Origin of the sequence: Psychrobacter sp. PL15 (assembly GCF_035984995.1) — a bacterium.
GTDB lineage: Bacteria > Pseudomonadota > Gammaproteobacteria > Pseudomonadales > Moraxellaceae > Psychrobacter.
Window position 1 is genome coordinate 1 of record NZ_JAXCIB010000009.1, and the last position, 115,343, is coordinate 115,343.

Below are 115,343 nucleotides of genomic sequence, written 5' to 3' on the forward strand. Positions count from 1 at the left end.
AATTGGTTCTGCAATTGGTTCTGCAATTGGTTCTGCAATTGGTTCTGCAATTGGTTCTGCAATTGGTTCTGCAATTGGTTCTGCAATTGGTTCTGCAATTGGTTCTGGCTCAGTAGTCTCATAAGAAACATCGTAGGCTTGTGAGTCAGACGCCGAGGTTGCGACATGCCCAGCAGCAAGTGCAGTAGTTGAGACATCACTAGGATTTGATATCAACATGTCATCGACTGGTAATGGACGAAAAGCCAATAGCCGTAAAATACACATCTCAAGCGCTTGCATCGGGGTGCTTGCAAGCTTAATACCTTCGCGTGCTTGTATTATAATCTCATAATATAACTGTAGAACATCAGGACTAATGTGCTGCGCTAAAGCATTGATAGTTTGTGCTTGCGCTTCATTCACGTTAAGGGCCACTTCAGGCAGCAGCTGGGTTAATGCCAATTGATGCAGCAGCTCAGCGAGGCCGTCGAACATGCTACTGGCATCAACCATTTGTGCGCGCATCTGCTCAATATGTGCGGCAACAGCAGACTTATCATGATTATAGATATCAGTAATTAACCGTACCAAATCAGCCGCATCAATCAAGCCTAACATCGCATTGACGGTCACATCATCGAGCGCACCTTGGCCAAAAGCAATCGCCTGATCGGTTAGTGACAGAGCATCACGTACCGAACCTTTAGCGGCACTTGCCAGCTGCCATAGCGCCGGTTGTGTATAAGCAACCTGCTCTTGGGTTAAGACCTTGGCCAGATGCTCACTAAGCAAGGTTTGCGGTAAAGGCCGAAGCACAAACTGTAAACAGCGCGAGATAATGGTAATTGGTAGCTTCTGAGGATCAGTGGTGGCTAGCAAAAACTTCACATGCTCAGGTGGCTCTTCTAAAGTCTTGAGTAACGCATTAAAGCTGTGAGTCGACAGCATATGCACTTCATCGATTAGATAAACCTTATAGCGCCCTTGGCTGGGTGCATAAGGCACATTATCAAGCAACTCGCGAGTGTCTTCGACCTTGGTACGGGAGGCCGCATCAATCTCAATAAGATCAATAAAACGCCCTTGATCAATCGAAACACAATTATCGCACACACCACATGGGGTACTGGTCACCCCCATATCACAGTTTAAACATTTGGCTAAGATACGCGCAATCGTAGTCTTACCAACACCGCGTGTGCCAGTAAATAAATAAGCATGATGCAGCCGATTATAATCAATAGCATTGATTAGTGCTTGCGACACATGACTTTGCCCTATTAACTCATGGAAGTTTTTGGGTCGGTATTTACGGGCTAAGACTTGATATTGCTGGGTCATATCTATCCATTTTGCCAAGTGGCTTAGATTACTAGAATACTTATAAGTAAATACGAGTGCTATTTGAGAGTGCTCATTATAGCAAAAAGCCAGCGCATTCGTCTGGCTTCTTAGCTATTGAACAGTGACTCACATAGAGTTAATAGCGATTTTTGCTAATCGTTATGATCAATCCACAATAATACGCATACATGACAACCATATACAGACTATGTTCAACTCAATAAAACGAGTACTTCAAACAAAGACGCTTGATAACCTAATCATTCATTATGGGCAGGTTTTAATCTATTTATCAGTCTTAGGGCGCATATGCGGGAATAAAATTACATCGCGAATACTGGCCGAATCGGTAAACAACATTACTAAACGGTCGATACCGATACCTTCCCCTGCGGTTGGCGGTAAGCCATAAGATAAGGCTTCGATATAGTCTTCATCAAAATGCATGGCTTCGACATCGCCAGCATCTTTTTCAGCCACTTGACCACGGAAACGCTCCGCTTGATCAGCCGGATCATTCAATTCACTAAAGCCATTGGCCAGTTCACGACCACCAATGAATAACTCAAAGCGATCAGTAATGTCAGGGTTGTCATCGTTACGGCGTGCCAGCGGTGAGGTCTCAGCAGGGTATTCAGTAATGAATGTTGGCTGACGTAATTGATGTTCAGCCGTTTCTTCAAAAACGATGGTTTTTAATTTACCAGCCCCAAAGACGTCTTTCACTTGCTGCTTAAGTGTATTAGACACATAATCTGCTAAATATTCGCGGTCATCAATACGCGCCATATCAAAACCTTCAGCATATTGCGCAATAGCATCAGACATTGAAATACGGGCAAATGGTGCTTGTAAGCTAATCGTTTCTTCTTGATAAGTCAGCTCAGTACTGCCTAAAATGTCGGTCGCCAGCTGGTTAAATAAACGCTCGGTCAAGTCCATCAAATCGTGATAATCCGCATACGCTTGATAGAATTCAATCATAGTGAATTCAGGGTTATGGCGAGTCGAAACTCCCTCATTACGGAAGCTGCGATTAATCTCAAATACTTTTTCAAAGCCACCAATCACTAGTCGCTTCAAGTACAACTCAGGTGCAATGCGCAAGTACAACGGCATATCTAAAGCGTTATGATGAGTCTCAAAAGGACGGGCTACTGCGCCGCCTGGAATGGGATGCATCATTGGCGTTTCAACTTCCATAAAACGCTCATTCAACATAAATTGCCGAATACCACTAATCACTTGGCTGCGAGTGATGAAGGCATCGCGAGTAGATTCGTTAGTCATCAAATCTAGATGACGATTGCGATAACGGGCTTCAACATCCGCTAGGCCATGAAACTTGTTAGGCATTGGACGCAATGACTTAGTAAGTAGGTGGAACTCTTCGATGTGCACATACAGATCGCCTTTTCCTGAACGACCGATATAGCCTGACACGCCAACGATATCGCCCAAGTCTATAGACTTAATACTAGCGAGGACCTCGGGGTCCAACTCTTTGCGTGCGACGTACAACTGGACACGACCACTCATATCTTGGATCACGATAAATGAGCCACGGTTAAGCATCACTCGACCTGCCACGTTGACCGGTGTTTTCTCGCCTTTAGCAGCGTTGTCTTCAATCTCTTGCTTGGATATACCTTCAAAGGCGGCTTGTAAGTCTTGGGCGTAATCTGTACGCTTAAACTTATTTGGATAAGGCTGTTTACCAGAAGCCGTTATTTCATCTAGCTTAGCTTGCAGTTGAACAATCAGCTCATTGGCGTCTTCTAAGGTGGCGACTTGTTCTTGGTTATTTTTCTTTGACATAACACTCTCAAAATTATTGGATAATTAAAGGAATAAACTAAAATAATAAATCTAAAACAGCTGAAGAAATGAACTTTATTCTTAATCGACAGCCATACATCAGCATTGTCTACACTTATTGTTTTAATGGCCATTATTTTACTCGCTATTGGTTATTTTAATCACCGCCACCAATACTGGCCATCAAGTCTGCTTGGTGCTCACGTAACAGCGAATCAAGCAGCTCGTCCATATCACCTTCCAAGATAGCATCAAGCTTATATAAGGTCAGGTTGATACGATGGTCAGTCATACGTCCTTGCGGAAAATTATAAGTACGAATACGCTCACTACGGTCGCCGCTACCTACCAGATCACGACGTATGGTGTCTGCCGCATCAACTTGAGCCTGTACTTTGACTTGTTGTATTCTTGAAATCAGCATCTTCATTGCTTGAGCACGGTTTTTGTGCTGGCTGCGCTCCTGCTGACACTCTGCCACAGTACCCGTTGGAATATGGGTTAAGCGTACGGCTGAGTTAGTCGTGTTGACATGCTGACCACCGGCACCACTTGAGCGAAAGGTATCAAAACGAATGTCCGCTGGATTTAAATCGACTGTATCATCAATCTCAATTTCCGGCATTACCGCAACGGTACAGGCTGACGTATGCACACGGCCTTGGCTTTCAGTCTCAGGCACACGCTGAACACGATGTACCCCGGATTCAAACTTTAAGCGGCCATAGACGCTGTTACCCGATACACGGGTAATAATCTCTTTATAACCGCCATGCTCACCTTCACTGGCTGACAGTACTTCCATTGTCCACCCTTGAGTCTGTGCATACTTTTGGTACATCCGAAACAGATCACCTGAGAAAATCGATGCTTCATCGCCACCAGTGCCCGCACGAATCTCCAAAAATGCTGGAACTTTATCGTTCGGGTCTTTAGGCAACATCATGACGTTGAGCGCCTCTTCCATCTCTACGATGGTATCACGTGCGCTGTCAATTTCATCCTGCATCATCTCTTTCATTTCAGGATCGACAGACTCCGCTAACATCCCTTCGGCATCAGCTTGATCGACTTCGGCGTGCCTATAGTTCAACCATAACGTGGTAATGTCCATCAAATCGCTGTGCTCAACAGACAGTTCACGGAATTTATTATTATCACTGATGATATCAGGATCAGATAATAAGGCAGTAACCTCTTCGTAACGGTCTACCATCTGGTCTAAACGCAGGCGCAAGGATTCTTTCATAACAGGACTTTTATCTAAATGATGGAAATAAGACCGCGATTATAGCAAATTTTTACGGATAAATTAAAACCACTGCGCAATCTTAATGCTTATATTAGCGACGGCCACTAAATATGCTCCATAAATGTTGTTCATAAGCAGCAATAACGAAAATCAGAACAATAAAAAATAGCTAAGATTGCTCTTAGCTATTTTGTTCTCTATCAGGACAATAAGTCATTCATATCAGATATTTAGTTTACTGTAGTCAAAACCGTGTGATGATAATACAAAGCAACCAAACGTAAATAGCAACTGACTAACATAAGCAGACACAACATGTGATTCTAGTGCCCACAAACAATCTACATTGATTTGATTATAACTGTTCTTAAGCTTTGCGTACTAATACTGACCCAATCGAGTAACCGGCACCAAATGAGCAAATGACACCCAGATCGCCCGATGTTAGCGAGTCTTTATAACGATGGAAGACTACCATTGGGCTAGATGAGCTGGTATTAGCAAATTCGGCAATGACGCTTGGGGCAATAGCTTTGTCTGCATCTTTGCCAATGACTGTACGTAAAATTAAGTCCAGCATATTAGCATTGGCCTGGTGTAGCCACATCATCTTAACCTCAGAAGTTGGTATATCATTTTCCTGTAAGTGCTCGGTGATGACTTGTGAGACTTTTGGGCAGACTTCACGGAACACTTTACGGCCATTTTGTAAGAACAACTTGTCAGTCACTGGTTCTTTAATATCAGGATACATCTGAGTTTCGGCCGCTAAAAACTCTGAGCGATCCATAAAGCCATATTCGTTTTTGATATTAGTCGAAAACTCAGTAAATAATTTACAATTTAAGATTTCATAACCTTTAGGCGTATCTAAATCTTCTACGATACAAGCGGTTGCGACATCACCAAAGATGAAATGACTGTCACGGTTACGCCAGTTTAGGTGCGCAGACGTAATCTCAACGTTGACTACAGCCACTCGTTTGGCCAAACCAGATACGATTGAGCCGTGCGCTTGTGACAGACCAAAGGTTGCTGCACTACAGGCCACGTTCATATCGTAAGCAAAGCCACCAACCATACCAATTTCATTTTGAATTTCAATAGCCACTGCTGGATAGGTACGCTGAAAATTCGAGCAGGCGAGAATAATACCATCTAGATCATTGGCTTCTAATCCAGCATCTGCTAACGCATCTTTAAGCGCCGCAGCCCCCATTTCTGCCATGATGGACAGCTCTTCGCCTAAGTTACGGTAAGCGATGACTGGAGCCATAATTTCGGGGTTTAAAATACCGTCTTTTTCCATTACATAACGCGACTTAATACCGGATACTTTTTCAATGAACTCAGCTGATGAGTGCTGGAGTGCAGGTATGGTATCGCTTGCTATCTCGTCAGCATGCTGTTCGTTATATTTATCGACATACTGGTTGAATGACACTACCAGCTCTTCGTTACTGATGCTATAAGGGGGTATGTATAGGCCGGTGCCGGTGATACAAGTCGTCATGATAAGCTTCCTTGTCTACTATGGTGTCGCTTATTAATAAGCATAAAAGTGGAGAAAATAGCGCAGGCTACTTTCAATGAACAATGGTTCGGTGAATAACTGTAAACTTAAAATCAATGCCTTTATTATGCCTGAATATTATTATTATTCTAATACTTTGTTACAAATAATCAATTTCCAGTCTATAACTGGCAAAGGTTGGCTTAATTGACGCGCACCTACTATATAATCAGGAGCACTCAAAATCGTTAAACTTTATTAAAATTCATTAGAAATAGTAATTAGGAGACAAGATTCAATGGCAGGACTCTTTGACTGGCTGTTCGGGCAGTATGCTGATTACTCTACCCTTTTCATCGGCTTAGAATTAATTGCCGTTATATTCGGTGTGGCAAGTGTGTTGCTTGCCCGAAAAACTAATATTTTGGTATTTCCAATTGGCCTGGTCAGCACCGCTATTTTTGTTTATCTACTATGGAAGTGGCAGTTATTCGGTGATATGTTTATTAATGCTTATTATACGGTCATGAGTATATACGGTTGGATAAATTGGTCAAAAAGCAAAGTAAGTCACGGCAGCCAACAGTCTGACCAGCAGTTAAATGAATCATCTCAGGCTGAAGTGCAAATTGAACATATCCAGTCAAGTGACGCACCGATTATGGCTGTACTAGCAGCTGCAACAGTCGCATTCGTTGCGCTAATTTATTATTTCCGACCCGTGATCAACAATAATTTTAGCTTTGATGGCGCGGTGTTAGGTGTGCACTTATTTACTTGGGTCGATTATACCGATATGCTAACCACCGCGCTGTTCTTAATGGCGATGTGGTTAATGGCCAGCCGAAAGATTGAGCACTGGTTATTATGGATTGTCGCCGATGCTATTTCAGTACCGCTATACTTTTATAAAGGACTCACCTTTACCGCACTACAATACGTGGTGTTCACCTTCATTGCAATTTGGGCCTATTATGAATGGCAGCGACGCTACCGCATTCAATTTAACGCAGCATACGCCTAAATCGGTCATGAAAGTAGCTGTTCTCGGCGCAGAAAGTACTGGTAAGACTAGCTTATGTCGTGATTTGGCCGTACATTTTAACAGCCCATGGGTACCAGAATATATGCGCACCTACTTGCAGGAAAAATGGGATAGCGAGCAAAAAATCTGTACCTGGGACGATTTATTGCCCATAGCTCAAGGTCAAATAGACTTAGAAAATGAGCTGGCTCAGCAGGTTGAACAAACTACGGGCTACCTGTTTTGTGATACCAGTTTATTCGAGCTGATGGTTTACGCCAACTGGTATTACGGCGACTGCCCTGATGCCATCACACAGGCAGTATTGGCACATAATTATGACTTAATCTTATTGACCAAAGCCGATATACCCTGGGTCGCTGACGACTTACGTGATAGTCCACATGAACGCGAAGAAATAAGCGCTCGCTTTGCAGATGAGCTGGTTCACCATGATAAGATATTCCGCCAGATTGGTGGGAATAGGAATGAAAGAGTTCAGCAAGTAGTCGATTGGCTTAATAAAATACAGAGTTGAGTCTTATTATTTAATACATCAAAGTAGCTCGCACATAAGGCTGTCACTGACTTACCACACTTATTACCTTACCTTATAATCTTTTATAAAAACTCACTTAAAAAATTTCCTTGTGTTTAGTGCAACGCAGTGCTTCACTCTTTCCCAGCTCAAATTTTTGCTATCGCTATACCCCCACTACGCACGCTAAGGATTATTTTTGAAAGCCACGTTGTACACAATTATTGCTTTAATTGCATTTGCCGCAAACTCTATTTTTTGTAGAATGGCCCTAGTTGAGGGTTATATCGATCCATGGAACTTTACTATTATTCGTCTGCTCAGTGGTGCCGCCTCTTTAGGCATTATTATGGTGATTTATACTTATAATTTAAAACGTAAAGCCACATTTAACCCGGCTATTTTAAAGGACAAAGGCAGCTGGCTAAGTAGCATTAGCTTATTGTTTTACGCACTGTGTTTTTCGATTGCCTATGTAGAACTGGATGCGGGTACGGGGGCACTTATTTTATTTTCAGCCGTACAACTGACCATGATAGGTTGGGGTATCTATAAAAAAGAGCAATTAAGCGCATTGCAGTGGGCAGCTTTTGTGGTCGCAATAGCAGGTTTTGTCTACTTAATGCTGCCTTCGGCAGCGGTGCCTTCTTTGTTTGGGGCAGCAATTATGGCCATTAGCGGTATGGCATGGGGTATATACAGCATACGCGGTCAAGTGTGTGTATCACCACTTAGAACCACAAGCTTTAACTTTATAAGGAGCTTAGTGGCCATTCCACTATTATTGTTAGTCGGTATAAGCCATATACAAGACGTCAGCATCGAAGGAGTATTATTAGCGAGTACTTCAGGGGCCGTTACTTCAGGTATGGGCTATATCCTTTGGTACGCCGCTATGCCACTGTTAAAAAGCACCCAAGCGGCAGTCGTACAGTTTTGCGTACCCGTGCTTGCGGCTATTGGTGGTGCGCTCTTTCTATCTGAGCAGTTGACCATGCGATTTATAATAGCAAGCACGATCATTTTAGGGGCAGTTCTGGTGTTTGTTTTAAATAAAAAAGCGCTTAGAGAGCCTACTTAAAATAGCGAATACGCAAGAGATAGATATGGTAAATCCAATTTAAAAGAGATACAGTGCTACTATTATGAATTTTTCGCAGCCTCCGTCACACTTGTGAACAGCAAGCAAGAAAAATTTATACCAGTAGCACGCTGACACAAATGCACCTATTTTGTTTTGAACTGGCTATATATAATGAGGATGTTGATAGATTATTATCATCAGTAGTAACAATCAAAACCTAAGGCGCCCTAATGCACCAAAATAACCGGTGACAGTGTGCTCGCAATAATTTGTGTCGTTGTACTACCCAGAAACAATTGCCGCCACTTGGAACCACTGTAAGCCCCAACCACGATAATATCGACATTATTGTTTGCTTGAAATGCCAATAGTGTGTCAACAGCATCAGACTCAGGTAAGTGATGAGCCTCTACTGTAAAGCCCGATGAATCTAATTGCTGAAATGCCGCTGCTAAGCTTTCTTTAGCATAGTCATCATGATTGCCTATCATCACAATATGACCTTGCAACCCTTTTAACAGTGGGCTCTTTGCAATCATTTGGATCGCTTTAATGGCCGTTTCACTGGCATCAAATGCGATCATGTATGAGGTAGGGGCGGTAAACTCCTCTGAACAAATCAGGATAGGTATGTGTGATGCGCGTGCCACCGTTTCGATTTGGCTACCAATATTGATTCGATCATTTTTATGATCTTCTCCGCGCCGCCCCATAACAATGGCACGATTTTTTGCTTCAAAGTGTTCAATAGCGGGTAATAACTTGCCGCGGCGTTGATAAATGCTAACTTCCACATCAAAATCACTGTTGATATGACTTTTTGCATCTTGTACTAAGGCATTACTATAACTGTTCACTACCTTCGCTCTTTGTTCATCGAGCTGGGTTAATTCTTCTAATAAAAACTGGCGACTGTTCACCCCTATCGCACCGGACAAGTCGCGCCTGGACGACGCAGGGATATCACTAACATGTAATAGCGCCACCGGTAAATCTAAGCGACTGGCGTACCATGCGGCGTAGTTACAAACGGATTCAGTAACTGCCGATCCATCGATACAAGCTAGAATGTGCTGTTCTGTGGTCATAATTTATCCTTAATTCTTGAATGAATAAAGTTATCAACAAGCCCTTAACGAGCGTTTAATGAGCACTTAAGTTATTAGCACTATCCGATTTATCATGAACACCGAACTTTTCTACCATCGCTTGGCTGGCCTCATTAAGGCCTATCAGCTCAACTTCGGTGCCTTCTCGGCGAAACTTAATAATAACTTTGTCAATAGCAGCGACTGCTGTCACATCCCAAAAATGAGCCTCAGAGACATTAATAACCACTTTAGGAATCGCTTCTTTGATATCAAATGATTCTATTAAGCGCTCTGCCGATGAGAAAAAGACTTGGCCATTCACTCGATAGTAACGCGTTTGCTTTGATTCATCCAGTTGCGTATCGACACTCATATAACGTTCAATCTTATTAGCAAAGAATAATGCCGATAACAGAACACCAATCAAAACCCCATAAGCTAAGTTATGGGTGGCTACGACCACCGCAACCGTGGTGATCATCACCAGATTACTCTGTAGAGGTTTGGTCTTGAGCTCCTTAAAAGAGCCCCAGTTAAAGGTACCAACCGATACCATAATCATAACCGCCACTAACGCGGCCATTGGAATAATCTTCAACCAGTCGCTTAAAAAGACCACCATCAATAATAAAAACAACCCAGCAATTAAGGTCGATAAACGAGTAAAGCCGCCTGATTTTACGTTGATTATAGACTGACCAATCATCGCACAACCTGCCATACCACCAAAGAAACCACTAACCACATTTGCCATTCCTTGACCTTTGCACTCTTTATTACGATCGCCTTTGGTGTCCGTTAGGTCATCTACAATACTCAAGGTCATCATAGATTCTAACAAACCGACTATGGCCAAACTAATAGAGTAAGGCAAGATAATACGCAAGGTATCCATATTTAGAGGAATATCAGGTAATAAGAAAATCGGCAGGGTATCCGGCAACTGGCCCATGTCACTGATGGTTCGTGCCTCTGCACCAAATACAATGGCCAATATAGTGACCAATACGATGCAAACCAAAGGCGAAGGAATGATCTTGCCAATTTTTGGAATGTGAGGATAGCCATATATTATGATTAACCCTAAAGCAACCAGAGCATAGACATGCCATAAATTGGAGCCCGCTTGCGGCATTAACTCAGGGAGTTGCGACATAAAAATTAAGATAGCTAAGGCATTAATAAAGCCAATAATAACTGACTGAGAAACGTACTTCATCAGATTACCCAGTTTTAAGAAACCAAATATAACCTGTAAAACCCCTGTCAACACAGTTGCTGCTAGCAAATATTGTAAGCCATGGTCTTTGACTAGCGTGACCATTAATAAAGCCATGGCACCAGTGGCAGCAGAAATCATCGCTGGTCGACCGCCAACAAAAGCGATAACCACTGCGATACAAAAGGAGGCATAAAGACCCACCTGTGGGTCGACACCAGCAATAATTGAAAAGGCAATGGCTTCGGGAATAAGCGCTAAGGCGACCACCATACCCGCTAAAATATCGCCTCTAACATTTGATAGCCAATGCTCTTTAATAACATTTAACATTTTTAACTCAGTCTTATTTACGGATTTATTATTTTAATAATCGATAAGTTTAAGATAAAAAAATACAGTATTAGCCCTCTATAATCTTCCAGCTACGCTCTTGAGCCTATTAAATATGCTGAGAAGATACTAGATATTATTTAAAGGTCTTAATTATAAATACTATTTTGAATACCCTGATTTTAGAAACTTAACTTATAAATCGATTAGTAAGATAGATAATAAAGCAATGCGATCACGCAGAAAAAGGCGCAAAACGCTTTAGAAGAGGGGTATTACTATAATAAGCAATAAGTTACGGACAGAGGTACAATTAGATTGGCATATTCATTTTTATATTAAAACTCTCATATGATTGATAATTTATATGACTGATTGACCAATAGTCGCTGGTATTAATGCCGCTAATTCTACCACACAGAGAAAGTTAAGAAAATATTGTATTTCCTAACTTTAGTAAAGTCATTAGCTGCAATAGTTACAACTATAAAAATAGGCTTACTAAACTACGCTAAACGAAGCAGGCTACTGGTATTAAAATAAGATAATGTTAGTACGTACCGACAGCCATCAATTCAGAACTCATAGTACAGTAATTCTTATTCAAAAAAACTGAGTTCAATCTCAAGTCTAAATGCCCTAAAGTTGCCTTAAGGGGCCTATTAGAGGGCGCATTCAACCAGCTAAATACTTTGACCGGCATAACCCAACCACAGCGAAAATTAAAAAATATAATTCAATAGGAGTAGCCTTTTTATGGCGACCACCAATAACGACCTAGTAAACAATAGCAATCCAATAGCGAATCAGAGTCAAGCTAAAGACACGCTCCATAATACTAGCCCCCGCGATACCTATCTTCGTGATACTAATAATAGCATTCAAGTAAGGGGTGCCCGCGTTCATAACTTAAAGAATGTTGATATCGATTTACCTCGTGATGCGCTGGTGGTTTTTACTGGGATATCAGGCTCAGGAAAATCATCACTGGCTTTTGGTACCTTGTTTGCAGAGTCACAACGTCGTTACCTTGATACCGTATCGCCTTATGCGCGGCGCTTGATAGACCAAGTTGACGAGCCCGATGTTGATTCAATAACGGGGCTGCCACCAGCAGTCGCACTACAACAACAGCGTGGCACACCCTCTGTGCGCTCATCGGTTGGCAGTATTACCACAATTTCTAACGGGTTGCGCATGCTTTATTCACGGGCTGGTGACTACCCTGCCGGTCAGGACATGCTCTATGCAGATGCGTTTTCGCCTAACACCCCCGACGGCGCCTGCCCTGTCTGCTCTGGTATCGGTCGCGTGTTTGAGGTAACTGAAAAGCTGCTGGTTCCCGATGATACCAGAACCATTCGAGAACGGGCCATTGCAGCCTGGCCACCTGCATGGCAAGGTAAAAACCTGAGCCGTATATTGGTGACTCTTGGCTATGACATCGATACGCCGTGGCGGTCGTTACCGAAAAAAACCCGCGATTGGATCTTGTTTACTGACGAAACCCCGACAGTACCTGTCTATCCAGAATATAGCGGTGAACAAGTACGCGAAGCAATTGTAAAAGAAGAAGAGCCCAATTATATGGGTACCTTTGCAAGTGCTAAACACTTTGTTTTGCACTCTTTTGCCACCACCCAAAGCCCTCGCACTAAAAAACGTGTGTCCCAATTTATGCAGATATCTGTCTGTCCAGAATGTCACGGCAAAAAATTAAAGCAAGCATCGCTGTCAGTCAAATTTGCAGGACTAGATATTGGTGAGTTGTCGCAGTTGACCTTGACCGAAGTTGCTCTCAAGCTTCAGGCTGCTGCCAATAACAAACCTACTGATAACATGAAAGATCGAGAAAAAGCAATCGTCGCTCAGCGCATCGCCCGCGATGTTCTGTCTCGAGTTGAGGCCCTGACGATGCTGGGCTTGGGTTACTTGTCGCTTGAGCGCACCACCCCTACTTTATCTCCAGGTGAGTTGCAACGCTTACGGCTTGCCACCCAAATTCGCTCGCAACTGTTCGGAGTAGTTTACGTCCTTGATGAGCCCTCCGCAGGTTTACACCCCGCAGATACTCAAGCGTTATTAAGTGCCTTGGATGAACTAATAGTCGCTGGCAACTCAGTATTTGTGGTTGAGCACGATGTTAGCGTTATCAGACACGCCGATTGGATAGTAGACGTTGGACCAGATGCTGGTACTCATGGCGGCGAGGTTATTTACAGTGGGCCTATAGATGGTTTACGCGAAGTGGCTAGGTCACACACTGGCCGCTATCTTTTTACCACCGATGCGAAAATTAAACACACCCCAAGAGCGCCGACGGCTTGGCTCAAGCTAGCAGGAGTTGAGCGTAACAACCTACAAAATTTAGACGTTGAGTTTCCGTTAGGCGTGATGACTACCGTTACTGGGGTATCCGGTTCCGGTAAATCAAGTTTAGTGAGTCAAGCCCTGGTCGAACTCATTTATGAGTCACTAGGACAACAATCTATAATTGCAGCGCCAGCTGGCGAAGCTGATTTACTCGAACAAGAGTTGGAAACACCAACCGGCGGGCAGATTGTTGCTGGAATGAGTCACGTAAAGCGACTAGTAACCGTTGATCAAAAAGCAATCGGTCGTAGTCCTCGCTCAAACCTGGCCACCTATACCGGCATGTTCGATCATGTCCGTAAGTTGTTTGCGTTGACCCCAGAAGCAAAAGCACGTCGCTACGATATGGGTCGCTTTTCGTTCAATACGGTAAAAGGGCGCTGCCCCAATTGCGAAGGCCTCGGCTTTGTCATGGTCGAGCTGTTATTTCTTCCTAGCGTTTATTCGCCATGCCAAGTCTGTCATGGACAGCGTTATAATGACAAAACCCTTGAAATCACCTATCGTGATAAAAATATTGCCGAAGTGCTCGCTCTGACGGTTGAATCCGCCTATGAGTTCTTTGCAGATGAGCCTGCCATTTTGCGCGCGCTAAATGCCTTGCTGCAAGTCGGACTGGGCTACTTAAAACTCGGCCAGCCAGCCACTGAACTATCTGGCGGTGAAGCCCAGCGGATCAAACTGGCCACTGAACTGCAACGCACCCAGCGTGGCAACACTCTTTATGTGCTTGATGAACCGACCACCGGCTTACATCCTGCAGACGTATCGATGTTGATGTCACAATTGAATGGGTTGGTTGACGCTGGCAATACCGTCATTATGGTCGAACACGATATGCAGGTTGCCAGTAATAGCGATTGGGTTATCGATATCGGCCCAGGTGCTGGCGATAAAGGCGGACTTATTGTTGCTCAAGGCGCACCTGAAGAAGTGGCTTGTTCAGAAATAAGCCAAACGGCGCCCTTCTTATTGGCAGAGTGCAACTCTTAAAAAGGACTGCCTTAAAAGTAGCATTTAGAAACCTCATAAAGTGATGTTAATTCATAGCATAAAAAATAGAGCCGATAATGGCTCTATCTTTTTGTAAATACAGATGTGTAAATACAGATTTGTGAGTACAGACTTAATCCAAAGCCTTTATGCCTGCTTTGGCAATCCGCACATCTTCACTACCATGCGCACCGCCTACTCCGATGCCACCAACCACAACACCATCGATATAAATGGGAACGCCGCCATCTAACATCAATATATTTTCATCTAAATACCGAATGTCAGCAGGAATGCTACCATCTTTGATACCCTTGGCAATGTCCGCAGTTTCTCTTTTTTGTGAATTGGCGGTATATGCTTTTTTATAACTGGCACGAATGGTATGCACGCCTGCTCGGTGATCTCTCAAAACGGCCAACGTCTGTCCTGAGCGATCAACCACCGTTACGGACACCATTAGTTGATCTTTTTTAGCTTCTAAGGCGGCGGCATTGATCATGTTCTGTGCCATCTCACCCGTTAACACAGGAATGGTTGCCATATAAGCTCCAGGGTTAGTTGCACTGGGTATAATTTGATTGTTTGGTGCGGTACTGGCACAAGCCGTGACCGATAACAAAGAGGTTGCAAGAGCCGCATATATAAGTAATTTCTTCATTTTAAATCCTAAGTATTATTTTATCCCTAATTTAATAGGTCTCAATGAATATAGCCTAATTAACACTACTTTAATTTTCATACTTTATTCAACAGGCGTAAATCAATAAACCTGAATCAACACACACTCATTAATAAGCTGTAATCAACAAGTCTTGATTAAATATCAGTCATATTCATGGCTTTAGCATAGCTGCTGGGGTTAAATCTGGTGGTGACCACAAGCATACCTATTAGCGTGATCAAAAGCATCAGCCAAACGGCCTGAAAACTACCAGTCCCTTCACGCAAAACTCCGGCTAAGTAAGGGACGATTGCAGTGATTATAAAACCAACGCCTTGTACAAAAGCAGTCAGTGCACCAGCTAATTTAGGGAGTGATAAATGATCAAGCGCCACGGTCAGCGTTAATGCAAAACAAGCGCCCAGGCCACAACCTATCATGGCGGCCCAAACAATCAGTAATGACTCTGGCATTAGCATTAATCCTGCAAAGCCGATAATCTGAATACCTACTGCAAAAAACAACCAAGGGCGTCGATCCAGGCGACTAGAGGAGAGCGCAGGAGCACCAAGCGCACCGATCACCTGAAAAATAGTCATGATACCGATTAATTCACCGCTACTCTGAGCGCTCCAACCTAAACCACGAGCATAAGTCGGCAAAAAAGCGATCATACAAGCATAACCGGCGTTGGCCAAGCCAAAATAACTGGCCAGTAACCAGGCACGACGATTTTTAAAAAAATTGACCGGTACACTGTTATGCTTGGTTTCCATCACTTCCGATGGTCTCAGCCACCATAGCAAGAGGGCAACGACTGGTAGTATTAGCCATATACCAAGACCTGCTTGCCAGCTGCCATAATGCTCAGCCACTAGTGGGCTAAACGTAGCAGCAATTCCGCCCCCGGCCATTAGTGAGGCTGAATAAATACCCATCGCTAGCGGTACGCGCTTAGGATACCAGCGTTTTACGACGCCGGGCGCCATCGCCTGTACGATAGCGATACCAGTACCGCCTATTAGCGCGCTAGTAATCAGAGTCCAACCTGATCCTAATTCCAGACGCCACAAGCCTGCTAATGCTATAGCGATTAGTCCACCCGTTATCCAAGCACTTTCGCTCAGCCGTTTGCCCACCCATGGTAACAGTAAAGGAAACACGCCCATACAGAACATGGGCAACACCACTAGTAATGAGGCCGCTTGCAAACCTATACCGGTACTCAAGCGAATTTCCTCTAGCAGAGGGCCGGTAGACGTTATCGTTGGGCGTAGGGTCAGTGCCAATCCAGCAATCACTATCATAGGCCAAAATAGGGTCAATGATGACTGGCGTGCGGTGGCAGAAATGTGATTAGTGCTCATTAATAAAAGGCCTTCCTTTGTATACTTAATCTACTTTAAAATTAGTACCACGTGGCTTAGAGAAATTTTTGAGCAGTTGTGCGGGTTTATATAGCGTGTCTGTTTCAATCAATAGCGACTGTCGTTAAACATAACTAAATATGTCCGAAAAAAGCCGACGCAGAGCGCCGACTTTCGCCATATTACAGTTTTTTAGTCGCATTTTTAGTAATGATTTTAGCCCTGTACTCGTTCTAAAAAGCTTTTAAGACTTTTTGAGGCCAGTGTCTAGGGACACAGTTAGAAAGGTTTGAAAGGCAAGAACTTACCATCAAGGATAATAACCGCGCGGTCACCACCTTCTGGGTCTGCAACTTTTTTGATATCCATTTTAAAGTTGATAGCGCTGATAATGCCGTCACCAAATTGTTCATGAACCAAAGCTTTGAGAGTAGTACCGTACACCTGCATCATCTCGTAGAATCTGTAGATAGTAGGGTCAGTCGGCATTTCGCTACCAACACTACCGCGTAACGGAATAGCTTGTAGTAAAACGATAGCATCATCATCAAGACCTAAGGTTTCGCCAACTTTTTGCGCAGCCTCAGTAGGTAAAGGATGCTGACCCAGTAGAGCGGCAGTTACATAGACGTCGCTAAGACCAGTACCTGCGGCTATTTGTTCGAACGACAAACTTTTCTCAGCTTTGGCGGCAATGATGGTATCTGTTAATGCTTGGCGGGCAGTGTTGCTAATTTGAGATTGAATCATGGTAGTACCTTTTTTAGTGAGTGGTAGTAGTTATTAAGTAAACAATTGAGTAATTACTAAGTTGAAAATCATTGAGTTTGAAATAATGCTAATCAATATTGCTGGTCGTTAACGATCTTAAATAATAAGCTTAGACCGCTACAGGAAGAGTTTGTATAGGATAAGCGCGAACTTCAGTATGCTCTGCAAGGGAAACAAAATCGTTGGTAGCGCCGTCTAAGGCATCAATGCCACCGGTCTCGATATCGTATACCCAGCCATGCAGTGCCAAACGGCCTTCTCTTAGCGCCAGACGAACAGAGGGATGAGTTTTAATATTTTCAATCTGAGCGATGACATTTTCTCGCACCATAGATTCAATACGGTCGCTAGCACTTAAATGGGTGATAGATTCATTAACCACCCGCGCTGAGTCAGCGTAACGCAACCAGCTGCCAACTGCTGGCATGTGATCCATGCAGGTGCAATTAGCAATGGCTGACATGGCACCACAGTCTGAATGCCCACAGATGACCACATCCGTAACTTGTAGTGCGGTTACGGCGTACTCTACTGAGGCTGACACCCCACCGGGCTCAGGTCCATAAGAGGGAACAATGTTGCCAGCATTCCTAATAACAAATAGGCCGCCCGGTTCGCGCTGGGTTACCAGCTCAGGCACTAAGCGGCTGTCTGAGCAAGAAATGAATAGCGTACGCGGGTTCTGTTTAGTCGCTAAATTCTTGAACAAATCAGCACGTTCAGGAAATGCATCGCTATGGAACTTCAAAAAACCTTCAATAATGTCTTTCATAACGGCTGTCGCTGTTGTTTCGATAGAATGAATAATACGCCGTTATTGTAATAAGGTAAAATACTGGTATATTATGATATCGATAATAAATACTTATAGGTATATTATGATACTTAGACATATAAAATACTTTCTCGCGGTTGCCAAGCATCACAGCTTCACGCAGGCAGCAGCATCTCTGTATGTCTCGCAGCCCGCCTTGTCGCAACAGATCAAACAACTAGAAGAAACCTTAGGGGCGACCTTATTTGATCGTTCGGGGCGTCGCGTTAAGCTAACCGATGCCGGTGAAGTGTACGCCCGCTATGCGCGCAAAGCATTACAAGATTTAGAAGAAGGACAAAGAGCACTGCACGATGTACAAAACTTAAGTCGCGGCGCTTTACGAATCGCGATTACTCCTACGTTTACCACTTACCTGATCGGGCCACTGATAAAAGAATTTCATGCTTGCTATCCTAACGTCACCTTAAGCGTACAAGAGATGTCGCAGGAGCAGATGGAAAAGCACTTGCTTGATGATGCCTTTGATGTGGGTATTGCCTTTGCAGAGGTGCAATCTGCCGACATAGAAACCCAAACCTTACTCGTTGAAACCCTGGCATTGGTAATGAATAACCACCATCCCCTTGCACAGCATCAAGCTATTGATTTGCCAACCCTGAACGCGCAATCATTGGTGCTATTGAGCCATGAATTTGTGACCCGTGAGCAAATTGAGCGTTATTGTCGCCAACACGATATCCAGCCACAGGTACTGATGGAGGCCAATTCATTAAGCGCCGTTATTGAAATAGTACGCCACACCCAATTGAGCACTTTATTACCGTCCAACATTGTGAGTAATCGCGATGAGCTGGTCGCCATTGCATTAGCCCCAACTTTACTAAAGCGCACTGCGGTATTATTACAACGAAAAGGCGCTTATCAAAGCGCGGCTACTGCAGCTTTTATTGGCTTAGCACACAAGGTCTGCAAGCCAGCTTAAAGGACTAATCTTAAATAGTGACCAGCATCAAGCTAATTGAACATTTCGATTGGTTTGCGCAATGAGCAATAATGTGGGCACTTATTTAATAAGAGCATGCTTAGCGACAGCGTGTTAAACGTTAAGATAGTTGCAAGATAACAGCATCTCTATCTAGGCCACGCTTACTTTTTATGACCGATAAATTGCACGACTGCACTGAGACCTTGATGGCGATCTCCTTCTGAGACAATACGTTGCTTTTCAACCCCAATAACCTCCTCTAGTTCTGTAAGCTCACTCTGTAAGTCTTCTAATGACACAAATCTATCTTTTTGGTCAGCAGATGGCCCACCAACCCCTTCCATGGTCGTCTGCTGATACGTATAAGCTTCAAGAATAAATACCCCGCCTGGCTGTAACGCTGATGCAACCTGTGCATGAACACGGCGCTGTATGGCTTCAGGCATATGCGCCCAAATAGAAACAATGCCATCCCATTGCTGTTCGCCTAATTCATAATCAGCCAGGTCTGCAACCTGAGTAGAAATTTCCACTCCTTTATCGCGGGCTAGTTTCAACGCTTTGTTTAAACCAACTTCGGAGAGATCAATGCCAGTTACCTGATAGCCTTGTTGGGCTAAGAACACCGCATTTCTTCCTTCACCTTCAGCCAAACATAACACCCGTCCCCCTGCTGGTATTTTCTGAAATTGCTCTTTTAGAAAGTCATTGGCTTCTGTGCCGTAAGCAAAACCTGCTTCACGATAGCGTTCATCCCACATGCTATTTTCCTTTTATAGTCAACGAAAAGTAATATCGATACATAACCTACTGCTGGCATACGTTTTTCTTGCTTGCTGTGCCTACGCAGACAAAGGCTGCAAAAAGCGTATACCAGCAGTACCGTCGCGTTTTTAAGGTATTTTAACTATAGTACTTAAGTTCAGGTATTTAAGTTCAGGTATTTGAGTTCAGGTATTCAAGATTAGGTGCTTGAAGTTAAATATCTATTCTACTATCTAATCAATCGTATTGTCTGTAAGGATAACAAGGCTTGTATTTTAGGTTGCTGGCTACAAAATTCAGTCCGATAGCCAGTCCCACCGAAAGGAGCTAGCTTGAGAAAACCTATCTTATTTTTGCCTAAAGAATTAACGGTTCGTCGTAGAATATTTTAAAAAGTTGATGGGTATAAGAACAAAAAAGCTCAGCACAAGTTAGACTGACTTGATTAAATTAGCTGATCGACAATCAAATGATTGAATGATGGCAGTTAACAAATTAGCCCGATAGCGTTAAAATATTATTTAAACATATAGCGTGGTTTTTGTGTTGCGCTACCTAAGCTAGGTTTACTGGCTATTGACCCACTGATTATTGATGATTCGCAAGAAGACAATATGGCAACTTTGATCCAAACGCTTAAAGAAGATTGGTCACTCTCAGCCTCTATTGCCGGTTTTTTAGCGGTGCTGATCGCTTATTCTGGCCCGCTGATTATTTTCTTTCAAGCGGCGCAAGCTGCGCAAGTGTCAGATGCCATGATGGCCTCTTGGATTTGGGGTATTTCTATCGGCGCAGCGATACCTAGTATTTACCTATCTATCAAATATAAGACTCCCGTGGTCATGGGCTGGTCTGCCCCAGGTACGGCGCTGTTAATCACGCTATTTCCGCAGATGAGTATCAACGAGGCGGTTGCTGCTTATATTATCTCAGCCTTGGTTATTTTTATCATTGGTGCCACAGGCTACCTTGATAAAATCCTAAAGCTGATTCCTCCTGGCATTGCGGCTGGAATGATGGCCGGTATTCTATTTCAATTTGGCCTAGAGTTATTTATCGCTACTGACACCATGCCGTTTATCGTATTCAGTATGCTGGCTTGTTATTTATTAGCCAAGCGTTGGTCGCCGCGCTACACCATGATTTGGGTATTGCTGTGCGGCGTTATCTTGAGTGTGATATTCGGCAAGATGAATCCTGTCGATATTAACTTTTCGATAACCATACCCACACTCATCTGGCCAGAATGGTCATGGAACTCAACGTTGAACCTAGCCATTCCGCTGATCTTAGTGAGTTTAACCGGACAACTATTACCCGGTATGGCTATTTTAAGACTGAGTGGTTATGACATTCCTGCTAAGCCTATTATTACGGTTTCCAGTATTGCCTCATTAGCGGTCGCTTGTGTTGGCGGCATAACGGTTATACTAGGGGCTATTACCGCCGCATTGTGTACGGGAAAAGACGCGCATGAGCTCAAAGAAAAGCGCTATATCGCAGGCGTGGCTAATGGTATTTTTTACTTATTAGGCGGCTTATTTGCGGGCAGCATCGTCACCGTATTTAGCTTGTTACCCAAAGAGCTCATCGCAGCGCTAGCAGGTCTCGCGTTAATCGGAGCCATCTCTGCCAATATTACCGTTGCCATGAAGGATGATAGCCAAAGAGAATCAGCGTTGATTACCTTTTTAGCCACCGCATCTGGCATGCATTTTTTGGGGCTAAGTTCAGTATTTTGGGGTATATGTATCGGTATGATTGCGCACTATATATTGACTAAGAAAAGGGTTGTGGAGGTTGGTGTGTAGTTAATACGTAGCGTTCTTGTGGTTGTTTTGATGATTTTAAAATAAGCAGATTATATATTAATTAATTTTAATAATATCAGTTAGCTGTAAGGTGGGTTACGTACTTGCTAACCCACTCTACAAAACCTAGAGCAAACTCTACCCTAACTCATCTTATCCCACATTTTACTTAGACGCTTCGGTGATACCGCCATGCGGGTTTTCATTGGCTGAGCGAATAGTTGAATACGATATTCCTCCACTAGCCAGCGATACTCACTGATAGATTCGGCATTGGCACGTCCAGATAGTCGTTCCATGTGCAAATCTAATGCATAAACCCCATCAAGATCGGCTTCGATATTATGCTCAAGTCGCTCAAGTCGAATCTCAACTGCTTCCAAATAACGTGGGTACTGCTGCCACTGACTGTAATCCATCCGGTAAACAAAATTAGACAGATGTAAGTCTTCCAATTGGTCTTCGATGTCATCAATAGACTCGCCAAATACCTCACGATCGAGCATCAATAAGCTCTGACGAATACGTTGCCAGCGGGTGTAGACATTTTTAAGGGTCTTGATCACCGTCTGTCCAGTTAGTAGAAAGTTACTAACCACCACTTCAGAAGTTTGGCTGTACTCTTCCTGCGTAAACGGCAACTCTTCGGCTAGACTAATGGCGATATCACCCGCGCTCTCAGATAAGTCCTCACTATGGTCAAACAAGATATAGTGCTCTTCAAGAGCCGCATCTAGCGCGGCATCAATGACGATAGTTTTTAGTTTTTCCATATCGCCAAGTGGTGCAAAGGCCAGTTTAAATATTTTATCAATTTGACTGGTCAGTTGTTTTTTCTTGGCGCCCAGCTGACCTTTCATTAACGTCAGCACCCCGATTCTATGCGCCTGCAGTGCAGCGGTCACGTCGGTATATTGATGAATCGATACTGCCTCGCCGGCCTCATCAGTAACCAAAGCGGCAAACTGCTTCATAACTACCCCAGCACTGTGATGGTTTTTACTGAAATTAAAGTGCTCAGGGAAGCTCGTATGTGCGCCTTGATGCTCAGTGACTGCTTGGCTAGTCTCGCTGGCATGTCGGACTTGCAAGGTTTGTAAATCTCGACCCTTTTCAATAATGCGATTCTTGTCATCGACCACACAGATTTGTGGTTGTAGATAACGATCAATGCTAGACGGGTTAAAGTTGTCGGGCTTTACCGACATGATACCGCGGCGATTGAGCGCTTGGCACAGCTGTTTGAGCAATCCCTGCGATTGCGCAGGTTGCAGCTCATCAAATAAGCTGTCGGCCATATCAGGAATCGGTACAATTTGTCGGCGAATGTCTTTTGGTAGTGACTTAAGCAACTGTAAAACCAGCTCAAAACGCCAACCGGGCACGCCCCATAACAGCTCAATAGCATCCAACTGCGGCAAGGCTGCTAATGGCACACGGATAGTTACACCATCTTCGTCGCTGGAGGGATCAAAGATATAACGTAGCGGCAATTTTAAATCACCCAACTGCCATACTTCTGGGAAGTCGCCAGTCGTTGGCGCTTGGCTGTTTAGTACATCTTCATCAGTAAAGAATAGATATTTATTATCGGTTTTTTCAATGTCCGCACGCCAATCTTCAAAGGCTTTACGGCTGGCAATATGCTCAGGTGTCTTCTGATCATAAAACTGATAGAGCGTCTCTTCATCAACCAGTAAATCACGGCGACGCAGCTTGTCTTCGATGCGTTCAATATCAGCCACTTTATCCATATTATGCTGTAAAAATGGCGCTTGCCGGCCGAAGTTACCAGTCACTAGACCATCACGGATAAATATCTCGCGTGCTTCAATTAGATTAACTTGTTCATAGTTGGTCAGCTGCTTACCAATAATAATCAAGCCAAACAAGCTGATCTGCGCGTAGGCTTTTACCCGTCCGGTCTTTTTCGACCAGTGTGGTTCAAAGTAGTGATACTTTAATAAGTTACCAGCCGCTGAGATAACCCATTCCGGTTCAATTTTGGCAACCGTACGCATAAAAACTTGCGAGGTTTCTACCATTTCAAAAGCCATCACCCACGGTGGTATTTGCTTAAATACCGTACTGGCCGGGAATATCTTAGCTTTTTGCTGGCGCGCCGCTAGGTACTCACCACGATTTTCAGTTTTATGAGCAATAATAGACAGCAAGCCCGTTAACAGGGCACGATGCAAATTAGCATATTTAACCGCTTTTAGCGCCTCGTCGTGAACGCCAGTTGGGTCATTGTCAGTAGATTCATCAAGGTTGTTTTTAGAACTGTTTTTATCATTACCTTTGGTATTGTCTTTTGAACTATTAACATCGGTAAGCTTAAGCTCGGTGACCATCTGTACCAGTTGACGATGGGTTTGATGCCATTCGCGCACTCGTGGAAAGCTTAAAAAGTTCTTTTTGGTAAACTGCTTACGCTGATTGCCTGACAGCTTATTGCCGTTTTCATCTTTTTCAAACAGCGCTTTCCAAAGGCTCAGGTAAAACAAAAAATCAGAATCATCTTGGCGAAACTCGGCGTGCTTTTGATCCGCTTGCTGGCGCTTATTGGCTGGGCGTTCGCGCGGGTCTTGCACCGCAAGCGCGGCAACCACGATCAGCATTTCACGAATACAATCAAAGTCGCTACCTGCAACCAGCATACGTGCCAGCCTTGGGTCTATTGGCATTCGCGCCATCTGTTGCCCAATGCGGGTCAGCTGTAAATGATCAAGTCCTTGGCGTTTAGATTTTTTGCTAGGCAAACTATTACTGTTCGGTTTAGTGCTTAACTGATTAGCGGCCTTCTCGTCTTTATGGGTAATCGCGCCCAATTCATCCAGTAGTTTATGCCCATCAATCACTAAACGACTGTCAGGAGGCTCAATAAATTCAAAGTCATCAACACTGCCTAAGCGCAGATTGGCCATCTGTAAAATGACTGAGGCTAAGTTAGTGCGTAGAATCTCAGGTTCAGTGAATTCAGGACGACCACTAAAGTCCTCCTCACTATATAGGCGGATACAGACGCCAGGTGCAATACGACCACAACGACCTTTACGCTGATTGGCTGCCGCTTGAGCAATGGCTTCGATCGGTAGGCGCTGTACACGTGAGCGATACGAATAGCGTGAAATCCGCGCGAACCCTAAATCAATCACATAACGGATACCCGGCACAGTCAACGCAGTCTCGGCAACGTTGGTAGCGATAACAATGCGTCGCCCTCTACCCGACGGCTGAAAAATACGTTGTTGTTCTTCATAGGTCTGCCGCGCAAATAGTGGCAATACTTCGGTGTGTTTTGGCCCATGACGCTCAATGACTTCTTGTAACTCCCGAATTTCAGCTTCGGTAGCGGCAAATATCAGGATATCAGCCTGATCTGGATGGCCTTTACTTTCCGCGTCGCTAAAGCATTCTTCTACTGCCGCAACCATTGCACGTGGCAAATTTTCTTCAAAATCATCGTAGCTATCATCGTCTGAACTGGTTACTGGCTCGTCTGTTAAAGGACGATAACGTACTTCAACTGGAAAATTACGCCCTTCTACATTAAAAATAGGTGCCGGTATCTGACGTTTTGACTTGGCATCATAACGGCTAAAGTAATCACTGAAGCGCCGGGTATCTAAAGTTGCTGAGGTAATAATGACTTTTAAATCAGGACGTTTGGGCAGTAATTGCTTGAGGTAACCCATAATAAAGTCAATATTCAAGCTGCGCTCATGGGCCTCATCGATAATAATCGTATCGTATTTGCTCAAAAATCGGTCATGACCCAACTCAGCGAGTAAGATACCGTCCGTCATCAGTTTAATCACTGACTGCGCGGTACCTTGTTCATTAAACCGAATCTTAAAACTAACGGTATGACCTAACTGCTCACCCAACTCTTCGGCGATTCGGTTGGCCACACTGCGCGCCGCCAGTCTACGTGGCTGAGTATGTCCTATCTGTCCACGTATTCCACGACCTGCCAGCATCGCTAATTTTGGCAGCTGAGTGGTCTTACCCGAACCGGTTTCACCAGCGACAATAATCACTTGATTATCAATAATTGCCTGTATTAAGTCTCCGGCCCGTTGACTCACTGGCAGATCAAGATTTAATTTATCTGCTAACTCATTTGGAATGCTGTCCATGCGCGCTTGTACCGCCTGCTGTGAGCGGGTTTTTAGCTTTTCAAATTGTGCACGTTTTTGAGCGACTGCCTCAGCAGCTTTTTCGTTATTGTTATCAGGCTTATTTTTAGATGTAGAGGCGCGTGTGAGCTCACGCTCAAGCTTACTTAAATAATATTCGTCTTTAGCAAGTACTGGCAGTATAGCTGGTACTTCAGCTCGAGAAACTCTCTCGTCCTCGGCTTGGCTATTAGCCTGTTTTCCGCTGCTCATGTCGTCGTCGCTTAAATCTTTAGGGTCTTCTAGAGTATTAGGCATATTTGCTTAGGCTATTTATTATTAATAAGTGGTTAGATTATGGGGCTAATTTGGCTATGATTCAAGATACAGTTAAATGACAGACAGCATTTAACTGCCTGATATGGTTTTTATCCAGCAGTTAAATACAATTGATGCGAGATCTGTGGCCTTTACTGACGACTCCCTTTAGGTAATAGTGACTGTTTAGAAATTAATTCTTAGAAAGTATGGTGTAGGATTAATCTAATTTTTCACCAACCAAAAACTGTCTTGCTGCCCTAACAGTCGCGACGGGGTCTTCTTCATGCGGCACATGCCCTAGATTATCGAATACTTTAAGCTGGCTGTTACGGATGTCTTGATGAAAACGCGTGGCATTCTCCACTGGGATTAGGTCATCCTGTGCGCCCCATAAGACTAAAGTAGGCAGGGTTAAACCCTTAATTTGGTCTTGATTTTCGGTGCTATCAAATTCTTGCAGACGATCTATCAGTGCTTGGCGATTGCCCTGACGTAGCGCTAGATCATAGTAACGATCAATCAAGGCGTCATTAACCTTGCTATCGTCTGCATAAACACTCACCAGGCTTTTTCTGACCACATCTCGAGGCAGAACATAATTCAAAATAGGGGCTAAAGCTGGGTACTTCGCTAGCGTAAAGGCTAGAGGAACCTGTTTTGGTGTCGCTGGATAACCGACCGAATCGATCAATATTAATTTTTCCACATACTCAGGATACAAGGCGGCAGTACGCCAAGCAATTTTACCTCCTAACGAATTGCCCACTAAAGTGGCTCGACTTACCTGTAAGCGATCCATTACCTGGGTCACAAAAGCCGCATAATTATCGCTAGTATAATCTATTGACTCCTTAACATAGGGACCAGTCAAGCCAAACCCTGGTAGATCCATACGAATGACGCAGGACTCATTACTGAGTGCTGTCGCCCAACCTTCCCAGGTATGTAAGCTTGCTGACGTGCCGTGAAGTAAAACAACAGGCTCTGACAACGTTTTGCTATTCAGATCTTGACATAGGTTTGACTGCACTACATGTACCTGCATACCTTCGACATGTACCTGCATACCTTCGACTTCCACAAACTCACTATCTGGCAACTGCCACTGTTCTAGTTCAGCAACGCTTTTATCAGGCGCCCAAAAAAACACTAATAAGGCGACTAATATGACAAGAACGCTGATACTGGTATATATAATAAATTTAACTAGGCGTGACATCATTTTTAGTGAATCCGTTTCATGGTATGAGATTACTTGTCTTTTTATGATAATGTGATAAGCCATATATCACTATTCGAGACAACCACCATCAAAAGCCATAAAAAAACCCAATGTCTAGCCATTGCGTAGACATCAGGTTCTAAAATTAGCTGTTACAATACTGAATTAGTTAGCAATTAGAGCAGGAAGAAATACGCCCATAATCCGACTACAAAGGTGGCAATGATATTAAGTATCACACCAGTACGTACCATCTCTGACTGTTTAATAAGCCCAGTACCAAAGACAATCGCATTTGGTGGGGTGGCAACGGGTAACATAAAGGCACACGAGGCACCAATACCAATAATCATTACCAATACGGCAGGCGGCAGACCCATTTGCTCGGCAATAGCCGCAAATACGGGTACTAAAAGCGCAGCAGAAGCGGTATTAGAGGCAAACTCTGTTAAGAAGATAATGAATGCTGCTACTGAAATTACCACTAAGATAAGCGGTGCAGATGACAACCCATTGGCGACCGCTTGACCAAGAATCAAAGAGGCCCCTGAGACTTTTAGCACCGTTGATAGCGCGATACCACCACCGAACAACATGAGTACGCCCCAGTCGGTGTTGTCAGAGACTTGTTTCCATGACACCAAACCTAAGCTAACCACTGCTGATGCTGCTAACAATGCGACAATAGAATCCACATCATCAATATTAAGCGCGGCACCGATTTTTTTAGAGAGTATCCAGCTCGATGCGGTTGCGATAAACACAATAATTGTCAGTACACGGGGTTTATTCCATGCAATAGGATCATCTTCGTTGAGTGCTACCTGACGATTAAGATTGGGTTTAAGAAAAAGATACATGGCCCCTAATAATAGTGGCAACAATACCAACATCATGGGAATACCAAACTTCATCCAATCAACAAAAGCGATATCAAGCGCTTTGGCAGCGATGGCATTAGGCGGTGAGCCCACGATAGTACCCAAACCCCCAAGGCTGGCAGAATAAGCAATACCTAATAGCACAAATACGAAAGTGCCGCGGTCGTTTTCACGGTCGACCTGGGTTAAAATACCCAGCGCCAATGGCAACATCATTGCCGCAGTGGCTGTATTCGATATCCACATCGATAAAAATGCAGTCACTCCAAATATCAAAAATACCGCAGTTCTAAGATTGCCACCGGCCATCGACAGAATCTTAAGCGCAATTTTCCTATCCAATTTCTGCACATGTAGCGCCGCTGCTAATGCAAAACCCCCAAAGAACAAATAAATAATCGGGTTGGCAAAACTTTGTAGGCCAATTTCGGCATCAAAGTCTGGTATGCCAATAAGTGCGCCTATTACGACGACCAATATCGCGGTAATAGTCACATGCACCGCTTCAGTCAACCACAACACGCCAATAAAAAACAGCAGGGTAAGGCCTTTATTGGCACTGATATCGTACGGCAGGACGTTGTAAATAATCATACTGACAATCGCAGCTATCACTACTACTATCAGCCCTTTACCAGTGCCCTTTGGAAAAGTATCAGTAAATAAATATTCGTTGCCATCATCAGGAAGATGGCTGTCTAATTTCTGCTCTGACATAAAATGTCCTTATTGTGTCCAAAGACAGTGATAAAAATTATAGGAGGTAAAGATAAATTTTAACCATTAGCAATAGCTCTATAACGGCCCTACCAAAATACGCTGTCATCATAACAGGAATATTCTCCACCCGAATACTTTTTATAGTGTTCTAAAAAAACCTTATTAGCAATATGGCTTTATCGTTCCCTGACTGTGATAGCTCACCTTAGGCGGTCAAATCAGGTTGATATGTCGTTACATACCGTCACTAAATAATCGCACATCATCCCTGTACAACTAGTGACCAATATCACATACTCAATGGGTTAATCTAAAAGTGTCAGTTGACTGACACTTTTAGAATTTAATTAATGGTAAGATCATTGAAGAATTAATAAAAAAAATTGGGAGTACCTCATGGACAATCGTGATAAGCCTGACTCAACCACCAAAATGGCACCAAAAGATATCAATCAAGATAGCCTTGCTAAAGAAGACCAACAGCGTACCGATGACTCGGCGCTCGATATGATGCAAGGTCTCCATGAACATGAAGACCATAAAGAAGACGAAGAGTAGTCTATCTAATTAAGTTAACCTGCGTGACAAGGCTATAACACTAAGCTATAAATTATAAGAAAAGCGCTTATTACTCTGATGAGCGCCTTTTTTTCTACGTTGGCATTTTTCGGGTAGCCGCTCAGATGCATGGTTATAAAAAAATGCTACCGCAAGTACAATCGTAATGGGCACAAATAACGCGCCATAACCCACTCTGGCATATAAAAATGCACCCACTACCCCGCCCCCTCCCCGCAAAAAAATACCAAATAATGGCTTGAAAGCCTAATGTAGATTTGCTGATGCGGCGACCTGTTAGCCAGTTACCAATCGCTGCGCCCATGTCGGATGTCAAACCTGTCAAATGGGTCGTACGTATGACCGCGCTGCTATACGTAGCGACCATAGCATTTTGTAATCCGCAGGCCATTGCCGCCGCTAATTGTCCTAAATAATCATGCTACTGACATAAAAAATAGGGACTGATCAAATCAGGGTTATTTAGGGTAACAATCCACACTCTATCGCCAGTTCAACAAATACGGAACCGGTAAGATAATCTAGGTGAAAGTGGGTGTTTTGGTGAGCGGTTTTTGAGGGAGGAAAGCCCAGAAGTGTCAGCCAATCATTAACACATTTCCTGGTTAATGATTCATACGCAGAGACCCCTTTACGCTGCTCATTACGACGTTCGCGCAGGTCATACCAAGCTTTAAATAATGCTAAGAAATCTTGATTAACTCATTTCCTTACATAAAGATAATTTCGCAAGGTTACGTTAAATCCTTCAATGGCACTTGATGCCATATGCCGAGTGTGGAGGAGTTGCTCTATTTTACGCATGATTTCAGTAACCTCTGTATCAATGATTTCGCGGCCGAGTAAATAATACGTGCCCGCTATTTTGATTGTCACATCACGGCGCTTTCATAGATTCATTTTTTTTAGTTTCCTTTTACGTTCAATTATACGGCAGGTCAGTGAGATAACCGCATCAGGGTTCAGATAACCGCATCAGGGTATTGGCATCGGAGCGCTGATAAACGTTGATATAATGCTGATGTTGCAGAAGTTAAGCCAATGAGTCGATTCTCTAGGTAGCGTGCTACAAATTTGCAATCTCTGTGCTCGGTTTTGCGCAAGAGCGTTATTGCTTGAGTAAGCAATCGCTGTGCGGCATCAGGTGTCATTAACTCTCCGCTCCTAGAATTAATACAGCAAATTAATACAGCAAAAAGCCTGGCGAATTTTTTGAACCGCTTGGCCTGCAAAAGTATACCGTTCAATAGCAATACTTTCAATATTGGCTAATGGTACGGTTTTGTTAAATAATGCCGCGTTTTTTGTGCTTCAATGATCACCCCTTGAATATAACCAAAACTAACGGAGCAGCCAGGGTAGATAGTGGAAATTTGATCTTGAATGGCGCGAATAGAGTTGGCGGATGTAATGGATAAAGCCACGATAGCCCGACGTAACTGAAATTTATCGACAGCAACACTGATAATGCAGTCTGATTTTTCCTTATCAGAAATTAACGCATTCAATGCTACCTGCAGAGCATCGCGTGCTGCGTAGACTGCTTTTCTGGAGATAGAAAAATCATTGGCTAAAGAAGTAATGTTGCCATGAGCTTGGCAAAAGAGTGTTTTTGCGAGAAGATGCAATTTGTCTGAGGGTTCAAGTTGTGTTCGGTCAAGTATCGGCATATTTTTTACTGTTATATAAACTGCTTTTGGCAGAGCAATTGGTTTAAATAACGTCGCTTGATCCCTCAGACTCTCCTTGTCAAAGAGTTACCCATGTTTGATTGGTTCCAGAGAAATTATTAAGTGATCAGGTTTATTTTTTCTTTTAACTTTTAACTTTTTAATACAGTTAGTTACTTATTTTTAGAAAACACCTAATCTGATCATCAATTTAATTCATTTGGTATTAATATGACCCGATTGTTTCCATCAGAATGAGCGAGCTGAGATTGTCGCTTGAACGCACAAATTCTTGACCATTTTGGAGATAAATTGCGTGTTTTATTAACATATAATTGTGCTTAAAAGGTTTGGCTGTCCCGCTTTTTCTGTTAGGAGGGTTAAGTCCATCTGGCAGACTCGGACAAAGCGTTATCGTAACCAAGGCGCAAGTTGCACACTTGGAAACGCGGCATCAACAGCGCGCGAATGAGTCTTTGAGTCTGTTTAAATACATTTTAAGGAACAGGTAAAATGGTCGATTGGTTTTTGCAACTTTCTCCCGTGATGCAGGCTTTTCTCGCGACTTGTTTCACTTGGTTTGTAACAGCACTTGGCGCAAGTGTGGTCTTTTTTTTCAAAACCATCAACCGAAAGGTGATGGATGGCATGCTCGGCAGTGCGTCAGGGGTTATGATTGCAGCCAGTTTCTGGTCGCTGCTAGCCCCTGCCATTGAAATGGTGGAAGAAACAGGCGGGACCCCTTGGGTGCCTGCTCTCATAGGTTTCCTCACTGGTGGTGGTTTTCTCTGGTTGATCGATAAGATTCTGCCTCACCTGCACCCTGGTTTTCCGACAAAAGAAGCTGAAGGCATAAAAACCAGTTGGCAACGTTCTGTGCTCTTGGTGCTAGCGATTACCCTCCATAATATTCCTGAAGGTTTGGCGGTGGGTGTTGCCTTTGGTGCCGCTGCAGTAGGACATCCCGCAGCCTCAATCGGTGGGGCCATTGCGCTTGCTATCGGTATTGGTATTCAGAATTTTCCAGAGGGGGCTGCGGTATCCGTGCCTCTCCGGCGAGAAGGGATGTCTAGGAAAAAGAGCTTTATGTATGGTCAGTTTTCCGGCATGGTCGAACCTGTTGCCGGTGTGGTTGGCGCTTTGGCAGTTGTCTATATGCAGCCTCTATTGCCTTATGCTCTGTCTTTTGCAGCAGGGGCGATGATCTATGTTGTGGCAGAGGAGTTAATTCCGGAATCCCAGGCCGAAAAACATTCAGATATTGCCACCGTCGGGGTCATGGTAGGTTTTGCTCTCATGATGACTTTGGATGTCGCCCTTGGGTAATTATACCAAAAGAACTAAAAAGATGATCAGTCTTAGTGGTTAAAATTAACCTACCTGCGTGGTGAGTCTTATGCAAAACGTCGTATTCTTTACCACTTCGTGGCCCGCTAAGACTGTTCAACATCGTGGCAGAGGATTTTGTGCAAAGAGAATAACGATCACCTGCAACTAAGACCTTGCTAGTGCGCGTTTTTCCTGCCTAAACCTTGTTTTCTTTATTAATTCTTTTGCTATAACGTTAATATAGCTTTCAAAATCAATTTCTAAGGCGTATAAAGTGTACAAATCGTTTTAATAATTCAATGATTCTTAGCAAAGCTGACATGCTACCTCTACAAATAGCATCAGTGATTTACTGCCCAAGTCTGATTAACTGATTGTTTATAATATTAGTATTATAGACAGCTTTATTAATGATACCAAGATTGCATATTATTAACTATGCCGCCTCATAGCGAACCAGGTCAATAAGCGCTCCTAGATTGTGTAGAAAAAATCAGTGATGGCAGAACGTTTGATTAAGTTATTGTTAACTATTGGCGTTGGCAACAAAGACTTATTCTTGATTTTAACCCACCAAATTGATTGGATTTCCCAGATTAGGGCGTTAGCGCTCAATAAGCGAGTACACATTGTTTTCAGCATTAAGAAAATCCTTAGCAAGCAAAATAACACTTTCAGATATTCAAGAGAATATTCTGTCAGGGTTAGCTGTCGGCGTGATTGCGCTTCCGCTATCTATGGCGTTAGCCATTGCAAGTGGTGTCCCACCTCAGCATGGACTGTACACGGCTATTGTCGCCGGCATTGTTATTGCCCTGAGTGGCGGTTCTAAAGTGAATATATCAGGCCCCACTGCGGCGTTTGTCGTTGTGTTATTGCCAATTGTTCAGCAGTTTGGCATAGGGGGACTGCTCGTTAGTGGTTTTATGGCGGGTATCATTATGATATTGATGGGGGTTGGCAAGCTCGGCAAGCTTATTGAGATTGTTCCCTACCCGGTCATTATCGGATTCACAGCTGGTATTGGTGTTGTTATCGGTACGTTGCAGATAAAAGATTTTCTAGGGCTCAACATAGAAGCGCTAAATGGGGACTATCTGGATAAGCTTTTATTGATAGTGTCTTCATTACCCACTATCAACTGGCAAGAATTGTTAATTGGCGCACTGACTATTATCACATTGTTACTCTGGCCTTACATGCGATCCAAAATACCGGGACATCTGATCGCACTCCTTGTGGGCTCCATCTCTGCATGGTTATTTAGCCTGCTAAGTCAAGATTTTTCTGTTGCAACCATTGCCAGTCGATTTCACTATGAAATCAATGGTCTAATTGGTGATGGCATCCCGGCAATTTTGCCGGCATTTGAGTGGCCATGGAATTTACCCGACGCCAACGGTAATCCCATTGGCTTGAGTTTTGCTCTTATCAAAATGCTATTACCCGCCGCGATTACCATTGCAATATTAGGCGCACTTGAATCATTGTTATGTGCAGTCGTCGCTGATGGTATGTCAGGCAAAAAACATAATCCCAATGATGAGCTTATCGGGCAAGGGATTGGTAATATGATTGCCCCGTTATTTGGTGGCATACCTGCAACCGCAGCCATTGCCCGCACCGCTGCTAACATTAAAGCTGGGGGGAGTTTTCCGCTCGCGTCCGTAGTACACAGTTTGTTTATTCTTGGTTCAATACTGGCGCTTACACCTTTACTGGCTTATATCCCGATGGCGTCAATGGCGGCTTTATTATTGGTAGTAGCATGGAATATGAGTGAAGCGAAACACTTTATTCACACTATTAAAGTCGCGCCAAGGGATGATGTTATTGTCTTGATTTTATGTTTTTCACTAACGGTACTCTTTGATATGACGGTTGCTGTCGCAGTGGGAATGGGATTATCTGCTCTGCTGTTTATCCGCAGAAGTATTACGCTGACCCAGACAACCGAAATGGAAAAAAACCATGAACTCCATGGTGAGCTCGCTGACAATATTGTCATCTATGATATTAACGGACCATTATTTTTCGGATCTGCGCAAAAAGCGCTGCAAAGTATTTCCATTGTTACGCCGGATCTTCGCGTTGTTATACTGGATATGTCTGAGGTTAATATGCTTGATATGAGTGCAATTGTCACCATTGAATCGATTAAGGATAGTCTTGCCAGACAACATATAGGATTAGTTATTAATAACTTAGAACCAAGAATGGTGGTGAAATTACGCCGTGCTGGAGTCCGCTATAAACCGGGGGAAATTCAATTCTCGCGGACAATCAAAGATGCTGTTGCCATCGCTAATAAAATGATCTTGCAATAATACTTATTCTTGAACATTATCAGGGCGCATTCTCGTTTGCTTTAGCGGCGAGTTAAACCTTGTGTCAAATGATTAAAATATAATACAACCCATTTCCATTTCCATTACCATTACCAAAAATCAATAACAACATGATATAAAATGGTTTTCTGATTTATCTATCCACGTTAGAATAAAAAATAGGCTTATAAAGGGACCGATCAAATCAGGATTATTTAGGGTAACAATCCACACTCTATTACCAGTTCAACAAGTGCGGAACCGGTAAGATAATCTAGGTGAAAATGGGTGTTTTAGTGAGCGGTTTTTGAGGGAGGAAAGCCCAGAAGTGTCAGCCAATCATTAACACATTTCCTGGTTAATGATTCATACGCAGAGACCCCTTTACGCTGCCTATTACGACGTTCGCGCAGGTTATACCAAGCTTTAGAGAGGTTTGCCCAATCACAAAACCACTTAATATAGCCCCGGCCAAAAATGCCAATAGTGAGGCACCAATATATAAAATACTGGGGCCATCAAAATGCGCGACGGCGGCTGAAAGTAGACTGACGTTACCGGTGACATGCGATACCGATAGACTGGTAAAACCCATCAACGCTGCCGTATTGACGCAGCCGGCACTAAACGCTAGTACCGCCCCGCCCCACAGTATCCACTTCGGTAGTTTAGTGATCATTGCCCTTGCCTAAAAGCTCATTACCAGAAAAAACGCTTATTATAACTAAAAAAGACAGCTTTTGGCTGTCTTCCTTATATTCACAAGAGCCAGCGGTTAATTTTAAATGGTGAATTACCCGCTGCTAACCGACTGACTTACTAATTTCGATTACTTTTGAGGCTCATCAAGCATCATTAATTGCTCACTAATAGCCACAGTATTGAAGCCTGCATCAACAAACATAATCTCGCCCGTTATACCGGATGCCCATGGTGATAGCAAGAATAGCGCCGCATTACCCACTTCCATCTGACTGATATTACGCTGTAAGGGTGCGATTTTTTCACTAATATCGAGCATTTTTCGAAATGACTTAATGCCACTGGCTGCCAAAGTACGAATAGGTCCGGCTGAAATAGCATTGACACGAATACCTTCACCGCCCATTGAGGTTGCTAGGTAACGGACACTGGCTTCTAGACTGGCTTTTGCCATACCCATCACGTTGTAATTTGGCAATACAGAAATGCTACCTTCATAAGTTAAGGTCAGCATAGAACCGTGACGCATTGCTAGCAGCTCGCGAGCTTCTTTGGCCAAAGCGACAAAGCTATAACTTGAGATATCATGAGCAATTTGGCTGCCTTCACGAGTAGTGGCACTGGTAAAATCACCATTGAGCTGATCCATTGGTGCAAAACCAATCGCATGTACCACGCCATCAATACCATCACCCCAATGGGCCGTGACTTGCTCAAAACAGGCCGCAATAGAGTCATCAGACGCCACGTCGCACTCAAGTACTAAATCAGCCTCAAATTTTTCAGCTGCCATATCCACCCGTTTTTTTATTTTATCGTTTGGATAGGTCAAAATCAAAGATGCCCCCTCACGATGCAATGCTTCAGCAATAGCCCAAGCGATAGAGAGTTTGCTGGCGATGCCGGTGACGACAAAGCGTTGTCCTTGAAGTAGCATAATAATTCCTTATTGACCGATCGAATGACTGCTAATTTCGATATGGTAGATAACCAATACTGAGTTGCAGCCCAATGAATATGAGAAGATGTTGCATTATACACGAATCAAATTAAGTAAACAGTCGTAAACTATTGGCACTTAGTCTTAACCTGCATTTATTAAACCACTGGGCATTGTCCATAGCAGTATGAAATTGAGCAGACTTCAAGTATAATCACAGTCCTTTCCAGCTTGCACAATTTTTAAAAAATCCTTTACAAAATAGGATTTAGCGTTAAGCTACACCCACATTTTGGATGGCTGCCAAACTTATGAGTAATACCTCAACAATAACATCAAACTATCAAGAAAGCATTGAGTCCTATCGTCAGCTGATTACTTCAACTGGCGAAGACCTAGAACGTCCAGGTCTTGGAGATACGCCCATGCGCGCAGCAAAAGCCTTTGCTCATTTGACTCGAGGTTATCATCAAAACCTAGATGAGGTAGTCAATAGTGCCTTGTTCCCATCGACCAATCGTGAGTTAGTATTGGTACAAAACATTGAGTTTTATTCCTTGTGTGAACACCATATGCTACCTTTTCATGGTATCGCGCATATTGGTTACTTACCCAATGGGCAAGTACTAGGCTTATCAAAATTTGCTCGTATCGTAGACATGTTTGCTCGTCGTTTACAAGTTCAAGAGAACTTGAGCGAACAAGTGGCACAAACTATTATGGATGTGACTGGCTGTCGCGGCGTGGCGGTAGTGATGGATGCATCCCACATGTGTATGATGATGCGCGGTGTCAATAAGCAACACTCAACTACCCGTACAACCGCTATGCTAGGTGAATTTGTCCATGACAACCAAGCACGTATGGAATTTTTGAGCGCAATACCTAGACGGCAGCCGGCTTTTTAAAGTATAGTCAATAAAAAGTAACATCGATACATAACCTACTGCTGGCATAAGTTTTTCTTGCTTGCTGTGCCTACGCAGACAGAGGCTAAAAAAAGCTTATACCAGCAGTACCCTAGCGTTTTTAAGGTATTTTACCTATATTGAAATAAGCAAAACAAAGCAATCAGTAAGGACGCCTAAGCGTCCTTTTTTTTGGTCTATTTTAAGCATTATCTAGAGGCTAACCTTTAAATATAGTCAATAAAAAGTAATATCGATACATAACATACCGCTGGCATAAATTTTTCTTGCTTGCTGTGCCTACGCAGACAGAGGCTGCAAAAAGCTTATACCAGCAGTACCGTAGCGTTTTTAAGGTATTTTAATTATAGCGCATGGTCAGAGTCCTACAAATTAAGAGTCCTAACAATTAAGAGCCCTCAAATACGAAGTTAATAAACCGATTGTAGACTAAATAGATTTTCTGACCTTGGCATGTTAACGCACCATCGACATACTCGGATTCAAAAGAATCTAGTATCGCAGTATCAATACCGCTGTTGAGGTGGCCGATAGACTCATTGGTACTCCAGAAACATGAACTGACTTTTGGGGTCATCAGCCACGATGGCTAGCCAGTTGGACATGGAAGCTTAGTGGTCTATCTCTTATAAGTACGCATATTACATAGTGAAAACTGTCCGTCATAGCTATAAAGACAGACGTCTACCTTCTCTATTGTTACACTACCACCAATCTTTAGTGATCGCCCTGTTGCATGAACAATTGTTTGTACGGTATAGTTCTCATTCAGTATACTTTTGAAGACGCATTGAGTGGGCTTACTGTTGCAATAGATACCTTTGCTTTCACAGCCTAAAACTGGCTTGAAATAAAAATATTGTTTGATACGCGAAAACTCTGATCCTGAACCGCATTTGATAGGTTTAAGCGCAAACTGGTTTGCCTTGGCCACCTGATTCGACCGCCTGTGATAGGCCAGATTTTCGGCAGCTACGTCATAATGTGCGGTCATTTACCTCATACAAGGACGATATATGAAAACGCTTAGAACTCCCGACTCATGTTTTACGAACCTTCCCGATTATGATTTTGCTCCGCAATATCTAATGGTTGACGATAGCGAAGGAGGTGAACTACGGGTGCATTACCTCGACGAAGGCCCAAAAGATGCCGATCCAGTGTTACTGCTGCACGGGGAGCCTTCATGGTGTTATCTATATCGCAAAATAATCCCCATACTGACTGCAGCAGGATACCGCGTTATTGCTCCAGACCTTCCAGGTTTCGGTCGGTCAGACAAACCTACATCCCGTACTGATTATACCTACCAGCGCCATATCGACTGGATGCAATCGGTACTCGACCAATTAAACTTGAAGAACATTACTCTTTTCTGCCAAGACTGGGGTGGCCTGATCGGCCTGCGCTTAGTAGCGGCTAATCCAGAGCTGTTTTCTCGGGTAGCAGCTGGCAATACCATGCTGCCCACCGGCGATCACGACCCAGGAGAAGGTTTTCGCAAATGGCAGCAATTTTCACAAGAAACACCGCAATTTCATGTCGGAAAAACAATCAATAGCGGCACTACCACGGAGCTGCCGCAGGCGGTCATCGATGCTTACGATGCGCCATTTCCTGATGAGTCATATAAAGAAGGAGCCAGGCAGTTCCCGCTGCTCGTACCCACGACGCCAGATGACCCTGCTTCAGCCAATAACCGTGCTGCTTGGATTGAATTGAGCAAGTGGACCAAGCCTTTCATTACGCTGTTCAGCGATTCCGACCCAATCACTGCCGGTGGTGATCGGATAATGCAAAAACTCATTCCCGGAACCAAAGGCCAAGACCACACAACTATTGCCGACGGTGGACATTTTCTTCAGGAAGACCAAGGCGAGAAGCTGGCTGAACTTTTAATTCAATTCATTAATGACAACCCTGAATAATTTACAACTCTTTAGTAAGGGCAGTATATCAATGCTTTAAGTTGCGTGGTCTCAGCGCACTATCAATAGTCGATCACATGTAAAGCTTATAGCAACTACTATTATCGTTGAACTGAGCAAAACTTGAGTAATCAGTAAAAAAGGTAATGAGTGCGCTTAAGATGGCACTGGTTACCTTTTTTATTTCCTGAAGTTAAAATATCAGTGCTAGGACGCCCAGTAAGAGTAACTCGAAAAATCCGATATCAAACGTGACAGTTACATATGTTAATGGGCTATTGAGTATCGCCATTTATACGCGGCGAACTTCATACTTTGTGCTTGTCATCAGTGGTAGCAGGGTTGATTTCCATATTATCAGGCCGAGTGCCAGACTGTATATTTGAATCGCTATCTGAAGTACTATTTTCATAGTCAAGTAAACGATTCTTGCGAGCGTGCCCAGTCTCTTCATCTTTGACCGCTTCTTTAAAACCTTTGACTGCACCGCCTAAATCTTTGCCAGCATTTTTAAGTTTAGCGGTGCCAAATACGACCACCACTACCACCAATAAAATCAGCCAATGTGTAATAGAAAAACTACCCATAACGATATCCTTATATTTTTATAGCATTAACATCACAGCTTCAAGCGACGCAATCGCAGCGCATTACCAATAACAGATACTGAAGAAAGACTCATGGCAGCGGCTGCTATCATTGGGCTAAGTAAAAGTCCGAAGAATGGGTACAGTACGCCAGCAGCGAGCGGTATGCCGAGCGCGTTGTAGAAGAATGCAAAAAACAGATTCTGTCTGATATTACGCATCGTAGAATGGCTCAGTTTATGTGCTCTGACAATCCCCATTAGATCGCCTTTCACTAGGGTGATGCTTGCACTCTCCATAGCCACATCTGTGCCAGTACCCATTGCAATACCGACATCCGCTTGCGCAAGGGCTGGAGCATCGTTAATACCATCACCCGCCATAGCTATGATTTTACCGCTACTTTGTAGCTCTTTGATAATGCGATTCTTATCTTCTGGTGAGACGTCAGCATGCACCTCATCAATATTAAGTTTGCTAGCAACTGCTCTAGCTGTTATCTCATTGTCACCTGTCAGCATGACCACTCGCAGTCCAGCTTTGTGTAGCAGTGATATCGCCTCACTGGTACTGGGCTTAATTGGATCAGCGACTGAGATCAGACCAGCGGCTCGTCCATCTACTGATATAAACATTACGGTTTCACCGTCCTTTCGGCGTTTGTCGGCACGTTCTGAAAGCGCACTATCAAAACTATCAAGGCGCTCCATGAATTTTGAATTACCGACAGCGACCTGCTTACCATTAACCAGCGCCTGCGCACCTTCGCCGGTGGTCGAACTAAAATCACTGGCTTTAGCAGTATCAAGAGACTTTGCCTTCGCAGCATTGACAATAGCTTCTGCTAGAGGATGTTCGCTGGCGCTCTCAACAGCGGCTACTAACACAAGGAGTTCATCCTCATTTAAGTCGCCAAGCGCTTCGATAGCGGTGAGTTCTGGTTTGCCTGCGGTCAGTGTTCCGGTTTTGTCGACAACGATGGTGTCGACTTTTTCCATGCTCTCTAACGCTTCAGCGTTCTTGATGAGCACGCCATTCTGGGCACCTTTGCCGGTGCCAACCATGATCGACATTGGCGTGGCGAGTCCCAATGCACAAGGACAAGCTATAATTAATACCGCGATAGCATTGACCAATGCAAAAGCCATTGCAGGCGCAGGTCCAAATACTGCCCAAATAATAAAGGTTATAACAGAACAGATAAGAACAACTGGCACGAACCAACCCGCTACCTTATCCACCAGTTTCTGTATTGGCGCACGGCTGCGCTGGGCTTCGGCAACCATCTTGACTATTTTGGATAATACGGTGTCATCACCGACATCAACTGCTTCAATTAATAAGGTTCCAGTACCGTTCACCGTACCGCCGGTAACCGTGTCTCCTGCTGTTTTTGCAACAGGTAGTGGTTCACCCGTTACCATTGACTCATCGACGTTGCTGTTACCATCTAGCACAGTACCGTCTACAGGGAGCTTCTCTCCTGGCTTGACTCGCAGTCTGTCGCCACTGATCACTTGGTCAAGTGACACTTCTGTCTCGATATCGTTCTCATCAACACGTCTTGCGGTTGGTGGTGCCAGCTCAAGTAGAGCACGAATCGCGCCTGAGGTCTGACTTCTAGCTTTGAGCTCTAGAACCTGACCCAATAGTACTAGTGTGGTGATAACCGCTGCTGCTTCATAGTACACCCCGACCCGACCGGAGGCGTCCCTGAAACTGTCTGGAAAAATACCCGGAACAAAGGTGGCTACCAGACTAAAACCAAAGGCTGCGCCTACGCCCACTGCAATAAGAGTGAACATGTTTAGGTTTCGACTTTTCACGGATTGCCAGCCACGAACGAAGAATGGCGCCGCGCCCCATAGTACCACCGGTGTCGCAAGCGCCAGCTGAATCCACTGAGCGATCTGACCGGAGGTATCGCCCTGACCGCCCTGAATAAGGCTGTCTAGATTTATACCGACCATGTCGCTCATTGCATATAGAAATAGCGGTATAGTCAGCACCGTGCAGATCCAGAAACGGCGAGTCATGTCATCAAGCTCTGAGGTGTCCTCCTCGCCAATAGTAGCCGTTTCTGATTCAAGCGCCATACCGCATATTGGACAGCCACTATTTTCAACATCTCTGACTTCAGGATGCATCGGGCAAATATATACGGTTCCGCTGTAGTCAGCTGGTACCTTATCGTACTTGCCGCCTTTGATGGGTTTTGCGTCTGTATTCGAAGTGCTGTCATTATGACTGTGACAACTTGCGTGATCATCTTTTATGCCTGCCATCTCAGCAACCGTATCTTCAGGTTTGAGAGACATTTTGCACAGTGGACAACCGCTGTCTTCAACATCTCTCACTTCTGGATGCATCGGGCAGATATAGATTGTTCCGCTGTAGTCAGCTGGTACCTTATCGTACTTGCCGCCTTTGATGGGTTTTGCCTCTGTATTAGCCGTGCCGCTAACGCTTGCGTGATTATGGTCTTTTTCTTTGTGCATATCTTGTTTCATAAAATCACTCCTTAAGGACGGTGAGTAGAGGTTTAGACTCTGCACAATTAGTAATCAAACACCGCTTCTCTACTGCCAAATTCAGTTATTTATTATGATCTTTAGTCTGGTTTACGTAGGTATTTTAAAAGCGCCTTAACTATCAGTACGAGTAGGGCAAGAAATAGTAGTGCAAACAACAAGCAGACAATCATCATTCCCCAGCCCATGCCTTGCATCATTGTTCCGTTCATCATTGTTCCATTCATCATGCCGTTCATAATAGTATTTCTCCATAATTCATAGTATTAGTATTAGTATTAGTATTAGTATTAGTATTAATGGTAGTGTGCGAGCTCAGTACGGGAATGTTGAATGCCCGTTAATGACATCACTCTAAGATAATCTTATAAATAATCGACTTTTGCCTGATTAAATTGATCATCATATTGATGTAATCTACTCCATTATTCCTGACCCGGTTGGGATCCGATGAACTGGCCATCGTCAATTTCCCTGAAACCAGTCATATTAGCCCTGTGGACTCTGTGTCATCTGCCGACAATAATGGGCTAGGTTATCTGGCAAGTCATCTGGGCAAACGCCACATTGCTGGTTGCCTGGAACAGCGTAGTCGATAAATTTTGGATATGGCAAGTTCAGGTTATCCATGATGACCTTGAACTCTTCGATTGTTATATCCCCACCAAGCCGTGGATTGCGCTTCTTTTCCTGATTGATTGAAGACACAAAGCGCCCCTGATAGTCGTGCGCGGGGAAGACTAGCGTGTCGTCTGGCAAAGAAAACAACTTGTGCCGCACAGATTTATAAAGTGCATCGACATCACCGTTCTGGAAGTCCGTACGGCCGCACCCGTCGATGAGCAAAGCATCCCCAGTGAACACGCGCTCGTTAAAAAGATAGGCAAAGTGCCCAGCGGTATGCCCCGGCGTATGTAGCGGGTGTAAGGTAATGCCAGCAACCTTCAAAGGTATGCCTTCTTCGAGTCCGACATCCGCACATGGCAGTCGGTCGTAGGCAGGCGCAGCGATCTTGCTGCCAACGGCACGCTTCAACTCTAGCGCCGCAGTAATATGATCCGCATGAATATGCGTATCAACGGTATAAACTAAATTCAACCCTAACTTATGCACTTCGGCCAAGTCGCGGTCCATTGTCGCGATGACAGGATCAATGAGGACAGCCTGACCTGTGTCTTCGTCCCCTAGCAAATAAGTATAAGTGCTCGAGAGAGGTTCGTATAATTGTCGAAATATCATGGTAACTCCTTATCTAATTTGGTTGACGGTATCCGTCATGTCTATCATTGTATCTATTATTACATATTATTTTATAATATAATGTATATGTAAATGGTTACATTATATGGACTTTTCATGATAGTACCGAAGTAAATTAATTGAGTAAAACTGCATGATACATGCTAATAATGCGAGCCTGTCATCTGAGCCATCTGCCCAGTCAACGCAAAAATACCAGCGCCAATCATGACACCGGTACCTAGCATAACCGTCCCTAATAATGTCAGGCTATCTTTTTGATACCGAGTATCCCTGTTCTGCTCCATACTTATTCAGTTTTTTATTACTTTTTTCAGTAGTGAGATTTTAAATCTGCGGTGAAAAACAGCTTTGAATAAACAGACTTATATGGTTAGACGTACTATTTAATAGACAGTTGGTTTTTGTATATAGAATATCTCTACAAACACAACCGTTTAATCCAACTCATCTACTCCAAATCATCGATCAGTTGCTGCATCTCACCAATTTCACGCTTTTGTGCTTCAATGATGTCGTCAGCTAAATCCCGTACTCGTGGATCAGTAATCTCAGCGCGCTCACTGGTCAAAATAGCAATCGAATGATGCGGTATCATGGCTTGCATCCAATCAACCTGATCGACGGTCTCTTGTGACCTGACGCCCCAAAGACCGACGGCAAACAGCACCACACTCAAGCCATAAACCAGTAGATTAATCTTGGTCTTTTTATACATGTTGGTCATAAAGGCCATCATGATTATAGCCATGATTGCACCCATATATAGCGCCATATAGGCTCTGGTCTCACTAAAATAAACATGATCCCATTTATAGGTATTAAAATACATCATGATGAACATCACGACAGTAGAGGTTAAAATCATAAGTGTGAACCGAACATAAGGGTTCATGTGGCTCTCATGGTTCATGTTCTTTTGATTAGAATCATTCATAATATAACCCCTGATTCGTAATATAACTGCTGTAAATTTACTAATGTTAAAACCAGAATTTGACACCTGTAGTCAAACTACTGCCATCAACAGACTCATTATCTTGACGGCGCAAATCTCGTGCATCACCTAAAGCCGTCTCATAACTAACCCCTACATAAGGTGCAAGTTGGCGGTTTAGGGTTTCGTAAGTGAGTCTAACCTCGGTCTCTAATTCATTAAAACCCTTAGTAATATGGTTGTCAACATCATCTTTACTAAACGCAGTCAAACCTACCTCTGGTATGACTACCCAATGCTGACTCAAGCGCCACTCATATTCTGCACCAAGATCAAGCTGGACTTGACCATCAGTATATAAATAGGCTCTTGCATCCGTTTCGACAAAGTATGGTGCGGTACCTACAATACCCGCCATGAGTGCTGGTTTATCGTTTTCAGTATTATAAGCAATACCAGCCTCACCATTCCAATAAATACCCAGTGGCTTCCAGTAAGCTAGTGAGCTTAAGCTATCGATTTCTTTATCGTCTTTGGTTTGAGCACTTCCTTCAGTACGGAATCTAAGACGATTGCTATCATCACCATACCAGCTCTCAATTTCAAAGTTGATCTGGTCATCGTCAAACTGATAGCCTAAATCGTCTACAGAAACGCTCCATAATGGCAGGCTACCCATCATTACTGGCTTACCATAACGTCCGTAAGGGACACCGTTGGAGTAGTCAGAACTTCGAGCATCAGCAGGGGCTTCGCCACCTTGCATACCTGACATGTCCATCTCTGACATATTCATTTTACTGTGATCCATGCCCGCCATATCGCCAGACATATCCATACTACTGTGATCCATACCCGACATGTCCATTTCTGACATATCCATACTGCTATGATCCATGCCCGACATGTCCATCTCTGACATATCCATACTGCTATGATCCATGCCCGACATGTCCATCTCTGACATATCCATACTGCTGTGATCCATGCCCGACATGTCCATTTCTGACATATCCATACTGCTGTGATCCATGCCCAACATGTCCGTTCCTGACATATCCATACTGCTGTGATTCATGCCCGACATGTCCATCTCTGACATATCCATACTGCTGTGATCCATGCCCAACATGTCCGTTCCTGACATATCCATACTGCTGTGATTCATGCCCGACATGTCCATCTCTGACATATCCATACTGCTGTGATCCATGCCCGACATATCACTGTTTGGCATATCCATACTGCTGTGATCCATGCCCGACATATCACTGTCTGGCATTTTTGTCTTATTCATAGAGTCATAGGGGCCCGCTGCATTCGCCAAGGGTATGGCTAGCCACATAGATACTGATAATATAGATACCGGCAACACAGTAATATTAAAACCTACTTTACGTATTTTCATCTTATTTCTCACCTATCAAAGACTGACTTAAACAACGGCAACTTCTCTAAACATACCCGCTTCCATGTGATAGAGCAGATGGCAATGCCATGCCCATCGGCCAGCCTCTCCTGTGGTGTCGAAACTTATCTTTTGCGCAGGTTGCACGACAATAGTATGCTTACGGACTTGAAAGTCTCCATCAGGCGCACGCAGATCACTCCACATACCATGTAAATGCATAGGATGGTTCATCATAGTGTCATTGACCAAGGTAATACGTACGCGCTCGCCTGGCTTGATATTTACGGGCGTTGCGTCTTTAAACATAACGCCATCCATGGCCCAAATGTAGCGCTCCATAGCACCCGTTAGATGTAATTCAATCTCTCTGGTAGGTTTGCGCTGCTCTGCTAGCACTTGCTCATCAACAGAGCGTAATTGACTATAAGTCAGTACTTTTCTGTCAATCTTACGCAGGTTGATGCCGGGATCATCAATGTTTATGCGCGCACTGTCAACGCGCATATCCGTCTTAAAGTCATATTCTGTTTTGGCATGTTTGGCATCATAGCCATTTGCACCCATGGCACCCATCATATCGGCCATCGTTAACCACTCGATCTTGTCCATAGCAGGTATAACAGCACGAGCGCCTTTTTTAGTAGCAAGCGTAGTGGCAACAAAACCTGACCGATCTATGTTCTGCGCAAATATAGTATGAGCGTCCCCAGTCGGAGTAACGATGACATCATAAGTCTCAGCGACGCCAATACGGAAATCATCTACGTCAACAGGTGCGACATCGTTACCATCAGTTGAGACGACTTTCATCTTCAGACCTGGTATCCGCACATCAAAGATAGTTTGTGCTGACCCATTAATAAAACGTAGCTTAACCGGCTGTCCAGCTTTTACGAGCTGTACCCAATTGGCTGCTGTAGTTTTGCCGTTCATAAGATAAGTAAAGGTATTTTCACCCGATAAGTCAGTAAAGTCAGTCGGCATCATGCGCATCTGATTCCACATTTTACGCTTATCAAACGCGGTTTTTATATCCGTCTTAGCAATATCAGACAGCAGTTTTTTGAAGTCTGGTAAATGATAATTGTCAAAATCAGAGCGCTGCTTTAACAGTTTTAGTAAATTATGCGGATCACGATGCGTCCAATCACTTAGCAATATAACGTGGTCTTGCTCTACTGGATAACGCTCACGACCTTTAGGCTCGACGACGATGGCGCCACGCATACCCGTTTGTTCTTGAAAGCCAGTATGCGAGTGATACCAGTAAGTACCCGACTGTAATAACTTAAATTGATAAGTGAAGGTGCTATTGGCAGGAATACCAGCAAAGCTGATGCCAGGTACACCATCCATTTCATACGGCACTAAAAGACCATGCCAATGAATAGAAGTCGACTCGTTCAGCTGGTTATGGACGCGAATAACTACGGTATCGCCCTCTTGCATCTTGAGTGTAGGCCCTGGTAGCGAATCATTAATTAGCGTTGCCATGCTTGATTTGCCATTGACCGTTATCATCTTTTCACTAACATAGAGATCGAACTCATTACCTGTCAGTATAGGTACAATGTGATCAGCTTTATCACTGTTAACGACAACATTGTTCTGACTGCTACCTAGTGCACTACTGGCAATGGTAGGTAGCATTGAGGCGCCAAGGACCATAGATGACCCTGTCAGAAAACGTCGACGGTTCAGTATGTTTTCAATATTCATAATGATGTCCTAATGTGATTTGCAAGATTATTGAACTTTTATTTAAATCAGAAATACAATTACAGTTGCTGCTCAGGGGACTCAATAGCAACATAAACTTGTGTACTGCCGTCATTGTTGAGCTGCATTACTTTATAAGGCATAAATTTACCTTGATATTCCATACCGGGACTACCAACAGGCATACCAGGGACAGCAAGCCCAATGGCTTGTACGGGTGGGTTTGCTAGAAACTGTGCCATGTGTTTTGCAGGAACATGACCTTCAAAAACATAACCATCAGTCGTAACTGTGGTATGACAAGCGCGCATCTCATTTGGTACGCCATAACGCTCTTTGAATAAAGACAAATCTTTAGGATGCTGCGTGGTTGCACTTAGACCATTGTCTTCTGCATGACCTACCCACTCTTTACAGCAGCCGCAGTTGGCATCTTTATATACGGTTGCCGAGACATTTTTGAGTAGCTCTGACCGATTTATTAAAGGCACATTTATAGGTACGGGTTTACCGTCTTGTATCTGCAGAGTCTGAATAGTAGTAGAAGGCTCTTCTTGTACTGATTGTGAATCAGAGGTGCTGGTATTAGATTGGCTGCAAGCTGCTAGTGTGAGCGACAATGAGGATGTCGCCACCAATAAAAAAACACGACCTGATAACCAGTTATATTTATTAGAAAACATATATGTGTAACGTCTCATAAAATCACCCCTAAACGTTTATTGCTATACCCAATATTCTAAAAATTTATACTCTATATTTGAAATCTTATATCTTTAACTGTAAACGTTGAATACAGCACCGTTCAGCACTACATGGTTAATAGTGGCAACAATGACAATACTTTTTAAATCCTAGACGACTTAATGCTGCATTCCAGAGCCATCATCTGACATATCCATCATGCCACTGCCCATGCCACTGCCCATGCCACTGCCCATTGACAGGTCCATAATATCGCTATCAAACCTAGTAGTTAGCATGGTGTATTGGCTTTCATCTAATTCAGGTAACGATCTGATAAAGGCCACCATTGCCCACATTCTATCGTCATCATGAGTGGCTCCCCATGCAGGCATTCCCGATGCCATGATGCCGTGTTTGATCGCCCAAAAGTTCTGTTGAGCACCAGCCTCAGTATCATAACGAGCGACGACTTCAGCCTTAGTAAAATTAGGCGGCTTTGGATATAGGTACTCGCTCAGATCTGTTTTCTCTACATCAGGTGCCAGATGACAGCCTGCACACATATCTTTGTAATCCGCGCCCCCAGAACTGATCATATCTACTCGGGTTAAGTCTGGAACAATAATTTCCTGACTGGCATTTTTTATGGAACGATTGCGCGCGGTCTCTAAGAAGCTATACATCATTGGGTTATGCGCCTGATCTGCTCCTATATTCACAATACCACTGCTGACAACTCCAAAGACCCCAACGATTGCCACAAACACGGCGAAAAGCGCACCCAATAAAAATCTCATATGTCTGTCCTAAAGTCTATTGCTGTTATAATCTGACTATCACTTAGTAGGGTTGGGTTGGATTGAACCTTACCTAGCGCGTCTAAAACTATTTAGAAGCATCTTCACTAGTAACGCAATGTTTTTGGTACATTTGCTTCATTTTACCCATATTGGCCATCATTGCTTTCATAGCAGGATCATTCATGTCCATTTTGCTATGATCCATTTTTTGCATCATTTGCATATTTTTTTCCATCTTTTCACAGTTCATCTGATCTTTTTGTGCATGCATTTCTGGAGAATGTGCCATAGCAGACGTTGAGAAGACTAATGTGACAGCTATTGCTGCAATTGATTTAGATAACCACATAATTAATTCCTGTTAATTGGGTTGGGAGCTATTAAGGCTCAAGCTTATTTAAATTAGGCATTGTCGCACCACCTTTCGATGGTACATCATCGATTCTGACTGCCAGATGACGCTAAGATGACAATGTTGTCATCTTCACATCTTTGGATTTTAATGCGCGACGTATTCATTTAATATAGCTTCAGCATTGCTATCACGATCGCTACCATATTTTTTCACAAAATACTTTTCAGACTGCAAATGTTGATCTTGATGCTGAACCTGACAGGCCACTCTGGCGTCCACATAGCTTTTCATCTGATTACTAGAGATTTGTGCGTCATTATGGTCTGCATTTCTTGCAAAACTAGTGACAGCATCACAATTATTGAGGACAGAGGCATCCAAGTTTGTAGTATGAGCATTTGCAGCTGAGATGCCGATCAGCACAGAAAAAGATAATAACGCGACATTTTTTAATGAACTATAACTTTTCATATAAGACCCTTTAAAAGATAAATAATTGGACGTTCAAGTGAAATAACCATTTATAGATACTTATCAACTACTGACAGCAACACTACATAGAAGCGATCCGTATCAAAGCAAAGCGACTATGTATCGTGGGTTTAGAATACCAAATGCAGACTGACAGCTGAATGACCGAGACATGACATGTTTGTTATAAATAACTCAATCTTGTCATCTTCTTGTCATTAAGATCAAACATCAGCATATGCTTTTAGCCAGAGGGCCCCGTTATAGCAAACAGTTTTTAATAGATTTTGTTGATGATAAGCTAATGATAGGCTGCTAATAACGACAACAGTGTTAAGTGGAGAGACTATGAAGGTACTATTGGTAGAAGATGAGTTAAAACTTGGAGAGTATATAAAAAAAGGCTTAACAGAGGCCGGCTTTATCGTTGATCATTACATGACGGGCCTGGATGGCTATCATGCATTAATGACAGAAGAATTTAGTGTGGTGCTGATGGATGTGATGTTGCCTGATATCAACGGCTTTGAGCTGATACAGAGCTACCGAGCCGCTGGAAAGCATACGCCAGTGTTATTCCTAACGGCAAAAGATGATTTGAACGATCGGGTTAAAGGCATTGAAATCGGTGGCGATGACTATCTGACTAAGCCCTTTGCCTTTGCTGAACTCATCGTAAGAATAAAAAGCTTACTGCGCCGTGCCAACCAATCTGATTATAAAAGCTCTGTTATACAGATGGCTGACCTAAAAATGGACATCACTAAACGTTCCGTCTATAGAGGTGACGCCGCTATTAAACTGACCGCAAAAGAGTTCTCTCTATTACAGTTTTTCTTAGAACGCCAAGGTGAGGTTCTGCCACGTTCCGTCATCGCCTCTCAAGTATGGGATATAAACTTTGATAGTGACACTAACGTCATTGATGTGGCTATACGGCGCTTGCGGTTAAAGGTTGATGATGGGTTTGCTACAAAACTGATTCATACGGTGCGCGGGATGGGTTATAGATTGGATGCTCTAGATACTAGTATTGATAAAGACTGCACTGAAACAGACGACCCCAAACAAAATGAACTATAAATTCAAGAATCGGCGCTGGCCACTATTATGGCGCACTGTTTTTTTGTTGACGATATTCGTTATCATCTCTCAAATCATTATCTATGTATGGGTTCAGCGCTCCGTTAGCAGTCATTTTGAACAAATGGATGCAGAAATTATCACCCATGCCGCTTTTAATTTACGTAAACAATTGACAGATACTGATGAACAAACTGCTTTATCAAATCTACCCTCTTCACCAGTGCCAGAGGATATAGATCACTTGCATTCCTCTTGGCTAGATTACGATTTAAAAACCCTCATATCTAATGAGAATGGAGAAATACTATTAAGTGAGCCTGATCGTTTTGCCGCTGAGCTCCCCGCAGACTTTAATTTATTAATGTTATGGCAAGCCCACCATGAGCAATATTTCACGTTTAAAATAAACAATAGAAATTACCGAGCTATTGTTATCCGCAACAATAAAACGTTAGCGCTTATCGCACTACCAATTGATGTTCACCATCAGTATCTATTACAATTTAATCGTCAGCTGAGTATGATTTTAATTGCGATCACGCTACTGCTGGTATCAGTCGCTGCACTGAGTGTCTACTGGGGATTTGCACCCCTAGCTACCATCGTCCAGAAGATGAAGGGCATTAATCCTGAACAGCTGGATGAAAGAGTAGTCGTCAGTAATATGCCTAGAGAGCTGCGACCACTGGCTGAATCTTACAACTTAATGATGGCGAAGCTAGAAAGTAATTTTGAATCGTTATCACGCTTCTCAGATAATATTGCTCATGAACTCCGTACTCCACTTGCGACGCTTGGTACCCAGACCCAAGTAATGCTAAGTAAGCCCAGAAACAGCAATGAATACATCGAGCAACTACATCATCAACATGACACGCTTGAGCAACTGTCTGTTCTGATCAATAACATGCTACTACTAGCAAAAACCCAAAAAGGGCTGTCTAATTCACAGCTCAGTCGGGTTGATACCGAGACTCTTATCACTAAACTCATTTCTTACTATGAGCTGATAGCAGAAGACCGGGGTATATTTTTTGAGAAAAAAGGCAACTTTCAAGCTGTGCTAGGAGATGACAGTTTATTACAAAGGCTGTTTGCCAACCTAATATCGAATGCCATTTATTATGCAGTGAGCGATAGTATTATTACTATAGAAGCCTCCCTTATTAAAGCATCTACGCTCACTCATACCGCTACGCGTAATCTAAAAGGGAGCAAACCCTCCGCGTTACAGCCCTCATTTTTAAAAATAGTGCTCACAAATACCTTGGATGAGCCGTGGACTCAAATAGAGGCGGATAAGTTATTTGAACGCTTTTATCGTGATCATAGAACGACTAAAATGCACTCAGGATCAGGCTTAGGACTATCTATCGCTCAAGCTATAACGCAAGCTCATAACGGTAAAGTCAGCATCTCCATCAAAAATGAGCGCTGCTTTCAAGTGATTGTTGAACTCTCTACTGCGGGATAAAATCAGAATAATCAAAGGCTACAATAGTCGTCATGTCATTGTCTTAAACAGCGTTTCCTGCAGTGGGTCATAAATTAAAACACCTTAAAAACGCTATGGTACTGCTAGTATAAGCTTTTTGCCGCCTCTGTCTGCGTAGGTACAGCAAGCAAAAAAACTTATGCCAGCAGTAGGTTATGTATCGATACCACTTTTCATTGACTATAGCCATCCGATTAGAAACCTATAATCACAAGGTAGACACATCGTCATTTAGATAAATTATCGAGTCCCAAGGACTGAAAGAATAGAAACGTAAAAGAGACCTCTCTTCACTGTTTTTATAACTCAGAGAAAAAGGTTGTTTCATCAGTGTACAGTGCTCTAGTTGACACCATGACTACAAAGCACTGACCAAAAAAATCGCTCACCATGTTGGTGATGAGACACCGGTGAGCGATCTTTAGTTTTGGTAGAGCAAAAAACTTAACTGGCTGACTGTACTTCGTCAATCCAGTTGCCATAACCTTCCTTTTCCATCTGCGCTAGCGGAATGAAGCGCATTGCTGCTGAGTTCATGCAATAGCGCTTACCTGTAGGCGCTGGGCCATCATCAAATACGTGACCTACGTGCGAGTCAGCGTAGCGGCTACGAATTTCAGTACGGGTCGAAAAGAAACCCCGATCTTCTTTTTCAACGATCACGTCAGCGCTCAACGGACGAATGAAGCTGGGCCAGCCGGTTCCAGACTTGAATTGATCACGTGAGGAGTAAAGCGGCTCACCCGATATCACGTCAACATATAGACCTGGCTCTTTATTATCCCAATAAGGATTTTTGAAAGCGCGCTCGGTACCGTCTTCTTGAGTGACTTTATATTGAATGTCACTGAGCGACTTTTTCAGTTCAGCTTGCGCCGGCTTCACAAACGTATCTGCATTAAAACCTGCGCTTGCTTCGACGTTTAGAGCCTTACTTGGGCTCACCTGCGTTGTGCCGTTGGCGGTAGGTTTGAACTGACTGAAGTCCAGTTCATAGTTTTTACCATACACGCTTTCGATAAACTGGTAGCGACCAGAGTTAAAGGTATAGTACTTATAGCGCAACGGATTCTTTTTGTAATAATCTTGATGATATTCTTCTGCTGGATAAAAAGTGCTAGCAGGGACAATCTCAATCACCACTGGCTTGTCGTAAACCCCAGACTCTTGCAAGGATTGCTTGGCGGCTTCAGCGGTCTGCTTTTCTTGTTGATTATTATAAAAAATAGCCGGGCGATACTGGGTACCACGATCTACAAACTGACCTTTATCATCGGTAGGGTCTGCAATTCGCCACAGAGCTTGCACTATGCCATTATAAGTAATTTTCTGCGGATCATAATACACTTGTGCCGCTTCAGTATGGCCGGTGCCACCTGATGATACCGAGTTATAGGTCGGATTTTCGGTCTGGCCGCCAGCATAACCAGAAACTACTTCTACTACGCCGGGAATTTTCTCATAACCGGCTTCCACACACCAAAAACAACCACCAGCCACTGTAGCCACGGCTAAATTCGGGTCTGTGGGCGCATAGGGGTTGTCAACGGTAGGGCCTTTCACAGTAGGATTGATTTCAGTAGTAGAGGCAGCACAGCCTACGAAAAAAACACTACTCGCCGCTATAACGGTAGCTTGTAATTTGCGATTCATAAGTAAATTGAGTTTCATAAAGAGCTCCTGACAGTAATCTTATGTAATTATAGTAAACCTTTGGCATCACCGAAACGTTCCTATCATGTTGTACCTTTACAACGAGTTAAATTGTTTTTTCAATCTGTCAAGGGAAATTAAAATATAAATTAATAATACCTTCAAGGTAAATGCCTGCAATGGCTTAGCCCTGTTAAAGCTCTATTACGCAGTCCAAGAAGTCTGCTATAACGAGCACAATTACCTGACAAGACGAATTATAAAAATGCACTATTGCTTGTTTCTTGATACTGAGACTAGTGTCTGCTACGTGAATGTACAGGCTATTGTTAACCGTTTTGATACTTATATTTATAGCTGCACATAGCGATGTATGGGTAGAAGAAGATAAGCGCAAGTATTACAGTGAACGAAATCTATATTGTACTCATATTGGTTCAGTCCGCTTATTCCTTACAAGAGGTAGAATGGTCTCTAATGAAAGAAAATATAGTTACATATTATTCACTTAGGCTATTATACTTGCTTGTAACAAGCGCTTAGCATAAAGATGTTGCGGATTACTGAAAATGTCTTCAGTACGCCCAGTCTCAATGCACATGCCATCTTTTAACACCATAATATGCTGACACAAAGCGCGTACGACTTTTAGATCGTGGCTGATAAATACGTAGCTGATTTGCAATTTCTGTTGAATTTCGCGTAACAAATTAACCACTGTCACCTGAGTAGTACTATCAAGGGCGGAAGTCGGTTCATCTAAAATCAATAAACTCGGTTGCATAACCAATGCCCGCGCTAGCGCCACTCGCTGACGCTGTCCACCTGATAACTCATGTGGGTAACGGTGGGCAAACTCTAAAGGTAAATGCACGGTCTCCAAACTATCCATGACCGCTTGTTGGCGAGCGATCTTATCGAACCCTTGTACCAGCAGCCCTTCTTCAACAATTTGTAATACCGTCATGCGCGGATTAATACTGGCAAATGGGTCTTGAAATACCATCTGTATCTGCGAGCGAAACTTGCGCAGCTCATTTTTAGACAATGACGTCATATCTTGTCCATTAACGACTATCTGCCCATTCACGCGCGCCTGATTACTGAGTAACTGACTTAACGCCAGTGCAATAGTGGTCTTACCTGATCCAGACTCGCCAACGATGCCTAATGCCTGTCCTGTCTGCAACGTTATGTTCAAGCCTTTTACCGCATCGAACCAACGCTTAGTACCGCCAAACAAGCTTTTTTCTAGCGAAAACTGTACATTCAAGTCTTTTACTTCTAACACCAGTGTCTGGTTGTCTTGCAGCCTAGTATCTACTAAATCAAGCGCTGTACCAAAATCTTGCCGCATCAGGGTGCCGGTATAATCATCCTTAGGCTGACTAAAAATCGCTGAGGTATTGCCTTGTTCGATGGTCTGACCTTGGCGCATAACAATGAGATCATCGCTATAACGTCGCACCAGATTCAGATCATGGCTGATTAAAATCATCGCCATATTATGCTCACGCTTGAGACTGTCCAACAATGCTAAAATCTCATGCTGTAAAGTCACATCGAGCGCAGTAGTAGGCTCATCAGCAATTAAAATATCTGGCTGCTGTGCTAACGCCATAGCTATCATCACCCGTTGGCGCTGACCGCCTGACAGTTCATGAGGATAGCGACTTAGCTTATCCGCAGGATCGGTGATATTGACATCGTTTAACAAAGCGATACTCTGCGCGTGCCATTGTTTTTTGGCTATACCACCTAGCCGTAGAGATTCGGCAATTTGTTTGGCAACCGTATGTAGGGGATTGAGCGCGGTCATTGGTTCTTGAAACACCATGCCGATACGCTGCCCACGAATGGCTTTCAATGACTTGTTTCGGGCGCTATGGCTGTTATTAACATTATCATTCGCTATTAATAGCTTACTACTTGGCAGACCTGTTGTACCTGCCAGCTGCACTTCTCCACTAACGGTTAGACTCTCCGGTAACAGGCCTAATAATGCCAAACTAGCAATCGACTTGCCGGAACCAGATTCACCAACGATGGCTAGCGTCTGACCTTGTTTAAGCTGATAGGACAGCTTATCAACCAGAGCTAGCCCTGATTGAGTAACAATGCTTAACTTATCGACGGTTAAAATAGCTGCATTTGACAGGTTAACCTGATTTCGTTGGTTAACGCTACTTTGAGGTTGACCCTCAATTGCGGCGTTTGTGCTAGTAATTCTGGTGGTGGTTTTTATAGTCATATTAAGAGCGCCTCGGATCGAACGCATCGCGTAGCGCTTCGCCAATGAAGATAAGTAGCGACAAAATAAAGGTCAAGCTGAAGAATCCAGACAAGGCCAGCCACGGGGCATCAAGATTGTTTTTCCCTTGTACCATCAGCTCACCTAACGATGGTGAGCCTGGCGGCAGTCCATATCCTAAGAAATCTAGTGCGGTTAACGCAATGATATTGGCAGTTAAAATAAATGGCAGTTGCGATAAGCTCGATGCCAAAGCATTGGGCAAAATATGTCGGTACATAATTTGACTGTCTGAAACCCCTAGGTTGCGAGCCGCACGAACATAATCAAAGTTACGGGCACGCAAAAACTCTGCTCGCACTAAGCCGACCAAGCCCATCCAACCAAACAGCAGCATCAATGCAAACAGCACCGTGATACTAGGACTAAATAAGCTAACCAAAATAATAATCATGAACAGCTGCGGCATGCCGCCCCAAACTTCCATAAAACGCTGGCCTGCCAAATCAACCCAGCCGCCATAATAGCCTTGAATAGCACCAACAATAATCCCGATAATCGCTCCGGCTAGGGTTAGCGCCAAGCCAAACAGTAATGACACTCGCATACCGTAGAGTATCCGTGCCAGCACATCACGCCCCATATCATCCGTACCCAACCAGTTTTGCGCATTGGGCGCGGCTGGATAAGGAAGACCTAACTCAACGTTAGGTGTTTGATCAGCAAATGGAATCAGCGGCATCACATAATAACCCTGCGCATTGATTAATTCACGTACTACCGGGTCTTTATAATTGGTTTCGGTCTCAAATATACCGCCAAAAGTGGTCTCAGGATAAGCCTTGAATACCGGCACATAGTAATCACCTTGATACTGCACCAATAATGGTTTGTCATTAGCAATCACGTTAACTGCCATACAAATCACGAATACTACCGTGAAGACCACTAGGGATATCACTCCAAGACGATTGTCACGGAAACGATCCAACCGTGCCTGCCAAACTGGATTTAATCGGCGTTTTTTTTGCTGGGATAAATTGGGTTTAGGTACATTAGGAGGCGTCTTATTTTTGGCAGAAGTGGGCGACGTAGAACCTACAGGGTTAGAATTTAACACCTCGTTATTTGAGGGGGTATGAGAGTTTGACATTAGCGACCCTCAAAATCGATACGGGGATCAATCAAGTGATAGCTTAGATCACTGATTAGCTGTAATAGCAGCCCTACCAAAGTAAAGATAAATAGCGTGCCAAAAACCACCGGATAATCGCGTTGCTGAATGGCCTCGAAACCTAATAGTCCCAACCCATCAAGCTTGAATATAATCTCAATTAAGAAGTTACCAGCAAAGAATATGCCGACAATAGCGGCGGGAATTCCAGCGATAATAATCAGCATGGCATTACGAAATACATGGCCATACAGTACCTGCCGTTCACCTAGCCCCTTGGCTCTTGCCGTAAGCACATATTGCTTACCTAATTCTTCTAAAAAACTAAACTTGGTCAAATAAGTTAAGCCTGCGAAACCACCAACAGTACTGGCAAGCAGCGGTAATGCCAAGTGCCAAAAATAATCTTTAATTTTACCAAGGGCCGATAGCTGGTCAAAATTCTCTGAGGTTAGTCCTTGCAAAGGAAAGAGGTTCCAATAACTGCCACCTGCAAAGAACACCAATAATATTACTGCAAATACAAACACTGGTATGGCGTGCCCAACCGCAAGTAGCATAGCCGTCGCTTTATCAATCGCTGACCCATGATGCATGGCTTTATAGACGCCCAGTGGAATGGCTATCATATAAATCAGTAGCGTACTCCATAACCCAAGCGATATAGAGACTGGCAGCTTTTCTACAATGAGCTCCGTCACTGACTGCCCTTTAAAAAATGACTCGCCAAAGTCTAGGCGCGCATAATTTTTTAACATCAGCCAAAAACGTTCAGGGGCCGATTTATCAAAGCCATATTGCACATTAATTGCGGCAACCATCTCCGCCGACAAACCACGCGTACCTTGATAAGTACTGTCATTACCACCCGCACTACCTGCGCCTACATTGCCATTCAGTGCGTTGTCTTTGGCACCCTGTTCAATCAATGCCAGTTGCTGTTCAACCGGACCACCAGGAGCCGCTTGTACAATGACGAAGTTGGCCAGTAATATCAAAAACAGGGTCGGCAATATCAAGAGCAACCTTTTTAGGATATAACGACCCATAATGACCACTTCCTAGATGAGGGTAAATAGCAATAATTAATGATAAAGAATGATACTTATAAATAAACGCTCTAGCCCTACTTTTTATAAATAGCTTTTAGAAGTCGTTTTTGAGCTCACGTAAAGCGGTAAATATAGTTAACGGATTGTCATCTTCAAGGTTCTTTTTAGTCTCCACTCCTGCTATTACACTGACCTCATCAGCACGTAAGAACACATTCACTGCGCGTTCATGCTCTAAAGTTACTGGCAAGGTTGGGATACCTTGCGTGGTCTTTTCTTCGGCCTGTGTTAATGCTTGCCGCATAGCCATATTGTCAGGCTCGATAGAGAGACCAAAACGCATGTTACTTGCAGTATATTCATGTGCTGGATACAACAGGGTCTCAGTAGGCAAACCATTTAAGCGCTTGAAGCTGGCATATAATTGTTCAATAGTACCGGTAAAGACTCGGCCACAACCACCACTAAACAGGGTATCACCACAAAAGCAATGTTTGAGACCATCAATGTCTAGAATATAAGCCATATGACTAGCAGTATGCCCTGAGACATCCCAAACTTGTGCGGAGCAGCCCCAGGCACTGACTGTGCTGCTGTCCTTAATAGTCTGATCTTCATCTACTCCATGCTCACTATGTGCGACCAAATGAGTCATCGGGAAGTGCTCTTGCAACTCAGCGACTCCGCCAGTATGGTCATAATGATGATGGGTGGTCCAAATCGCTATCAGATCTAGCTCCTGTGCTTCCAAATATTCGATGACTGGCGCAGATTGACCAGGATCAATAACGATAGCTTGTTTATTGCTATCATTGATTAAAGTCCAAATATAATTGTCATTGAAGGCTTTAATGGGGTGAATATTAATACTCATGTTGCATCCTTATTAGAGTTTGTCTTTATTGGCACTTTTTACTAAAGGCTATATCTGTAGTCAATGAAAAGTAATATCGATACATAACGTACTACTAGTATAAGTTTTTCTTGCTTGCTGTGCCTACGCAGACAGAGGCTGCAAAAATCTTATACCAGCAGTACCGTAGCGTTTTTAAGGTATTTTAACTGTATTAAAAAACCATCGTTATTTATTAGAAGTTATGGTTAATTTGAAAAACTTAACCACATGGGTTGGCTCATCTACCTAAATTTATCGACCTAAATATTTGTCAACGCGCGCTTCTGCCTGTTTATCCACCCACCAATACTCAATTCCAATCGCATTGGTTGGTAATTCTTTGACATGGCGGTACTGATTCCAGTAGGCCACATTGGTCCCAGACTTACCATATAAAGGTACGAGGTAATAACCAGCTCGTAACAAACGGTCAAGAACCTGAGTATATAAAATAATGTCGTCACGACTTTTTGCATCGCCGAGCGCCTCTACCACATTGTCGATAGCCGCATTTTTAATGCCCGCAGTATTACGGTTGCCCACTTCATCAGCAGCCACACTACCCCAATAGGCTACTTGCTCCGCACCAGGAGATAAGCTTTGGGCAAATATATCAACCGTCATATCATAATCAAAGCTACGCATACGCTCATAATATTGTGGTCCATCGACTTGCCGTAAGTTCGCTTCAAACCCCAAGCGGGTTAAATTACGGACATAAGGCAGCAGTACACGCCCCATAGTATCACCGGTCATTAAAATTTCGATCTGGGCAAGCTTGCCATCAGATTGATATAGTTTCATATCGTCATAGTAAAAGCCTGCGTCTAACAACAGTTGCCGCGCTTTTAATAGCCCTTGACGATTAAAACCGCCACCATCACTAGTCGGTAGTTGCCATTCAGCCAATACTGCTTGGCGTTGCGTCGGCTCAAGCTTAGATAATAATGGCGTTAATACTTGCATCTCAGCTGCTGATGGTGTGCCGGTTGCTGCCAGCTCTGAGCCATGAAAAAAGCTTTGCAGACGCTCATATTGATTATGAAATAACGTTTTATTCATCCATTCAAAATCATAAGCAGCTGTTAGCGCTTGGCGGACGCGAATATCTTGAAATATCGGTCGCCGCATGTTCATAACCAGCCCTTGCATCGGTACCGGATTTTGGCTGGTTATGGCCTCTTTGTTAATTAGTCCCGCTTTTACTGCCGGGAAATTGTAACCGGTGGCCCAGTTAGAGGCTTTATTTTCGGGGCGAAAGCGATATTGACCTGATTTAAAACCTTCAAAAGCAATCTCATCACTTTGATAGTAGACAAACTTAATCATATCAAAATTATAACGGCCACGATTGACCATCAAATCTCGTCCCCAATAATTAGGGTCACGTAAATAACTGACCGAGCGTCCCGCCTCGACACGTCCTAGTTTGTAAGGGCCACTGCCCATAAGTGGTTTAAGGCTAATCTTATCAAAATTAGCATCAATAGAGGATTTAGCAAAGACTGGAAACTGACCAACCGTTAAGAGAATTTCTTTATTATTATCAGAAGCAAAAACAAACTTCACCTGCTGGTTATCGATAGTTTGTATTTCTTTAATATCACCCAGATAGCTACGAATATACATAGGACCTTGAGTTAATAACGCGTCATAAGTCGCCTTAACATCAGCGCTTGTGACCGGGGTTCCATCCCAAAAGCGCGCGGCAGGATTAATATGATAAATAATCCAACTGCTATCGTCAGGATCATAAGTGACCTCACTTGCCAGCTGCGGATACATCGTAAAGGCTTCGTTCAATGAGCCAGTCATTAGCGTGTCATATAGATAATCAGTGCCAATCATCGCCACCCCAGTGGTCATCCACTTATTGGCGCTATTAAAGGTACCGCGCGCGTCAAATGATAGCGTACCACCCGTTGGCGCATTGGGATTGGCATAAGGCATGTATGGCGCGTTGATGTACTCGGCGGTGCTGTTGTGTCCAAGCGCTTTGGTGGTAATTGGGGCAGCCATAGCCACTGGCATCCAGCTGATGACCATGCCTAGAAAAATACTCTTAAGCGTTGTCTTTTTCAAAAAATACCTAGAGCAAAATTGAGGCTGTGATCTGGTCCGAGTGTGTGAATATGCAGCATCAACAATACGCTCAGCCTCTGCTAAAGGTGAGCTCAATAACGCAGTTAAACAATCAGATGAAAGCTTTTTTATCATAATTATCGTTATGGTAACCCTATGAAATGAGCCATGTTGCCAAGCAGCGAATTTTTATCATAGCAAACTTCGCTTTTTTAACCTAGTTCTTTGCACCAAGACTTATAAAGCAATAGTCACAAAGGCCATTAACTGAGTGTTAACTGTTGTGGTGACCCATTAAGCGCCAACAACAAAAACAACTATAGTTAAAATGCCTTAAAAACGCGACGGTACTGCTGGTATAAGCTTTTTGCAGCCTCTGGCTGCTTAGGCACAGCAAGCAAGAAAAACTTATACCAGCAGTACATTATATATCGGTATTACTTTTCATTGACTATAGAACACCATATGTTGATGGCTTATAAAAAAAAGAGACGCCTAGCATATTGCTTGGCGTCTCTTTTTTTATTACTAGCATCACACTCATGTCATGTTTGGACTTTGACTTAGCCATACTGCTTTTCAAAATCTTTCATAAAGTTGACTAAGAGCTGTACCCATTCTAGTGGGACCGCGTTGTAAATACTGGCACGCATACCACCAACATCGCGGTGACCTTTTAGATTGAACAGTCCAGCTTTTTCAGACTGTTCTAAAAACACTTTATCAAGGTTACTGTCTGCTAAAGTAAATGGGACGTTCATGATAGAGCGATGTTTAAGGGCAACTGGATTGTTATAAAAACTACTGTCATCAATGGTCTGATACAACAAGGCTGCTTTTTGCTGGTTGATTTTACCAATAGCGGCTACTCCACCCTGTTCCTCAAGCCAGTCAAATACCAAGCCAGCAAGATACCAAGAGTACGTGGCGGGTGTATTAGACATGGACTCTTTTTCCACTTGGTGCTCATAGTTAAGCAGCATTGGACACCACTCACTTGCCTGCCCTAACAGGTCTTCGCGAATAATAATAATTACCAAACCAGCAGGGCCAATGTTCTTTTGCGCGCCAGCATAAATCATCCCAAATTTAGACACGTCAATCGGCTGCGACAAAATACAAGATGACATATCAACGATAAGTGTGGCATCAACTTGTGGTGGCTCAAATATTTGTAGGCCATGAATGGTCTCATTGGCACAGTAATGAAAATAAGCAGCATCGTCGCTGATATTCCAGTCACTTTGTGCAGGAACGTCCGTAAATTTATTGTCTTTACCCGTTGCAACTAAATTAATATCACCTAGACCTAGCTTCTCATAACGCTGAGCTTCTTTGATGGCTTTGACCGACCAAGTACCAGTAGTCAAATAGTCGGCGCGACCACCATTTAATAGGTTCAATGGGATGGCTGAAAACTGTAGGCTTGCGCCCCCTTGCAGGAACAGCACTTTATAATTATCCGGAATGTCCATTAACGAGCGTAGCTTAGTTTCAGCCTTTTGGGCGACGGCTATATAATCTTTACTACGATGGCTAATCTCCATTACCGACATGCCACTTCCTTGCCAGTCAAGCAGCTCCTCTTGAGCGCGTTCCAGTACAGCAGTTGGCATGGTAGCAGGGCCAGCACAAAAATTCGGTACGCGGTGGGGAGCCTTTTTTGTAGGGGTTTCTGCAGGCGCTTGTGTATTCATAGTCGCAATCCTAGATATGAGGGGATAGTAGGTTGAATCTTATTTTTTCTCAAAGACACTCAATATTATGCTTCGATTATAGTCTCTGAGGGGTATCTGTACAGTCTTACGGTACGACCGCTTTCTTTATTACATTTTACGCTTAGTTAGAACTGGATAATTGCTGCCACAAATCACGTTTAAGACTGGCATCTATTAGCATCTGATCAAGTGTCGGTACGTGCGCTAGATTAGGATGAGTCAAACCATCAGGCAAGTCAGTCAATGCTGCAACTAACACCTCTTCACTTCTACCAATCTTAAAGAGGTATCCGGCAAGACTGGCGTTAGCCAGCTCAGCGGTATCCATACCCTCGCAAATCGGAAAAGAAGCCGTCTCGCACGATAGCGTTAATGCTTGAGTGATATTTTGCCATAACTTTTGACTGTCATTGTTCAAAGCCTGAATATCAACTATCAACACCCAATTACCATAGCGCCCACCTTGCAAGTCAAACGGTGCGACTTTCTTGAGACTATAATCAGCGGTGTTATGTTGAGCAGTAAATGCTATTTCGGCAACAGGTGCTGTTACTTTTTCTATCGATGACTCTACCAACGGCGCAATCAAGTGTTCTACTGTTGGCGTGACATCTGGCTGCATCACATCTATTTTTGCGGCAGTTTGAGTATACGAAGCAATCGAAGGATTAATTGCATTACTTTCAAGCTCAGCCGTCGCTGGGCTTTGTGTCGCCGGGTCTTGCATCGGTAAACTTTGTAGATCAGGCAAATCATTACTAACAGTATTGGCAGTAGCATAATCAGTACCATCATAATCAGTACCATCATAATCAGTACCATCATAATCAGTAACAATAGGCGCTGTATCTGGTACAGGCTGCTCTGAGTCGAAGCTTGGTCGCACAGCTTCCGATGCTGATCGCTCTAAAGATACAGGTTGATCTACGGTTGCCGATGGAATATGTGCGATATTAATAGTCAGCGAGTCTGGCCGTACCCACTGCTCAATCCCCATCATTGCCAAAATCTGACGCTGTTGCCTGCGGCGCTGCAATAAGCTCGGCTGGTCTTGGGTATCACTCATGGGTCGGTACTATCCTATTTAGTGGCCTACGTATTTACAAAAGGGTCAGTAATCTATGGAGACGTTAAATTAGAAGCGTTAAATACTTGAAATTTTTAATTGATGACACTCAAGCTCACTAACTCAAGCTCACTACTTAGGTAATGACGATTAGGTAATGACGAAAACTGCCAATACTATCAGTCAAAGAGTCGCCGAGCACCAAGCCAGCGTTCAGCTAATGTTGTTAAAAAGTCGTATTCATCTTAGCTGACTATCGTATCGTGTAACCTCACGGTATGCAATGTGCTTAACCATGACCGATAGGTATTATAAGCTATTTGATCCCTATCCTGCTGTGTCTTATATCAATTATCATCGACTGATACTATTATGGAAGGTGCTGTTATTATTGTTGGCTATTAACACCTTATATTTTAACTTATATTAGGGCAGTTCAAAAATCATAGTAAATACCTAATAGTAAATACCTAATAGTAAATACCTAACAGTAAGAGATCAGTAGGCAGTAAGAGATCGGTAGGAGGCAGCGCTTATCCAAAAAACTGGCAAAAAAAAGCCCTTTTTAATCAAGGGTTTATGATATCAACGATTTGCAGGCAAAAAAAAGCGACTCCAAAAGCACATCCTCGGCACACATTGTAACTAATACCGTTGCTACCTTCCGGTCCTGGCGGGGTTCATAGAACAATGTTGCGAGGCTACCAATGGAGCCACCAGTTGCAGATTATACAAGGTTTTTGCATTATTACAACCCCTACTGCATAACTGCTGTTTTTACAGTACATAGAATCCAGTAACCTAGTGACAAAATCCTCACAGCAACTCAGGTATATTTTGCTATTTTAAAGCAATATGTTTGATATATCACCCGTTGCCCAACTAAAAAAATCTAACGAGCGTATTTTCAATCTTTATAACTATAGCCAGTTCAAAATAAAATAGGTACATTTATGTCAGCGTACTACTATATCGTTTTTAAATTGGATTAACTATATCAGCATATAGCACGCCTTTGATTATTAAGGCTATAAGACCACTATTATTAACACACATTTTACTCAGGAGATTATTATGAAGAGCACTTTACTTAATAAAGCAGCGGTCGCTACCAGCGCCGCATGTCTATTCACAGCGATGATGGGCAGTGCGCATGCGGAACCTACAGGCTACGATCAATTAAGCTTTCAGACAGAAGTAAAAGAAGAGGTGGCAAATGATGAGGTACGTGCCAGTCTATATAAAAAACTACAAGCCTCTAATGCCAAAACACTAGCAACCAATCTTAATACTTCAGTCAATAAAGCCTTGGCCATCGCCAAGCGTTACCCTAGCGTGACGGTCAGCACCGGACAGCAGCGTACCTATCCACGCTATGATAAAGACGACAAAATCATTGGCTGGACGGGACAGGCTAATATAGATATTAAGAGCACCGACTTTGCCGCGACCAGTCAGCTGATTGCAGACTTGCAAGAAACCTTAGTCATGGACAATTTGAACTTTGGAGTCTCGAATGCTAAAAAAGACGCCTTGGAGCAAAAGCTGATGACTGATGCTTCACGCGCCTTTCAGCAGCAAGCCAAAAACCTAACTCGAGCATGGGATGCCCGTGGCTATCGCTTGGTTACGGTTAATCTAAATACCGGCAGCAACTATCCACGCCCTATGTATAGCGCGATGAATATGAGAGCAGATTCGGCTGAATCAGTACCAACTCAGAATTTTGAATCTGGTAACAGTACCATTTCAGTGACTGCTAACGGTACTATTGAACTGACTAAATAAGTACCGCGCCAGCGGGATTGACTATTCATCTACTATAAACAATTCAATAGGGCTGAGCGCTTAATATAGCGATTGGCCCTATTTTTTTAGTGATTACTATCTAAATGTTAAGTTGAAAAATCTTTTAAATAAAAAGCTATTAAAGGATATTTAGTGATTGTTTATGCTTACTGGTTACTAGACTGCTGTTTATTAGTGTCGTCTTGACCTAGTTTTAACAGTACTTTTTGATGCCATGGTAGGTTTTGATAAGCCAGTAATTGTTGTCCAATTTTTTTATTGTTCTGCAAAGTTGCGGTATTTTGAATCACATAAATAGTACGCTCAACCTGTTTAAGTCTTCGACCGGCCTCATTCTCAACTATCGCCTTTACTGTATGAGCACCCGGCAGGATATCTACTGTTGCAATGGAGGTACTTAGCCCTTGAGCAACTTCCTTGCCATCAAGATAAATAATCACCCTATCACCCACTTGCAACGCCGGTCTTAGCTGTAGGTTTACTACGATACTTTGGGCAGGACGATGATAAGCGCGCTTTTCGCTTGGTTCAGTCATAATCAGTTGATAATTGGCTTGTGGCTTTTTAGCCGTATTAGAAATGGTAGCATTAGAAGTAGCAGCCATTGACTGTAGCGGTGCTGACACTATGTTGTTGCCTTGGTTTGATGCTGTCGATGTATTGCCAAAACTACTGGTGTTATTCGTATCGATATATGTCTCAGTAATCTGCTTACCAGCTTGTTGCTCGTAGCTTTTCGGTCGGTCAGTAAAGGTCACCTGCCCCGTTTTTTCATCGACAACTTTATAAATAGGGGCAGCATTGGCCATAGGCGCATAAATACTTGCGGCGCTAACAACCAAACTTATTAGTAATATGGTGGCCGTATTACTTTTGGATGACATACGTTTAGAGGATAAAGTCATAATCAGTCAACTTGATAATTGTATTTTATTAGTAGTATATGATGATAAAAGAAGATTACCAACCAGACTATCACTCCCACAACCAGACTATTACTCCTACAGCCAGACTATCACTGCTATAAGAGACTTTAGATTGGTGTGTAAACACCTTTAAATACTATTTTGGCATCGCTTTGTAACATTCAAACACTAAAAAACCAGCCAAGATCTACTTAGCTGGTTTTTTTACTCAAAATAATTGAGTGCATTAACTATAAATTAGCAGCTATAGTACATATCAAATTCAATCGGATGTACCGTAACATTGAGGCGCTGTACTTCCTCTTCTTTTAATACGATGTACGCGTCTAACATGTCTTTAGTGAACACGTCGCCTTTTAGCAAGAACTCGTGGTCATCTCTTAATGCTTGTAACGCCACTTCTAAATTTTCAGCAACGGTTGGGATTTGTGCTTCTTCTTCAGGTGGCAAGTCATACAAGTTTTTGTCAGCAGCATCGCCTGGGTGTATCTTATTTTGGATACCGTCAAGGCCAGCCATCAACAGTGCCGCAAAGGCTAAATATGGGTTCGCCGCTGGATCAGGGAATCTTGCTTCGACACGAACCGCTTTTGGGCTGCTGACGTGTGGAATACGAATAGATGCTGAGCGGTTAGAAGCCGAATATGCTAGCTTAATAGGCGCTTCATAATGTGGAACCAAACGTTTATAGCTGTTAGTTGAAGGGTTGGTAATCGCGTTTAGAGCGCGTGCATGCTTGATAATACCGCCGATGAAATATAGTGCAGATTCAGACATACCGGCATATTCGTCACCAGAAAAAGTATTCTGGCCGTCTTTTGAGATAGACATATGCACGTGCATACCTGAGCCATTGTCACCAACGATAGGTTTTGGCATAAAGGTCGCAGTCTTGCCAAACTGATGCGCGACGTTATGGACGGCATACTTTAGTTTTTGCACTTCATCCGCTTTTTGAACTAGGGTATTGAATGCAACACCAATTTCCAACTGGCAAGGGGCAACTTCATGATGATGGACTTCGATGCAACCTTCACCGATCATATCCTCTATACGCTCACACATTACCGTACGCATATCTTGCGAGCTATCGACTGGTGGCACTGGCACATAACCACCTTTAACCCGTGGGCGATGCCCCATATTACCCCATTCGTAGTCTTTGTTAGTCGACCATGCCGCTTCTTCAGCGACGATTTCATAGCTGATGCCTGACATGTTAATCGACCATTTTACTTCGTCGAATACAAAAAACTCAGGCTCAGGACCAAAATAGGCCGTGTCGCCGATACCCGTAGATTTTAAGTACTCTTCTGCACGGCGAGCAATAGAGCGTGGATCACGCTCATACCCCTGTAGTGTTGATGGCTCAATGATGTCGCAAGTCACGACCACAGTAACGGCATCAAAAAACGGGTCGATAAATGCAGTGTCTGGATCAGGACGCAAAATCATATCGGACGCTTCGATGCCTTTCCAGCCAGCAATAGAGGAACCATCAAACATTTTGCCATCTTCTATTGATTCTTCGTCAACAGTATGAGATGGAAAGCTCATGTGATGCTCTTTACCACGGGTATCAGTAAAGCGAAAATCAACCCATTTGGCATTGGATGATTTGATGAGGTCTAGTAATTTATTTGACATGAATCATTTCCTTGGTGGTTATCAGTTAATTGTGATCTAAGTGTTATTGGTTCATGGCTGTATTTGAATTTCTGTATTTGAGCAGCACGTCAAGTATTGTAGTCATTATCAGCATCATTTAAAGTTATTGATTAATGCAAAGTACGCGACTGACGTCATTCTTCAACTTATTCACCTATCATTAACTGCAGATTCTCATGAGCCCAGTCAACGCTAGCGATATCTTAACAATATTTGATTAACAATGCTGAACTGTTATAAGCGTTTTGTTCGCTTAATATGAGCCAGCTTGATGACACTGGTATCAATACACGAATTCATATTAAGTGTTATAAACAAATAGCTACCATTAAGGTGATGCAACTGCTATGCCAACTCGTCAGGATACCTACAATGCAAACCATAATAAGGTACGCAACCATAATACATATATACCTCTTATTGCGCTGATAAAATATTAATAATAAATATTAATGATGAATATTACTGCCTATCATCATAAATCATGCACAGTAGTAGCAAACTATAAAACAAAAAAGCACTAAATTAGTGCGGTCAATAATATCTCTACAAGGTAAAAGAGCTAATTTGGTGCGTTTTAAGTGTTTATTGCTCCCACTACATTAAAGTCATACTCACAAAGCCCATACTTTTGAGTAATAAACTCGCTGTTAACCGTTAGATAGCCTATCCTCTGCATTTGATAGATAGCAAAATAATGGTAAGATACTAAAGTTGAAGTAAATTTAGTTAAAGTAAAACCACATGAATAAGGTGATCACACAATGATTCTGATGCTCGATAACTACGACAGCTTTACGTACAATATTGTACAGTACTTCGGTGAGTTGCAGCAGGACATCACCGTCTGGCGTAACGATCAGGTCAGCATCGATGATATCAAAACCCTAGCTCCTGACGTGATTGTCATCGGCCCTGGTCCTTGTGACCCTGATCGGGCTGGTATTTCTTTGGCAGTAATTGAAACCTTTAAAGGCGTAATACCTATATTAGGTATTTGCTTGGGTCATCAGGCGATTGGACAGGCATTTGGCGGAAAAGTGGTCAAAGCTGGCGAGGTCATGCATGGACGCTTATCTGCCGTGTATCACAATGGGCAGGGGGTCTTCACCGACTTACCTAATCCCTCTCAAGTCACACGCTATCATTCGCTAGTGGTTGATAAGGCGACTTTACCCGAGTGTTTAGAGGTAACCGCATGGACAAAAAATGCTGATGGTAGTATTGAGGAAATCATGGGTGTACGTCACAAAAGTCTTGCCATTGAAGGCGTGCAATTTCATCCAGAGTCTATCTTAAGTGAAGCGGGCTATCAGTTGCTCAATAATTTCTTACAGACCCATAATTTGGCGGTATTAGGCGCTGGTAATTTGCCACAAGTAGGATAGCCATCTAATGAATGTGGGCTGATGCATGCAGTATGAGAATTTAAAACCAATAATTTCGAACTAAAAATATAATAATAAGCGAGACCATAATGACCACTGTTAAGACACAGGGTGCGCAAAGCGTAAAAACAGCTGAAGATATCGCTAAGCTTTCTGATGAGCATATTCATAAACGGTTGACTAGCGCTTTAGATAGAATATTCCAGCATATTGATTTGACCTTTGATGAGATGCATCAAGTGATGTTAATCATTATGCAGGGCAAGTGTAGTAACGCGATGATGGGTGCTATTTTGACTGGCTTGCGCATGAAGGGTGAGTCAATCGATGAGATTACCGCCGCAGCCAGTGCGATGCGTGCTTTGGCTGAAAACGTCACTCCCACTGCTTGTGATTATTTAGTTGATATTGTCGGTACCGGCGGTGACGATGCCAACTTATTTAACGTGTCCACCGCTTCTGCTCTGGTGGCAGCTGCTGCTGGCGCGCAAGTGGCCAAACACGGCAACCGCGGCGTGTCTACTAAGTCAGGTAGCTCAGACTTATTAGAGCAAGCAGGTATCAGTTTGGCTCTGACACCACTACAAGCGCTTGATTGTATCGAAAATCAAGGTATTGGCTTTTTATTTGCCCCCAATCATCACAGCGCCATGCGTTATGCCAATCCGGTACGCCGCGAGCTCAAAGCACGGACCATTTTTAATATTTTAGGCCCACTGACCAATCCTGCTGGTGTCCCAAACCTAGTCATCGGCGTCTTTACTTCACGCCTATGCGAGCCAATAGCCAAGGTTATGAAAAATCTAGGCGCACGTCATGTGATGGTGGTCGGTGCCAAGGATGGTTTGGATGAAATCAGTCTTGCCACCTCTACCACCGTGGCTGAACTTAAAGACGGTGAAATCACGGTATATGAGCTGATGCCAGAAGACGCCGGTATCGAATCGCAAACCCTCATCGGGCTTGAGGTGGACTCACCAGAGCAGAGTCTCCAACTGATTCGAGCGGCCTTATCAGGTGCGAAGACTAATGACCGTGCCGTACTTAAGGCGCGCGATATGATTGCCTTAAATGCGGGTGCGGCCATTTATACCGCCGGACTTGCCAGCAACTATCCGAATGGTGTTAGCCAAGCGCAAACCGTCATTCAGAATGGTTCTGCACTGACCAAGCTTGAATCATTAGCCGAATACACACAAAAACTAATTGCTAACGCGTAACTAATGCAGTTATTAAAAAACACCATATTCATAATGACCCATTTAAACATGCTCCCTTATCCAACCTACCGACAGCCGGATGTAACCATGACGACGAGCACGACCCAAAAATCAAATGCCGATATCCCCTCAGTATTACAGCGTATCGTCGCTACCAAACGCGATGAAGTGGCCGCTGCCCGTACTTTGCTACCGCTTGCAGACTTACAGTTACAAGTTAGCGCCGATGACCGTCCACGTCGTGGATTTGCCGATGCTTTACGTGCCGCTGACATTGGTGTAATCGCTGAAATCAAAAAAGCCTCACCATCAAAAGGTATTATCAGTCATAACTTTGAGCCTGCCACTTTTGCTCAGCAATACGAGCAGGCCGGTGCCAGTTGTTTGTCGATACTAACCGATCGTGATTATTTCCAAGGGGATGACAGCTATCTCATCCAAGCGCAGCAAGCTTGCAAACTGCCGTTGTTACGCAAAGATTTTATGATTGATAGCTATCAAATTTATCAATCCTACTTGCTAGGTGCTGACTGCATATTATTAATTATGGCCTGTCTTGATGACCTACAGGCAAAAGAGATGCATACCTTAAGTATTGAACTGGGCATGGATGTACTTATTGAAATACATACAGCTGATGAGCTAGAGCGCGCTTTGCAGCTGCCTCGTTCAGCACATAATATTTATGGCATTAATAATCGTAACTTGAATACTTTTGAGGTGGATTTAAAGACCACCCTTGATTTAAAGAGCACTTTATTATCCGCCCTAGCAGCCGATGACCAAGCCAATACGAACAACCCAGATAAAGCACTTATCGTTACCGAAAGTGGTATTCATAGCGCTGATGATATTCGATTGATGATGAGCCATGGTATTCAGCACTTCTTAATCGGTGAGCAGTTTATGAAGACTGATCACCCAGGGCAAGCGTTACAATCCTTGCTTGCGAGCATCCCAGCTAGCGCGTAAGGTATGACAGACAACGCTAATACGCTACTGGCTATAGTACTTATCATTGAAAATACTTATCATTAGAAATACTTATGATTATATAATTGATAGCTTTGATGATTAAACGACGCTTCCATTAACCCATTAATTAAACAGACACGTTAACTTTTATGACAAATTCTATCTTCTCAAAAGACATACAAGACCAGCTCAAAGAGCTTAAAGGACAACTCAGCAAAAGCCGCGATACCGCGTCACCTGACGGTGAGAATCAAAAGCCGACTGAACCTGTTTCCTTACTCACACAAAAGCAGGTTAAAAAAACAGTGAAGCAGCTAGACAGCGAACATATCGATGACGATAAAGTACTGTTCATGCAAGCGATGCATGGCGTCAATCAACTCGATGATAAAAACGTCCGCTCGCCTGCCAATGCTAAAAAAGGCGGCAAGCCTGATGCAGCAACCTTGTCAAAACGTGCCGCCGCTCAAGGCAAAGAAGCGGCGGACATAGGGGCCGGCTTGTCGGATATGCAAGCACTACTTAATCCGGTCGCTGGCGAAGCTTATTTATCTTATAAGCAACCTACCCTACAGACCAAAGTGTTTACTCAGCTCAAACAAGGCAAATTGCGTTGGTATGACGCGGTAGATATTCATGGTTGCACCATTGAAGAAGCCCGAGTAGCCATGACTCAACTGCTGAGCCAAGCGAAACAAAACAATGAGACCATGGTAAAAATTATCCATGGTAAAGGCAGCGAAGCTATTCTCAAAACTTGCGTCAATGGTTGGTTGCGTCAATTACCAGAGGTATTGGCTTTTTGTTCAGCACCGCCAAAAGATGGCGGTAATGGCGCGGTTTTGGTATTACTAAAAAAGCCTAAAACTGATGGTGAATAAGTTATAAACGGTTTTTTTTGAAAAAAAGGACTGCAATGGTGCAGTCCTTTTTTTATTGCTAGACTTAAATAGAATATTCAAATAATCGATAATTTATAAAAAATAATGACACCATTAAGACAGCCTAGTGAGTCTACTTAGCAGGCTTATTAAAAGTAGCTTTTTACAGCCTCTATCTGCGTAGGCACAGCAAGCAAGAAAAACTTTTGCCAGCAGTATGTTGTGTATCGATATTACTTTTCATTGACTATATTTATGTTCAGCTACTGCGGATGAATCATTTATGAGCATACAGACGATTGATACTCAAGAAGTACTAAAGGACCACATTACGGCACTTATCGCTATTGAACCAAGGTTCGCGCCAATTTACGAGCAAGTGGGCGTGCCCAGTCTACGACGCAATGCAGGTGGATTTGAGCAGTTGATGAGAGCAATGGTAGGACAACAGTTGTCCGTTGCTGCGGCTAGTAGTATTTGGCAACGACTGGCTGAGGCAGGCTTAACCTCGCCGCAAGCAATTATTCAGGCAACGGATGATGCCTTACGTGCGCAAGGTTTGTCTAGGCAAAAAATCCGTTATACCCGATCATTAGTTGAGCACGACATCAGCTTTGATATACTAGTAAAAATGTCAGACAAGGACATAATGGAGATGCTTACAGCAGTTATTGGTATCGGCCACTGGACTGCCGAGATGTATTTATTATTCTCTTTGGGCCGAGCTGATGTGCTCGCTGTTGATGATTTAGCAATCAAAGTCGCTGCGATGGATGTATTAAACTTGGCAGAGCGCCCCACGCCAAAGCAACTAAAGGTCGCGAGTCAAGAGTGGTCGCCGCACCGCAGTGCTGCCAGCTTACTGTTATGGGCGCACTACGGTTGGATGCACAACAGAAAGTCAGTACCGGTCTAGTAAGCTACCCCACTACATGTCTGCTACCAACCGCTTGTACCAGATCAATGTGACAAGCTAATGATGGGGTCTGGAATGTTCTGTTAATTAGCAGCTTTTAGGAAGGTCCCGTTTTTAAAAACGCGTATTTTTGAAAATCTGATACATATCTTAAAGTTTTTTTGCTTTAGGTGACCTAAAACTGTTTCTAATTTGCCTAATTTTTCGTCTTACTAAAGCATGGCCGGCACTTCTATGAGTATTACTATCGCTATCTTTCTCAGCAACGTCTTGTCGATCCTGTTCTTGCTTCCTCTTTTGCCCATCATTATCACTGTCGCTATCTTTTAAGTCTAGTTCTGGACCTTTATTTAAATCAATAGATCTGTGTTTGTCATCAGCATCATGTGACGGGTCTTCGGTATTATCGACCACCTTATTCTCCATCTCCCCATCTAACTCATGCTTAAGCTCTGTTTGCTTAACAACTAGCTGCTGAGTTGGCAAGGCATGCTCGACGTCATACTTTCTAACTTGCAATAACACATCAACGAATACCACGTTTTGTTTGTCGTAGAATTCCATAACATCATTAGAATTAATATAGGCTTGTAGCTGGACAACGTAGCAGTCTTGACGCAGCTCTAAAATATTAACTTGGTTCCATTCTTGGTTGGTCAAGTAGTGTTCATTTAAAAATTCGTCTAAATGTTTTACCATCTGGAACACAACTTCAATGTCAGCCGTGCGCTTGATATATAACTTATGGAAAAATTGAAACATATCGCGGGAGGTAAAGTTCTCAATTTGCATAGATGAAAAGTCCCCATTGGGAACCGTCACAATAGTGCGTGTTAAAGTGCGCACGCGCGATGAACGAATACCAATATCGACCACCGTACCTTCATAAGTACCAAATTTACAATAGTCGCCGATTCGGACTGGCGAATCTGCCACCACTACCACACTACCCACGAGATTCTCGATAGTCTTTTGCGCACCCAGTGCTAAGGCTAAACCACCTACCCCTAATGCTGCAATACCAGTGGTTAAATCAAAACCCAGATTACCAAAGATGACAATGATAGCAAATATCAAAAGCAACGCTTTGACGACTTTGCGTAATAGTCCTAAGATAGAGACTCGCTCTGTGTAATTCTTTTTATAACTTATATTTACAGCGCGGGTAAAAATAGCATCTATTACCCGTAGTAACAGCCAGGTCAACGCTAACCATGAAGCGATCTCGGTGAACCTATTAGCAGGCTCACGCAGCGTTACCGACACGCCAGCGTAGACCATCACTTCTGATAGAATTAGGGCCATAATAACCACAGCAAGCGGCAGTATCACCTTATCCGGTAGCGGTAACGGCACACCACGTAACCGTGGATAGACGATGTTTAGAAGGTGATACCACAACCACACCAGCACATAAGTCAGCAACAAACTACCAATAGTGATTGCCACCGCAGCGACCAAATCGGCCAGCTGATAACCAAACAGCTTTTTATCCTCAAGCCCTTCAAAAGTGTAGCGTGCTATTAAAGTCGGTTCCGTATTTTCTATTACTTCTGGGATAGAGCTGAGGGTATCGCTAGAGAACTGCCAATACTGTTGTCCTTTTTTAGAAACCACTCGTTCTAATATGAGCGGGACACTCTTATCATCGATGCTGATTTTGCCTACATTTTCTTGGCTTGGCGGTAGCTGATCGGTTAAATTACCCTCAAGCGTATTGTTGAGTTGCAAATCAGGCTGAAAACGCCCGCCTGTATCAAGCGCTTGCTTGAACTGACGGACGATGGTAGCTGGGTTATCAGACTTTGATAAGTTGAGGTAATTGCTGGCCAGTAGATTATCATTTTCGCTTAAAGCACTAATAAACCCTTGTACGGTATGGCGCGGCGTGTCTCGCCCGAATGCGTCCGGCACAGGTTCACTCGCACTACTATCCTGGCCGCCAGCGATACCCAACACACCACCTTCTACAGCAGCGAACGCAGTATTTGGCAACGTTAGACTAAATAGTGATGCCAACAGCAGCATGATCACTACTAACGCTCTTGTCAGCGTTTTTGATAGCGGCGCTTTTATTACTGGCGGCATGGCAGTAGGACTTAAATAGTGCTCAATAGACAAAACAAACCTCTTAACTTAATGTGTAGAGCAATTTAAATACTTATGGCGGTGTCGCTATGATAGCAATTATTTATCACACTAGTGCTTTTGATTGCGCGTTTTTATAGACGATGATCATTCTATATATTACTCACGACTTGCGGGTTATAACCGAAAGTGAACACCGTAACGATTAATAAAACGTAGAAAGCAAATGAAACACGGCAGAACGAGTAAATAACAGGTAATAATGAATGGCTCTCAGCTTACAATGAAGAAACATTAGGTTAAAAGTGTTTATAAATGAGTAAGTTTTATAGATAATAAGCGCATGTAAATTATTTATTGTTTTTTGTAATTTTAGCCTCTTAATTTTTGCTTTTGTCACTTTGGAAATAATTATGCTGTTATCACGTTCTTCTTCATCTATCTATTTACGCTACTGTATGTTGAGCGCGCTTGGTGTTTTTGCCGTTAATGGCGCTATGGCAGCGACACCTGCCAACACTGATTCGAATGTTGCCAGTGATGATGAGCTACCTCAAGTCGAACTTGATAAAATTGTCGTGACTGCCACGCGTACACCTACTAGAACTAGCAATGTTATTGCCCAAACTCGGGTCGTCGATAGTGAAGAGTTAAAATATTATCAAGGTCAAACGGCTATTGATGTTCTTAAGCGTCAACCGGGTTTCAGTTACTACAGCAATGGTGGTATGGATAAAAAAAGTAATTTTTATATGCGTGGTTATGACGGTAAACAAATATTAGTACTTATTGATGGCATACGTTATAGCTCATTGAATGACGGCAGTGCTACGCTTAACTTATTGCCTGCTGATCAAATTGACCGTATCGAAATATTATATGGTGCCTCAGGTTCTAGTATCTATGGCGCAGATGCCATGGGCGGCGTGATTCAAATTTTTACTAAGGGCGCAAAAGTTGACAGAAGCAATTTTTCTGTAACTGCAGGCGTGGGTTCAAATGATCAATACTTATATGGTGCGGGCGCACAATTTTCTAATGCAACTGGTACCTCACTAAGCATATCAGCAAGCCATAATGAAACTAATGGTATCAATGCCACGAAGCCCGGTACTTACGGTTATAACAAAGATGACGATGGCTTTGACAGTGACAATGTAAGCCTAGCCTTAACCCAACGTATTAATGATAAATGGCTTGCTGGTACTAGTGCTTTATATAGTAAGTCAACCTCTGAGTTTGATTCTGGCGTGCAAGATGCTTACTCGGATCAAGAAAACGGTTCTGCTCAAGCTTTTTTAGATTGGCGTTATCTACCCGGTTCTTCATTAAAACTACAATATGGCCATTCTATTGATAAAATCGACACTTCTAGTGAAAACAGTAGCGTCTATGACAGCAAACAAGATCAAGTTAGTTTAGTGGGTCAGCATAAACTACCTATAGGACAAAGTGTTTATGGGATAGAGCATCTTAAACAAAGTCTTAATTCTACAGTTTACGAGGATGTTAATGATCGTGATGTTACTAGCGCATTTTTAGGTTATGTGTTGGCAAGCAATCAATTTGATGCCCAAGTTAACTTACGTTTTGATGATAACTCACAATATGGCAACGAGACCACCTATAACTTAGGCGGTGCCTATCATATCAATCCAAACCTTCGGGCTGGTGCCAGTTATGCTAAAGGCTTCCGTGCGCCTAGCTTTTATGACATATACTCTGGTACTGAAAGTAATGTTAATCTAAATCCTGAAACCAGTGATAACTACGAAGCTTTTATTGAATATGATACCGCCCTTCAGTCTACCCGTGTTACTGGATATCATAATACGGTCGATAACTTGATCAATTTTGTAGCTAGGTATAATGGTAATCAATATATCGGTGGCAATAGTCAAAATGTTGCAGAAGCTAAAATCAAGGGTATCTCACTCACCTCAGATTGGGTCTTAAATGATTATATATTCGGTGGTAGCTACGACTATCAAAAAGCGAAAGACAGTAGCGGTGATAACGACGATGGTAATTTCCTACCTATTCGCCCTAAAAACAAAGGCTTAGTATACGTTGGTTATCGTCTTCCCAGCTTAGATATTCGCGCTGAGTATCAATATGTAGACGATTACTATTACAGTATTTCTAATGCTGACTCACAATTGGTTGAAAATTACGGATTATTGAATATTAGCGGTAATTATCAGCTAAATCCTAATCTGACCATGACTGCACGCTTAAATAACATCACTAACAAAAAATATGTTACAGCGCCGGGTTATAATACTGAAGGCACCAACTTCTTTACCTCACTCACCTATAACTGGTTCTAAACTTATTCAATACCACTTATAATTTATATTACTAATACTAAAGGTCATCAGTTGATGACCTTTTTTTATGACTATTTTTTGTGACTATATATTGGCTGTCAAGTACAAAAATTAGGAAAGCGCAACATCAACGCCTAGATTTTCCTGCATCCAATAGGTGACAAATTACGCCTCATATATTACAATAATGACCTCCGAGAGGTGTTGCGCCATAACCATAAATACTAGTGTTTAGCTTTAAACCTAAGCCACACTGATTTATACGTTATATTAGGCTCGGTAAACTGTTTAATACTAAAAGTTTAAGTATTAAATAGCGTGAACAACGGCACCTGCGTTTTTATTCTTTTTATCATACGTTAACCACTGATAGGAGCATATTATGGACGCAGTGTCTACTTCCCCATCTGCCCATACGATCAATCCCGCTTTCACAGACTATAAAGTCGCTGACATTAGCCTTGCTGATTACGGCCGCCGTGAAATTACTCTTGCTGAAGCCGAAATGCCTGCCCTTATGGGTTTGCGTCGTCGCTACGAAGCGGATCAACCGCTTAAAGGCGCGAAGATTGTCGGCTGTATCCACATGACGATCCAAACTGCCGTACTTATCGAGACCTTAATTGCGCTCGGTGCCGAAGTGCGCTGGACCTCATGTAACATCTTCTCAACCCAAGACCACGCTGCTGCTGCGATTGCTGCTGCCGGTATTCCAGTATTTGCTTGGAAAGGCGAAACTGACGCAGAATACGAATGGTGCTTACGCCAGCAAGTACACGTTGGTGGCGAAGAAACAGGCCAACTTTGGGATGCTAACTTAATTCTAGATGATGGCGGTGATTTGACCGCACTTATCCATGATGATTATGCTGAGCTTCTAGATAACATGCATGGTATCTCAGAAGAGACGACCACTGGTGTACATCGCTTACTCGAAATGTTGGATAAAGGCACGCTAAAAATTCCTGCTATCAACGTCAATGATGCGGTCACTAAGTCTAAAAACGACAATAAGTATGGTTGCCGTCATAGCTTAAATGACGCGATTAAACGCGGTACGGATATGTTCCTTGCTGGTCGTCGCGCTTTGGTTATCGGTTATGGTGATGTGGGCAAAGGCTCAGCACAAAGCTTACGTCAAGAAGGTATGATTGTTCGGATTTCAGAAGTTGATCCTATCTGTGCCATGCAGGCCTGTATGGACGGTTATGAAGTATTATCACCGTATATTGACGGCGACAACACTGGCGGCGCAGAAAACATAAACACCCGCCTGCTAGAAGATACAGACATGATTGTCACCACTACTGGTAACTATCACGTTTGTGACAAACACATGCTAGCAGCGTTAAAGCCTGGTGCAGTAGTTTGTAACATCGGTCACTTTGATACCGAAATCGATACGCAGTTTATGCGTGAAAACTGGCGCTGGTCTGAAGTTAAACCACAGGTCCATCAAATCTTCCGCTCAGACGACGTGAACGATTACCTGATTCTGTTGGCTGAAGGTCGTTTGGTGAACCTAGGTAATGCAACTGGTCACCCATCACGCGTGATGGACGGCTCATTTGCTAACCAAGTATTGGCGCAAATGTATCTGTTTGAAGAGAAGTTTGCTGAACTGCCCGTTGACCAACGTACTGACAATTTGTACGTCAGAGTGTTACCGAAAAAGCTCGACGAAGAAGTCGCAGCCGCTATGGTCGCGGGTTTCAATGGTACGTTAACCAAGCTGACCTCAAAACAAGCAGAGTACTTAGGCGTTCCTATCGAAGGTCCGTTCAAACCTGATGCTTATAAATATTAATATGAGTATTTATATTAGTACTTATATTAAAGATAAGGAGCGCGACTGTGAGTAAGCCTGCTTTCTCTTTTGAGTTTTTCCCTGCCAAGTCTGAGCAGGGACATGAGAAGCTGCTCAGTACTTTTGATGAGCTGAACAAACTGTCGCCTACTTACTTTTCGGTAACTTATGGTGCAGGCGGCTCAACGCGTACCCGCACTTTAGATATCGTCAACGCCTTATGTGAGCGTAGCGACACTCCAGTCGCTCCGCATATTTCCTGTATTGGTGACGATAAAGACGAGATTGCTGAGCTGTTGACGCTATATAAGAGTTTAGGCATCAATCGCTTAGTGGCACTGCGTGGCGACTTGCCGTCAGGACAAGTTGGTATGGGTCAGTTGCCATTTGCGCTGGATTTAGTCAAATTTATCCGTGAGCATTCAGGCGATCATTTCCATATCGAAGTTGCGGCTTACCCTGAGATGCACCCCCAAGCACGCAGCTTTTTATTCGATATTGATAACTTGGTGAACAAATACCAAGCGGGCGCGAATGCAGCGATTACCCAATTCTTCTATAATGCTGACAGCTATTTGTATTTGCGTGATGCGTTAGAAGGCCGTGGGATCGATACCAACGCACAGCCATTAGTGGCCGGTATTATGCCGATTACTAATTCTAGTAACTTGGTACGCTTTGCTGATAGCTGCGGTGCTGATATTCCACGTTATGTGCGTAAACAGCTTGCTGACTTTGGCGATGATCGCAAAGCCATTCGTGAGTTTGGTTTTGAGGTGGTCTACCGTCTATGCGAGCGCCTGATTGCTGAGGGTGTACCCGCAATGCATTTTTATAGCATGAATAAGGTTGAGCCCAACAAACGCCTAATTGAAGCTTTAGGGCTAGCAGGTTAAAGCTGTTAATCGTTTATTACGCTACGCCTCTTTTATCATTATTGTTCAACCCACTGGTGCTCTTAGGAGCACCAGTTTTTTATTGCTAAGATTTTATTAGCCGACTAGCGGCTGCAAAAAGCTTATACCAGCAGTACCGTAGCGTAGCGTTTTTAAGGTATTTTAACTATACAATGCCCTTTAATACCCGTTACCGCCTTTTATAAGGCGCTTACCAACATCAGCGACTTACTTTTTTATACGAATTTAGGATTAAAAACACCTTTAGTTTGGCCAAATGATATTCTATTAGGCTACTAATAAACGTTCTTAATTAAACCATAGGGATAAAATATCGTGCGACGTTTTTTTTATGCCATCAGTAGTAATGATAACGAACATAGTGATCGTAACGCTTTTAATAAAAGCAACGTTGAATCCTCTTACCACCCTCGACTAGACTCGTTAGCCCTAGGTAGTGAGGTCGATTTACCAGACACTATCGTTCATCATTGGTGTCGTGTGCTACGAGCGAATATCGGTGATCAAGGCCTGTTATTCGACGGCTTTGGTGGTGAATATCAAGTACAGTTACAAACCATCAGTAAAAAGCATGCTACCGCCACCTTACTCGCACACGTAAGCGATGACCGTACTGCGCCTATCATTAGTAAAATAGGCTTAGTCATGAGTCGTGGTGAACGTATGGATTATGCTATCCAAAAAGCCACTGAGCTTGGCGTCACTGCCATTCAGCTACTCAGTAGCCATCATGGTGAGGTCTCTTTAAAACCTGCACAAGTCGACAAAAAGCTACTTCACTGGCAGCAAATTGCTATTGCTGCTTGTGAACAATGTGGGTTAAACCGTCCACCAATTATTTTTGCGCCTCAGCCTATTCGTCAGTGGCTACAGAGCTTAAATAACGATGGTTTAGGTAACGGTGGTTTAGATAGTGATAGTTTAAGTAATGATAGTTTAGATAATGATAGTTTAAGTAATGATAGTTTAGATAGTGATCTTTCAAAGATCGATAACTCACAGACGAGTGGCTCAGCGAACAAGGCTAGTCGTGATATTTTTGTAAGTCCTATCGTAGCAACCCTTAGTCAGGATCCTTATTATCAGATCCTTAATACTCGAGCAGATTTGCGTGTAATGATGAGCGTGCCAGCAGCAGATCAGCCTTTGAGGCCAGAGGCGTTACTGACCGTCTTGACTCAAAAGCTGCCTTATATCGAACTGTTAATTGGTCCTGAAGGTGGACTCAGTAATGAAGAGTGCGATCAGGCTGAGCATAGTGGTTTTGCGCCTTGGCAAATTGGCGCGCGAGTGCTGCGTACTGAGACGGCTCCAATTGTCGCCTTGGCAACATTGCACGCCCTGAGTCGTTGATAATAAGATAGGAGTCTTGATAGTTATTAATGATTAAATTTTAAAATAATGATAAACTTTTGTTAGCTATTTATTGTATAACTTATAGTAGCCCTGTTCAATATCAGTAGCCCCGTTCAATATAAGTATACCGATGTCGAACAGTGAGGTTTATTTTTATGCGCCAGTATATTTTGTGAGCCAGTATTATGAATAATTTTGAACCCATCTCAACCTTAATTAAGCAGCAACTACTGACTCAATTATGCGAACGCCTGGAAGATTCCATATTCATATTAGATGCCAACCTTCGCTACTTATCAGTCAATGCCACCTACGAAATTATGGTTGGTTACAATTAAGAGTTTTTGATTGGGCGACCACTTGGTATCTATTCTGCTGAATCCTTATCAGAAGAAGAACAGGCCATATTAAAAGACATCTCTAATCGCTTAGACAGTGACGGCTTTTACGAAAATAATTTTTCGCTGGCTACCCGTTATGGGCAGATACTTGAATGTCATATCGCTTATCGCAGACTTTGTGTCGAGCAACAAGGTGGTGATGATGTCTGTTGGTATAGCGAGGCTATCAACAAAGCAACTGCTGATAGCTTACCATTAGAAGCTGAGCTCAGATCTGCTATGGATGACTGTCAGCTTGTGCCCTATTACCAGCCAAAAGTTGCCTTAGATACTGGCACTATTACTGGTTTTGAGGCGTTAGTTCGCTGGCAGCACCCTACTCGCGGTCTACTGAAGCCGATGGATTTTATTGAAGCGATCATTGAATACAAACTGTCATTTAGATTGTTTTATCAAATGGCAGTAAAAATTGCTCAACAGTTGTCTATTTGGCAGGCATTGGGGTTTACTCAGCATATTTGTATCAATGCTGAAGCAACCGAATTTAACTATCCTGAATTTTTTGATGTGGTCAGTAACTTGTTTAAAGAACATAATATCCGCCCGCAGCAGTTACACGTTGAGGTGACCGAATCGTCATTGATGCGGCGCCATGCCAATGTGAAACACCAACTCACCATGCTCAAAGAAATGGGCATCCGCCTAGCCCTTGATGACTTTGGTACCGGTTATGCCTCACTCAGCTACTTACAAGAATACCCCTTTGATTTTATTAAGATTGATAGAAGTTTTATCTCCAAAATTGCCACTGATCGTACCCAATACGCGATTGTAAAAGCTATTTTGGATTTGGCAGATGCACTTGATATGGAAGTTGTTGCTGAAGGTATCGAAACTGAGCAGCAACGTGACTTATTGTTACAAATGGGCTGTGCATACGGTCAAGGTTATTGGTTTGGTAGACCCGTTAACGCAGAAGATGCCACCGAAATGTTGACTCGTCAGCATGCATCCAAATAAAACGGTCTTAAACTGTACTTTATTCAGGCGTATTGACTGTTCATCCTATCGCTAATAGTCGTCATTTGTAGTGAATAAAAATACATATGAACAAATCTCTTACCCAGTTAGTGCTCATAGCGCTTTGTCTCCCACGTTGATTGTGTATAGGATGCAAGATAGGTTCATGACTTATCAGTTTCACCAGCAAACTTGTATAATCGCCTGCAAACGCCTATCTTTTACAGTGAAATTATCAGAAATGCTGAATATTGAATAGACTTTAGCCGTCATCATTCTTTTAACTCTTTTAAACATCATTTTATATGGTCTGCGTCATTGTCTATTGTTAATTAAAAACTATTAATTCAGACAAGTTAGACATCAGCAAACATGAACCAAGCGCTAAATAATAGTGGCAGTCATTAACCCGCTGTTGGTCATATTCCAAAAAAAGGACAGGAAATTATGCAGTATAAAGCACCCCTACGTGATATGAAATTTGTCATGCATGAGCTTTTAAACAGTACCGCACATTACCAAACGCTTGATGCTTTTTCTCATATTGAAGCAGACATTGTAGACAGCTATCTAGAGGTTGCCGCCAACTTCGCTGAAAACGAGCTGTCGCCACTAAATCAGAGCGGGGATGCGGAAGGCTGTCATTTTGATAATGGTAAAGTAACCACACCTAAAGGTTTTAAAGAGGCCTACAAGCAATACTGTGAGCTTGGATTCACGTCTTTGACGGCCGAAGAAGAATTCGGTGGCCAAGCCATGCCAATGTCCTTGAACTCAGCTATCTCTGAATTTGTGGGTACCGCTAACTGGTCATTTGGTATGTATCCAGGGCTTTCAGAAGGCTGTGTTTCTACTATTGAGCATCATGGTACTGCCGAGCAAAAACAAAAGTATTTGCCTAAATTGGTCTCAGGTGAATGGACAGGCGTAATGTGCTTGACTGAGCCACAGTGCGGCTCTGATCTCAATTTGGTACGTACCAAAGCTGAACCTAATGGTGACGGTAGCTACAAAATTACAGGCGGTAAAATCTGGATTTCTGCAGGCGAGCACGATATGTCTGACAATATTATCCATATTGTTTTGGCGCGCCTACCCGATGCACCAGCCGGTACTAGAGGCTTGTCTTTATTTGTTGTGCCGAAGTTCAGGGTTAATGATGACGGCAGTTTAGCCGAACACAATGCTGTCTCTTGCGGCTCTATTGAGCACAAAATGGGCATCAAGGCCTCAGCCACTTGCGTCATCAACTATGATGGGTCAGCTGGTTATTTAGTCGGCGAAGAGAACCGTGGTCTAAATTGCATGTTCACCTTTATGAATGTGGCACGAATCGGTACCGCTATTCAAGGGGTCACAGCATCTCAGTACGCTTTTCAAGGGGCCTTGTCTTTTACTAAAGAACGCTTAGCGTTTCGTTCTCTAGACGGTGCTAAGTTTCCTGAAAAGCCAGCTGACCCGATCATCGTACACCCTGCAGTCCGTGATATGCTGTTGACCACTAAAGCATTCGCAGAAGGCGGTCGTGCATTGATTGGTTATATGTCTCAGTTTGCTGATACCGTTGCCAAGGGTGAAGGCGATGCTCGCAAAGACGCGGATCAAATGCTGTCACTGCTTACCCCTATTGGCAAGGCCTTCTTGACCGAAACGGGACTTGAGTCTGCCAGACATGGTGTTCAAGCGTTGGGTGGTAGTGGGTTTTGTACTGAGTATGGCTTAGAGCAAAATGTCCGTGATACCACTATTGCTTGTATCTATGAAGGGACGACTCAAATTCAATCGCTCGACTTAATCGGACGTAAAGTATTGGGGTCACAAGGCAAACTGCTTACTAACTTTACCAATGTCATTCAGCAGTTCTGTGAAGACAATAAAGACAATGACGACATGGGCCAATTTACTCGTCCTCTTATGAGACATATCAAAGAATGGGGCGATCTAACTGCCCGTATTGGTATGCAAGCGAACGACAATCCTGAGGCAGTAGGTGGCGCTGCAGTTGATTACATGTACTTTAGCGGTTATGTGACCTTGGCTTTCTTGTGGGCACGGATGGCATTAGTGGCACAAACAGCTATTGCTGACGGTACCGGCGAGCAGGCATTCTATGATGCCAAAATCAAAACCGCGCAGTTCTACTTTGCAAAATTGCTACCGCGTACTAGTACTTATGTCAAGCGCATCGATACTGGTGTCGAACCCTACATGAGTATGAGCACTGACCAATTTGCATTTTAATTAAGCGTCATATTTGAGCTGAGGCCTTAGTTATTAGCGTATATTGTTATTAAGCGTACATTGTTATTAGCGTGTATTTTAGCTATAAAGTGGTCAAAAACTGCTTTTAACTATAATAGTCATGATTCAATATCTTCCTATAGGCAACATACTAAGGTGTGTTGCCTATTTTGTTTTGGTAGCGAGCTCTAAGCTCTAAAACTATTGGTCTTTTAAAGTGAGTTGACTTATAGTTAAAATGCCTTAAAACGCGACGGTACTGCGGATATAAGATTTTTGCAGCCTCTGTCTGCGTAGGCACAGCAAGCAAGAAAAACGTATGCCAGCAGTAGGTTATGTATCGATATTACTTTTCATTGACTATATATGACTTCGATTAACCATGGTTAATTAGCTAGGATTGCCTTTCCAGCGGGTCACTTAAGTTATATTTAAATACTACAAGAGCACAGAATGACTTTCGGTGCACGCGTAATTCACGAAGATATACACAGTTTAAGCCCTTAATTTGCTAAACTTTATCAATCGCTTAATCGTTTTACAGCAATAAGTTTATTGCCATAACTCGCATATTTTATATTTTTCATCTATTTACTGTGACGTTATTAACGGATAACTCGTCATCAATAGATGACCAATATTATTAATACCCCTATTCGTTAGCGTCTCAATATCCTTTGATTCTAACTACCAATAAATAAACTGCTTTACTTCTATTCATATTGAACAATAAGGAATATTTATGTCTGTCTATAATGCCCCTCTTAATGACATGCGTTTTATCTTAACTGACGTTTTTAAAGCTCATGAGTTTTGGCAAAATAATGATAATTTGTCTCATGTTGACATGGAAACTGTCGATATGATTTTAGAAGAAATGGCAAAATTATCCAAAAACGTGCTACTACCTATTAATCGTAGTGGTGACGAAGAAGGCGCAACCTTCCATGGTGACGGTGTCGTTACCACTCCTGAAGGCTTTAAAGAGGCCTATAAGCAATATGCGGATTCAGGTTGGGTTGGTCTGGGTGGCAACCCTGAGTACGGCGGCCAAGGTTTCCCAAAAATGGTTACTATGTTGACTGAAGAAATGATCTTTACCACCAACCAGTCGTTTGCGCTATATCCCAACCTCACTGTTGGCGCGACATTGTGTATGAATGCTGCGGCCTCAGAAGAGCAGAAAAAACTGTATTTAGAAAAAATGTATTCAGGTGAATGGTCAGGTACCATGTGCTTAACTGAACCCCATGCCGGAACTGACTTAGGTATCATCAAAACGAAAGCGGTGCCTAACGACGACGATAGTTTCAACATTTCAGGTACCAAAATATTTATTACCGGTGGTGAGCATGACTTAACTGAAAATATTATTCATTTGGTGTTAGCAAAAACGCCAGACGCGCCAGCGGGTTCTAAAGGTATCTCATTATTTGTGGTACCAAAATTCATAGTTAATGAAGATGGTAGCTTGGGCGAACGCAATACGCTAGCAGCAGGCTCTATTGAACATAAAATGGGTATCAAAGCCTCAGCCACTTGTGTGATGAACTTTGATGATGCTAAAGGTTGGTTGGTTGGTCCTGAAAATACGGGGCTCTCATCAATGTTTATTATGATGAACTATGAGCGCGTTACTATGGGCTTACAAGGACTTGGTGGCTCTGAACTTGCCTATCAAAATGCAGCACTTTATGCGATTGATCGTGGTCAAGGTCGTAGCGACACCCAGATTCAAAGCCCTGAAAAACCAGCTGATGCCATCATTCATCATGCCGATGTACGCCGCATGCTGTTGAACGCTAAAGCCAATTCTGAAGCGTCACGCTGTTTTGCTATGTACGTCGCCAAACAACTTGATGCTGAAAAATTCAGTACCGACCCTGAAGCAGCTCAAGTGGCCTCTGCTCGTGTTGCCTTACTGACACCTATTGCTAAAGCCTTCTTAACCGACAAAGCTTTAGAAGCTACCATCGATTGTCAACAAGTCTTTGGTGGTCATGGTTATGTGCGCGAATGGGGCATGGAACAAATTGTTCGTGATACCCGTATCGCTCAGATCTACGAAGGGGCCAATGGTATTCAAGCGCTTGATCTGCTTGGCCGTAAAGTCGCTCGCAACGAGGGTAAATATGTTACCAACTTCTTAGCTGAAGTTCGTGATTTTGTGAATACGATGCAAGCCGATCATGGTATCAAGCAAGCAACGTTAAAGGCTGCTGATACCATAGAAGAGTTGACCAATACCGTCCTTGCCAATATCAGCATACGTAAGAGCGAAATAAATGGCTGTGCGGTTGACTACATGCATGCGTTCGGCTATCTATGCTACTCATACATGTTTGCCATGATGGTAGAAGCTGCTGACGGTAAAGAAGGTGAGTTTTATGCCAACAAAGCCAAGCTCGCTGATTACTTCGTTGGTCGCATCTTGCCACGTATTGATGCCCATGCTCAGATGGTCAGGTCTGGCAGTGATCCAATGATGAACTTTGATCTTGATTATTTTAATGCCTCAGCTTAATCATGCATAATGATTGATTAAGCGGTTGAATAAAAAGGACAGTCTTATGACTGTCCTTTTTTTATAGCCGTGCAATTGATTGTTTGGTTCATAGAATTAATTTATAGGAAAGTGATTTGCTTATAGTGTATATTTATATAAATGAATATTAAGAAGTAATAAAATGTTTAGTGACCGAGCCAAAACGACATGGACTTTGATAACGATATGCTCAATCTTAATAGTAGGAGTGACGCTTTTGAGAATGGGTCGTATTATTTGATGACTGCCTCGCAACATCTGTCTCCAAGCTGTCTGTCTCAAAGCTGTCTGCCATTGGTATAACCTATTGTTGGCATAACCTGCCTACTCATTTTGCCTGTGCGCGTACTGTTCTATAAAACCCCCTTGTGCAGTACTGAGGCATAAATGATGCTTTTTTATAGGCATAAGTTTTATGGACACTGAAAATTCCTATCATCTGCTGTTTGCTGGTTTATAACAGTTCTCAAAATTCTATCCTTCCTTTATAGCCATCCGCAAAACAGTAGTCTGAAAAACGTCATTGATTACTCACTTAATTTGGGTGTCGGTTATTAAGTCTACTTTCGTTAGGGGTTCATCACTTAAGTTTTAGTAGCTAGTTAAGTGACACCATCACATTTGATCAAAAAACGTTATTTCGTTACTGTTTTCTTTATTTGTCTGAAATTAATTACTAACAAAATAAATTGCCTATTCATAGCCCTTTCAGATTAAAATAAGTCAGAAAAAGAGTACCTATTCCTTACACAAACTTTAGAAACTAAACGCTTAAAACTAGATATTTAAAACTGAACGCTTATTAACCCGTTACTCTATCTGCAAATAACCTTACTGCTGTGAATATTTAATATTAGGTTACTTAATTGTAAATACCGCTGATCACTATTTAAATAACAACAAAGGGTACAAGGTGTCAGGAATAAAATACATTTTACAGCAGATTACTGCCTTGAGTGAAGTGCCCGATCCTTCGGTGCTCAAACGCTTGATCGATGAATTGCGAGTATCTGAAAAAGAACCAGCGCTTGCCAACGAGAAGATCCAGGTCCTCATCGATATTTTGCGTCAGCATCCAGAATATGGAGATGGGCTTGCAAGCTTTGTCTTAAAGCTTATTATCGAATATCGCCAAATTGCCCTGTATACCGATACAGGTATCATGTCAGATGAAGGATTTTTCAGTAGCCTACGCCGCTTAGTAGGCCACCGTTTTTTACCGTTATTACCGCAAGATGATTCAGTCGTTGAGTTGGTTGGTTATTTGTTCAATAAAAAACAAGATGAGCAGTGGCTCGCCAATATTGACAAAGACAAATGGGACACCCTAGTTGAGTTATTTAAGGTTAAAGAAGAGCACTTAGACTTGGTCGCTACCACCAAGAACAGTATATTGAACGCTATCGTTATTCTGTCCTATCGTATTAGTGGTATTGGGCTGCATCCTGATTTGATGGAAGCTTATCCACAAATACTGAACTACTCAGCGTCCTTTGTTGCCCAAAACCAAGAAGCCGTATTATTCGTTAATCAATATCGGCAAGCGCATGAGCTAGATAGCTTGACCGACATTACACCTGAACAAGCAGTTAACCCTGCTCCCCTATTGGTCATGCTTGAGCAGTGTGAAGGTATCGTCGCCACCGTGCGTAAGCGTATTTATAAAACCGGTATCTCTATTCGTCTGACCAATATGATGTTACGACTGGATCAAAGCTTACAGCGCATGCGAGTCTTGACTGAATTGGTGGCGGCTGACGCGCTTAAGCGTGATAGGGCAATTATTGAACTGATTCAAACACTAGTGATTACTGCCAATCGACGCTATAGCATCGGCTATCTAATCGATAACAATACCAAGCTGTTATCACGTAAAGTCACTGACAATGCCAGCCGGGTCGGTGAACATTACATTAGTACTGATAAGTCAGGCTATCAAAAAATGTTTAGAAAAGCCTCGATTGGTGGCTTTATCATTGCCTTTATGGCTACTATTAAAATAGTGACTTATCAGCTGGCGATTGCGCCCATGGTTCGTGCCTTTGTAAACAGCATGATTTATGGTCTAGGCTTTGTCTTCATTCATATTGTTCATGGTACGGTAGCAACCAAACAGCCCGCTATGACCGCTGCCGCTATTGCTTCGACCATCTCTGATAGCTCTGGAAAAAAATCACATCAGCTGACTAAACTATCAGAGCTAGTGGTCGATATCTTGCGAACTCAGTTCATCGCTATTATGGGCAATATAATGATGGCGATACCCGTGGCGCTGATTATCTCGTTTGCGTGGCTGCACTATACGGGCACACCGATGATTAATGCGGATAAAGCAGGGCATCTGTTGCATGAGCTAGATCCTTTTCGCTCATTGGCTCTACCTCATGCCGCCATTGCTGGGGTCTATTTGTTTTTGTCTGGGCTTATTGCCGGCTATTATGATAATTTGGCCGTTTATAACAATATTGGCGCGCGAATTCGCCGGCATTGGTTGTTACAGTACTTATTACCTAAGTCATGGCTTCAACGTTTGGGTGGTTTTATAGAAACCAATCTCGGCGCTATTATGGGCAATTTTATCTTTGGGGTATTTTTAGGCAGTACCGCCACCATCGGCTTCTTATTTGGCTTGCCAATTGATATTCGACATATTGCTTTTGCTTCCGCAAACTTGGCACATGGTCTGTTTAACCTATCGGCCACACAGATGAATTGGGAAGTGATTTTACTGTCTATCCTTGGGGTCGCGCTGATCGGTATGGTCAATTTAATAGTCAGTTTCTCACTGGCACTATTTGTTGCTTTGCGCTCTAAAGAAGTCAAATTCTTTGAATGGAGTCGTTTAACCAAACAAATTTTTAGCCATATGATTACGCATCCCACAGACTTTTTCTGGCCACGCGATAAACCTATGAAATACGCGCGCATCGATAGCCAAGGTCATATGATTTTTGACGATAGCGCAGCACAAAATAGTGGTAAACCGCTGCCCAGTAATTATGTGGTCAGACGTTTGTCTGATGTGAAGATATTTCCTAAATCTATGCAGGCCGATACCCAAGGTAAGCAAGCAACGACAGATATATATTATGACAATCAGCCAAAAAGTAATAACACTGACAGTAATTTGAACAACAATGAAGAAAGGGCCACTCATACTACAACAGCCCAGATCCTATCTAAAAAAGTAATAGATCTCGACGATGGCTTGATAGATAGTGAGCTTAACAGTGTCCCCTATAGCGATGATATACAATATGATAAGACGACTAAGACACTTGGTGCGATCAGTGATGGCCGACAAAATAGTGATCACGAAAGCTCCAACGGCAAGGCTGCTGGAGATACCAAGATGCCACTTCCTAAACCCAAAAAACCGCCCAACTTACCCCATTAACTTGGTTGTAAGCTAAGACAGCTATTTAAATGGGCTTAAAAATCTTAATATGAGCATCATAAAATGATTTAAAGTGAGTCAAATATAAAATTAATCTCTGAGTGTAGAGTGGAAACTGTAACTGGCTTAATTAAAGAAGAATATTAAGCCAATTTAACTCTCTAGCAGAATTATCCTTGGTTCATTATCACTGCGGCACAGAGCAATCAGCGCTAGAAGTGATCACTTTACCATCACTTAATCGGTAGGCCAGCAGGTAATTACCCCATACACAGCCGCCATCAAGTGCGCGGGCGTGCGGTAAATCGACCTCACCTTTAAGCGCGGCCCAATGTCCAAATAATATCTTACGTGCACGTGGCACTTGCCATGCAAACCATGGTAAAAAATCAACTGGCATCGGCTGGTCTAGACTTGAGGTAAAACTAAACTCAAGCGACCCGTCCTGCTTACACAGCCGCATACGAGTAAAATAATTAGCAATCGCTCTTATCTTAGTAAAGCCATTAATATCAGCGTGCCAATTATCAGCCGTTTTGCTATATAAATGTGGCAGCACACGATCAAGATGATGTAAACTGCCTCGCAGCTGTGTTTCTAGCTGCTGAGCGTAACCTTCCGCATCCTCTAAGCTCCAATGCGGCGGAATACCCGCATGCACCAATACCGTATGGGTATCGGGGTAAGCCAATATCGGCTGGTGACGTAACCACTGTAATAACTCTTCGCTATCTTCAGCAGCAAAAATTGGGGCCGTCCTGTCTTTTTTCTTAATCTTAGTCGCCCCCCGCCATACCGCGAGCAAGTTCAAATCATGATTGCCCAAAACAGTTGCTGCAGCGCCTTGCTCACATAACGCCTTGACATCGCGCAAGGTATTTAGTGAGTCTTCGCCGCGTGCCACTAAATCACCGGCAAACCATAACTTATCTTGAGTCGGGTCAAAATTTAAGGTGTTAAGTAACTGACGATACGCGCCATGGCAACCTTGCAAGTCACCGATGACATATTGGTGGCGAAAACTCATAGGACCTCGATTGCTAATACTTGATACTAAAGACCAAAATAACCTTTATCGGTGACAAAGGTACTATAGCTTTCTATTTCTGGCTCTCTATTTCTAAACCTCTACTTGTAAATGACGCGCATGATTGCTTAAATTCACAAAGTCACTAACACTTAAGGTCTCTGGACGCGCTTGTGGGTCTATAGCGCAAGCGGCAAAATCGTCTTCGCTTAAGGTGGGTAACAGAGTGGATTTCTTAAAAATAGCGCGTAGGGTTTTGCGACGATGATTAAAGGTGTCGCGTACGACCAGGGCAAAATGTTGTTCATCTTCTGCTACTACTGGCTTGTTGATATGTGGAGTCAGGCGAAAAAAAGCACTGGTTACTTTGGGCGGCGGATTAAAAGCGCCTCTAGGGACGGTCAATAAATAATCAGTATCGCAATGATACTGCATGATCACCGATAGACGTCCGTAAGTCTTGCTACCAACATCGGCGGTAATACGCTCGACCACTTCCTTTTGCAACATAAAATGCATGTCTTGAATGACATCAGCGTAGCTGAGCAAATGAAACAGGATCGGGGTGGAAATGTTGTACGGTAGATTGCCCACCACACGTAGCTTACCGCGCTCAGGACTGTATAGCTCACGATAATCAACGTGCATGGCATTGGCTTTGATAATCGTAAAGTTTGGATGGCTGTTAGCACCAATCCGAATCCGTAAGCTGTCTGCTAAGTCGCGATCAAGCTCAACAACGGTCATGGCATCAACGTCAGCCAGTAACGGCTCAGTCAACGCACCCATACCAGGACCAATTTCTATTAGATTGTCATCACGATCCAAACGTATGCTATCGATAATCTGGCGAATCACACTACCGTCATGCAAGAAGTTTTGACCGAAGCGTTTGCGTGGCTGGTGTTTGGCAGTACGCAAACTGGCAGATAAGGTTTGGGCGTCAAACGAAGGTTTAGACATAAATAGTTCTTAATTTATAAAAATGAAATGATAGAGGCCATTAATAATGGCAGAACAAATGATAGTGCTTTGACTTTAAATTATACCACAGCTCATAATTAGGCTACATTGTCGTCCTACTATTAATTTATGTTCTTAGTAATGTATATTCTTAGGGATTGGTCTTATTAAGTTAATAAAGCTAATGCTCAATTAAGTATTAGCCTTTGACAATCAGCGCCTTGTCGGCCATTTCATTTGCCATCACTAGCGCTTGGTATAAGCTCGTAGCACTTGCACCGCCGCGACCCGCCAAATCAAGCGCAGTACCATGATCTACAGACGTCCGAATATAAGGCAATCCTAACGTTAGATTGACGGTATCACCAAAGCCATGTGACTTAAGTACCGGCAGTCCTTGGTCATGATACATCGCAATGACCACATCACAGTGCTCCAAATGTCTTGGCGTAAATAACGTATCAGCTGGCATCGCCTCAGAAATGTCTATCCCTGCAGCGATAAACTCTTGCAAAACGGGATTGATAATTTCACTCTCTTCCACACCCAGGTGTCCACCCTCGCCAGCATGCGGATTTAGACCACAAACTAAAATTCGCGGTTTTGCGAGACCAAACTTTGACTGCATATCATCGAGCACAATTTGTATGGTCTGACGTACATTCTCTTGAGTGATAGCAGCGGGCACATCTTTAAGCGCTAAATGAGTGGTTACCAGGGCCACTTTCATGGTGGGATTGGCCAGCATCATCACCACTTTATCACAGCCACTTTGCTGCATAAAAAATTCTGTATGACCACTAAACATGGTGCCATCTAGCAACTTGATATCAGCATCAATCAGCGCCGATTTTTGTAGTGGTCCAGTGACGATAGCCGCAACCGTGTTGCCGGACGCCAGCTGATGGGCGATTTCTAATTGCCGCGCCACCATTAACGCATTGTTAATCTCAATGTGTCCGGCGACTACAGGCGCGCCACAAGGCATATCAAGTAAAGTAAACCTGCTGTCATTAGCGTCATTATCAACAGCCGCCTGCTGTGAAATCTGCGTTATAAAGTCATCGACATCCGCTTGTGCCGTGACCGTTTGCCAAGAGGGACAGGTCTTTAATACGCCGGCAGCGACCAATTTATCGGCCCGCGCTTGCATGGCTTCAGCTTCAGCAGTGACCCAGATAGGTCGCGCAAAATCCTGTAGTTTACCTTGCTGTGCTAATAGCAGCACCACGTCCATGCCAATGCCCGCAGGCTCACCAGTAGTAATTAGTAGAGGTAGTTTTTGCATTGTGTCAGTGTCCTTGTTGATTCTATAAGTATAGGATTTTATTGTATTTTTTTATTATTGGTATCAGGGTCATTTAAGTGATCAGTCGTTAAGTCAAGCGACTGGTGAATGCAGATAAATTAGCCATTAGAAACCTAAGAAAGAGAATAATGTGGTAGACTTTCGCCTTTGATTGTAGCATTTACTGACAAGCGGTGAAGAAGCGTTTTGGTATTTCTATCATAGAAGTACGACTCACTTTTTTAACGGTACCCGACTGTTATTTTTTATACCGATTTCTGAATACCGACTTTTAATAATTAGGCACCCATGGCAGACACCGACAAGACCGACGACTTGCTCAATCAGCAACCGCCACACAATATTGATATTGAAAAAGCCTTGCTGGCTTCTTTAATGAGTATTGAAGAGGCGTATGAAAAGATTGCCGATATCGTCACTAAAGACGACTTCTACGCGGGGCGACACCAATATATTTTTGATGCTATCGCTCACTTGGCGGCAGTAAACGAGCCTTATGACACGGTAATGGTCCATGACTGGTTAGAATCTCAAAAACTACTCAAAAACGCAGGTGGTGACAGTTATTTAGCGGATATTTTGAGCCAAAGCCCCGCGACTCTGTTTAACCTGACCGCTTATGCTCAGCGCGTCCGCGAACTGTCCACCTTGCGCCAGTTAATCACTACAGGCAATGAGATGCTCACTCTAGCCTATCATCCTAAAGATCAAACCGTCAGTGATATTTTAGACAATGTTGAGGCCAAAATATTTAGTATTAACGAGCAGCATAACAAGCGCGCTGAACAACGTGGCCCAGTTGGCATTACATCCGTATTGAGCAACGTTATCGACAAGATTCAAGAGCTCAAATCCAACCCTGATGGCATGATTGGTTTGCAAACCCCATTTACTGAGCTTAACAATAAGACGCAAGGTCTACAAGCCGGTGATTTAGTGATTGTCGCTGCGCGTCCGTCTATGGGTAAGACCACATTTGCTATGAACTTAGCAGAAGGCATTCTGTTCAATGAAGATCTGCCAGTAGTGGTGTTTTCTATGGAAATGCCGGCGGAATCAATCGTTATGCGCCTATTGTCCTCATGGGGGGCGATTAATCAGACCCATTTACGCTCAGGACAAATGAACGAGGATGAATGGGCCAAGATGATGAATGCCATTCAGCATCTACAATCTAAGCATCTTTATATCGACGATAGTACAGCATTGCCTCCTTCAGAGCTGCGTTCTCGCTGTCGCCGTATCGCCAAAAACCATGACGGAAAGTTAGGCGCTATCATCGTTGATTATCTACAATTAATGAAAGTTCCTGGTCTTGATACCAACCGGGTTGGAGAGATTTCTGAGATATCTCGTAGCCTTAAAGCTTTAGCCCGTGAGCTTGAATGTCCAGTCATTGCGCTATCGCAGCTGAACCGTAGTCTAGAAAACCGTCCAAATAAACGCCCTATCATGTCAGATTTGCGTGAATCTGGTGCTATTGAGCAGGATGCCGATTTGATTATGTTTATCTATCGCGATGAGGTCTATAATGAGAACTCAGACCACAAGGGCGTGGCTGAAATTATTATTGGTAAACAACGTAACGGCCCCATCGGTACTTTACGCTTAGCTTTTGAGGGACAATTTACCCGTTTTACCAACCTCACACCTGAATATTATCAAGGCGTTACCTTTGATGATGAATAGCACTCAGTCGTGATTAATAGTAAACAAACCTTTTAGCAACACAACTGATAATACAGTTGATAGCACATTTAATAATACGGCGCTACTGATCGTAAATCGCTATTCATAACAATAGCTTTGACTACTCAGTGGCTTGAAAACCCTGCTAACAAAGAAGCCGATCATGCGCACTATTACCATTAAATCGCAAGCCCTCACTCATAACCTCAACCAAGTAAAAAAACTTGCTCCTCACGCTAAAGTCCTAGCCATGGTAAAAGCCAATGCTTACGGTCATGGTATTAAAGCGGTCTTGCCAGCATTGCAGCAAGCAGATGGTATTGGGCTGGCAACTTTTAGTGAAGCAGTAGAAGCGCGGCAATTAGGCTGGGATAAAACGATTGGTTTAATCGAAGGGGTGTTCAGTGCTGATGAGTGGCAGCAGGCTATTGAGCAATCGTTCAGTTGTGTGATTCATCATGATCCGCAGTTGGATTGGGCGTTAGCAAATGTACCGCCGGCGAATAGTCCAACACGGCAGGTATGGCTCAAATACAATACCGGCATGAATCGTCTAGGCTTTGATGAGCAAACCATTGTCCAAGCAGCGCAGCGTCTGCATGATGCCGGCTACCAACTGATTCTTGCCACTCATTTTGCTAATGCAGATGATTATAACCACCCATTGAATGCTATTCAAATACAGCGTTTTTCTGACATGCTGAATGTTCTACGAGAGGGTGTTGACCGAGACATCAAAGGATCATTATGCAATTCAGCAGGATTAGTGAATTTTCCTGACAACCATTATGACTGGGTGCGCCCAGGCATTATATTATATGGTAGCTCACCGCTTACGGATAACTCTGCTGCTGACTTAGGTTTACAGCCTGTAATGGTCTTTAGTGCACAAATTATGGCTTTCCAAACCGTCAAAGCTGGTGATGCTGTTGGTTACGGTAGTCGCTGGGCTGCGCTACAAGATACCAGAACGGCGCTGGTCAGCATAGGCTATGGTGACGGTTACCCACGGGTACTCAATGAAGATGCTTATGTTTGTGTCATTGATAAAGCGAGTAACCAAAGCTACCCATGCCCCATTCGTGGTCGGGTCGCGATGGATATGATTGTTATTGATATCAGCGCAGCACCCAAAGATATTGCTTTAAATAGCGAGGTAGTGCTGTGGGGCGGTGCACCTCACGTTGATGAGGTGGCCACTCATGCCGGTACTATTGGCTATGAGCTACTGTGCCGACTTAGTACACGTCCAGTACGCATACAAGATTAATCCTTGTAAAACGCTAATATGCTTAACTCTCCTCTTACAGACTTAGTTATTATGGCGAAATTGGGCGTTTACATTGGCATTAATTACGCTATACTAAAAGTTTGTTGTCACCATAGTATAGCTACTAATGCGATGCTATTGACGGCTGATAACGTTTCATTGACTGTGATTGACTGCTAGGATTGTTATGAGTTTGCGCCATTTTTTGACCTTATCTGATTTAACCAAACAAGAACTAGAAGCCCTTATAAAACGCGCAAGCGAACTACGTAAAATGCAACATGCTGGCGAGATTTATCAGCCCTTTGTTGGTCGTACGCTAGGTATGATCTTTGAGAAGTCATCAACCCGTACGCGCATATCTTTTGAGACTGGCATGGGCCAATTTGGTGGTAATGCTATTTTCTTATCGCCAAAAGACACTCAGCTCGGTCGTGGTGAGCCATTAGAGGACTCAGCACGTGTGATATCAAGTATGGTCGATATCGTTATGATTCGTACCTTTGAACATCAAATTGTTGAAACTTTTGCAGAATATTCCAGTGTGCCGATTATAAATGCGCTTACCAACGAGTTCCATCCTTGTCAGCTGCTTGCCGATATGCAGACCTATCATGAGCACCGCGGTAGTATCGAGAATAAAATCGTGACCTGGGTGGGTGACGGCAATAATATGTGCTCTTCATTCATGCAGGCCGCAAATCAATTCGGCTTTGAGCTGCGCGTGGCGGCTCCCTATGGCTTTGAGCCTGACCCTGAGCTTATGAAACGTTTTTCACACTGCGTCAGCCTGGTTGAAAATGTCCAAGATGCGGCCAAAGACTCAAACTTGATTGTCACAGACGTGTGGGCAAGTATGGGGCAAGAGTCTGAACAAAGCACCCGGGCGCGCCGCTTTGCCCCTTATCAAGTGACGCCATCACTATTAGATAAAGCCGATCCGGAAGTGGTTTTCATGCACTGCTTGCCTGCGCATCGCGGCGAAGAAATCTCGCATGATATGCTTGATGATCCACGCTCAGTAGTGTGGGATGAAGCAGAAAACCGCCTACATGCGCAGAAGGCATTAATGGAATTTTTATTAAAGGATAAAATTAAGCTGCCTGCTTAATAAAGACATTAATGAAACAAAGCGTTCTAAAGGTAATCTTGTAGAGAAATAGCGTACCTAAAAATCATAGACAATAATAAAGGCAGGTTACCTTGGTAACCTGCCTTTATTATGCCCCTTCAATAGCGCTTATGGCCTAGCTAGTATTGTTGTTATTTTTCGCAAGCAGATACGTTTAGAGTCAATATCATTCTTACTATTATCAATAGGTAATCCATTAAGAACGCATCAATACATCTACTCCAGTACTGTTGGCTTTTAATAACACATCCGCTTGATTGGCCGCAAAAACCCCATTGCATACCACGCCCACGATATTATTTAACTGTTGTTCCAACGCCAGTGGATTACTAACATCCAAGTCATAAGTGTCTAAAATAACATTGCCATAATCAGTGACAAAGTTCTCTCGATATACGGGCTCACCGCCCATTTGTGCTAATTGGCGGGCGACATAAGAGCGCGCTTGTGGCAATACTTCAATGGGTACTGGAAACTCGCGCCCAAGAAACTTAACCATTTTGCTATCATCAACCATACAGATAAACTTGTTGGATGCGGCTGCGACAATTTTTTCACGGGTCAATGCCCCGCCGCCACCTTTAATCAATTGCAAATGTTCATTCACCTCATCAGCACCATCAATATAGACATCCAGCGTACCCGCAAAATTTAAATCAACTATTTCTATCCCTAAAGCCTTGAGCCTATCTTCTGTCACCTGCGAGCTGGCAACCGCACCGGCAAGCTTCAGCGAGGGCAATAACTCAATCAGACAGTTGACGGTACTACCTGTCCCCACACCAAGTATCATATCGTCTTCGATATAACGTAGAGCAGCCTTAGCGGCGGCTTGCTTTTGTGCGTGCTGATCGCTCATCATAAATCCTTGGCAAGGTAAACTTATCACTATAAAACAGGTAAAATGCGCGGCCATTATAACTGATGGCTATGACGGATGTCAGGGTGATGCTGATTTTAATTTAGTCACTGTTTGGTTGCCGCACATTGCTCCCATAGACTATATTTATCTAAAATAAAGGCTAGTAGGCACTCTATAAGCCAAATTATCCAGCGACCAGGTTATTAAAAATTGCAATTGCATCTTGCAAGATGTTAAAAATCAGCATAGGCTGAGCTATTTCATTTTTATCTTCATCTATCACCTATTTATTCATCACCTAAACTAGGAGTCATTATGCTGTCACACTGGGTACGAGCCATATTGCAAGCTACCGTCTATGACGTTGCCATTCAAACCCCACTTGAGCCTGCACCCAAGCTAACCCAGCGTTTTGCTAATGACATTCGCCTCAAGCGCGAAGACTTGCAGCCAGTTTTTTCGTTTAAATTACGCGGTGCTTATAACCGTATTAGTCAACTGAGCGACGAGCAAAAATCTCATGGCGTTATTTGTGCTTCAGCGGGTAACCATGCTCAAGGCGTCGCTTATTCTGCCCGCAAGTTGTCACTAAAGAACATTATCGTTATGCCAACCACTACTCCTGATATTAAGGTTGATGCGGTCAAGGCGTTAGGTGGCAACGTTGACTTGCATGGCGATAGCTTTGACGAGGCCAACCGCTACGCAATCGACCTTGCGCAGCGTGAAGGCTTGACCTTTATTCCACCTTATGATGATGAGCTAGTGATTGCTGGACAAGGCACCATTGGTCTTGAACTGACCCAACAATGGCGCAATATGGATTATGTCTTCGTGGCAGTAGGCGGCGGCGGTCTGATTTCGGGCATTGCTGCATTCTTAGGCGAAGTGGCGCCACACGTCAAAGTTATCGCCGTAGAGGCCGATCAATCCGCTTGTCTAAAGGCGGCACTCGAAGCGGGCTCGCGCGTGAAACTCGAACAAGTTGGCTTATTCGTCGATGGGGTGGCAGTGGCGCAAATTGGTGAATTACCTTTTGACGTTATTCGTACCCAAAAAAGTGATAATTCAGGACCGATTGTTGAGCCTGAAGTCGTGACCTGTACTAATGATGAAGTCTGTGCTGCTATTAAAGACGTTTTTGAAGAAAATCGTAGTATCGTTGAGCCAGCTGGCGCACTATCAGTGGCTGGCATGAAAAAATATATCAAGGCACATGACTTGCAAGGCAAAAACTGTGTGGGTATCATCTGTGGTGCCAACATGAACTTTGACCGTTTGCGTTATATCGCGGAACGTACTGAAATTGGCGAGAAGAAAGAAGCTATTTTTGCAGTGACGATTCCTGAGCAAACCGGTGCATTTTTAAACTTCTGTCGCAGCTTACATGGTCGTAATATCACTGAGTTTAACTACCGTGCGGATAACCAGCTGTCTCCAGACTCTATGGACCCTGCGGCAATATTTGTCGGTATCGGTTTAAAAGAAGGCGATAAAGAGCGGCAAACAATCAGTAATCAGTTAGCAGCTGACGGCTATGCGGCGCATGACTTAACTGATGATGATATTGCCAAATCGCATATTCGCCATCTAATTGGTGGCCATGCTCACGTGGCAAACGAACAGTTATTAAAAGTCACCTTCCCTGAACGTCCTGGCGCGTTATTAACTTTTTTAGAAAAGTTGGGCGATGATTTTAATATTACCCTGTTCCATTATCGCAATCATGGTGCTGCTGAAGGTCGGGTATTAGTTGGCTTACAAGCTTCTGAAAGCAATTCGCGTTTACTACAAGACGCGCTACTCGATATCGGCTATGACTGTACTGCTATTAATGACAATATCGGCTATCAGCTATTTTTGAAATAGGCTAGCCGCTACTGGTGGTCCAAGAATAGCTACTACCAGCATAGTTACTAGTAGTGACACCCAGTTAAAAACGATTTTGATCTTTATACCGAGTGACCTATCGTTTTTATAACGGGTTACCTTACTCGTAAAACTCTAATTTATCAAAAAGCGCTGAGAGTCACATCTTGGTTAAATATATTTTAAGATTCAGGGCATTATATCAGTCCTAATTAGTATTCAACCAAGGCAAAGACTCATAAAAAAGTGCCTACTTAAAATGATTAAAGTATACCTATGCAATTATCCATTGAAGATGCTTGAAAATGCTTGAAAATGCTTGAAAATGCTTGAAAATGCTTGAAAATGCTTGAAAATGCTGGGAAGCTTAAGTGGATTTTAGGAAAAATGCCCTCATATTAAGAAAGTATCTCAGATATTCTGTAGTCACTATCGGACGCGCCAGCTGATTATATTGATGCCAGGCGTAAAGCCATTATTAGGTTCGAGCTCGCCATAGCCGAAGTTAGTTTTATAGTAATACTCTAAAATCGCTTAGTTATAGCATTACTTTAGTATCAGTCATTTAAGTATAAAATCAGTTACTTATAAGCGACTTGAATATAAAATCTCGATAACCCATTAATACTTATACTTTTTACACAGATTGACAGTATCTTATCCAATCTGTATTCAAAGGAATCACTATGAAAAATAATCTTGATAATAGCAACCAAGCCTTACTCAAAATTCGCCTCGATAAATGGCTATGGGCGGCACGATTTTATCGGACGCGCACTCTTGCTAAGCAGGCTATTGAGAGTGGACGTGTCCATTATGGCGGTAGCCGTGTAAAGACCAGTAAAGAGATTGCGATCGGAGACGAGTTAACGATTCGCCAGGGCTCGGCAACCGCAATGACAGAAAAAACAGTTATCGTTGAAGCCTTAACGGCGCAACGTGGCAACGCCGACGCCGCACAAGTTTTATATTCAGAAACTGAAGACAGTGAAGAGCGCCGCGCTTATTATGCCGAACAGCGCAAATTGGCCAATCTTGCTCGACCAGATAACAAGCCCAATAAGAAAGAGCGCCGTGAGTTGCATCGCTTTAAAAACAATCAGGACTAACGACTAGGCACAATTGACGGACTATTAAAAGCTGTCTAAATATTATATACGCTATAGATTCAGCGTCCATCCATTGAATGACCCTATTGTTTAGCCTCTGCCCTTGCCATTCGTGCCATTAACCGTTACGCTGAGGGTTGATTTTCTTACTCATTTGCATGCTAATAAACAGCATTACCCGTGCTGGTTTCTTATGGCATGCTTTTTTTGTTGTCATAAAAGGTTGTCTTATGCAGGTTAAAGCATCTACCCCATCGTCTGTATTGTTGGTTTGTTTGGGCAATATCTGTAGGTCACCCACTGCCGAAGAGATCTTTCGTCAGCAAGTGGCTATAGCAGGGTTTGCGATGAAAGTAGACTCAGCAGGTACAGGGGACTGGCATATCGGCCACGCACCAGATGCCCGTGCACAGCGCCACGCTAAAACTCATGGCTATAACATCAGTAAATTGGTAGCCCGCCAGGTGAGTGCCGACGATTTCCGTAATTTTGATTTGATTTTGGCCATGGACGCGCAAAACTTGGCAGACTTACAAGTACTTAAAGACAGCATTGTCGATTCAGACAACGCAACAGCCATTACTGATCCATCGAAAAGACTGGCCAAGCTGGCCTTATTTAGCGAAGAAGATCCGACCTATGGCGGTGATGATGTTCCTGATCCCTATCAAGGTGACGGCGATGCTTTTGAAGACGTGATTAAACGTATTGAGTCAAGTGCACAGGCTTGGATTGAGAGTTGGAAGACCCTATAGAAATAAGATGCTAGATTTCTCGTCCTTTTGATCAGCGTATCCTCTATAATAAGCACCGCATGACTTGTTATTTACTCGCTAAACAGGCTACCTTATGACCTCAGATGTGCGCCTTGATCTCAGTGTCCAGTGTGATTTATCCCCTGGCTTTGCATATGAAAGATTATGTGATGAGCCATATGACCTATCACATGCCAATACTATGGCGCTGGCATGTGTTGCCGACTCCGTAGTGATGTTAGCGGATGAGGCGCAGCTTGACAGCTTTATGGCAAGTTATCAAAAAACCGCTGAACATAATCGACCATTATTTGTGCTGTCCGGCGGTAGCAATGTGTTGTTACCCGCACAATTAAATGCAATTGTACTGCGACCACAAATGCGCGGTATCACCGTCAAAGCTCAGACAGAAACCCATGTCGATATCGAAGTTATGGCCGGGGAAAACTGGCATGATTTAGTCATCTATACAGTCGAGCAAGGCTGGTATGGACTTGAAAATCTCGCCCTCATTCCAGGTTTGACCGGTGCCGCCCCCATTCAGAATATTGGCGCTTATGGCGTTCAGTTAGAAGACTGTTTGCAGTATGTGCGTGCCTATCATTTACCCACCGGGACCTGGCGGCACCTATCGGCCATTGACTGCGAATTTGGTTATCGGGACAGTGTCTTTAAACGCTCGCCAAATACATGGCTGATCAGTCGCGTGGGTTTTCGTCTGCATCTAGATCCAACACAAGTTTTAGCCAGTTATGGCGATGTGCAATCGGTAGCGCAGAATTATGCTGCGCAAAACCGACGCACACAGCCCACTCCTGCTGATGTGATGCAAGCCATTATCGATATTCGCACACAAAAACTGCCGGACCCTAAGCATCTGCCTAATTGTGGGAGTTTCTTTCAAAACCCTGTTATTAGTAATGCCCAATTTGCAGCACTGCAAGTCACTTACCCTGATATTGTCGGCTACTCCATGCCTGAGTCCATGGTTAAGGTCGCCGCAGGCTGGCTGATTGAGCAAGCGGGTTTAAAAGGTGGCGGTATTGCCCCCATTCTTACGCATCAACAACAGGCACTAGTGCTTACCAATCACAGGCCTTATCAGGCCACTCAAAAAGATGTGGCTCAAGCCCAACGGTATATTTCGACTTGTGTTTACAATAAATTTGCGATTACCTTATCTCGTGAGCCTATTTTAGTGAATGCTGATGGCTCAATTGGGCATGGCACGCATGTGGTCTAAAAAGTCGTGGTCTAAGAATCTATCACGATATTACCTGCGATCAGCTGAACGGATGGCCAAACTGTTTCGTATTATTAATATTACCTTTATACTCGGATCAACGTCCGTCATCTTAGTGCTTATTAGTTTATTCACGCCGCTATTTTCGCAAACGGTTGTCTATATACTAAATCATCTGCCTTTACCCAATATGCCAGCCGCCATTATGAATGCACCACCGACCGCTTACGTGGTGCTTGGTGGTGGTCTCACTAATGATAATAACAATCAGATTATTCTCAATCGCTATAGCCTCAACCGCGTTCGTACTGCAGCCACCGCCTATCACGATCTACCACTACCTATTGTATTAAGTGGGGCTGAAGCGCCTTGGCTTAGCCAGTGGCTCATCGAACATGGTATTGAGGGCTTAATAAGTGAAAATGCCAGTATGAATACCTGCGAAAATGCACGCTTTACCGCCAAACGTATTCCGCTACATCATGTCTATCTTATTACCGATAGCTACCATATGGCTCGTGCACGACGACAGTTTGCTCTAAACAGCATTAATAGCACCCCAATTAATGCGCCCTTGCCCGTCAGACGCGATTGGATGGCACCGGCACAAAACCTGAGTCATTCAAGGCGCGCTGTTTATGAAATTGCGGCTTACCTACGTGATGTGCTACGCCCACAACTAGACTGTCGCCGCGCCGAAGATATAACACCGCAACAGTTATTAACGCCCAGAGGCAGCGCGGTAAAGACTTTCAATTAAAATCTATGTCTAAAACACGTTTGTATCCTATGTAATCTTGCTCATTCTTTCCCCCGATAGCAGTCACTTAATATGCCAATAATCAGCGTATAATATAGTGAACTGTCAGCTAAGAGGTCTATAATGCTCAGCATATTCTTATTAATTCCATTGAGCTTGATGTTGTTTGTGGTGGCTATTTGGGCAGTACGCTATGCGGTAAAATCCAACCAGTTTGAAGACCTAGATAACGCCTCTCAGCGCATTATTTTAGATGACCGCCAAGAGCGCAGACAAACCATTCAGGCTCATGAGCAAACTGAGGCTACTGTTGATGGTGCTGACACCTCACTTACCGACAACAACATCAATAACGATGCCAATGATCATCAACCAGTCGATAGCGTCAAGGTAGATGATGCAGTTAGCCTTACTGATACGAATCACACCCCGAAAATATAAAGCCTTGATAGGTATTACTTGCCTGCGTTTTCTGGTGGTGGCCAGTATACTTAGTAAATGACTGTCGATAAAAAATAGAGTTACATTTCAATATTTATTGTAGGAGATACTCATTATGACCACCGCCTTATTGGTCGCAGCATTATTGATGGGGTTTTTTGGTTCACCGCATTGTTTGGGTATGTGCGGCGGTCTGGTGACGGCATTTGGGCTGTCTATGAAAGATGTCAGTCCAGCTAAGCGCCGTGCTCTGGTCGCCACCTATCATCTGGGACGTCTAACCAGTTACGCATTCTTAGGCTTAGTCGCAGGACTTATTGGTACCACTGTGTTAGAGCCGTTAATGAAGGGTAATAGTACGCCGCGTATTTTACTGGGATTGGTACTGGTTTTTGTTGGCGTGACCATGCTTGGCGCACCCTTTTTGACCAAGCTTGAGCGTTTTGGTATGCGCTTTTGGCAGTACCTTAGCCCACTTCGTCAAAAAGTATTTCCACTAACCACTTTCCCACGTGCACTAACTGCTGGTCTACTTTGGGGCTTCTTGCCTTGTGGCTTGGTCTACGGTGCCCTACTTATCGCAATAGTCGCCCACAATCCGTTGAGCGGTGCAGCATTGATGTTTGTCTTTGGCTTAGGTACAGTGCCAATGCTGGTTGCCACGCACGAAACCGTTGGCTGGTTACGCGATAAGATTGGACGTTTTCGCCTAAGACAGCTGAATGGCGCTATTATGGTGTTATCTGGCTTAGCAGTTATTGTTGTACCCATGGTAATGGCTAACATGCACAGTGGGCATGGCGGTGGCGATGCCCAGATGGATCATGGCAGCCACTCTGCTATGACGACGTCTAATCCGGAACGTTCTGAAGCAACCACGGCCGATATGAGTCAAATGAATCACGACATGACGCCCGATAGCGATAATGCTATGGATCATAGTATGCAAGACATGAGCACTATGCCAGATGTTACGTCGAATAATATGCCAAGTACTATGCCAAGCGATCGTGATACGAACACTAATTAGTCCACTACCTTGAATCAAGATTAATGAGAAGCTAGTGAGTCATCACCACACCAAGTTAAGAGCATCACATTATTAATGTCCATAAAAATCCCTTAACGCCAATCATGACGGTAAGGGCTTTTTATTTTGAACACGATGGCCAATGAGCAAGACCTCAATCGACTACAAGCAAAACCAGTTCGAGTTGTGGCTGGTTTATTAAAGCCGGTACATTAAGCCAGTCTGATGCTACAACAGGTTGATGTTTGCGCTATAACAACTATTGTTGCCACTGCTCAAGGGTAAACTTAGTATCTAAATGCTTCTCTAACGCCGGTATATTAAAAGCATCGTCCTCACTGACAAAGCTGATACTGATTCCTGTCTGACCGGCACGCCCTGTACGACCAATGCGATGCACGTAATCATCCGGCTGATCGGGTAAGGTATAGTTGACCACATGACTGATATCATCAACATGAATGCCTCGTCCCGCCACATCAGTCGCTACCAAAATAGAGGCATGACCATCTTTAAAGCGTTGTAAGTATTTTTCACGCTTTTGCTGAATGACATCACCTGATAGCATCACAATTTTGTGTGCTTGACGTAGCTTATGATAGAGACGCTTCACTTGATCTTTACGATTGGCAAATACAATCACTTTTTCCACCGCTGTGTCGGTAATAATGCGCTGTAGAGCTTCTAGCTTCTGATCTTCTGTGAGTAAGTAAAAATGCTGATCAACCAGCTCACTGGTCTTATGCTCCGGCTCAATTTCAACGAATTGTGGCTCATGTAACCAACGATAGGCCAAGTTCATCACATCTTGGTTAAATGTTGCTGAAAACAATAAACTTTGACGATCAGTGTTGGGCGGCATCCGTCCTACTAAACGCTTGATATCAGGGATAAAACCCATATCCAACATACGATCTGCTTCATCTAATACCAGTACTTCCACCCGATCAAGATAAACCATACCTTTATTCATTAGATCAATCAGACGTCCAGGTGTGGCAATCAGAATATCGACGTATTGGCGCTCAAGCTCGTGCTGCTGAGTTTCATAATTGGTGCCACCCATGATACAGACACTATGTAACGAGGTATATTTGGTCAGCATGATGCAATCATCAAATATTTGCTGAGCCAGCTCGCGTGTTGGTGCCATAACGACCGCGCGTGGCTCGCCTAAATAACGCTCTTCATCAGGAGTAAAGGGACGAGTAAGTAGCGCTTCCATAATAGTGAGCAAAAATGTTGCCGTCTTGCCAGTACCGGTTTGCGCCTGGCCGATGGCATCTTGATGTGCCAATGTGTGCGGTAATATTTGGGCTTGAATAGGAGTCAGTTGGGTGAAACCTAAATCACTTACCGCGCGTAGGGTCGGCGCTGAAAGTGGCAAATCAGTAAATGTCGTAAAATTACTCAAAAAATCATCCTTTTATATTGACCGCTTGTATATTAACCAGTGATGGGCTCACGGTAAGCCTTGTGGTAGCCAGTATATAAATACAAATGACTATATTTCTGTAAACCAAAAACATAAAAAAGCCAAGCCTGACATCTGTCTCTTACCAAATACGCTGCGATAAACTCAACATCGGTAAGATCAGACGGGCTTGACTTAGTAGTATATCAGTAGTTTATACAGACATTATAGCTAAACTACCCTAATGTCTATGCGGATCACTCTTCTACTTTTCTGACCTCTTCAGCTTGAAGACCTTTATCGCCTTCTACCACACTGAATTCAACTTTTTCGCCGTCTTTTAGAGAACGATAACCATCACCTTGAATCGCACGGAAATGGACGAAAATATCTTCTCCACTATCACGTTGAATGAAACCAAAGCCTTTTGAATCATTAAACCACTTTACAATACCTTCCTCACGAGCTGACATAATATTACTTCCTAAAAAGTTTATTTAGCCCCAAATTCCTTTGCAACATTGCATATAAACGGGGTCTAAAATTATGAGATCAAAATCTAAGAGTACTGCTCTAAATACTGTTGTTCAAACATTTCAAGTTTATATTCATAGCCACTTTTATCATTTGGTGTGCACCATTTAACAAAAGACTTTCTAAATCAAGACGATTATATTTTATCCGTATTGATTAGTGCTACCATCATGATGGAATCACTCCTTAGAACATAATAAGTAACAAACTTACAATACTTATTACTTAAAAATATCATAGCACGGGTTTTTAGTAACATAAAGTCTTTTAATATGATTTTTAAAGGCTAACGCAGTTTTTTAGACAATTTTTTATAATTTAGCCGGCAAGCTGCTATGATAAAGGGCTAGAGCAAAAATTATTAGGTTTATTCGCTACTATACGACCATTTTGTATTTATTGATGATTGACCGTCTTAGCCGTTTGTCGTATCAATACTTTTTTTATATTTATAGAGAAACTTATGAGTAATTCTTCTCAATCGGTAATGCCAGCTAATCTCTCTAGTTCGAGAGCAACCATGCCACTTACCCGTAGACTGTTACTTGTTAATGGGGTAAATCTTAATCTGCTAGGTAAGCGTGAGCCTGATATTTATGGTCATACTACCCTCGCCGATATTGAGACGAACTTAATCAACCATGCCGCTCAGCATGGTATTGAGCTGACTTGTATCCAATCAAATCATGAAGGCAAACTCGTTGATGACATTCAGCATTACGGCCTGTTAGCAGAAGCCACAGCGCAAGTAGACGCGATTATCATCAATCCTGCCGCTTTTACTCATACCTCGGTCGCGCTGCGTGATGCTTTATTAGCGACTCAAAAACCGTTTATTGAAGTGCATTTATCTAATGTCCATACGCGAGAATCTTTTCGGCAGCATTCTTACTTAAGTGATGTGGCAGTCGGGGTTATCTGTGGTCTGGGGCATTTAGGCTATCAGATGGCATTGGATTACTGGCTGATCAACACTTACGCCGTAAATTTAGAGCGTTGATTGTGCATCATTGATAATAGTAACTAAAGCAGACTGGTTAAATAGTGACAGCTTGAGTAAAATAGGCTTGGGTAAAAATACCTAGAGCATCCATAGCCTAGCTTTTGTAATAAAATAAACCTTACAATCAAAAACTTGACTCAATCAATAGTCCAATACACGGTGATATGAATGGCAAAATCGTCCAGAAAACGCTTTATGAAACTCGCTGGCATGACTGCAAGTATTGCGGGGAAAGCGGCTAAAAACTCATTGAAGCATCTCTCTAGTGACGAAGAAAAACGCCTGCAAGCGCGCTCAGAGTTGATGCAAGACGTGGGTATCCAGATAGCTGAAACCCTTGGAGAAATGAAGGGTGCGGTGATGAAAGTGGGACAGATTGCCTCACAATATAAAGATGTGTTCCCACCTGAAGTGGCAAATGCCCTTGAAAAGCTGCAAAAAGACGCACCGCCAATGCCTTACGCACAGATACTCGCGCAAGTTGAGCGTGAGCTAAAAGCGCCTATTGACCAGCTGTTTACTGAATTCGAAGAAACATCGTTTGCCGCCGCGTCTATTGGACAAGTCCATAAGGCGACTCTACCCTCTGGGCAAAGGGTAGTCGTCAAAGTACAGTATCCTGATGTCGATGAAAACTGTGATAGTGACCTTAAACAAGTGCGTATGGCGCTCAAGATAGCCGGCGTTCTTAATATGAGCCGTGAGTTACAGAACCAGCTGTTTGACGAGATTCGCCAAAGCTTACATGACGAGCTAGACTATATAAAAGAGGCTCATAATCTGCGTGTGTTTGGCGCCTTCCATGCCGATGACACAGGCCTTATTATTCCCAAGGTTATCAGTAGCCACTCTTCTAAACGGGTATTGACTTTGACTGAAGAGATGGGCGAAACGCTGACGGTAGCAGCAAGCTGGGACAATACTATCAAACAAAAAATTGCAGAGCGCTTATTTCATTTTACTGCCGGACAGCTATTTGGTCTATACCGGATGCATTGTGACCCGCATCCAGGTAACTTTGCCTTTCGAGCTGATGGTAGCGTAGTCGCTTATGATTTTGGCGGGGTTCGCAGCTACAGCGATAGTGAAGTTCAGTTGTTTCGACGCTTTGCTCAACATGCCATAAAAGGCGATGTAACGGCGCTTGAACAAGATTTAGTAGCCCTTGAAGTACGCCGAGATGATGATAAAAATATTCCAGGTGAATTTTATCAAAAATGGCTAGAAATTGGACTCAAACCCTTGTCTATCAAGCCTTATCAAGATGGCGCTTTTGATTTTACTAGCAGTCAGGTGCACCACGAAGCCATAGCTCAAATGCGCACGTCTCTAAAGTATTTCGGTCAGTTCCAACCATCAGCTACTACTATGATGCTAGATCGTACGGTATCCGGTCAGTATTGGAACCTAGTCAACCTGGGAGTCGAAATCGATTTGTCACCATTAGTTGCTGACTATCTATAAACGCCACAGCACTCATCCTATAAACATCACAGCACTCATCGCCCTACACATACCCAAAGTTATGGAATGGCTGTTTGTTATATATGTAGCGCATGCCCACAACGATCACAAAACTCTGCTCCTACTGCATGACCAAATTTACCGCAGTTCGGGCAGGTGACTGGATTGAGCTGTGGACGCAGATTACGTGCCAGCTCAGCAGTAAAAATCCCTGTAGGTACCGCGATAATGGAATAACCAGTAATCATGACCATAGAAGCAATGGCTTGTCCTAGCGGTGTTTTTGGCGATATGTCACCGTAGCCTACCGTGGTCATGGTGACAATAGCCCAATAGATAGATAATGGAATACTGGTAAAGCCGTTTTCTGGCCCTTCAACCACATAAATAACCGATCCGAAAATCGTTACTAATAGTACTAAAGATAAGAAAAATACGGTGATTTTCTGTTGGCTGGTTTTTAGAGCAGAGGCTAAAAATCCTGCTTGCTGCATATAAGCTTTCAGCTTGAGCACTCGGAAAATGCGTAAAATACGCAAGATACGTATTACTAGTAGATATTGTACACCCACGAACATTAAGCTCAAATAACTGGGTAGCACCGACAATAGATCCACTACGCCAAAGAAACTAAAGACATAACGGAACCGATTGGGCGCTGAAAATAGTCTTAAAACATACTCAATGGTAAATAAAATAGTAAAGAACCATTCAGTATAGAAAAATATCGTGCCATACTGTAAGCGCATATACAGCACACTATCGAGCATCACTACGGCCACACTGGCCAAAATCGTAATCAATAACATGATGTCGAATAGCTTACCCAAACGAGTGTCTGTGCCTTCAATAACGATGTGAATGCGCTTACGTAGCTGGATAACGGCTTCAGTGGTTGATTGCTTCATAGGATCAATGGCGTCATAAGAATAAGGGCTTTATAAAACCGAATAGTTTAAACGGAAATGAAAGAGTGGGATTAGTTAAAATGATGACAATAGCTGCATATTAGTGTCAACTGATAGCGGTCACCGCCCTATAATACTTGTCACAGTGTAGCAAAAAACCATTATTAGCGACATACAAATTGTCAACTCACACGTAAGCTTGTTATTACAAACAAGCTTGCTGAGCGTAAAGTAGAAACTGTGTGGGTAATTATAGGCCGTTGTTGTCAGCAGCGCTTTGATCAAGATACTAAATAACAAGCAAAAATTAAGGATATCGTATGGCAGGCCATTCAAAATGGGCAAATATCAAACACCGTAAAGCCCGTCAGGATGCGGTAAAGGGTAAAGTCTTTACTAAAATTATTCGTGAGATTGTCTCAGCTGCCAAGCAAGGTGACCCCGACCCTGATAAAAATCCACGCCTGCGAGCCGTGATTGAAAAAGCGCTATCAGTCAATATGACTCGAGATACCATCAATCGTGCGGTTGCTCGCGGTGCTGGTGGCGGTGACAATGATAATATGGAAGAAGTTAACTACGAAGGCTATGGTATCGGCGGCGTAGCAGTATTGGTTGAAACCATGACTGATAACCTCAACCGGACCGTCAGTGAAGTGCGTCACGCCTTTACCAAGCATGAAGGCAATCTTGGCACTTCAGGCTCAGTCGCGTATTTATTTAACAAACGTGGTGAAATTAGCTTTAATGACCTGAGTTTAGAAGATGAGATTATGCTTGCTGCCTTAGATGCTGGTGCGCTTGATATCGAAAATGATGGTGAGACCCTAGTGGTTATCACTGAAGTCGATAGCTTTGGACGTGTTAAGGATGCTCTTAATGCCGCAGGATTGGTCTCTGATAATGCTGAAGTTACCATGGCACCAGCGACTAGCGCTGAGATTGATAATATTGATGACGCGCTAAAAGTCATGAAAATGATTGATATGTTAGAAGACATCGATGATGTGCAGGAGGTCTATACTAATGTCAATTTCTCAGATGAAGTCATGGCAGAGCTTGAAGAACACTGATCACTATTAATCTAAATCAGCTTAAAAATCATGTTAGTCGCAAAAAAGCCAAACGTTTAATGACGCTTGGCTTTTTTCAATTACGTATGAAATTAAATATTTTGCCACAACTTCATGCTTTACAGCTATAGTTAAAATACCTTAAAAACGCGACGGTACTACTGGTATAAACTTTTTGTAGCCCCTGTCTGCGTAGGCACAGCAAGCAAGAAAAACTTATGCCAGTAGTATGTTATATGTCGATATTACTTTTCATTGACTATAATGCCTTCAAGCGCGAGCAGATATTCCTTTTTATCCAACCCACCTGTATAACCGCCGAGCTTACCATCACTGGCAATCACCCGATGACAAGGAATAGTCACGCTAAATGGGTTTTTACCATTAGCGTTAGCGACAGCTCGAAATGCCGTGGGCTGGCCAATATTATCAGCTAATTTAGCGTAACTGATGGTTTGACCATAAGGTATTCTTTGCAACGCTCTCCATACCTTTTGTTGAAACTCAGTACCTAGGGTGATATCAATCGGCAAGTCAAAGCTACGGCGTGTTCCTTGCAGGTATTGCTGCAATTGGGCAATACTGGTTAATAGTAGCTGCTGCTCGATGCAGCCAGAAACAAGCTGCTCAGCCTCTACAAACTCAGTATCCATAATGTCAAAATTATAATGCTTCGCCAAAGAGGATAGCTTAATTTTATCTTGCCAATGCTCATCTGCTCCTAACCATTTACACCAAACTAACTTTGCCGTACCGTCGATAGTATGACTGCCCAGCAATAGTGCCGCTTTAGACAGTTGCTCATTATCATGGTGATAAGCAGCAATATCGGGCACTGCAACGTGCGTTATAATCATATTATCCACCCTACTAATAAGTATATTATCTATGCTAAGCCTAACTGATGTTTATTGCTCATCCGTCTCAAATAACGCGGCAACAAACTGTTTCGGACTAAACGCACGCAAATCATCAATCGTCTCGCCCACCCCAATATAGCGAATAGGAACATCTGTAGTTTCCGCGATATTAAACACGACGCCACCTTTAGCCGTACCA

General features: G+C 43.2%; 88 protein-coding genes, 1 other RNA gene and 3 pseudogenes (1 of these 92 running past the window's edge). 41 read left to right on the top strand and 51 right to left on the bottom strand.

Features of this window, described 5'->3' with window-relative positions; all coding sequences use genetic code 11:
- The first annotated feature begins 49 nt into the window (after positions 1-49).
- Entirely contained in the window at positions 50-124 is a 75-nt protein-coding gene (locus RCH20_RS12500) for a hypothetical protein (RefSeq protein ID WP_442793126.1), read from the top strand.
- A gap of 41 nt (positions 125-165) precedes the next feature.
- Here RCH20_RS12500 and dnaX read toward each other — a convergent pair.
- From dnaX to RCH20_RS08955, 4 genes and pseudogenes are all read right to left on the bottom strand, one after another.
- A pseudogene (gene dnaX / locus RCH20_RS08940) lies at positions 166-1,323 on the bottom strand (DNA polymerase III subunit gamma/tau); the annotation flags it as partial.
- 288 nt (positions 1,324-1,611) lie between these two features.
- Complete coding sequence (gene lysS, locus RCH20_RS08945; RefSeq protein ID WP_209957319.1) at positions 1,612-3,144, bottom strand: lysine--tRNA ligase; 1,533 nt, start codon at positions 3,142-3,144, stop codon at positions 1,612-1,614.
- Positions 3,145-3,301: 157 nt separating this feature from the next.
- On the bottom strand, positions 3,302-4,393 hold the full coding sequence (gene prfA / locus RCH20_RS08950) for a peptide chain release factor 1 (RefSeq protein ID WP_209957317.1): 1,092 nt from the start codon (positions 4,391-4,393) through the stop codon (positions 3,302-3,304).
- A gap of 370 nt (positions 4,394-4,763) precedes the next feature.
- Positions 4,764-5,909: a beta-ketoacyl-ACP synthase III gene (locus RCH20_RS08955; RefSeq protein WP_209957314.1), complete on the bottom strand. Its 1,146-nt coding sequence runs from the start codon at positions 5,907-5,909 to the stop codon at positions 4,764-4,766.
- Between the two features lie 298 nt (positions 5,910-6,207).
- Between RCH20_RS08955 and pnuC the strand changes: the two genes are divergently transcribed.
- The 3 genes from pnuC to RCH20_RS08970 all read left to right on the top strand — a co-directional run bounded on the left by pnuC (position 6,208) and on the right by RCH20_RS08970 (position 8,552).
- Positions 6,208-6,933 (top strand): nicotinamide riboside transporter PnuC, encoded by a 726-nt coding sequence (pnuC, locus tag RCH20_RS08960; protein WP_327193348.1) that lies wholly within the window; start codon positions 6,208-6,210, stop codon positions 6,931-6,933.
- On the top strand, positions 6,884-7,471 hold the full coding sequence (locus RCH20_RS08965) for an ATP-binding protein (RefSeq protein WP_327193349.1): 588 nt from the start codon (positions 6,884-6,886) through the stop codon (positions 7,469-7,471). The genes pnuC and RCH20_RS08965 overlap by 50 nt, the downstream gene beginning before the upstream one ends.
- 199 nt (positions 7,472-7,670) lie before the next feature.
- Positions 7,671-8,552 (top strand): DMT family transporter, encoded by an 882-nt coding sequence (locus RCH20_RS08970; protein WP_327193350.1) that lies wholly within the window; start codon positions 7,671-7,673, stop codon positions 8,550-8,552.
- A gap of 230 nt (positions 8,553-8,782) precedes the next feature.
- On the opposite strand, the gene RCH20_RS08975 is transcribed toward RCH20_RS08970, so the two are convergent.
- Complete coding sequence (locus RCH20_RS08975; RefSeq protein ID WP_209957306.1) at positions 8,783-9,643, bottom strand: universal stress protein; 861 nt, start codon at positions 9,641-9,643, stop codon at positions 8,783-8,785.
- A gap of 55 nt (positions 9,644-9,698) precedes the next feature.
- Positions 9,699-11,198: a SulP family inorganic anion transporter gene (locus RCH20_RS08980; protein ID WP_327193351.1), complete on the bottom strand. Its 1,500-nt coding sequence runs from the start codon at positions 11,196-11,198 to the stop codon at positions 9,699-9,701.
- A 756-nt stretch (positions 11,199-11,954) separates the two neighbouring features.
- Here RCH20_RS08980 and uvrA point away from each other — a divergent pair.
- Positions 11,955-14,564: an excinuclease ABC subunit UvrA gene (uvrA, locus tag RCH20_RS08985; RefSeq protein WP_327193352.1), complete on the top strand. Its 2,610-nt coding sequence runs from the start codon at positions 11,955-11,957 to the stop codon at positions 14,562-14,564.
- A 133-nt stretch (positions 14,565-14,697) separates the two neighbouring features.
- On the opposite strand, the gene RCH20_RS08990 is transcribed toward uvrA, so the two are convergent.
- The 4 genes from RCH20_RS08990 to RCH20_RS09005 all read right to left on the bottom strand — a co-directional run bounded on the left by RCH20_RS08990 (position 14,698) and on the right by RCH20_RS09005 (position 18,138).
- Positions 14,698-15,225 (bottom strand): GlcG/HbpS family heme-binding protein, encoded by a 528-nt coding sequence (locus RCH20_RS08990; RefSeq protein WP_327193353.1) that lies wholly within the window; start codon positions 15,223-15,225, stop codon positions 14,698-14,700.
- 158 nt (positions 15,226-15,383) lie between these two features.
- Complete coding sequence (locus RCH20_RS08995; protein ID WP_327193354.1) at positions 15,384-16,595, bottom strand: CynX/NimT family MFS transporter; 1,212 nt, start codon at positions 16,593-16,595, stop codon at positions 15,384-15,386.
- Between the two features lie 279 nt (positions 16,596-16,874).
- Positions 16,875-17,345 carry a cyanase gene (gene cynS / locus RCH20_RS09000; RefSeq protein ID WP_209957296.1) on the bottom strand — a complete coding sequence of 157 codons (471 nt, stop codon included), beginning with the start codon at positions 17,343-17,345 and terminating at the stop codon, positions 16,875-16,877.
- A 130-nt stretch (positions 17,346-17,475) separates the two neighbouring features.
- On the bottom strand, positions 17,476-18,138 hold the full coding sequence (locus RCH20_RS09005) for a carbonic anhydrase (RefSeq protein WP_327193355.1): 663 nt from the start codon (positions 18,136-18,138) through the stop codon (positions 17,476-17,478).
- 106 nt (positions 18,139-18,244) lie between these two features.
- On the opposite strand from RCH20_RS09005, the gene cynR reads away from it, so the two are divergent.
- On the top strand, positions 18,245-19,126 hold the full coding sequence (gene cynR / locus RCH20_RS09010) for a transcriptional regulator CynR (RefSeq protein ID WP_327193356.1): 882 nt from the start codon (positions 18,245-18,247) through the stop codon (positions 19,124-19,126).
- A gap of 164 nt (positions 19,127-19,290) precedes the next feature.
- Here the strand turns inward: cynR and RCH20_RS09015 are convergent, their stop codons facing one another.
- Positions 19,291-19,890, bottom strand: a complete 600-nt coding sequence (locus RCH20_RS09015; RefSeq protein ID WP_327193357.1) for a class I SAM-dependent methyltransferase — start codon at positions 19,888-19,890, stop codon at positions 19,291-19,293.
- A 618-nt stretch (positions 19,891-20,508) separates the two neighbouring features.
- Between RCH20_RS09015 and benE the strand changes: the two genes are divergently transcribed.
- Positions 20,509-21,705 (top strand): benzoate/H(+) symporter BenE, encoded by a 1,197-nt coding sequence (gene benE, locus RCH20_RS09020; protein ID WP_327193358.1) that lies wholly within the window; start codon positions 20,509-20,511, stop codon positions 21,703-21,705.
- 143 nt (positions 21,706-21,848) lie between these two features.
- Here the strand turns inward: benE and hrpA are convergent, their stop codons facing one another.
- From hrpA to RCH20_RS09035, 3 genes are all read right to left on the bottom strand, one after another.
- Positions 21,849-26,144: an ATP-dependent RNA helicase HrpA gene (gene hrpA, locus RCH20_RS09025; protein WP_327193360.1), complete on the bottom strand. Its 4,296-nt coding sequence runs from the start codon at positions 26,142-26,144 to the stop codon at positions 21,849-21,851.
- Between the two features lie 220 nt (positions 26,145-26,364).
- A complete protein-coding gene (locus RCH20_RS09030; RefSeq protein ID WP_327193361.1) occupies positions 26,365-27,369 on the bottom strand; it encodes an alpha/beta fold hydrolase in 1,005 nt (334 codons plus the stop codon).
- Between the two features lie 176 nt (positions 27,370-27,545).
- Positions 27,546-28,967 carry an SLC13 family permease gene (locus RCH20_RS09035; RefSeq protein ID WP_209957281.1) on the bottom strand — a complete coding sequence of 474 codons (1,422 nt, stop codon included), beginning with the start codon at positions 28,965-28,967 and terminating at the stop codon, positions 27,546-27,548.
- 399 nt (positions 28,968-29,366) lie between these two features.
- On the opposite strand from RCH20_RS09035, the gene RCH20_RS09040 reads away from it, so the two are divergent.
- The gene (locus RCH20_RS09040; protein ID WP_209957278.1) at positions 29,367-29,528 is read left to right on the top strand and encodes a hypothetical protein; all 162 of its coding nucleotides are present in this window, start codon (positions 29,367-29,369) and stop codon (positions 29,526-29,528) included.
- 45 nt (positions 29,529-29,573) lie between these two features.
- Here RCH20_RS09040 and RCH20_RS09045 read toward each other — a convergent pair.
- A pseudogene (locus tag RCH20_RS09045) lies at positions 29,574-29,970 on the bottom strand (DUF1275 family protein); the annotation flags it as partial.
- An 847-nt stretch (positions 29,971-30,817) separates the two neighbouring features.
- Positions 30,818-31,219 carry a hypothetical protein gene (locus RCH20_RS09050; protein WP_327193362.1) on the bottom strand — a complete coding sequence of 134 codons (402 nt, stop codon included), beginning with the start codon at positions 31,217-31,219 and terminating at the stop codon, positions 30,818-30,820.
- A gap of 513 nt (positions 31,220-31,732) precedes the next feature.
- Between RCH20_RS09050 and RCH20_RS09055 the strand changes: the two genes are divergently transcribed.
- Positions 31,733-32,545 carry a ZIP family metal transporter gene (locus RCH20_RS09055; protein ID WP_209957274.1) on the top strand — a complete coding sequence of 271 codons (813 nt, stop codon included), beginning with the start codon at positions 31,733-31,735 and terminating at the stop codon, positions 32,543-32,545.
- 632 nt (positions 32,546-33,177) lie between these two features.
- The gene (dauA, locus tag RCH20_RS09060; RefSeq protein WP_327193363.1) at positions 33,178-34,875 is read left to right on the top strand and encodes a C4-dicarboxylic acid transporter DauA; all 1,698 of its coding nucleotides are present in this window, start codon (positions 33,178-33,180) and stop codon (positions 34,873-34,875) included.
- Positions 34,876-35,293: 418 nt separating this feature from the next.
- Here dauA and RCH20_RS09065 read toward each other — a convergent pair.
- Together RCH20_RS09065 and RCH20_RS09070 are read right to left on the bottom strand one after the other, a co-directional pair.
- Positions 35,294-35,554, bottom strand: a pseudogene (locus RCH20_RS09065) (DUF1275 family protein); the annotation flags it as partial.
- A 150-nt stretch (positions 35,555-35,704) separates the two neighbouring features.
- Entirely contained in the window at positions 35,705-36,514 is an 810-nt protein-coding gene (locus RCH20_RS09070) for an enoyl-ACP reductase FabI (RefSeq protein WP_209957271.1), read from the bottom strand.
- A gap of 314 nt (positions 36,515-36,828) precedes the next feature.
- Here RCH20_RS09070 and folE point away from each other — a divergent pair, with 314 nt between their 5' ends.
- Positions 36,829-37,425: a GTP cyclohydrolase I FolE gene (gene folE / locus RCH20_RS09075; protein WP_327193364.1), complete on the top strand. Its 597-nt coding sequence runs from the start codon at positions 36,829-36,831 to the stop codon at positions 37,423-37,425.
- A 1,037-nt stretch (positions 37,426-38,462) separates the two neighbouring features.
- On the top strand, positions 38,463-39,374 hold the full coding sequence (locus RCH20_RS09080; RefSeq protein WP_327193365.1) for a haloalkane dehalogenase: 912 nt from the start codon (positions 38,463-38,465) through the stop codon (positions 39,372-39,374).
- A gap of 308 nt (positions 39,375-39,682) precedes the next feature.
- Here RCH20_RS09080 and tatA read toward each other — a convergent pair whose 3' ends face one another.
- The 12 genes from tatA to RCH20_RS09140 form a co-directional block, all read right to left on the bottom strand.
- Entirely contained in the window at positions 39,683-39,961 is a 279-nt protein-coding gene (tatA, locus tag RCH20_RS09085) for a Sec-independent protein translocase subunit TatA (protein ID WP_327193366.1), read from the bottom strand.
- Between the two features lie 32 nt (positions 39,962-39,993).
- Positions 39,994-42,330: a copper-transporting P-type ATPase gene (locus tag RCH20_RS09090; RefSeq protein WP_442793127.1), complete on the bottom strand. Its 2,337-nt coding sequence runs from the start codon at positions 42,328-42,330 to the stop codon at positions 39,994-39,996.
- A gap of 242 nt (positions 42,331-42,572) precedes the next feature.
- Positions 42,573-42,731: a hypothetical protein gene (locus tag RCH20_RS09095; protein ID WP_327193368.1), complete on the bottom strand. Its 159-nt coding sequence runs from the start codon at positions 42,729-42,731 to the stop codon at positions 42,573-42,575.
- Positions 42,732-42,981: 250 nt separating this feature from the next.
- Positions 42,982-43,731 carry an MBL fold metallo-hydrolase gene (locus RCH20_RS09100; protein ID WP_209957260.1) on the bottom strand — a complete coding sequence of 250 codons (750 nt, stop codon included), beginning with the start codon at positions 43,729-43,731 and terminating at the stop codon, positions 42,982-42,984.
- Between the two features lie 164 nt (positions 43,732-43,895).
- A complete protein-coding gene (locus RCH20_RS09105) occupies positions 43,896-44,039 on the bottom strand; it encodes a hypothetical protein (protein WP_209957258.1) in 144 nt (47 codons plus the stop codon).
- A 164-nt stretch (positions 44,040-44,203) separates the two neighbouring features.
- Positions 44,204-44,689, bottom strand: coding sequence for a DUF305 domain-containing protein (locus RCH20_RS09110; RefSeq protein ID WP_327193369.1), 486 nt, complete (start codon positions 44,687-44,689; stop codon positions 44,204-44,206).
- 46 nt (positions 44,690-44,735) lie between these two features.
- Positions 44,736-46,097: a copper resistance protein B gene (locus RCH20_RS09115; RefSeq protein WP_327193370.1), complete on the bottom strand. Its 1,362-nt coding sequence runs from the start codon at positions 46,095-46,097 to the stop codon at positions 44,736-44,738.
- 27 nt (positions 46,098-46,124) lie between these two features.
- Complete coding sequence (locus RCH20_RS09120) at positions 46,125-47,819, bottom strand: copper resistance system multicopper oxidase (protein WP_327193371.1); 1,695 nt, start codon at positions 47,817-47,819, stop codon at positions 46,125-46,127.
- Between the two features lie 59 nt (positions 47,820-47,878).
- A complete protein-coding gene (locus RCH20_RS09125) occupies positions 47,879-48,520 on the bottom strand; it encodes a DUF411 domain-containing protein (RefSeq protein WP_327193372.1) in 642 nt (213 codons plus the stop codon).
- 162 nt (positions 48,521-48,682) lie between these two features.
- Complete coding sequence (locus RCH20_RS09130) at positions 48,683-49,303, bottom strand: c-type cytochrome (RefSeq protein WP_327193373.1); 621 nt, start codon at positions 49,301-49,303, stop codon at positions 48,683-48,685.
- Positions 49,304-49,391: 88 nt separating this feature from the next.
- Positions 49,392-49,655 (bottom strand): hypothetical protein, encoded by a 264-nt coding sequence (locus RCH20_RS09135; RefSeq protein WP_327193374.1) that lies wholly within the window; start codon positions 49,653-49,655, stop codon positions 49,392-49,394.
- 150 nt (positions 49,656-49,805) lie between these two features.
- Positions 49,806-50,132, bottom strand: coding sequence for a hypothetical protein (locus RCH20_RS09140; protein WP_327193375.1), 327 nt, complete (start codon positions 50,130-50,132; stop codon positions 49,806-49,808).
- Positions 50,133-50,480: 348 nt separating this feature from the next.
- Here RCH20_RS09140 and RCH20_RS09145 point away from each other — a divergent pair, with 348 nt between their 5' ends.
- Together RCH20_RS09145 and RCH20_RS09150 are read left to right on the top strand one after the other, a co-directional pair.
- On the top strand, positions 50,481-51,215 hold the full coding sequence (locus RCH20_RS09145) for a heavy metal response regulator transcription factor (protein ID WP_327193376.1): 735 nt from the start codon (positions 50,481-50,483) through the stop codon (positions 51,213-51,215).
- Positions 51,205-52,692 (top strand): ATP-binding protein, encoded by a 1,488-nt coding sequence (locus tag RCH20_RS09150; RefSeq protein ID WP_327193377.1) that lies wholly within the window; start codon positions 51,205-51,207, stop codon positions 52,690-52,692. Before RCH20_RS09145 ends, RCH20_RS09150 begins: the two co-directional genes overlap by 11 nt.
- 465 nt (positions 52,693-53,157) lie before the next feature.
- On the opposite strand, the gene msrB is transcribed toward RCH20_RS09150, so the two are convergent.
- The 9 genes from msrB to ffs all read right to left on the bottom strand — a co-directional run bounded on the left by msrB (position 53,158) and on the right by ffs (position 65,314).
- Positions 53,158-54,384 (bottom strand): peptide-methionine (R)-S-oxide reductase MsrB, encoded by a 1,227-nt coding sequence (gene msrB, locus RCH20_RS09155; RefSeq protein WP_327193378.1) that lies wholly within the window; start codon positions 54,382-54,384, stop codon positions 53,158-53,160.
- Positions 54,385-54,874: 490 nt separating this feature from the next.
- A complete protein-coding gene (locus RCH20_RS09160; RefSeq protein WP_327193379.1) occupies positions 54,875-56,617 on the bottom strand; it encodes an ABC transporter ATP-binding protein in 1,743 nt (580 codons plus the stop codon).
- Position 56,618: 1 nt separating this feature from the next.
- Positions 56,619-57,770, bottom strand: a complete 1,152-nt coding sequence (locus RCH20_RS09165) for an ABC transporter permease (protein WP_327193380.1) — start codon at positions 57,768-57,770, stop codon at positions 56,619-56,621.
- The gene (locus RCH20_RS09170; protein WP_327193381.1) at positions 57,770-58,840 is read right to left on the bottom strand and encodes a microcin C ABC transporter permease YejB; all 1,071 of its coding nucleotides are present in this window, start codon (positions 58,838-58,840) and stop codon (positions 57,770-57,772) included. Before RCH20_RS09170 ends, RCH20_RS09165 begins: the two co-directional genes overlap by 1 nt.
- A gap of 97 nt (positions 58,841-58,937) precedes the next feature.
- On the bottom strand, positions 58,938-59,717 hold the full coding sequence (gene gloB, locus RCH20_RS09175) for a hydroxyacylglutathione hydrolase (RefSeq protein ID WP_327193382.1): 780 nt from the start codon (positions 59,715-59,717) through the stop codon (positions 58,938-58,940).
- A 273-nt stretch (positions 59,718-59,990) separates the two neighbouring features.
- Positions 59,991-61,784, bottom strand: a complete 1,794-nt coding sequence (locus RCH20_RS09180) for an extracellular solute-binding protein (RefSeq protein WP_327193416.1) — start codon at positions 61,782-61,784, stop codon at positions 59,991-59,993.
- Between the two features lie 599 nt (positions 61,785-62,383).
- Positions 62,384-63,517, bottom strand: coding sequence for a 3-phosphoserine/phosphohydroxythreonine transaminase (serC, locus tag RCH20_RS09185; RefSeq protein ID WP_327193383.1), 1,134 nt, complete (start codon positions 63,515-63,517; stop codon positions 62,384-62,386).
- Positions 63,518-63,659: 142 nt separating this feature from the next.
- Positions 63,660-64,604 carry a hypothetical protein gene (locus tag RCH20_RS09190; RefSeq protein WP_327193384.1) on the bottom strand — a complete coding sequence of 315 codons (945 nt, stop codon included), beginning with the start codon at positions 64,602-64,604 and terminating at the stop codon, positions 63,660-63,662.
- A 613-nt stretch (positions 64,605-65,217) separates the two neighbouring features.
- An RNA gene (gene ffs, locus RCH20_RS09195) (signal recognition particle sRNA small type) lies at positions 65,218-65,314 on the bottom strand.
- Between the two features lie 364 nt (positions 65,315-65,678).
- On the opposite strand from ffs, the gene RCH20_RS09200 reads away from it, so the two are divergent.
- On the top strand, positions 65,679-66,392 hold the full coding sequence (locus tag RCH20_RS09200; protein WP_209957229.1) for an SIMPL domain-containing protein: 714 nt from the start codon (positions 65,679-65,681) through the stop codon (positions 66,390-66,392).
- A 167-nt stretch (positions 66,393-66,559) separates the two neighbouring features.
- Here RCH20_RS09200 and RCH20_RS09205 read toward each other — a convergent pair whose 3' ends face one another.
- Positions 66,560-67,318, bottom strand: coding sequence for a DUF4124 domain-containing protein (locus RCH20_RS09205; RefSeq protein ID WP_327193385.1), 759 nt, complete (start codon positions 67,316-67,318; stop codon positions 66,560-66,562).
- Positions 67,319-67,576: 258 nt separating this feature from the next.
- Positions 67,577-68,986, bottom strand: coding sequence for a type I glutamate--ammonia ligase (gene glnA / locus RCH20_RS09210; protein ID WP_327193386.1), 1,410 nt, complete (start codon positions 68,984-68,986; stop codon positions 67,577-67,579).
- Between the two features lie 785 nt (positions 68,987-69,771).
- Here glnA and RCH20_RS09215 point away from each other — a divergent pair.
- The 5 genes from RCH20_RS09215 to RCH20_RS09235 all read left to right on the top strand — a co-directional run bounded on the left by RCH20_RS09215 (position 69,772) and on the right by RCH20_RS09235 (position 74,387).
- Entirely contained in the window at positions 69,772-70,395 is a 624-nt protein-coding gene (locus tag RCH20_RS09215; protein ID WP_209957223.1) for an anthranilate synthase component II, read from the top strand.
- Positions 70,396-70,484: 89 nt separating this feature from the next.
- Complete coding sequence (gene trpD, locus RCH20_RS09220) at positions 70,485-71,615, top strand: anthranilate phosphoribosyltransferase (RefSeq protein ID WP_327193387.1); 1,131 nt, start codon at positions 70,485-70,487, stop codon at positions 71,613-71,615.
- Between the two features lie 87 nt (positions 71,616-71,702).
- Positions 71,703-72,587: an indole-3-glycerol phosphate synthase TrpC gene (gene trpC, locus RCH20_RS09225; RefSeq protein WP_209957218.1), complete on the top strand. Its 885-nt coding sequence runs from the start codon at positions 71,703-71,705 to the stop codon at positions 72,585-72,587.
- A gap of 152 nt (positions 72,588-72,739) precedes the next feature.
- The gene (locus tag RCH20_RS09230; RefSeq protein ID WP_327193388.1) at positions 72,740-73,471 is read left to right on the top strand and encodes a Smr/MutS family protein; all 732 of its coding nucleotides are present in this window, start codon (positions 72,740-72,742) and stop codon (positions 73,469-73,471) included.
- A gap of 283 nt (positions 73,472-73,754) precedes the next feature.
- Positions 73,755-74,387: a DNA-3-methyladenine glycosylase family protein gene (locus tag RCH20_RS09235; RefSeq protein WP_327193389.1), complete on the top strand. Its 633-nt coding sequence runs from the start codon at positions 73,755-73,757 to the stop codon at positions 74,385-74,387.
- A gap of 150 nt (positions 74,388-74,537) precedes the next feature.
- Here RCH20_RS09235 and RCH20_RS09240 read toward each other — a convergent pair whose 3' ends face one another.
- Positions 74,538-76,508 (bottom strand): mechanosensitive ion channel family protein, encoded by a 1,971-nt coding sequence (locus tag RCH20_RS09240; RefSeq protein WP_209957212.1) that lies wholly within the window; start codon positions 76,506-76,508, stop codon positions 74,538-74,540.
- A 380-nt stretch (positions 76,509-76,888) separates the two neighbouring features.
- Here RCH20_RS09240 and RCH20_RS09245 point away from each other — a divergent pair, with 380 nt between their 5' ends.
- The 8 genes from RCH20_RS09245 to RCH20_RS09280 all read left to right on the top strand — a co-directional run bounded on the left by RCH20_RS09245 (position 76,889) and on the right by RCH20_RS09280 (position 92,429).
- Positions 76,889-78,805, top strand: a complete 1,917-nt coding sequence (locus RCH20_RS09245) for a TonB-dependent receptor plug domain-containing protein (protein WP_327193390.1) — start codon at positions 76,889-76,891, stop codon at positions 78,803-78,805.
- Between the two features lie 382 nt (positions 78,806-79,187).
- Positions 79,188-80,612, top strand: a complete 1,425-nt coding sequence (ahcY, locus tag RCH20_RS09250) for an adenosylhomocysteinase (protein WP_209957208.1) — start codon at positions 79,188-79,190, stop codon at positions 80,610-80,612.
- 47 nt (positions 80,613-80,659) lie between these two features.
- Positions 80,660-81,508, top strand: a complete 849-nt coding sequence (locus tag RCH20_RS09255) for a methylenetetrahydrofolate reductase (RefSeq protein ID WP_327193391.1) — start codon at positions 80,660-80,662, stop codon at positions 81,506-81,508.
- Between the two features lie 336 nt (positions 81,509-81,844).
- Positions 81,845-82,882, top strand: a complete 1,038-nt coding sequence (locus RCH20_RS09260; protein WP_327193392.1) for a 16S rRNA (uracil(1498)-N(3))-methyltransferase — start codon at positions 81,845-81,847, stop codon at positions 82,880-82,882.
- A 347-nt stretch (positions 82,883-83,229) separates the two neighbouring features.
- On the top strand, positions 83,230-84,246 hold the full coding sequence (locus RCH20_RS09265; RefSeq protein ID WP_327193393.1) for a putative bifunctional diguanylate cyclase/phosphodiesterase: 1,017 nt from the start codon (positions 83,230-83,232) through the stop codon (positions 84,244-84,246).
- 444 nt (positions 84,247-84,690) lie between these two features.
- A complete protein-coding gene (locus tag RCH20_RS09270; RefSeq protein WP_209959094.1) occupies positions 84,691-86,487 on the top strand; it encodes an acyl-CoA dehydrogenase C-terminal domain-containing protein in 1,797 nt (598 codons plus the stop codon).
- Between the two features lie 742 nt (positions 86,488-87,229).
- Complete coding sequence (locus RCH20_RS09275) at positions 87,230-89,011, top strand: acyl-CoA dehydrogenase C-terminal domain-containing protein (RefSeq protein WP_327193394.1); 1,782 nt, start codon at positions 87,230-87,232, stop codon at positions 89,009-89,011.
- A gap of 934 nt (positions 89,012-89,945) precedes the next feature.
- Entirely contained in the window at positions 89,946-92,429 is a 2,484-nt protein-coding gene (locus tag RCH20_RS09280) for a site-specific recombinase (protein WP_327193395.1), read from the top strand.
- A gap of 187 nt (positions 92,430-92,616) precedes the next feature.
- On the opposite strand, the gene RCH20_RS09285 is transcribed toward RCH20_RS09280, so the two are convergent.
- From RCH20_RS09285 to pdxA, 3 genes are all read right to left on the bottom strand, one after another.
- A complete protein-coding gene (locus RCH20_RS09285; RefSeq protein ID WP_327193396.1) occupies positions 92,617-93,456 on the bottom strand; it encodes a symmetrical bis(5'-nucleosyl)-tetraphosphatase in 840 nt (279 codons plus the stop codon).
- Between the two features lie 93 nt (positions 93,457-93,549).
- Positions 93,550-94,419, bottom strand: coding sequence for a 16S rRNA (adenine(1518)-N(6)/adenine(1519)-N(6))-dimethyltransferase RsmA (gene rsmA / locus RCH20_RS09290; RefSeq protein WP_209957195.1), 870 nt, complete (start codon positions 94,417-94,419; stop codon positions 93,550-93,552).
- 199 nt (positions 94,420-94,618) lie between these two features.
- Positions 94,619-95,707 carry a 4-hydroxythreonine-4-phosphate dehydrogenase PdxA gene (gene pdxA / locus RCH20_RS09295; RefSeq protein WP_327193397.1) on the bottom strand — a complete coding sequence of 363 codons (1,089 nt, stop codon included), beginning with the start codon at positions 95,705-95,707 and terminating at the stop codon, positions 94,619-94,621.
- 309 nt (positions 95,708-96,016) lie between these two features.
- Here pdxA and dnaB point away from each other — a divergent pair, with 309 nt between their 5' ends.
- From dnaB to argF, 3 genes are all read left to right on the top strand, one after another.
- On the top strand, positions 96,017-97,417 hold the full coding sequence (gene dnaB / locus RCH20_RS09300; RefSeq protein WP_209957190.1) for a replicative DNA helicase: 1,401 nt from the start codon (positions 96,017-96,019) through the stop codon (positions 97,415-97,417).
- Between the two features lie 163 nt (positions 97,418-97,580).
- Entirely contained in the window at positions 97,581-98,687 is a 1,107-nt protein-coding gene (alr, locus tag RCH20_RS09305) for an alanine racemase (protein WP_327193398.1), read from the top strand.
- Positions 98,688-98,874: 187 nt separating this feature from the next.
- Positions 98,875-99,798 (top strand): ornithine carbamoyltransferase, encoded by a 924-nt coding sequence (argF, locus tag RCH20_RS09310; protein ID WP_209957186.1) that lies wholly within the window; start codon positions 98,875-98,877, stop codon positions 99,796-99,798.
- Between the two features lie 217 nt (positions 99,799-100,015).
- Here argF and rpiA read toward each other — a convergent pair whose 3' ends face one another.
- Positions 100,016-100,678, bottom strand: a complete 663-nt coding sequence (rpiA, locus tag RCH20_RS09315) for a ribose-5-phosphate isomerase RpiA (protein WP_327193399.1) — start codon at positions 100,676-100,678, stop codon at positions 100,016-100,018.
- 318 nt (positions 100,679-100,996) lie between these two features.
- On the opposite strand from rpiA, the gene ilvA reads away from it, so the two are divergent.
- From ilvA to RCH20_RS09350, 7 genes are all read left to right on the top strand, one after another.
- Positions 100,997-102,550 (top strand): threonine ammonia-lyase, biosynthetic, encoded by a 1,554-nt coding sequence (gene ilvA / locus RCH20_RS09320; RefSeq protein ID WP_209957180.1) that lies wholly within the window; start codon positions 100,997-100,999, stop codon positions 102,548-102,550.
- Positions 102,551-103,236: 686 nt separating this feature from the next.
- The gene (locus RCH20_RS09325) at positions 103,237-103,659 is read left to right on the top strand and encodes an RNA-binding S4 domain-containing protein (RefSeq protein WP_209957178.1); all 423 of its coding nucleotides are present in this window, start codon (positions 103,237-103,239) and stop codon (positions 103,657-103,659) included.
- A 230-nt stretch (positions 103,660-103,889) separates the two neighbouring features.
- Positions 103,890-104,414 carry a low molecular weight protein-tyrosine-phosphatase gene (locus RCH20_RS09330; protein WP_209957176.1) on the top strand — a complete coding sequence of 175 codons (525 nt, stop codon included), beginning with the start codon at positions 103,890-103,892 and terminating at the stop codon, positions 104,412-104,414.
- 202 nt (positions 104,415-104,616) lie between these two features.
- A complete protein-coding gene (gene murB, locus RCH20_RS09335) occupies positions 104,617-105,657 on the top strand; it encodes a UDP-N-acetylmuramate dehydrogenase (protein ID WP_327193418.1) in 1,041 nt (346 codons plus the stop codon).
- Positions 105,647-106,417 carry a YdcF family protein gene (locus RCH20_RS09340; RefSeq protein ID WP_327193419.1) on the top strand — a complete coding sequence of 257 codons (771 nt, stop codon included), beginning with the start codon at positions 105,647-105,649 and terminating at the stop codon, positions 106,415-106,417. Before murB ends, RCH20_RS09340 begins: the two co-directional genes overlap by 11 nt.
- A 123-nt stretch (positions 106,418-106,540) precedes the next feature.
- Entirely contained in the window at positions 106,541-106,858 is a 318-nt protein-coding gene (ccoS, locus tag RCH20_RS09345; RefSeq protein WP_327193400.1) for a cbb3-type cytochrome oxidase assembly protein CcoS, read from the top strand.
- Positions 106,859-106,973: 115 nt separating this feature from the next.
- Entirely contained in the window at positions 106,974-107,888 is a 915-nt protein-coding gene (locus tag RCH20_RS09350) for a sulfite exporter TauE/SafE family protein (protein WP_209957172.1), read from the top strand.
- Between the two features lie 259 nt (positions 107,889-108,147).
- Here the strand turns inward: RCH20_RS09350 and RCH20_RS09355 are convergent, their stop codons facing one another.
- Positions 108,148-109,302 carry a DEAD/DEAH box helicase gene (locus RCH20_RS09355; RefSeq protein WP_209957169.1) on the bottom strand — a complete coding sequence of 385 codons (1,155 nt, stop codon included), beginning with the start codon at positions 109,300-109,302 and terminating at the stop codon, positions 108,148-108,150.
- A gap of 257 nt (positions 109,303-109,559) precedes the next feature.
- Positions 109,560-109,775 carry a cold-shock protein gene (locus tag RCH20_RS09360; protein WP_209957167.1) on the bottom strand — a complete coding sequence of 72 codons (216 nt, stop codon included), beginning with the start codon at positions 109,773-109,775 and terminating at the stop codon, positions 109,560-109,562.
- A gap of 581 nt (positions 109,776-110,356) precedes the next feature.
- Between RCH20_RS09360 and aroQ the strand changes: the two genes are divergently transcribed.
- The gene (aroQ, locus tag RCH20_RS09365; protein ID WP_442793128.1) at positions 110,357-110,836 is read left to right on the top strand and encodes a type II 3-dehydroquinate dehydratase; all 480 of its coding nucleotides are present in this window, start codon (positions 110,357-110,359) and stop codon (positions 110,834-110,836) included.
- A gap of 171 nt (positions 110,837-111,007) precedes the next feature.
- A complete protein-coding gene (locus RCH20_RS09370; RefSeq protein ID WP_209957163.1) occupies positions 111,008-112,303 on the top strand; it encodes an ABC1 kinase family protein in 1,296 nt (431 codons plus the stop codon).
- Positions 112,304-112,380: 77 nt separating this feature from the next.
- Here the strand turns inward: RCH20_RS09370 and RCH20_RS09375 are convergent, their stop codons facing one another.
- Positions 112,381-113,211, bottom strand: a complete 831-nt coding sequence (locus RCH20_RS09375; protein WP_209957161.1) for an ion transporter — start codon at positions 113,209-113,211, stop codon at positions 112,381-112,383.
- A gap of 320 nt (positions 113,212-113,531) precedes the next feature.
- On the opposite strand from RCH20_RS09375, the gene RCH20_RS09380 reads away from it, so the two are divergent.
- A complete protein-coding gene (locus tag RCH20_RS09380; RefSeq protein ID WP_327193402.1) occupies positions 113,532-114,284 on the top strand; it encodes a YebC/PmpR family DNA-binding transcriptional regulator in 753 nt (250 codons plus the stop codon).
- Between the two features lie 245 nt (positions 114,285-114,529).
- Here RCH20_RS09380 and RCH20_RS09385 read toward each other — a convergent pair whose 3' ends face one another.
- Positions 114,530-115,141 carry a methylated-DNA--[protein]-cysteine S-methyltransferase gene (locus RCH20_RS09385; protein ID WP_327193403.1) on the bottom strand — a complete coding sequence of 204 codons (612 nt, stop codon included), beginning with the start codon at positions 115,139-115,141 and terminating at the stop codon, positions 114,530-114,532.
- Positions 115,142-115,192: 51 nt separating this feature from the next.
- Positions 115,193-115,343 carry the 3' end of a signal recognition particle-docking protein FtsY gene (gene ftsY, locus RCH20_RS09390; protein WP_327193420.1) on the bottom strand. 758 nt of this gene lie beyond the right edge of the window, so 151 of the gene's 909 nt are visible here — the last part of the coding sequence; its start codon lies off the right edge, out of view; it ends in the stop codon at positions 115,193-115,195.

What these genes read in the sequence shown, in the direction of transcription:
- lysS (WP_209957319.1), bottom strand. Translation starts at nt 3,144, where the DNA reads ATGTCAAAGAAAAATAACCAAGAACAAGTCGCCACCTTAGAAGACGCC.
- prfA (WP_209957317.1), bottom strand. Translation starts at nt 4,393, where the DNA reads ATGAAAGAATCCTTGCGCCTGCGTTTAGACCAGATGGTAGACCGTTAC.
- RCH20_RS08955 (WP_209957314.1), bottom strand. Translation starts at nt 5,909, where the DNA reads ATGACGACTTGTATCACCGGCACCGGCCTATACATACCCCCTTATAGC.
- pnuC (WP_327193348.1), top strand. Translation starts at nt 6,208, where the DNA reads ATGGCAGGACTCTTTGACTGGCTGTTCGGGCAGTATGCTGATTACTCT.
- RCH20_RS08965 (WP_327193349.1), top strand. Translation starts at nt 6,884, where the DNA reads ATGAATGGCAGCGACGCTACCGCATTCAATTTAACGCAGCATACGCCT.
- RCH20_RS08975 (WP_209957306.1), bottom strand. Translation starts at nt 9,643, where the DNA reads ATGACCACAGAACAGCACATTCTAGCTTGTATCGATGGATCGGCAGTT.
- RCH20_RS08980 (WP_327193351.1), bottom strand. Translation starts at nt 11,198, where the DNA reads ATGTTAAATGTTATTAAAGAGCATTGGCTATCAAATGTTAGAGGCGAT.
- uvrA (WP_327193352.1), top strand. Translation starts at nt 11,955, where the DNA reads ATGGCGACCACCAATAACGACCTAGTAAACAATAGCAATCCAATAGCG.
- RCH20_RS08990 (WP_327193353.1), bottom strand. Translation starts at nt 15,225, where the DNA reads ATGAAGAAATTACTTATATATGCGGCTCTTGCAACCTCTTTGTTATCG.
- RCH20_RS08995 (WP_327193354.1), bottom strand. Translation starts at nt 16,595, where the DNA reads ATGAGCACTAATCACATTTCTGCCACCGCACGCCAGTCATCATTGACC.
- cynS (WP_209957296.1), bottom strand. Translation starts at nt 17,345, where the DNA reads ATGATTCAATCTCAAATTAGCAACACTGCCCGCCAAGCATTAACAGAT.
- RCH20_RS09005 (WP_327193355.1), bottom strand. Translation starts at nt 18,138, where the DNA reads ATGAAAGACATTATTGAAGGTTTTTTGAAGTTCCATAGCGATGCATTT.
- cynR (WP_327193356.1), top strand. Translation starts at nt 18,245, where the DNA reads ATGATACTTAGACATATAAAATACTTTCTCGCGGTTGCCAAGCATCAC.
- RCH20_RS09015 (WP_327193357.1), bottom strand. Translation starts at nt 19,890, where the DNA reads ATGTGGGATGAACGCTATCGTGAAGCAGGTTTTGCTTACGGCACAGAA.
- benE (WP_327193358.1), top strand. Translation starts at nt 20,509, where the DNA reads ATGGCAACTTTGATCCAAACGCTTAAAGAAGATTGGTCACTCTCAGCC.
- hrpA (WP_327193360.1), bottom strand. Translation starts at nt 26,144, where the DNA reads ATGCCTAATACTCTAGAAGACCCTAAAGATTTAAGCGACGACGACATG.
- RCH20_RS09030 (WP_327193361.1), bottom strand. Translation starts at nt 27,369, where the DNA reads ATGATGTCACGCCTAGTTAAATTTATTATATATACCAGTATCAGCGTT.
- RCH20_RS09035 (WP_209957281.1), bottom strand. Translation starts at nt 28,967, where the DNA reads ATGTCAGAGCAGAAATTAGACAGCCATCTTCCTGATGATGGCAACGAA.
- RCH20_RS09040 (WP_209957278.1), top strand. Translation starts at nt 29,367, where the DNA reads ATGGACAATCGTGATAAGCCTGACTCAACCACCAAAATGGCACCAAAA.
- RCH20_RS09050 (WP_327193362.1), bottom strand. Translation starts at nt 31,219, where the DNA reads ATGCCGATACTTGACCGAACACAACTTGAACCCTCAGACAAATTGCAT.
- RCH20_RS09055 (WP_209957274.1), top strand. Translation starts at nt 31,733, where the DNA reads ATGGTCGATTGGTTTTTGCAACTTTCTCCCGTGATGCAGGCTTTTCTC.
- RCH20_RS09070 (WP_209957271.1), bottom strand. Translation starts at nt 36,514, where the DNA reads ATGCTACTTCAAGGACAACGCTTTGTCGTCACCGGCATCGCCAGCAAA.
- folE (WP_327193364.1), top strand. Translation starts at nt 36,829, where the DNA reads ATGAGTAATACCTCAACAATAACATCAAACTATCAAGAAAGCATTGAG.
- RCH20_RS09080 (WP_327193365.1), top strand. Translation starts at nt 38,463, where the DNA reads ATGAAAACGCTTAGAACTCCCGACTCATGTTTTACGAACCTTCCCGAT.
- tatA (WP_327193366.1), bottom strand. Translation starts at nt 39,961, where the DNA reads ATGGGTAGTTTTTCTATTACACATTGGCTGATTTTATTGGTGGTAGTG.
- RCH20_RS09090 (WP_442793127.1), bottom strand. Translation starts at nt 42,330, where the DNA reads ATGCATCCAGAAGTGAGAGATGTTGAAGACAGCGGTTGTCCACTGTGC.
- RCH20_RS09095 (WP_327193368.1), bottom strand. Translation starts at nt 42,731, where the DNA reads ATGAACGGCATGATGAATGGAACAATGATGAACGGAACAATGATGCAA.
- RCH20_RS09100 (WP_209957260.1), bottom strand. Translation starts at nt 43,731, where the DNA reads ATGATATTTCGACAATTATACGAACCTCTCTCGAGCACTTATACTTAT.
- RCH20_RS09105 (WP_209957258.1), bottom strand. Translation starts at nt 44,039, where the DNA reads ATGGAGCAGAACAGGGATACTCGGTATCAAAAAGATAGCCTGACATTA.
- RCH20_RS09110 (WP_327193369.1), bottom strand. Translation starts at nt 44,689, where the DNA reads ATGAATGATTCTAATCAAAAGAACATGAACCATGAGAGCCACATGAAC.
- RCH20_RS09115 (WP_327193370.1), bottom strand. Translation starts at nt 46,097, where the DNA reads ATGAAAATACGTAAAGTAGGTTTTAATATTACTGTGTTGCCGGTATCT.
- RCH20_RS09120 (WP_327193371.1), bottom strand. Translation starts at nt 47,819, where the DNA reads ATGAATATTGAAAACATACTGAACCGTCGACGTTTTCTGACAGGGTCA.
- RCH20_RS09125 (WP_327193372.1), bottom strand. Translation starts at nt 48,520, where the DNA reads ATGAGACGTTACACATATATGTTTTCTAATAAATATAACTGGTTATCA.
- RCH20_RS09130 (WP_327193373.1), bottom strand. Translation starts at nt 49,303, where the DNA reads ATGAGATTTTTATTGGGTGCGCTTTTCGCCGTGTTTGTGGCAATCGTT.
- RCH20_RS09135 (WP_327193374.1), bottom strand. Translation starts at nt 49,655, where the DNA reads ATGTGGTTATCTAAATCAATTGCAGCAATAGCTGTCACATTAGTCTTC.
- RCH20_RS09140 (WP_327193375.1), bottom strand. Translation starts at nt 50,132, where the DNA reads ATGAAAAGTTATAGTTCATTAAAAAATGTCGCGTTATTATCTTTTTCT.
- RCH20_RS09145 (WP_327193376.1), top strand. Translation starts at nt 50,481, where the DNA reads ATGAAGGTACTATTGGTAGAAGATGAGTTAAAACTTGGAGAGTATATA.
- RCH20_RS09150 (WP_327193377.1), top strand. Translation starts at nt 51,205, where the DNA reads ATGAACTATAAATTCAAGAATCGGCGCTGGCCACTATTATGGCGCACT.
- msrB (WP_327193378.1), bottom strand. Translation starts at nt 54,384, where the DNA reads ATGAAACTCAATTTACTTATGAATCGCAAATTACAAGCTACCGTTATA.
- RCH20_RS09160 (WP_327193379.1), bottom strand. Translation starts at nt 56,617, where the DNA reads ATGACTATAAAAACCACCACCAGAATTACTAGCACAAACGCCGCAATT.
- RCH20_RS09165 (WP_327193380.1), bottom strand. Translation starts at nt 57,770, where the DNA reads ATGTCAAACTCTCATACCCCCTCAAATAACGAGGTGTTAAATTCTAAC.
- RCH20_RS09170 (WP_327193381.1), bottom strand. Translation starts at nt 58,840, where the DNA reads ATGGGTCGTTATATCCTAAAAAGGTTGCTCTTGATATTGCCGACCCTG.
- gloB (WP_327193382.1), bottom strand. Translation starts at nt 59,717, where the DNA reads ATGAGTATTAATATTCACCCCATTAAAGCCTTCAATGACAATTATATT.
- RCH20_RS09180 (WP_327193416.1), bottom strand. Translation starts at nt 61,784, where the DNA reads ATGGTCATCAGCTGGATGCCAGTGGCTATGGCTGCCCCAATTACCACC.
- serC (WP_327193383.1), bottom strand. Translation starts at nt 63,517, where the DNA reads ATGAATACACAAGCGCCTGCAGAAACCCCTACAAAAAAGGCTCCCCAC.
- RCH20_RS09190 (WP_327193384.1), bottom strand. Translation starts at nt 64,604, where the DNA reads ATGAGTGATACCCAAGACCAGCCGAGCTTATTGCAGCGCCGCAGGCAA.
- RCH20_RS09200 (WP_209957229.1), top strand. Translation starts at nt 65,679, where the DNA reads ATGAAGAGCACTTTACTTAATAAAGCAGCGGTCGCTACCAGCGCCGCA.
- RCH20_RS09205 (WP_327193385.1), bottom strand. Translation starts at nt 67,318, where the DNA reads ATGACTTTATCCTCTAAACGTATGTCATCCAAAAGTAATACGGCCACC.
- glnA (WP_327193386.1), bottom strand. Translation starts at nt 68,986, where the DNA reads ATGTCAAATAAATTACTAGACCTCATCAAATCATCCAATGCCAAATGG.
- RCH20_RS09215 (WP_209957223.1), top strand. Translation starts at nt 69,772, where the DNA reads ATGATTCTGATGCTCGATAACTACGACAGCTTTACGTACAATATTGTA.
- trpD (WP_327193387.1), top strand. Translation starts at nt 70,485, where the DNA reads ATGACCACTGTTAAGACACAGGGTGCGCAAAGCGTAAAAACAGCTGAA.
- trpC (WP_209957218.1), top strand. Translation starts at nt 71,703, where the DNA reads ATGACGACGAGCACGACCCAAAAATCAAATGCCGATATCCCCTCAGTA.
- RCH20_RS09230 (WP_327193388.1), top strand. Translation starts at nt 72,740, where the DNA reads ATGACAAATTCTATCTTCTCAAAAGACATACAAGACCAGCTCAAAGAG.
- RCH20_RS09235 (WP_327193389.1), top strand. Translation starts at nt 73,755, where the DNA reads ATGAGCATACAGACGATTGATACTCAAGAAGTACTAAAGGACCACATT.
- RCH20_RS09245 (WP_327193390.1), top strand. Translation starts at nt 76,889, where the DNA reads ATGCTGTTATCACGTTCTTCTTCATCTATCTATTTACGCTACTGTATG.
- ahcY (WP_209957208.1), top strand. Translation starts at nt 79,188, where the DNA reads ATGGACGCAGTGTCTACTTCCCCATCTGCCCATACGATCAATCCCGCT.
- RCH20_RS09275 (WP_327193394.1), top strand. Translation starts at nt 87,230, where the DNA reads ATGTCTGTCTATAATGCCCCTCTTAATGACATGCGTTTTATCTTAACT.
- RCH20_RS09285 (WP_327193396.1), bottom strand. Translation starts at nt 93,456, where the DNA reads ATGAGTTTTCGCCACCAATATGTCATCGGTGACTTGCAAGGTTGCCAT.
- rsmA (WP_209957195.1), bottom strand. Translation starts at nt 94,419, where the DNA reads ATGTCTAAACCTTCGTTTGACGCCCAAACCTTATCTGCCAGTTTGCGT.
- pdxA (WP_327193397.1), bottom strand. Translation starts at nt 95,707, where the DNA reads ATGCAAAAACTACCTCTACTAATTACTACTGGTGAGCCTGCGGGCATT.
- dnaB (WP_209957190.1), top strand. Translation starts at nt 96,017, where the DNA reads ATGGCAGACACCGACAAGACCGACGACTTGCTCAATCAGCAACCGCCA.
- alr (WP_327193398.1), top strand. Translation starts at nt 97,581, where the DNA reads ATGCGCACTATTACCATTAAATCGCAAGCCCTCACTCATAACCTCAAC.
- argF (WP_209957186.1), top strand. Translation starts at nt 98,875, where the DNA reads ATGAGTTTGCGCCATTTTTTGACCTTATCTGATTTAACCAAACAAGAA.
- rpiA (WP_327193399.1), bottom strand. Translation starts at nt 100,678, where the DNA reads ATGAGCGATCAGCACGCACAAAAGCAAGCCGCCGCTAAGGCTGCTCTA.
- ilvA (WP_209957180.1), top strand. Translation starts at nt 100,997, where the DNA reads ATGCTGTCACACTGGGTACGAGCCATATTGCAAGCTACCGTCTATGAC.
- RCH20_RS09325 (WP_209957178.1), top strand. Translation starts at nt 103,237, where the DNA reads ATGAAAAATAATCTTGATAATAGCAACCAAGCCTTACTCAAAATTCGC.
- RCH20_RS09330 (WP_209957176.1), top strand. Translation starts at nt 103,890, where the DNA reads ATGCAGGTTAAAGCATCTACCCCATCGTCTGTATTGTTGGTTTGTTTG.
- murB (WP_327193418.1), top strand. Translation starts at nt 104,617, where the DNA reads ATGGCGCTGGCATGTGTTGCCGACTCCGTAGTGATGTTAGCGGATGAG.
- RCH20_RS09340 (WP_327193419.1), top strand. Translation starts at nt 105,647, where the DNA reads ATGTGGTCTAAAAAGTCGTGGTCTAAGAATCTATCACGATATTACCTG.
- ccoS (WP_327193400.1), top strand. Translation starts at nt 106,541, where the DNA reads ATGCTCAGCATATTCTTATTAATTCCATTGAGCTTGATGTTGTTTGTG.
- RCH20_RS09350 (WP_209957172.1), top strand. Translation starts at nt 106,974, where the DNA reads ATGACCACCGCCTTATTGGTCGCAGCATTATTGATGGGGTTTTTTGGT.
- RCH20_RS09360 (WP_209957167.1), bottom strand. Translation starts at nt 109,775, where the DNA reads ATGTCAGCTCGTGAGGAAGGTATTGTAAAGTGGTTTAATGATTCAAAA.
- aroQ (WP_442793128.1), top strand. Translation starts at nt 110,357, where the DNA reads ATGCCACTTACCCGTAGACTGTTACTTGTTAATGGGGTAAATCTTAAT.
- RCH20_RS09370 (WP_209957163.1), top strand. Translation starts at nt 111,008, where the DNA reads ATGGCAAAATCGTCCAGAAAACGCTTTATGAAACTCGCTGGCATGACT.
- RCH20_RS09375 (WP_209957161.1), bottom strand. Translation starts at nt 113,211, where the DNA reads ATGAAGCAATCAACCACTGAAGCCGTTATCCAGCTACGTAAGCGCATT.
- RCH20_RS09380 (WP_327193402.1), top strand. Translation starts at nt 113,532, where the DNA reads ATGGCAGGCCATTCAAAATGGGCAAATATCAAACACCGTAAAGCCCGT.
- RCH20_RS09385 (WP_327193403.1), bottom strand. Translation starts at nt 115,141, where the DNA reads ATGATTATAACGCACGTTGCAGTGCCCGATATTGCTGCTTATCACCAT.